Here is a 115,343-nt window from a genome sequence, read left to right as displayed (position 1 = left end):
CAGCATGTCTGGTTTTTCAAGAAGTAAACGGCAGATAGCAACCCGGCGGCGTTCACCACCAGAAAGATTAGCAACTTTTGCATCCCATTCCGGGAGCCGGAGGGCATCAGCCGCTCTTTCCAGAGCATTCCCGATATTGTGACCATCTTTGGTTTGGATTATAGCTTCCAGTTCACCTTGTTCTTTTGCTAAAAGATCAAAGTCTGCATCCGGTTCTGCATAGGCCGCGTATACTTCATCTAACCGTTTTAGAGCGTTGGTTACATCTGATACGGCTTCTTCAACGATTTCACGAACTGTTTTGGTTTCGTCAAGTACCGGCTCCTGAGGAAGGTAGCCAACATTCAGTCCTGGTTGAGGGCGAGCTTCACCATCATAATCTTTATCGATACCAGCCATGATCCGAAGCAATGTTGATTTACCTGCGCCATTCAGGCCAAGAACACCAATTTTCGCTCCGGGGAAAAAGCTTAGTGAAATATCTTTAAGAATTTGCCTCTTGGGTGGCACTATTTTACTCACCCTTGACATGGTATACACGTATTCAGCCATCGCCGATCGTTCCTAATAATTGCCTATAGATTAAAAGCAGTATTCTATACTAATTAGGGTGGCTTTGTACCATCAGAAAAATAAGTTTGGGTTGTTATCTCTGTAAAATGTCTCATTCTGAGGAATTATAAGTTTAACTTTAAGATGACTTGAATTTTTTGTTAATTTACTCCGACGGGACTATGCAATTTGTCACCATTCTTTAATAATATGCGTTTGTAGCAATAAGTAGTGCCTGTTAAGGGATTAATAAATAATGATATTTCTGAGTAACCGAATTGTTGTTCTGGCCGCTGTTGCATTTCTGATCAGCCTGAACAGTATGTCAGTTAAAGGGGCACCACTGACATTGAAAGAACAGAGATCACTGTACGATCAATCTCAGAAATGGTTAGATAATCGACAGGTTTCTAAGTATTACAAAATTGAAAGTAAACTGGCAGATTACCCGTTACGGCCATATCTGGATTACCGGGCCATATTAATCGATCTTGATAAAAAATCACCAATTGTGGTGCGTAATTTTATTGATAGTCACCGTGAATTTCCCTTCTCAGCACGGATTAGCGCTCCTTACTTAAGAGCATTGGCTAAAGGTAAAAAATGGTCTCTTATCAATGTATTTCAAAAATCAGAACCCAGAGGCGAAGAGTTTCAGTGTTACTATTATACGGCTCTTTATCATACGGGGCAGAAAAAAGCGGCTTTCAGAGGCGCTCAAAAGCTCTGGTTACAAGGTCATAGTGTATCAAAACAATGCGATGGGCTTTTTGTTCACTGGGAGCAAGAGCATAAAATATCGGATGACTTAATTATTGAACGTATGTTGTTGTCATTTGAAAATAGGCAATATTCATTATTGAAGTATTTATCCGGTAAAGTGGTTACTTTGCAAAAAAGGCAACTTGCTCAAAAAATATTAAAAGCTTATCGCTCGCCTCAAAATATTGTTGGTGTCTTTGGTAAAGGCAAACAGGATCGTTTTTACCGGAAGTTAATCGAATTATCGTTGAATCGCCTTGCTTTTAAAAATGTTGAAAGTGCTTATGCTCTTTTAAATGACCTTTCCCATTCTCTTGATTTATCTCAATCGGCCAACAGAACATTTTTAAAAACACTTCAAAATAATGTTGCAGGCCAACTTCTGTACAAAGCTGATACGACGTCTCTCAATCATCTGAATGGTTGGCGGGATTCTGTGATTGCAAAAAGTGGTGATGATCAATTGATAGAACGCCGTATTCGTTATGCGATTAAAAAAGGAAATTGGCAGGATATCAACGACTGGATTAACCGGCTAAGCAGGAAAGAAGTATATTCATCACGATGGCAATTCTGGAAAGCCCAGTCAGAAATTCATTTAGGAGATAATGTTTCAGGCAAGGAACGCCTGAGACAATTAACCGATGAACGGAGTTTTTATAGTGCAGCAGCAGCAACGGTTTTACATAAGCTTCCCAGATACAGCATTGATTCTCATGTAGAAAAAAGAGTCGAGCTGGGGCACTTTAAAAGATCACTTGCCCGTATTCGAGAATTGGTATTACGGGATAAAGCGTCTGCTGCAAAAAGTGAATGGTATTGGTTATTGTCTAGGGCTAACTTGTCTGAAAAAAGAGCTCTTGCTTATTTTGCCCGGGATTCACATTGGTACCATTTCAGTATTATTGCATCGATAAAAGCGAGTATGTGGGATAACTTATCTCTTCGTTTCCCTGTGGCATATAAAGACGATTTCGAGCGTTATGGGAATAAGTATAATGTTGATCCTGTGACTTTAATGTCCGTTGCCAGACAGGAAAGTGCTATGGATAAGAGTGCCAGATCACCTGTCGGTGCCAGGGGGCTTATGCAGGTTATGCCTAATACGGCGAAATATGCAGCACGTAAGTATCGTCTGGATTATCGCCGGCGTTCTGATTTGTATGACCCGGAAAAAAACATTGAGATTGGAACCCGCTATCTTGATGAGCTATTAAAAAAATACGATGGTAACCGGATTTTAGCGTTTGCTGCCTACAATGCAGGTCCCAGAAGAGTTGATAACTGGTTAAATAAATCATCGGGTTCTCTGGATGTATATCGGTTTATTGAAAGTATTCCATTCAAAGAAACCCGCGGGTATGTTCAAAATATTCTTATGTTTGAAACGTATTATCGAAGCTTGCTTAATACTAACCGGGAATTTCTTAGTCCATCAGAGTTAAAAGCAAAATATTGATTCCAATTAGATTGTAATTATCTAAAATAAGAGAGTGTATCAATCAACGAGTACAACTATGTCGTCACAACCAGAATACGAAAATTGGCAATCATTTCTTGAGTTGGCAAAAAAGTCAGTAGAATCAGGACAGCACGAAATGCTGTTGACAATGTTAATGACATCCGATGAAAGAGCAGTGTTGGTTTCCCGTATTAACATCTTTTGCGAATTATTAAAAGGGGAGTTGTCTCAGCGTCAGATTAGCCAGTTATTGGGTGTTGGGGTTGCAACTATTACCAGAGGTTCAAATGAACTTAAAAGTATTTCAGAAGAAGAGAAATCCGTTTTGAGTTCCCTTCTTCTGAGTGAGAAATGAGCAAATAAAAGCATCCATTGTTATTTGTTCGATAGAAATAATTCATGATGACAAAACGGGGTAAGAGCCAGGACCAATGCCTGATGATAAACTGAGCTTCTGGTTAAGATACCATCGGTAAAAATGCTGATAGCCCCGCCTTTTTGTTTAATGTTTGAGGTATTAAAAAATTCGTCCATCACATTACCCAGCTCTTCTCCCTTCAGCAACTCTTTCTGAATGGTTTTAGGGAGTGGAAGACTGGCCGAACGTGATTCCCCTTTTTGTATTTCAGATTCTATTACCATCCATGCGAAAGTTGAACCATTTTCGTATCCTGCTTCCAAGCCGACATAAAAGTCACAATCCGGTTCTTTTAATTTGGCATTTTTTACCCTGTTTAAAGCACCCTGATGAGTTTCATGGTCTGTCATTGGCTGTTCTGAGACGTTACTGGGAACACTCACACCGATGAAATCAAATTCGTCATCGTGAAATACGGTAGTAAAAGCACTTTCGACTGCCCGGATTTTGGCAGGATTAAGTGATGCGACAATGACTGTTTTCATGGTTTAACTGTTCTCCTGAATTTGATTAGTGCCGTAGTGTTGTGAAATTTCTTCCAAGCTCAGTGGGTGACCGTGATAGAAACCTTGAAGATAATCGCAATTGTAATCTGCCAGCCACGTATTCATATCCTGGCTTTCAATACCTTCAGCTGTGACTTTCATATTTTGAGAGTGGCAGAGATCGATAAGAGGCTTAACGACATTATGCTTATTACCAGCGATCAGAGTATCGAGAAATACTCTGTCCAATTTGATTTTCTGGACAGGATACTGGACGAGCTGAACAATAGAGGTGTAGCCTGATCCAAAATCATCGATTGTTAGCCCAAATTTCTGTTTAGACAATTCATGAAGTAAAGGAAAGCTTTGGGTTTCGGCGGCAAAGGTTTCCGTGATTTCAAACTCAATCAAGTGATTGGGTATGTCATATTTTGCAGAGTAGTTTTTTATATAATCGGCGAGCTTTATTGAGTTTAACTCAGCAGAAGAAAGATTAATCGCTATTTTATATGGATGACCAAGAGCCGCCTGAATATCATGAAATTCTTTAAATGCCTGATGGATAACCCATCTATCTATTGTGGCAAATAAGCCGGTTTGTTCAGCAATTGGTATAAACTCATCGGGTGATACTTCTCCCAAAGTTTCAGATTCCCAACGAAGGAGTGCTTCAAATCCGGATACTTTATTATCTTTACAGGTAAAATAGGGTTGGTACACCAGACTAAATTCCTGATCATAGTTACCAGCCCGTAGTGCTCTTTCAATATTTGATCGGCGCTGGACCACTTTATCTAATTCACGGGAGTAATGGGCAATCTGGTTTTTACCGGCATTTTTCGCTTGATACATTGCAGTATCGGCATTAGAAAGAAGCTTCTCTATGTGCTGACCATCATCCGGATAGGTGGCAATGCCGATGCTGGCAGTTATCGGGAAATTTCCAATTGGTGAATTTTCGCCACTTTGTATTGGTTCTAACAGGCTGGAAGCAAATTGATCTGCACAATCCGGTTGTTCAAATGGTGAATAGAGTAGAATTGCAAACTCGTCGCCCGATAAACGAGAAGCTAAACCATACGTCTGGTATTTGTTTGAAAAGCTGATGCAGAGTTTTTTTACATGGTCAGCAAAATTAACCAGTAATGTATCACCAATTTGGTGGCCATATTTATCGTTAACGTATTTGAAATTATCAAGATCGATATAAAGTACCCAGACGTGATGTTGTTTTTGTCCTATGATCATCTCAGCATGACGTTGAAATTGATGCCGGTTTGCTAATTTTGTCAGATGATCGTTTTCAGCCAATGCTTTTGTTCGCCGGTAAGTATCTTCCAGTTCTGAATACATAGCATGGAAACGCGAAGATAATCGGCCTATTTCATCATTTGTTCCTAAAACTTCAATATTTCTTCGTTTATTATTTTCAACTTCCCGTAGCTGGATATCCATCTTTGTTATCGGGTTGATGACATGCTTGTTTAGCAACAGAAGAAGTAAGAGGACGGTCATAAATGCAGAAACGGAAAAAGCCAGTAACAGATCTATTTGAATGGCATGAAGCTTATTTTTCAGGATAAAAGGCGCAGGGTCTAGTGTTGCAAAAACACCGTTTTGTAACTGGACTACCTGAGCTAATCCTTTTTTCTTTAGCTTCTTTTGTGAGAAAAATATTGAGCTTTTGTTATCGAATTCAATTTGTTTTCTTAAATGATTAAATTCGTTTAATACCGTGTAGACAACCACAAAAAAGATTTGATTCTGGTTATAGCTCAGTGGAGATTCCAGTGTTTTTGTATCTAATACATCGTAACGAAGTAGTATGCCTTGACCTGCAGAGTTCTCGGAATAACCGACATAAGAAGTCTTGTGGTTTGTATCATAAATTACCTTTATATGTTTCAGAATTAATGGATCCATTTTAGCAAATGGATCATCACTTTTTTCTGCATAATAAAGTGGTTCTTTATTTCCATCTAATATAGATAAAGCGACAAAATTGGTATTATTTGACTGAAGTGTATTAATGGTTTCATGTAAATTATCAACTAACTCCATTTCTCTGAATGGATTAATTTCATGAAAAAAATAATGTCGGATAATATCGCTTTTTGACAACGTATAGGCGTAACTACTCAGAAGAGAATTAGCCTGGGTATAGTAGCCGGCCAGTTTCTCCATATTAAGCTGAAGATAGCTGTCAGTTCTTTTAATAAGAGCATCTTTTTGTGTTACATAAATAATGTAAGTTGATGCTGCGGCGCTAAATAAAATGACTGGCGCAATCAGTAATAATATTCTATTGGTGAGCTTCATGTTGTGTAATCAGGCTGTTAATTATTTTTGCTCTAATGCTTAAATTGTGTGGTGACAACTCCCGGTCAATAATTGCGTATTTCATCCTTTCGGGGGCAGGGAATATGGCACGATTGTTTTTATAGTTCTCCGGTAGGTATTTAAGCGCTTTGATATTTGGTGTCCCACCTCCAATATCTAATGCATTTTGGGCCGCAACTTTGGGTTGAGTCAGATAGGTTAAAAATTCTTTCGCTTCTTTTTTATGTTCAGAATTGCTGTTTATTGCCATGCAATCAAACCAGAGGTAAGGGGCGCCTTTGGGAGTAATAAAATTCCAGTCATTATTATGGAAAAATTTGTTTAAGGAGTGTTGATCTCCGCTGTAAGCGATAGCAACAAACAGGTTATCTCTGTTTTTGTGACTACGAACGTAACTAAGGGCATACTCATAAGTAAGAATGTTTTTACTCATATTGGTCATCATTTCATAACCGGTTTTTAGTGTGGTCATATTATCTGATACCGGTGATGCCCCTATGGAGTACATGGCTGGGAGTAGTGTTTCGACACTATCTTGTATCATACCGATATGCCCCCTTATGTTGGGGGAAGGATTCATAAAGTCGTTCCAGGTTTTTGGCGGATTAGAACCAAAAATAGATTTGCGGTAAAGGATGCCGACACTTCCCCAAAAATAAGGAATAGCATGAGAGCCACATACTTTATTCCATTTAGGATTGATGTTTTCTCTGCCTTTGAGATCGGATAAGTCGACAAAAGTCTTCTGCCGGGCAAAAATTTGAGCCGACACATTGTCGAGTACGATGATATCGAAAGGAAGCTGGACACTTTTCAGCATTAACAGACTTCTTTCATCATCATTATCAAAATGAAACCGATTAATTGGAACTTTTGTCTGTTGTTCCCAGTCTGTAATAACTTTTTCTGAAAGTGTATCTTCCCAGAGGTAAATGTTTAACCCTTTTGCGGTACTTATTAATGGAAAAAAAATGAATACCGTAAGTAGTAGTTTTTTTATATTTATCATAAAGCCAAAAGCGTCTCATCGCTATCAACCAAACTTACGTACGATTAGTCTTAATTATTCTAATGCGCACATAAGGTGATGGTTTTAGTCAACTGTACATCTGCCGAATGATTGTTTTTATATATGCTCGACAGTAATAGCTTATATTGTATGGGTAATAGGTAAAATTTTCAGCAAAAAACGTTCTTTCCTATTCATTGAATTGAATTTGAGTCGGTTTTACATTTTCAATTGGGAAGCAGCCTAATACTTTCAAATGCTTGGTAAATTTTATTAAATTTTCTAACGCTTGTTGCATTTGAACTGAATGTAAGTGTGCTTCTAAGTCGACATAAAACATTTCTTCCCATGGATTCCCAATAATGGGACGAGAAACTAATTTGGTGAGATTAATACCGTAGTGCTGAAGTACCTGTAATGCCGAGACCAAAGAGCCAACTTTTTGTGGCGTTGACATAATGATGGTTGTTTTCGCCGGGATTTGCTGGGACACTTCAACGGGTTTTCTGGCCACGAGAATAAAACGGGTAAAGTTTTCTGTTTGGTTCGCAATGTTAGCCTGAATAGGCTGGAGACCGTATAACTTACCACTTGAGGCATTCCCGATAGCCGCACAATCTTTTTGGTTCAATTCTTTTACTTTCATCATTGCGTCAGCTGTGCTGAGTGTGGACTCAAGAGTGACATCTTTCATTCCACTGATAAATTCGCCGCATTGTTGAAGTGGTTGAGAGTGAGAATATAGAGTACGAATGTCTTCTAAGCGAATATCTGATGTTGCTAACATGCAATGTTCAATAGGCAGTGTAATTTCACCCACAATACTGAGGGTAGTATGCTGAAGCAGATCGTAGACCTCATTAATCGAACCTGAACTGGTATTTTCAATTGGAAGCACTCCATAATCGGCATGACCGGATTCAACGGTTGTTGTAATGTCTTTAAATCCATCACAATTCAGTTCAATTACATCCGTATTTTTTCGGTTGAAGTATTCCAATGTTGCTAGATGCGAATAGGATCCTTTTGAACCTAAATAAGCTACACGAACATGCGGATTTAGGTGAATCTCCGGATTCGCCAGATTTTGAAGATAGGTTTGTTGCAGTAATACGGAATCTTCGATAATGGTGTGAAAAATTTTGGTAATGTATTGAGTATCGAGATTGTATTTTTTTTGGCCGTTAGTAATTAATTTAACAAGTAATTCTTGTTCGCGGGAGGCATCTCTGACCGGTTTCGATGTTTTTACTTTACTTTTTGCAACTTCTGTACTTAATTTACGTCTTTCGGATAATAACTGTAATAGTTGATCATCCAATTCGTTCAGGCGTAAGCGTATGTCATCCAGAGAATAGCTTTGTGATTCCGGGGTCATAGATATTTCCTTTATAAAAAAGCCTCCACTTGGGAGGCTTATTGTTCGTTCATTCTTAATCGATCTTTGCCTCAGGTATCAGGTTTGTTTGAAACGAAATGAAAAAAAGAATGTGAACATGATAAATACTTTAAATGAAAAAATTAAGGACACAATAAGCAAGGTATGCAGGAGCGTCAAGAAAAAACAGCGCCTTGTTGGCGCTGTTATCAATGAAAAATGAAAAAAGTTAACTTTCTTCTTCAATTGTGAGTGTATCAGTTCGTCTGGCTTCAGGTTTATGGCGTAGCTTGTTTAACTGCCTTTCAAGTTTTTGTACAACTTCGTTTATTGCAGTATAAAGATCTTCGTTACGAGCCGATGCGACCAATTGACCTTTAGGTATACTGACGGTAGCTTCAAATTTTTTCTGTTTGTTGGGCTCCTCGCTAAAGCTGCACTGACACCCAATCAGATCTACCTGCCATTTTTCTAACTTTTTGAATTTCTCCTCGATGTGTTCACGGATTGCAGAGGTAATGTCGATATTTTTACCAGTGATATTCATTTTCATAATGCTATCCTCTGTTGTTATCCCTGTGGCTTAATTTCAGAATACTGTTTTATGGTGGAAAAAGTGTGACATATATCACTTAAATGGGGTGTTATAAAATTGGTGATTGCAAACGTGATCCTTCGCAAGAAGTATGAAAATCATTAACAGAAAAACATTGAGTTATTTAAATTTCACGGTAATGTGGTGTTTATGGTAACTAAAAAATGTCTCATTTTTTAGTGTCTTAGTTCGGCTGAAAAAAGAATTTGTTCAAAAAATGTCTCATTTGATATTCATAAATCGTTTTTAACAAAAAAGCTCCAAAAGGGAGCTTTTTTATTTTTAGTGTTTTTTGAAGAAATAGTTAGGCCGGGTTCAGTTTTATTTGGGCTTTGGTTCTTTCCACCGCATCCTGTAAACCTAGCTCTTTGTATGCTTTCAGCTGAATTTTTAACGCCTTTCTGGCTGCTTCTGTGTTCGGAAACGATTTCTGTAATTCCTGGCAGCGGTTGATTGCCGCAATCCAGGCTTCACGTCTTAAGTAAAAGTCTGCAGTTGCAAGATAATATTTAGCTAAACGGTTTTTTAAGAACACCATCCGCTTACGGGCATCATTGGCGTAGGTACTATGAGGATAGCGTTCAAGTAATTTTTTAAAGTCATTAAATGCATCTTTTACCGGTTCAGGATCCCTGTCTGAACGATCAATGCCAAGTAAGCTGTGCATGAAGCTGCTGTCCAGTGCCATATTATTTAGGCCACGCATGTATAAAACCCAATCTACATTTGGATTTGACGGGTTTAATCTTAAAAAACGGTCGATAGTGGCTATGCTTAGTGCATACTCTTCATTTTTGTAATAAGCAAAAATGAGGTCAAGCTGAACTTGATGTGAATATGCTCCAAATGGAAAACGAGAATCCAGTGCTTCCAGTTTTTCAATCGATTTAGTCCAGCTTCCATTTTGTAAAGACAGTTTGGCTTCTGAATATAATTGAGATGGTGGGAGGTCTGGCACGACATTTTTGCTGCTCGAACAGCCAGCGAGTAATGAGATTGCCAGTAAACCAGATAAAGCTTGGTATTTCATATCAGACGTTGATTCCTTGATAAATCGACTAAAAGTCTAAGCTGTCTTTAAAACGCTAGGTTACTTTCTTTTAGGTAACAGATACAATAGTGCATTATTTTATCCATACTAAGGACTATTAGTCTCTTAGTTTTTTAAAAAGTTCGATATGGCTCAGCAGATAGAATTAAAGAATACCGTAAAAGAGAACCAACTTGGTCAGCGTTTGGATCAGGCGATAGCAGAATTATTTTCTGATTTTTCCCGCTCAAGGCTCAAAGAATGGCTGGTGGAGGGGAAAGTAACATTGAATGGTGTCGTTGTTACTAAGCCAAGAACCAAAGTTCTTGGAGGAGAAGAAATTATTCTGTTGGCCGAGTTAGAAGATGAAGAACGTTGGGAGGCTCAGGATATTCCGCTGGATATCGTTTATGAAGACGACGATATCATTGTGGTCAATAAACCGAGAGATTTTGTTGTTCATCCGGGCGCTGGCACGCCAGATGGTACAGTGCTGAATGCATTACTGTACCATTATCCTGCCATCGCCGAGGTGCCAAGAGCAGGTATTGTTCACCGGCTTGATAAAGATACAACAGGCTTGATGGTTGTAGCGAAGACGGTTCCTGCTCAGACGAAACTGGTTCGGGAGTTGCAGAAACGAAATATTACAAGGGAATATGAAGCGATTGCGACCGGAAGAATGACTGGTGGTGGTATTGTTGATCAACCAATTGGTCGTCATTCTACAAAGAGAACCTTGATGGCAGTTTCTCCGATGGGTAAACCCGCAGTGACTCATTACCGGGTTGCTGAACATTTCAGAGAGCATACCCGCATACGTTTACGTCTAGAAACCGGACGAACTCACCAGATTCGTGTTCATATGTCCTATATCCAGCATCCGTTGCTTGGCGACGTTGCTTATGGCGGGCGGGTCAGAATACCTAAAGGTGCCAGCGATAATCTGACATCTATGCTTCGATCTTTTGACCGACAGGCATTACATGCAGCAATGCTCCGTTTTACACATCCGGTTACCGGAGAATTACTCGAATTTCATGCTCCTATTCCGGATGATATGGTTGAAATGACAGAAGCCCTTCGTGAAGATGCGTTATTGAATCCATTAGATGAGTTTTAGCTATGTTTAAACCAGACTGGAAAATTCCTGCAAATGTTTCAGCAGTTGCCAGTACCCGAGAAGGCGGGTTTTCAGCAGAACCGTATAAAAGTTTGAACCTGGGCAATCATGTTGGAGATAGCCCGGAGCTGGTAGCGAAAAACAGACAATGGTTAGTCGAGCAGAAGGTTTTACCTGCTCAGCCAGTTTGGCTTAATCAGACACACTCAACTAAGATTATCACTGTTTCTGAGTGGACTTCTGAAGTATTAGATGCCGATGGGATTTTTACAACTACCCCCGGTATTGTGTGTTCAGTAATGACAGCAGATTGTTTGCCGGTTTTACTCACGAATACACAAGGAACTGAAGTGGCGGCTGTTCATGCTGGGTGGCGTGGATTGGCTGACGGTATTTTAGAAAATGCAGTACGGTGTTTTACTGAGCCGGGTGATGTTGTTGGCTGGATTGGGCCAGCCATTAGTGACCAGTTTTTTGAAATTGGTAAAGAAGTGGTAAAAAAGTTTGTAGAAATGGATTCCAATTTCATTAATGCTTTCGAACCCAGAGAAGGTTTTCCCGGTAAATGGATGGGAAATCTGGCTATGATTGCTCAGCAGAAATTACTTAAACTTGGGATTTCAGATGTCTCCGCTAGTGGCCTTTGTACATATAAAAATGAAGCTCAGTTTTTTTCTTATCGCCGGGATGGTCAGACTGGCCGTCAGGCTTGTTTTATCTGGATAAATGCCTGAACATTTTTCAATCAAAAAATTCTTATACCCTCTTGAAAAATAGCCATACAGCAACCATTTTGATAACAGTAAAAATTATTATCAGTGATTAGGAAGGTGGTTATGCGTCTTGATCGGTTTACCAGTAAATTTCAGGTTGCAATTTCGGATGCTCAGTCTTTAGCTTTAGGCCGGGATCATCAATACATTGAGCCTGTCCATCTGATGGTCGCCTTAATGGACCAGGATGGAAGTCCAATTCGTCCTCTTTTGACCATGATGAATGTTGACGCGATGCAGTTGCGTTCGAAGTTGGGTGAAGAACTTGATCGTTTACCCAAAGTCACCGGAATTGGTGCCGATGTTCAATTATCGGGGGGATTAGGTTACTTATTTAATCTTTGTGACAAAATTGCTCAGAAACGTCAGGATGCTTATATTTCTTCCGAGATCTTTTTGCTGGCCGCTATTCAGGATAAAGGACCTCTGGGGCATTTATTTAAAGAGATAGGTATCACCGAGCAAAAAGTCTCTGAAGCCATCGAAAAAGTCAGAGGTGGTCAAACAGTAAAAGATCAAAATGCGGAGGATTTAAGACAGGCATTAGAGAAATTTACCGTTGATCTTACCGAAAGAGCCGAACAGGGGAAACTGGATCCTGTGATTGGCCGTGATGATGAAATTCGTCGTACTATTCAGGTTTTGCAGCGCCGTACAAAAAATAACCCTGTGATAATTGGTGAGCCAGGAGTTGGTAAAACAGCAATTGTTGAAGGTTTAGCGCAGCGAATTATCAATAATGAGGTACCGGAAGGCCTTCGCGGACGCCGGGTCCTTTCTCTTGATATGGGCTCGTTAGTTGCGGGAGCTAAATATCGGGGAGAGTTTGAAGAACGGTTGAAATCAGTTTTGAATGAACTCTCTAAAGAAGAAGGCAACGTTATTCTGTTTATTGATGAGCTTCATACTATGGTTGGCGCCGGTAAGGGAGAGGGCTCAATGGATGCCGGAAATATGCTTAAACCGGCTTTGGCTCGTGGAGAACTCCACTGTGTTGGCGCGACGACTCTGGATGAATATCGTCAGTACGTCGAGAAAGATGCGGCTTTGGAGCGACGTTTTCAGAAAGTATTGGTTGATGAGCCCAGTGTTGAGGATACCGTTGCAATCCTACGTGGACTGAAGGAACGGTATGAGTTGCATCACCATGTGGAGATTACGGATCCGGCAATTGTTGCTGCGGCGAGCTTATCCAATCGCTATGTTTCTGACAGACAGTTACCGGATAAAGCGATCGATTTAATTGATGAAGCGGCATCCAGTATTCGTTTGCAGATTGATTCTAAACCGGAAGAACTTGACCGTTTGGATCGTCGTATTATCCAACTGAAAATCGAGCAACAGGCGCTTAGCAATGAAAATGACAGCGCAAGCAGTAAGCGTCTGGAAATTCTTAATGAAGAGTTATCTGAAAAAGAAAAAGAGTATGCTGAGCTGGAGGAAGTATGGAACGCTGAGAAAGCAGCGCTTTCCGGAACTCAACATATTAAAAGTGAGCTTGAGCATGCTCGTATGGATATGGATGTTGCAAGACGGGCTGGTGATCTGAACCGGATGTCAGAATTGCAATATGGCCGTATTCCCGAATTAGAAAAACAACTGGATTTAGCGGCACAGGCTGAAATGCAGGAAATGACGTTACTACGAAACAAAGTGACAGATGCTGAGATTGCTGAGGTTTTATCGAAACAAACCGGTATTCCGGTTTCAAAAATGCTTGAAGCTGAAAAAGAAAAATTATTGAAAATGGAAGATGTACTTCATAAACGGGTTGTTGGACAGTTAGAAGCCGTTGAAGTTGTATCTAATGCCATTCGTCGTAGCCGGGCAGGGTTATCAGATCCTAACCGTCCTATTGGTTCATTTTTATTTCTTGGCCCAACAGGTGTTGGTAAAACTGAACTCTGTAAGACACTGGCTAACTTTATGTTTGACAGCGAAGATGCCATGGTTCGTATTGATATGTCTGAGTTCATGGAGAAACATTCAGTAGCTAGGTTGGTTGGTGCGCCTCCTGGATATGTTGGTTATGAAGAAGGGGGATATCTGACGGAATCGGTACGTCGTAAACCGTATTCGGTTATTTTGCTGGATGAAGTGGAAAAAGCCCATCCGGATGTATTCAATATATTATTGCAGGTACTGGATGATGGACGTCTTACTGATGGTCAGGGCAGAACTGTTGATTTTAGAAATACGGTAGTCATCATGACCTCTAATCTTGGCTCGACTAAAATTCAGGAGCATTTTAAAGAACTTGATTACGAGCAGATGAAAGCTCAGGTAATGGATGTGGTTTCTCATCATTTTAAACCTGAGTTTTTAAACCGGGTTGATGAAAGTGTGGTATTTCATCCATTGGGCAAAGAGCATATTAAGTCAATAGCGTCAATACAGATTGAACGTTTACGCAAACGAATGCAAGAAAGAGACTTTGAATTAAATATTGGAGAAGATGCTCTGGAGTTGATCGCGCAGGTTGGGTTTGACCCGGTTTATGGGGCACGACCATTAAAACGGGCTATTCAGCAGGAGGTTGAAAACCCACTGGCGAAATCCATCTTGTCAGGTGCTTTTGTACCCGGAGTGACAATAAAATTAGAAGCCAAAGACGGAAAAATTCTGGCTACTCAAAATTAGTATTTGTTGGATAAAAAGCTCTGTTAACAGAATTAACGGAGCTTTTTGCATATTAGAGATAATGGTTTTTTGTTAAAAAAGATACGAAATGGATGCTTTTTGAACGCTTGGTAGAAAAGTATAAAAAATTATCCGCTTTGCTATTGCTAAGTTTAATTAACTCCCTATAATGCATTCCCACTGAGTCGCAAAGTGGCTTGGTGAAAAAGCTCTTTAACAATATAAACCTATCAATCTGTGTGGGCACTCGTCGGATAAACATCCAAAAGATTTTATCAATGATACGAGTGACCAAAACGAACAGGATTTCTTTTTAGAATGAATGTTTGGCACAGTCAATTCGACATAACATTACTTTTAATAAAGTAGTGCATGTTATCAGTATTCATTGAGCCGTTTCTCTTTTTTAAGAGAAACACAAAACTTTAATTGAAGAGTTTGATCATGGCTCAGATTGAACGCTGGCGGCAGGCCTAACACATGCAAGTCGGGCGGTAACAGGAGAAAGCTTGCTTTCTTGCTGACGAGCGGCGGACGGGTGAGTAATGCTTAGGAAGTTGCCCGGTAGAGGGGGATAACCATTGGAAACGATGGCTAATACCGCATAATACCTACGGGTCAAAGCAGGGGCTCTTCGGACCTTGCGCTACCGGATACGCCTAAGTGAGATTAGCTGGTTGGTGAGGTAAGAGCTCACCAAGGCGACGATCTCTAGCTGGTCTGAGAGGATGATCAGCCACACTGGAACTGAGACACGGTCCAGACTCCTACGGGAGGCAGCAGTGGGGAATATTGCACAATGGGGGAAACCCTGATGCAGCCATGCCGCGTGTATGAAGAAGGCCTTCGGGTTGTAAAGTACTTTCAGCAGTGAGGAAGGGTGACAGATTAATACTCTGTTATTTTGACGTTAGCTGCAGAAGAAGCACCGGCTAACTCCGTGCCAGCAGCCGCGGTAATACGGAGGGTGCGAGCGTTAATCGGAATTACTGGGCGTAAAGCGCATGTAGGTGGTTGATTAAGTCAGATGTGAAAGCCCGGGGCTTAACCTCGGAATCGCATTTGAAACTGGTTGGCTAGAGTACTGTAGAGGGGGGTAGAATTTCAGGTGTAGCGGTGAAATGCGTAGAGATCTGAAGGAATACCGGTGGCGAAGGCGGCCCCCTGGACAGATACTGACACTGAGATGCGAAAGCGTGGGGAGCAAACAGGATTAGATACCCTGGTAGTCCACGCCGTAAACGATGTCTACTTGGAGGTTGCGGCCTTGAGCTGTGGCTTTCGGAGCTAACGCGTTAAGTAGACCGCCTGGGGAGTACGGTCGCAAGATTAAAACTCAAATGAATTGACGGGGGCCCGCACAAGCGGTGGAGCATGTGGTTTAATTCGATGCAACGCGAAGAACCTTACCTACTCTTGACATCCAGAAAATCCTTTAGAGATAGAGGAGTGCCTTCGGGAATTCTGAGACAGGTGCTGCATGGCTGTCGTCAGCTCGTGTTGTGAAATGTTGGGTTAAGTCCCGCAACGAGCGCAACCCTTATCCTTGTTTGCCAGCACTTCGGGTGGGAACTCCAGGGAGACTGCCGGTGATAAACCGGAGGAAGGTGGGGACGACGTCAAGTCATCATGGCCCTTACGAGTAGGGCTACACACGTGCTACAATGGCGTATACAGAGGGCGGCCAACTTGCGAGAGTGAGCGAATCCCAAAAAGTACGTCGTAGTCCGGATTGGAGTCTGCAACTCGACTCCATGAAGTCGGAATCGCTAGTAATCGTGGATCAGAATGCCACGGTGAATACGTTCCCGGGCCTTGTACACACCGCCCGTCACACCATGGGAGTGGGCTGCAAAAGAAGCAGGTAGTTTAACCTTCGGGAGGACGCTTGCCACTTTGTGGTTCATGACTGGGGTGAAGTCGTAACAAGGTAGCGCTAGGGGAACCTGGCGCTGGATCACCTCCTTACACGATGATGGTTATTGTCGAGTGTTCACACAGATTGAAGGTTTATGTTATTAAGAGACGATACTGGGTCTGTAGCTCAGGTGGTTAGAGCGTTCGCCTGATAAGCGAGAGGTCGGTGGTTCAAGTCCACTCAGACCCACCAATTCACATTGAATTGAAGCGGTATCGACACCTGATGGGGCTATAGCTCAGCTGGGAGAGCGCCTGCCTTGCACGCAGGAGGTCTGCGGTTCGATCCCGCATAGCTCCACCATCTTTAAGTGTTCTTTTCTTTATGAATAGGAAGAGAATGGTTAAACATGGTTCTTTATGAATCACGCTCTTTAACAATTTGGAAAGCTGACAAAGCAGTTTTGTTTTTTAAACAAAACTGTTTGTAAAAGTTCTCAATACTTTCTTGTATAAGAAAGACCAACACAATCAAGTGTTCTTGGAAATTGAGTCCGGCAATATCATAGTCTGCCGCATGTATAAAAATGGCAGACAAATCTTGGTGACAAGACCACATTCCGAAACTTTTTCGGGTTGTATGGTTAAGTGACTAAGCGTACATGGTGGATGCCTTGGCAGTCAGAGGCGATGAAGGACGTACTAACTTGCGATAAGCTCAGATGAGGCAGTAAGAGCCACCTGAATCTGAGATTTCCGAATGGGGAAACCCACTTACAGCAGTAAGTATCATTAAGTGAATACATAGCTTAATGAGGCGAACCGGGAGAACTGAAACATCTAAGTACCCCGAGGAAAAGAAATCAACCGAGATTCCGAAAGTAGCGGCGAGCGAAATCGGAGTAGCCCTTAAGCTGATACAGTGTCAGGTGAAGTGTCTGGAAAGGCACGCGATACAGGGTGACAGCCCCGTAACTGACGGCATTGTATGAGTGAAATCGAGTAAGGCGGGACACGTGATATCCTGTTTGAAAATGGGGGGACCATCCTCCAAGGCTAAATACTCCTGACTGACCGATAGTGAACCAGTACCGTGAGGGAAAGGCGAAAAGAACCCCTGTGAGGGGAGTGAAACAGAACCTGAAACCGTGTACGTACAAGCAGTAGGAGCCTACTAGTTAGGTGACTGCGTACCTTTTGTATAATGGGTCAGCGACTTATATTCAGTGGCAAGGTTAACCGATTAGGGGAGCCGTAGCGAAAGCGAGTGTTAACTGCGCGTTTAGTCTCTGGATATAGACCCGAAACCGAGTGATCTAGCCATGGGCAGGTTGAAGGTTGAGTAACATCAACTGGAGGACCGAACCGACTAATGTTGAAAAATTAGCGGATGACCTGTGGCTAGGGGTGAAAGGCCAATCAAACTCGGAGATAGCTGGTTCTCCCCGAAAGCTATTTAGGTAGCGCCTCGGACGAATACTACTGGGGGTAGAGCACTGTTAAGGCTAGGGGGTCATCCCGACTTACCAACCCTTTGCAAACTCCGAATACCAGTAAGTACTATCCGGGAGACACACGGCGGGTGCTAACGTCCGTCGTGGAGAGGGAAACAACCCAGACCGCCAGCTAAGGTCCCAAATTACAGCTAAGTGGGAAACGATGTGGGAAGGCTCAGACAGCTAGGATGTTGGCTTAGAAGCAGCCATCATTTAAAGAAAGCGTAATAGCTCACTAGTCGAGTCGGCCTGCGCGGAAGATGTAACGGGGCTAAGTTGTAAACCGAAGCTGCGGCAATGCGATTTATCGTATTGGGTAGGGGAGCGTTCTGTAAGCCGCTGAAGGTGTGTGGTAACGCACGCTGGAGGTATCAGAAGTGCGAATGCTGACATGAGTAACGATAATGGGGGTGAAAAACCTCCACGCCGGAAGACCAAGGGTTCCTGTCCAACGTTAATCGGGGCAGGGTAAGTCGACCCCTAAGGCGAGGCTGAAAAGCGTAGTCGATGGGAAACGGGTTAATATTCCCGTACTTCTTACTGTTGCGATGGGGGGACGGAGAAGGCTAGATGAGCCTGGCGATGGTTGTCCAGGTTCAAGTGCGTAGGCTTAAGAGTCAGGTAAATCCGGCTCTTTTTAAGGCTGAGACACGATGTCGAGCCACTAAGGTGGTGAAGTCATTGATGCCATGCTTCCAGGAAAAGCCTCTAAGCTTCAGACAGTAAGGAATCGTACCCCAAACCGACACAGGTGGTCGGGTAGAGAATACCAAGGCGCTTGAGAGAACTCGGGTGAAGGAACTAGGCAAAATGGTACCGTAACTTCGGGAGAAGGTACGCTCCTGATGGTGAAGTCCCTTGCGGATGGAGCTGACGGGAGTCGCAGATACCAGGTGGCTGCAACTGTTTATTAAAAACACAGCACTGTGCAAAATCGTAAGATGACGTATACGGTGTGACGCCTGCCCGGTGCCGGAAGGTTAATTGATGCTGTTAGACTTTGGTCGAAGCGGTTGATCGAAGCCCCGGTAAACGGCGGCCGTAACTATAACGGTCCTAAGGTAGCGAAATTCCTTGTCGGGTAAGTTCCGACCTGCACGAATGGCGTAATGATGGCCACGCTGTCTCCACCCGAGACTCAGTGAAATTGAAATCGCTGTGAAGATGCAGTGTACCCGCGGCTAGACGGAAAGACCCCGTGAACCTTTACTACAGCTTGGCACTGAACATTGAGCCTACATGTGTAGGATAGGTGGGAGGCTATGAAACACAGTCGCCAGATTGTGTGGAGCCATCCTTGAAATACCACCCTTGTATGTTTGATGTTCTAACTTGGTCCCCTAATCGGGGATGAGGACAGTGCCTGGTGGGTAGTTTGACTGGGGCGGTCTCCTCCCAAAGAGTAACGGAGGAGCACGAAGGTGGGCTAATCACGGTTGGACATCGTGAGGTTAGTGTAATGGCATAAGCCCGCTTGACTGCGAGAGTGACGGCTCGAGCAGGTGCGAAAGCAGGTCATAGTGATCCGGTGGCTCTGAATGGAAGGGCCATCGCTCAACGGATAAAAGGTACTCCGGGGATAACAGGCTGATACCGCCCAAGAGTTCATATCGACGGCGGTGTTTGGCACCTCGATGTCGGCTCATCACATCCTGGGGCTGAAGTCGGTCCCAAGGGTATGGCTGTTCGCCATTTAAAGTGGTACGCGAGCTGGGTTTAGAACGTCGTGAGACAGTTCGGTCCCTATCTGCCGTGGGCGTTGGAAGATTGAAGGGGGCTGCTCCTAGTACGAGAGGACCGGAGTGGACGAACCTCTGGTGTTCGGGTTGTGATGCCAATCGCATTGCCCGGTAGCTAAGTTCGGAATCGATAACCGCTGAAAGCATCTAAGCGGGAAGCGAGCCCTGAGATGAGTCTTCCCTGGCGCTTTAAGCGTCCTGAAGGGTTGTTCGAGACCAGAACGTTGATAGGCAGGGTGTGTAAGCGTTGTGAGGCGTTGAGCTAACCTGTACTAATTGCCCGTGAGGCTTAACCATACAACACCGAAAAGGTTTTGGCGGACTCAAGAGAGAATCTTGGTTGTGGATTGAGAATAAGACAGCTTTCCGAATTAACGAATTTGCCTGGCGGCCATAGCGATTTGGACCCACCTGACTCCATGCCGAACTCAGAAGTGAAACGAATTAGCGCCGATGGTAGTGTGGGGTTTCCCCATGTGAGAGTAGGACATCGCCAGGCTTTTATTTTCTGTTATCAGAGATTCTGATGACACAGATTAGCACTTTAGCTAGCCAATGCGGAGCGGTAGTTCAGTTGGTTAGAATACCGGCCTGTCACGCCGGGGGTCGCGGGTTCGAGTCCCGTCCGCTCCGCCATTTTAAAATTTGATTTCTAGGGGTGTAGCTCCAATTGGCAGAGCAGCGGATTCCAAATCCGCGTGTTGGGAGTTCGAATCTCTCCACCCCTGCCATATTACAAAACCTCAGCGAAAGCTGAGGTTTTTTTGTATAAAAATATATTAAGTCCTATTTCAATCCTTTCTGTTTGCCGATATTTTAGATAGCAGACTCACTAACTTTAGTTCACCGATTCATTCATAGGAGAGACTGGATGACAGCCGTTATTGATACAATAATGAAGCATCGTTCTATTCGTAAGTTTAAAGAAGATTCGATCCCAGCGAGTGATTTGGAAAAGATCATTCAGGCAGGGATATCGGCGTCCTCTTCCAGCTTACTTCAGGTTGTTTCTGTTATTTGGGTTACGGATAAAGAAAAACGTCTCAAACTGGCTGACTACGCGGGTGGTCAACCTTATGTTGCCTCTGCAGCTGAGTTTTTGGTGTTTTGCATCGATTATCATCGCCATTTTGAATTGAATCCTAAGATTCACAGTGATTACATGGAGTTGACGTTAATTGGAGCAGTGGATGCCGGAATAATGGCTCAAAACTGTTTATTAGCAGCGGAATCCATGGGATTAGGCGGTGTGTACATTGGTGGTTTACGTAACCAGATAGAGAAAGTGGATGAACTACTGGAGCTTCCCAAGCATTGTGCTGTTTTATTTGGTATGTGTCTGGGATACCCTGATCAGGACCCTCAGCTAAAACCCAGGCTGCCTCAGAGGGTTATTTTTCATGAAAACGCTTATCAGCCTTTAGATAAAGAGGCTGTTAGCCAGTATGATGAAACGATACGAGGGTATTATCAAACCCGGACTGAAAATTCAAAAATATCGGGGTGGTCGGAAGAAGCGACGGCAAAGCTTGAGAAGGAATCAAGGCCGTATATTTTAAACTATCTGAATAGCAAAGAATTGGCGAAAAGGTAAAGGAACATGAGCCCGATGTAACTATCGGGCTTATGTTTTTAAAGAGAACTAAGCCAGCCCCTGGATGATGACAAACTTTTCTAACAGTTCTTCTTCTGTTTCTGTATGCTCAGGATCGATAATGATGCAGTTTGAAATCGGGCAAACAGACTGACAGGTTGGCTGATCATAGTGACCTTTGCATTCTGTACATAACGCAGGATCAATTTCATAAATACTGTCGCCAAAAGAGATAGCGTTATTGGGACACTCTGGCTCACACATATCACAATTTGTGCATTTACCGGTAATAAGTAATGCCATATTACTTGCCTGTCGGGTTACGCGTGTTTTGTCCGGATTGTAAATTACGCATTAGTAAAGCGTAGTCCAGATTCAGATCCTGAGGAACTGGAATGAAGACAAAATGGCCGTTACCTTTTGCATCATCAACTGGTTGTGATTTGCGGTTTTCCATTGCCTCAAGCGTAAACAGGATATTACCGTCAGGGGTCATTAATTCTAAACTGTCACCAAGACAGAATTTGTTTTTTACTTCGACCTCAGCTAAATCACCTCGACGTTTCCCCGTAAATTCTCCGACAAATTGTTGAGAATCTGAAATGGAGTAACCGTAATCATAGTTTTGATAAGCATCGTGGGTATGACGGCGTAAAAAACCTTCTGTGTAGCCTCTGTGAGCTAAACTTTCCAATGTCGTCATCAGGCCTTCATCAAACGGTTTACCAGCAACAGCATCATCGATCGCTTTACGATATACCTGAGCTGTCCTTGCGCAGTAATAAAATGATTTGGTTCTTCCCTCGATTTTCAGAGAGTTGATGCCCATTTTTGTCAGGCGGTCCACATGTTGAATTGCACGAAGATCTTTTGAGTTCATGATGTAAGTACCATGCTCATCTTCAAATGCGGCCATTTTCTCTTCCGGGCGGTGACTTTCAGACAGCAGAACAACTTCGTCAGAAGGTTTACCCAAACCAATGGTGTTGTCCGGACGTTCTTGCTGAACATCAATTTTTTGAGCTTCATTAGGAGTGAACTGCTCGACGATCTGACCCGCGTCATCTTCCTTCCCTTGTTCAACTTTGTACTCCCAACGGCAGGCATTGGTACAGGTTCCCTGATTTGGATCTCGTTTATTAATGTAACCGGAAAGCAGGCAACGGCCCGAATAAGCCATACACAAAGCACCGTGAACGAATACTTCAATTTCGATCTTAGGGCATTGTTGGCGAATTTCTTCTATCTCCTCCAGAGATAACTCTCGAGAAACAATAACTCGAGTAATTCCCTGAGATTCCCAAAATTTTACTGAAGCCCAGTTAACCGCATTTGCCTGAACAGACAAATGAATGTCCATATCTGGAAAAGACTCACGAACCATCATAATTAAGCCAGGATCTGACATAATTAATGCGTCTGGATTCATATCTACAACAGGTTTTAAATCACGAATAAACGTTTTTAGTTTCGAGTTGTGTGGCTGAATATTACATACCACATAGAAGCGTTTTCCCTGAGCATGGGCTTCATCGATACCTATTTTCAGGTTTTCATGATTAAATTCGTTGTTGCGGACACGCAGGCTATAGCGAGGCTGTCCTGCGTATACAGCATCTGCACCATAGGCAAACGCATAGCGCATATTTTTAAGGCTTCCGGCTGGAGATAATAGCTCCGGAATAAATGTTTTTTCTGTCGTCATTGCTCTTTCCAAAATCTGATTACAAGTCAGGTCAGCACCACCTGATGGTACTGAGAGGGCGCAAATTTTACGTTAATTAATACTTAATGGCTAGGGGCTGTTGCGGTTTATTCCATGAAGGTAGAAAAGAGAGGGGCCTGATTCGACTTCCTCTCTCGCTAATCGAACTATTACTGGTCTGGGAAGCCGCCTAATGCATTGTATAAGTTTGGTAGTAGCAAGCCGAGTTCACCACATAAAAGTGAAAAATCGGCATCAAATCTGGCGGCCTGATCTTCTCTGGGAATATCATCATTTTGATCTTTCAGGTCATCACTGTATGTCAGGCGTTTCAGTGTTGCGTCTTCTGAGAGAACAAATGATATTCGGTCCTCCCAGTTTAGAGCTAATTTTGTGACAACTTTATTTGATTCAATATGTTTTAGAATTTCATCACTGGTTAAATCCTGATTTTTACAGCGGATAGTGGCGCCGTCATCAAGAAGTGATTTCAGCTCAGCCTCTGCCAGAATATCAAAGCCTGCTGGTGTGGTTTGATCCTGAATCCAGTTTGTGAGTGTCGTTTCTACAGCTTTTTCAGGAATTGCCGGGACAACAGGCAGGCTTCCCATGGACTTTCTTAATAGTGCAATGACATCCTCTGCTTTTTTATAGCTGCTTGCATCTACGACAATCATGTGGTGAGCCGGCATGATGAGTACGTAAGACAACTGGCTTTTAGAAAATGCCCGGGGCAGGAGATCAATAATAATATCTTCTTTAATTGTATCTTTTTCTTTTTTCTTTAGAGGGCGACCTTCTTCAGCTTCAAGTTTGTCAACTTTGTCACTTAATGATTCTTTTATGACAGAAGCCGGGAGCATTTTCTCTTCTTTTTTGGCGCAGAGAAGTATATTTCCATCCGCGACATGAGTCATCATATCGCCGGCTTTTCCCATGGCGTGAACCCAACCGAACTTTTGTCTATCCTGGCTGCCGCAAGGAGTAAAATGAAATTCAGAAAGCTGTTTTTCTAGTTGATTTTCATCGAATTTTATCTCTTTATTTACCCGATAAACGATAGCATTTTTAAACCACATAATAGTCTCTTAAGTTCCTTTGTTGGGGCGATATATTAAGCTAATAATGCGAGAAAGTCTTATCGCATTTTTTGAATATAACAATGAATTTGCTGCTAAAATTATATGAAAATTTGTTTTCAAGGGTCACAAAAGTGTCATAATTATCTTTAATAATGCATTGCGTTGATAGAAAAATTGTTGATAAAGAAACGATAGGTGAGAGTTTTATGTCTAGAAGAATTCTGGTAGTCGAGGATGAAGCACCAATTCGAGAGATGCTATGTTTTGTTCTCGAACAGAAGGGTTATCAGGCAGTAGAAGCTGAAGATTATGATACCGCAATCAATCGGTTATCTGAGCCCTATCCAGATCTTGTTTTGTTAGACTGGATGCTTCCTGGTGGCAGCGGCATTAATTTCATTAAACATATGAAACGGGAAGAGTTAACCCGAAATATTCCTGTCGTTATGTTAACGGCACGTGGCGAAGAAGAAGATAAAGTCAGAGGGCTGGAAGTCGGTGCGGACGATTATATTACCAAGCCATTTTCACCTAAGGAACTGGTTGCTCGTTTAAAAGCGGTTATTCGTCGTGTTACGCCAACATCTGTTGAAGATGTGATTGATGTTCAGGGACTTAAGTTAGATCCTGTCTCTCATCGGGTTACTGCACATGAACAGGCTTTGGACATGGGGCCAACAGAATTTAAGTTACTGCACTTCTTTATGACACATCAGGAGCGCGTGTACAGCCGTGAACAGTTGCTCAACAATGTATGGGGAACCAATGTTTATGTTGAAGACCGCACAGTGGATGTTCATATTCGTCGCTTGCGTAAGTGCCTGGAAGATGCCGGTCACGACAAATTGATTCAGACGGTTCGTGGCGCCGGTTATCGTTTTTCAACCAAATCGTAATATCTATAAGTAAAGGATAATAATGGTTGAACGTCTTACCTGGAAAAGGCTGGCATGGGAGCTGGCTTTTTTTTACCTTCCATGGGTTATTATTGGATGGGTATTCGGTTATATGCCGTGGTTGCTGTTTGCCGCAACTGCGATTCAGCTTATCTGGCATTTGAACAATCAAATTCGTCTGTCTGTCTGGTTGTGGGATGATAAAAGGCTGACACCGCCTTCTGGTTCAGGCAATTGGGAATCCCTTTTTAATGGTATCTATCGCCTTCACCAAAGACACAGGCGTAAGCGTAAAGAGTTGACTAACTTAATCAGACGATTCAGAAATGGTGCTGAATCATTACCTGATGCTGTGGTTGTTTTCAGGGATGAGGGGAATATTGTCTGGTGTAACAAACTTGCCCAACATCTGCTAGGTTTTCGCTGGCCTGATGATGAAGGTCAGCCTATTTCGAATTTACTTCGTGCACCGGATTTTATTAAGTATCTGAATAAAGGGGATTTTGAATCACCTTTAGACATTCGTTCGCCTATTAATACAGATAAGATTCTGGAACTTCGTATTGTACCTTATACCGAAGGCGAGCATCTGCTGGTTGTCCGTGATGTAACTCAGTTGAAACAGCTGGAAGGGATGCGGCGAAATTTCTTTGCCAATGTGTCTCATGAACTGAGGACTCCAATGACGGTCCTTCAGGGGTATCTGGAAATGACAGAAGATCCGGATATGTTGGTAGGGCCGATGTGGTCAAAAGCACATGGTGTGATGACTCAGCAGCTAAACCGTATGAACAGTCTGGTCAATCAGTTACTAACGTTGTCTAAAATAGAAGCGGCCGCAACTCATGAGCTTGAAGATGTGGTTGATGTCCCGGCAATGCTTGATATCCTGGAAAAAGAAGCAAAAAGTTTGAGTGGCGATCAGGCTCATGAGTTTTATTTTGATGTCGATAATTCTCTGAAAGTATTTGGTGATGAAGATCAATTAAGAAGTGCTATTTCGAATCTGGTCTACAATGCTGTGAAATATACTCCCCCCGGCTCTGAAATCAAGATTCGTTGGTTCAAGACGGAACAGGGGGCCAGTCTGGAAGTTGAAGATTCAGGTGATGGTATTGAGCCACAACACTTGCATCGTTTAACAGAACGTTTTTATCGGGTAGATAAAGCAAGATCCCGGGATACCGGGGGTAGTGGTTTGGGACTGGCCATCGTGAAACACGCGTTGTCTCATCATGATACTCAACTGGAAATTCAAAGTGAGGTTGGGGTTGGCAGTAAGTTTTCTTTTGTATTGCCTGATAGGTTAGTTGTGAATCAATGAAACCGTTAAAGACGATTATTTCCCTGCTTATTTTATTAAGTATTTCTTCTCATGCTTTTTCTTATGAGTTGAAGAATTATGCAAAGCATTCTGGTATTACCGGCTCTTTGTTGACCGTAGGTTCTGACACTTTAGCCGGTATTACGACCCTCTGGGTTGAAGCTTTTAAAACCTATTACCCTAATGTTGATGCTCAGGTTCAGGCTTCTGGTTCATCTACTGCACCCCCTTCACTAACGGAAGGAACTGCCCAGTTTGGCCCGATGAGTCGGCCAATGCGTAACCGGGAAATAGAGGCATTTAAAAATGTTTACGGTTATAAACCGACGCAATTGCGGGTAGCAATTGATGCTATTGGGATTTTCGTCCAGAGAGATAACCCCATCAAAGGGCTTAATTTTAAACAAATTGATGCGATATTTTCGTCAACAATGTTATGTGGGGCTAAGCATCGTATAACGACCTGGAAACAGCTTGGTATCCCCTACAAATGGGCAAGACGATCCATCCAGCTATTCAGTCGTAACTCGGTATCTGGTACTTATGGGTACTTCAAAAAGACAGCTTTGTGCGGTGGCGATTTTGCGATGAATGTAAATGAACAGCCTGGCTCAGCTTCGGTTGTTCAGTCGGTTGCTTCTTCCATTAATACGATCGGTTACTCAGGAATGGGCTACATGGTGTCAGGAGTAAGATTGGTTCCTATCGCAAAAGAAGGCCATACCTATATTTCCCCGACTGACAATAATATTGTTACCGGAAAATATCCGCTTTCACGTTATCTCTACGTCTATGTTAATAAAAAACCGAATAAACCTTTGACGCCTCTGGAACGGGAATTTATTCAGTTTATTTACTCTAAACAGGGCCAGCAACTGGTGGCAAAAGATGGTTACATTCCAGTTTCTCCAGAAGTGGCCGGGAAAGAGTTAGCAAAAGTAGGGATCACTCATTATTAACGGTTAAAGGCTGGTGGGTAATGTTCAGTGTCCAGCCAACGTTTTTCCAATGATTCTGCTCATTCTGAAGATCTGCATCAAGAAGACGGTTATCAGTCAGCCAGTGATTATCCTCACAAAAGATTGACCACTCATCATCGCTGGATACTTCAATGAAAACCTGTGGCAGTGGCATATCATTCCGTTGCCCGTTCAGGACAACAGCAAGGCGTAATATACGAATTAGCTGAGTAATGTGTTTTTTCTTAAACAGGTTGAACTCGGGCATTTCACCCAGTTTAAGCGCTTTACGATGAAAGCGGGCCAATGTAGAGATAACGAGTTGTTGTTCACTGTTAAATCCAGGCATATTCGTATTCAGAAGAATATAAGCGGAGTGCTTGTGATATCCCTGAAGGCTCATACTCAGTCCGACTTCGTGAAGCAGTGCTGCCCATTTCAGTAGCGAGAACAGTTCGTTTTTCATTCTCTTTGGCAGATTTATCTGAGGAGAAATGTGTTTAAAGAAATGACTTGCCATGTTTTTAACATTATGAGCATGAGACAAATCAACGTAATGTTTGCTGGCTAAACTTTCTGTTGTACGAATACGGATGTCTTCGTATTTGAAAGCGTCTTCGACTTCATACAGTAGTCCCTCACGAAGGGCGCCGTCAGAAAAAGACATTTTTTTGATTTTTAGTGAGTTAAAAATCGCATTCATGATCGCAAGACCGGCGATGAAAACGGGTTTTCGATCATCAGAGAGTCCTTTTAACTCAAATTCATCGATGGTGCTGAAGTGTAATACTTTTTCGATAAGATCACTTAAACGTTCCGGAGTGATGATGCCATCATCATAACCAATGCCTATGATGGCTTCTTTTATGGCTTTAGTGGTACCTGATGAGCCAAATGCAGTATTCCATCCAAGGCGGCGGTAAAGTGCGGCTAAGGCTTCTAATTTTTGCTCTGCTGCCAGTGTCGCTTTGTGGAACGCTTTTTCGGTAAGCTTTCCTTTAGAGAAAAAACGCTCGGTATAACTTACGCAGCCCATTTGCAAGCTATTGACTAACTGGGGCTCAAAACCTTGTCCGATGATCATTTCGGTACTTCCGCCACCAATATCCACAACCAGCATACCATCTGACTGAGGTTGGGTATGGGCAACACCCAGATAGATCAAGCGGGCTTCTTCAACACCAGGGATCACTTCAATCCGGTAAGGAATAACCTCTTTGGCTTTGCTTAAGAAAACGTGACGATTGCGAGCCTGTCTCAGTGTATGAGTCGCCGCAATCCGGACGTCGTCTTCGTTGAATCCCTGAAGCCTTTCTGCAAACATAGCCAGACAATCAAGCCCTCTTTGTATTGCGTCATCATCGAGGGTTTTATCTTCTTTGAGACCAGAAGCAAGATGAACTCTCTGTTTATGTTTACTAATGAGTTGTAAGTCATTATTGACTATTTTTGCTACGACCATATGAAAGCTATTGGAACCTAAATCGATGGCCGCGATGTAGCGGGAGTTATCTATATCATTACTCATATTGTGTCTGTTTTTGATCTTTCTGTCTGCGCGTTTTTTTCTCCATTGATTTTATGTAATCATAAATGGCAACCTGAGAGCGGATTTTTTTCTTATTCCCGCGACTAACATAACTGTTGCTCATTTCTTTGTCGATCCAGCGCGCTTTCACAGTGTCAGTAAAGTGTATATTTAGTATGTCTATAATACGCTGTTTTAAACGTTCGTCACGTACCGGGGCTGCAACTTCAATACGATAATCAATATTACGGGTCATCCAGTCTGCAGATGAGATATAAACTTCTGGCTTGCCGTTGTTATGCGCAATAAATACTCTCGGGTGTTCAAGGAAACGATCAACAATGCTGATGATTTTGATATTTTCACTGACATCTTTGACTCCGGGAACCAGAGAACACATCCCCCGGATGATCATTTTGATTTCAACCCCTGCATTGCTGGCTTCATATAGTTTACTGATAAGTCCTTTATCGACCAGGTTATTGATTTTTACCGTTAATGCCGCTGTTTTGCCGTTGTTAGCATTTTTAATTTCACGTTCAATCAATGTATACAGTTTGTTCCGGGAATTGTGAGGAGAAACAATCAGATGATTAAACTGATAGGTCCGGTATGGGTTCTGAATGTAGTTAAATACGTTCCGTACTTCGTTGGTAATTTCCTGCTCCGCCGTTAAAAGAGCAAAGTCCGTATATATTCTTGCCGTTTTTTCGTGAAAGTTACCTGTACCGATATGAGCATAGCGTTTGATTTCACCATTTTCTCTGCGGCTTACCAGTAAAAGTTTGGCATGAATTTTCAACCCTGGAGCTCCGAAGACAACATGAACACCGGCATCGGTCAGAATTTTAGACCACTCGATATTGGCTTCTTCATCAAACCGGGCCTGCAGTTCGACAACTACAGTGACTGATTTCCCGTTTTGAACTGCATGAATTAAGGTGTGCATCAGAAGAGAATCTTTTGCTACCCGGTAAATATTGATTTTTATACTCAGTACCTTGGGATCAAAGGATGCCTGTCTGACGAACTCTGTAATGTGGTCAAAAGTATGGTAAGGATAATAAAGAAGGATATCCTGAGCTTTAATCGCATCAAATTTATTGGCAAATCCTTCAAAGTCCGCACATTTCATTGGAGGTAGCGGGCGGTTTTCCAGATATTCTCTTCCGACATTCGGGAAAGAAATAAAGTCTTTAAAATTATGGTAACGCCCGCCCGGAACCAGGCTGTCATAATTCGATATTTCCAGTTTATTGCATAAAAACTGCAACATTTCATCCGGCATCTCTTTATCATAAATGAAGCGAACCGGCATTGCGGTTAAACGTTGACTTAGCCCTTCCGACATCTGTTCGACCAGACTGTATTCGACTTCGTTGCTTAAATCGTATTCGGCATCTCTGGTCATTTTGATTACATAGCCGTTAAGCTCATCATAATCAAAGAAGCCCTGAAAGATATTATTCAGGCAGTAACGAATGATGTTATCGAGCAGAATAATGGTTTTCCGTCGCTTTCCTTTTTGTTCAGGAACCATGATGAACCGGGGTAACTGGTCAGTTGGTATTTCGATTAACGCATACTGAGACTGATTGTTTTTTCTCAGATCGACGGCAATGTAGGCATATTCATCTTTTAGGTGTTGCAGAATATCAGCCCCTTCACTAATTAGCCACGGAGTGATATGCGGCAGAACTTTGTCTGAAAAATAATTTGTGATCCATTTTTGCTGAAATTCATCAAGCTGGGTTTCGTTGACCAGAAATATTCGCCGGCGGGCCATTTCTTTGATAAGGTCGTTATAAAGTGTTTCAAAATCTTCATTTAATTTCAGTGCTTTAGACTGCATTTTTGAGAGCAGGTGTTTTGCGCTGTTATTGCCGGTTTGTTCGATATCAATCAGGATGCGACGTTTAACATCGGCAAAGCGAACTTTATAAAATTCGTCTAAATTATTAGAGAAGATACCGAGAAAGCGGACTCTTTCAATAAGAGGGACATTTTTGTCAGCTGCTTCCTGAAGCACACGTTCGTTAAACGATAGCCAGCTTAATTCTTTTTCAATATACAATTTTTCCGAACTCATTACCGGTTCCCTGATAAAATCGATGGTTTTCATAGACAAAAAATGAGTAATGTAAGAAGGATGATATCGGATAATATTACTCAAATTAGTTTAGACAGTATGTGTAAATTGTTACACTTTTATTTCATTTTTTTTCTTGTCATCATTTTTTTGATTTCAGTGGGTTAAGTTTACTTTGTAATAAAAGTGTCAAACTAACGACATAAAATGGGAAAGGCTTTCTGTAGTATGGAATATCATGCCTCAAATTAGGTTTTCTTTAAAATCTTCAGACCGGATCCGGCTGTTAAAAGATCGACTCGCTCGGTGTGCTGTAACAGCGGGAGGCATCAGTGTGCTTGGTGCATTAATTCTTATTTTTGTTTATCTGGTTTGGGTTGTGGTTCCTTTGTTTTCAAAGGCGACGTTAGACATTGAAAACCGAAAAGTTGCCATTTCTGTCACTGTACCGGCTTTTTTATCCATTGATGAATATGGCCAGTATGCCTTTATTGTTGATAAATCGGGGAAAACCGAGTTTCTGTCGTTAAAGAAACATCAATCTGAACTAAACGATCAACATGGACAGTTACCGTTTCATCCGGATAAATGGTTTAAATCTGATTTGGGACATTGGTTGTTAGTTATTGGTGAGCGAGGGCAGAGTTTTCTGATCAGGCCAGAATTTACAGACACTGTTTCCGGGAAAAGTCACCACTTTCACCCACAGGTGAGAATGATTCAGTTGTCAGAGACCGTTAAAAAATTACTGATTGATGCTAAATTAGTCAGTTTTTCTGTTCATTCTGAGCAATTAAAAATGGCGGTTTATACGACTGCAGGCCAGTTGCATTGGTTCAGCCAACATCTAAGTACCCACTCTTCTGTTGAAAGGAAAACTCAGCTATCGGTTTCTCTGCCTGATGTTCAGGAGTTGCGTTTGACGCCGGATGGTAAGACATTGTATATCCGTAACATAAACCACGAATTGTTGGTTGCGAAACAAAACAAGGCCGGTTTATATATCCGTGATGTTATTGATACAGAGAAAAAAAACAGTCATATCGTATCTATGCATTTATTACCGGGAGCCAGTTCATTATTAACTGTTTACAGTAATGGTGATGTGGTCCAGTGGTTTGATGTTCTGAAAAACGGGCAAAGAAAACTGACGTCAATACGCTCGTTTGCTTTAGGTCGTGGACTGGATTTCATTTTACCTAACGTTTTTTCAAAAGGTTTTTTTGCTATTTATCAGAATGGATCGGTTCGTAGCTATTTCACAACCAGTGATAAACGGATTAAATTCGGTACCGTATATCCTTCTGCTCCCGGATTGGCGGTATTCTCTCAGGATGAAAGAAAGTTAGTAACGTTGAACCAGGATAATATTTATATTGCCGATGTCGATTTGGGGTATCCAGACGTTTCTTTTTCTGCCTTGTGGAACAAAGTTTGGTATGAAAATTATCCCGAGCCTGAATATGTGTGGCAGTCTACTTCTGCCAGTAATATTTTTGAACCCAAATTCAGTTTGGTTCCGATCGCTTTTGGCACGATTAAAGCGGCGATGTTTGCTATGTTGTTTTCGGTTCCCATCGCTGTCTTAGCTGCAATTTATACGGCTTATTTCATGACACCAAGAATGCGTGGCATTGTGAAACCAACGATCGAGCTGATGGAAGCATTACCAACCGTTATTATCGGCTTTCTGGCTGGCTTATGGTTTGCTCCTATTGTCGAACGGCATTTGGTTTCCTCGGTTCTGATGATCGTTGTATTGCCTGTTTCTACAATTGTTGCCGGTGCATTATGGAAGTTATTACCAAAAAAATATAGTCGGTGGACGAAAAAAGGCTGGCATACCATTGTTTTATTTCCGGTTCTTGCTGCGGTGATGGCAATCGTTTTGCCGTTAAGTTTTGATATTGAACAGTGGTTGTTTGGCGGTGACATCCGGGTTTTTCTGGCAGAGTATGGATTCAATTTTGATCAGAGAAATGCATTGGTTGTCGGGCTGGCAATGGGGTTTGCGGTCATCCCTACTATCTTTACGATTGCTGAGGATGCGGTGTTCTCTGTACCTAAACATCTTTCTGATGGTTCTCTGGCTCTGGGCGCCACGCAGTGGCAGACCCTTAAGCATGTCGTTTTACTGACAGCCAGCCCGGGCATTTTTTCCGGGATTATGATGGGACTTGGCCGTGCCGTCGGGGAGACTATGATTGTTCTGATGGCAACAGGCAATACTCCGATTATGAACTGGAATATTCTGGAAGGTATGAGAACGCTTGCGGCGACGATAGCGGTTGAGTTGCCTGAGTCTGAAGTTGGGAGTTCTCATTATCGTATTCTGTTTTTAGCTGCACTGATATTATTTGTATTTACGTTTATTGTGAATTCATTAGCTGAATGGATACGATTGCGGTTAAGGGAGAAATACCGTGCTCTTTAAGGCTGTTCGAATCCCTTTTTCCTTTATCAGATGGTTTCGCTCCGGCGCGCCGTGGATCTGGTTGACTGGTGGTGCCGTCAGTTTTTGTCTGCTGGCAGTGATGGGCCTGTTGCTTTTGATTGGCTGGAAAGGACTGATTTATTTCTGGCCGTCTCCGCTTTATGAGTGGCATACCTCTGACAACAGAGTCGTAGTTGGTCAACTCTATGATACCCAGTCAATACCGCTCTCACATATTCAATATTTGCCTGACGCAAAAAAGTTAATGGCGAAAGGCGAAGACTCCGTTGAACGTTTTTATATCAAAATTGCTAACAGAGAGTTACTACCTTTAGACTTTACCTCTTTGTTTGATTATCAGGTGATATCAAAACAGCAACCCAAAGGCTGGATAGTGTTGGATCGGGTCAGTAATGGTCAGTTATATGGTAAACCGGTCAGCTATCATTCCGTTCAGGGAACATCAACGGATCATATTCGTACCCAACTCGAAGCAGGGATTGAAAAAGCACATAGTGTGCGGGCCCAAATTGCCAGATTGATTGAAGATAAGGTCCAGAAAATTGGGTCATCGTTAGAATCGCTTCGGACTGACAGAAGAAAAAGAGAGTTAAATGGAACTGTATCGGATGAATATCTTTCTCACTATGAAGTGAAAAGTCACAAGTTAAATTATGATTTGACTCAGGCCGAAAAGAAACTGGATGAATTACGTGGTCGGCTAAAAGAGCAATGGCTGACTCTTGAGTATCAAAAGGGAAAAACTGTTTCTGTTCCTATCCGTGAAATTCTGGATGCCTGGTATCCGAATGATATGTCATTGATGGATAAGATGCATCACTGGGGACATGAAGCATGGATCTTTTTAACGGATAACCCCCGGGAGTCTAATTCTGAAGGTGGTGTTTTCCCGGCGATATTCGGAACCATTCTGCTGGTGATTTTAATGTCTCTGATAGTGATGCCTCTTGGGGTTATTGCAGCTGTGTATCTTCATGAATATGCTAGAGATAATGTGCTTACCCGGGTGATCCGGGTGGCTGTGATAAATTTGGCCGGTGTGCCTTCGATAGTTTATGGGGTTTTTGGCCTTGGTTTTTTCGTATATACCATTGGCTCTGGTATTGACCGTCTTTTTTACGCAGAGAATCTACCCGTTCCAACTTTTGGCACACCGGGATTATTGTGGTCTGCATTAACATTGGCTGTATTAACTTTACCGGTTGTTATTGTTGCTACAGAGGAAGGATTGAGTCGTATACCAATGTCAGTCAGGCATGGTTCAATGGCATTAGGAGCTACGCAATTTGAAACCATGATGCGTATTGTTTTACCTATGGCATCTCCTGCTATTATTACAGGAATGATTTTAGCGATAGCAAGAGCGGCGGGGGAAGTGGCGCCATTGATGCTTGTTGGTGTTGTTAAATACACCTCCGATTTGCCTGTTGATAACGAATTTCCATATTTACATTTGGAGCGCAAGTTTATGCATCTGGGTTTCCATATTTATGATGTGGGATTTCAGACCAGTAATATAGAGGTAGCCAGACCTTTGGTTTTTGCTACGGCTTTTTTACTTGTTGCGGTCATTGTGACTTTGAATTTAACGGCGATAGGGATCCGTAATAATTTGCGAGAAAAGTACAGAACGTTAGGACAGGATTAATTATCATGCCTTTAAATTCCCCATTGGGGTTTGGAAATACTCTTGATGTTAATAATCTCAGTGATAAAAATACTGCGATTGAAATAGAGAAGCTGAATCTTTTTTATCAGTCAGCTCATGCATTAAAAGATATTTCAATGCGCATTCCTACCGGTCAGGTAACGGCATTCATTGGCCCTTCCGGTTGTGGTAAATCGACTTTACTCAGGTGTATTAACCGTATGAATGATTTGGTGGAAAGTTGCCGGGTAGAAGGGCAGGTCAAGTTATACGGAAAAGATATTTATTCTTCTGATATCGATGTGCCGACATTGAGAAGACGGGTTGGAATGGTTTTTCAGAGGCCGAACCCGTTTCCTAAGTCTATTTATGAAAATGTTGTTTATGGGCTACGGCTACAGAGAGTTAAGGATACCCGGGTTCTGGATGATACAGTCGAACGGGCGCTTCGTTCTGCCGCATTATGGGACGAGGTAAAAGACAGGTTACATGAAAATGCTTTTGGTTTGTCTGGTGGTCAACAGCAGAGGTTAGTGATTGCAAGAGCTATTGCGATAGAACCTGAAATTATGTTGCTTGATGAGCCTACTTCGGCTCTTGATCCAATTTCGACGCTGACAATTGAAGAATTGATTAATGACTTAAAAACGAAATACACTGTGGTTATTGTGACACATAATATGCAGCAGGCTGCGAGGGTAAGTGATCATACGGCTTTTATTCATATGGGGAAACTGATTGAATATTCAGATACAGATTCAATCTTTACTTCACCGGAGAAAAAACAGACAGAAGATTACATTACAGGCAGATATGGGTAAGTAAGGTAAATAGAAAATGCAACTAGGGCGTCATATATCAGGGCAGTTTAATGTTGAGCTTGAATCAATCCGGACCCATGTTCTTGCTATGGGGGGATTGGTAGAACAGCAGCTTGCGTTAGCAATGAAAGCATTAAATAAACAGGATGTGGTATTGGCAAAAAAAGTGGTTCAGGAAGATCACAAAGTCAATACAATGGAAGTTTCGATCGATGAAGCGTGCACCCGAATCATTGCTAAGCGACAGCCGACAGCCAAAGATTTGCGTTTAATTATTGCGATTATAAAAACCATTACCGATTTAGAGCGCATTGGTGATGTGGCAACTAAGATGGCCCGTGTTGTGATTGAGTCGCCATTGTCGGAAGAACGTAAATTCCGGGTGTCATTAGAGCCTTTGTGTCAGAAGGCTATCTCTATGTTGCATGATGTATTGGATGCATTTGCCCGTATGGATGTTGAGTCAGCGGCTCTTTTGCATAAAACAGACGATAAGCTGGATAGTGAGTATGAGGCTGTTATCCGTCAACTTATGACTTATATGATGGAAGATACGAAAAACATCCCTCATATATTGCAGATTATGTGGTCGGCCCGGGCGATAGAACGGGTAGGGGATCGGTGTCAGAATATTTGTGAATATATTATTTATTTTGTAAAAGGGAAAGATGTACGTCATTTAGGTGAAGAATCAATTGATGAACTTTTAAAATAAATGTGGGTTTAGCGGTAAAAATCAGAAAATAAAAATCGAGGCACTTGCCTCGATTTTGTTTAGACTTTACTTTTTTGGCGGATAGTTATTTTGTTTTTTAAATCCAACCTTAGAGTATGTTGAGCGCAGACTCTGGTTTTATTTTTTGTCTAAATCATCAGTGTGTTCAGACAGGTAAGCAGCGACTCCATCCGGAGAGGCTTTCATACCAGATTTACCTTTCTCCCATTGAGCAGGACAAACTTCACCGTGCTCCTGGTGGAATGCCAGTGCATCAACCATACGCAGCATTTCATCGATGTTACGACCAAGAGGTCCATCGTTGATAACCTGGTGACGAACAACGCCTTCTTCATCAATTAAGAAAGAGCCACGTAGTGCGATTCCAGGGCCGTTAGGGTCAACGACATCGTAAGCTGCAACAACTTCATGAGTTGTATCAGCAATTAGTGGATATTTAACCTCACCAATACCGCCTTTATCAACAGCAGTATTACGCCATGCATTGTGAGAAAAAACAGAGTCGATAGAAACGCCAATAACTTCGCAGCCTTTTTCCTGGAAATCAGCCAGACGTTTGTCGAATGCAATAATCTCTGACGGGCAAACGAAAGTGAAATCTAGTGGGTAGAAAAATAGAACTGCTTTTTTACCTTTGATGAATTCTTTCAGATTGAAGTTATCAACGATTTCACCGTTGCCTAAAACAGCTCCAGCAGTAAAATCAGGGGCTTGACGACCTACTAGTACCATTATTTTGCTCCTAATAGTAATAATTGCTTCCAAACCTCACAGGTGTATTTCTCTTTGACCTTGTGTTTGGACCGTGTTTGTACGCGACAAACTATAGAACAAATTGTAGTATAGAAAAAAGCGAATTAAATAGATTAACTTCATCGAAAAAAACGATGAAGTTAATTTGTGGGTTAGAATACAAAAACATTGATAGGTTATTGAGTTTTATATGAATAAGTGGCCTAGTTTAAAACAGCTTTACTATTTGGTGACTTTATTTGAGACACGTCATTTTAGTGATGCAGCGGAACGGTGCTTTGTAAGCCAGTCGACGTTGAGTAAGGGGATTCAGAACCTTGAAGAGATGATAGGGTGTCCCTTATACGAAAAGAAAGATAAAAAAAGCCCTTTAGTGTTTACATATGCCGGAGAACAGGTCGTTAAGCAGGGTAGAGAATTACTGGCAAAAGGGCAGGATTTGATCGAATTAGGTCGTTTAGGGCAAGGAGACCTGATGGAAGGTCAGGTTAAACTCGGTTGTATTCCAACGATAGCTCCGTTTCTTCTCGGAGATTTAGTTCAGGAAGTGAACATCCGTTATCCTAAATTACACCTTTTGCTCAGAGAAGATACAACCTCGAATCTACTATCGGCACTTAAAAATGGTGAACTTGATGTATTGGTATTGGCTCTTCCTGTTGAAATCGGGGAGATGGAAAGCCGGGTTGTCGGACACGATCCGTTTAAAATGATTCTAAGCCGGAATCAGGCCAGCCATGTAAGAGTACCAATCCGGTATGCTGATTTGCCAGACGAATCGGTCTTTCTTTTAGAAAATGAACATTGTTTGACAGAACATGCTGTGTCCGCCTGTAAACTGACAGCAAAAGAGAAGATCAATCCATTTATGGCGACCAGTCTGCATACGTTAGTCCAGATGGTAGCAAATGGTTTAGGAACGACTTTTATTCCCCAAATGGCGGTAGAGCATGGTTTGCTTGATAACCAGAATCTGGTTGTTGTGGATCCTCCCGGACAGAGTGCCTACCGTTTAATTGGACTTGTCTGGCGTCCAAGTTCTTCCCGGCGGGAAGTTTTCGGTCATCTGGCCGATTTGGTGTCCGAATTACTCTGATTTCAGGAGTACTCAGTTTGTTTCGGTAGCTCTGTTGTAATTTATTGAGGGCTACCGAATATAATATTGCTAAAAGTCGCCGTTCAGATCATCGATTATTTCAATTTCATCGGGTTCTGCATCTTCCTGTATTTCGAGTAAATTTATGGCAATTGTTACGAAGTCGGTATCAGTGATGATACCAACCAGTTTACCGTGATCCAGTACAGGAAGGCAGCCAACATGATGCTTTTGCATATACAATGCACTTTCTTTTAATCCGGCTTTCGGTGATACCGTCATTACGCCCTTATGCATAATTGTCATTAAGGGATTAGACATTGAATCGTCCTGAGAGATCGGTTGTGTGAGACTTGATTCCTGAGCGCTCAATATGTCTCTTTGTGAGACCACTCCGAGCAGCCTGTCTGCTGTATCAATAATCGGTAAATGATGTATGTCCAATTTTCTCATTAACATACTGGCTTTTTTTATTGAGTCTGTGGCAGACAATGTATGAGGATGACGGGTCATCATATCTTCGACTTTTATCATAATAAACTCCTTCATGAAGAAGTAACGAAAGAAATGTAAGCCGCAAAATTTACTACCGTTGCTAAGAGCGTTTTAGCGTTTAGGTACATAGTTAATGTAGTTGCTATTTCGATATAATGGTGCGAAGTCATCAACTTTTTTGATGAAAAGTTTTTGGGCAGGGATTTTGGTTATCATTGATTACGATTTTATTTCTCGTTCGGTGTAACGTTTGAGCAAAAATCCGTATATACTAGCCCGCTGCTTATGATGATATCAAAGAATAGTTAGATCTGTATTATGCAAGTTTCCGATTTCCATTTCGATTTACCTGATGAGCTTATTGCTCGTTATCCAAAAGAAGAACGTACATCAAGTCGCCTGTTACAACTTAATGGTAACACTGGCAATTTGTCTGACGGTACGTTTAAAGATGTTTTAGATATTGTTCAGCCAGGAGATTTACTCGTATTTAATAATACACGGGTGATTCCTGCCAGAATGTTTGGTCGAAAGGCATCTGGGGGAAAAATTGAAATACTCGTTGAGAGAATGCTGGATGAACATTCTATTCTTGCTCATGTTCGCTCATCAAAGGCACCTAAGCCGGGGGCGGGCTTGTTTATTGGTGAGCATGATCAGTATTCTGCGACGATGGTTGCACGTCATGATGCATTATTTGAAATACAGTTTAATGACGATAAAAAAGTTCTGGATATTTTAAATGATATTGGGCATATGCCGCTGCCACCATATATAGACCGGCCGGATGAAGATGCTGATAAAGAGCGTTATCAGACGGTATACAGTGTCAAGCCAGGAGCTGTTGCAGCCCCGACAGCAGGACTACATTTTGATAATGCGCTTATTAAAGATATTGAAAATAAAGGGGTACAACTGGCATACGTGACATTACATGTCGGTGCAGGAACCTTTCAGCCAGTCAGAGTTGAGGATGTCGAAAACCATCATATGCATTCGGAATATGTTGAAGTTCCTCAGGAAGTGATTGATGCAGTAAAAGAAACAAAAGAGAGAGGTGGCAGAGTAATTGCGGTCGGTACCACTTCTGTCCGTTCTCTTGAAAGCGCAGCTCAGAGCGCATTGAAAAAAGGTGTTGAATTAGAAGCATTTTTTGGTGATACCGACATATTTATCTACCCTGGTTATGAGTATCAGATTATTGATTGTCTGATAACAAATTTCCATTTGCCGGAGTCCACCCTAATCATGCTAGTGAGTGCATTTGCGGGTTATGAGCATGTAATGACGGCTTATAATCATGCCGTTGAGCAAAAATATCGTTTCTTCAGCTATGGTGATGCGATGTTTATCGAAAAGAAAGTAAACTAAGCTATCAGTGATCCGTGATGACGTGATTTCGCGGAAAACCAGCGGAATTTTACGGCCAACTGATAACTTAAAAACCGTCAGATTGTTTCTCTGGCAAATTGGAGGCTTTGTGAAGTTAAAGTTTGAATTAAAGAAAAAAAATGGCAATGCACGCCGCGGGCAGATTACGTTTGAACGAGGAACAGTTCAAACGCCCGTGTTCATGCCTGTAGGGACATACGGAACGGTAAAAGGAATGACACCGGAAGAGATTGAAGAAACTGGTGCGGAGATTATCTTAGGTAATACTTTCCATTTGTGGCTGCGTCCCGGTCAGGAAGTGATGAAAATGCATGGCGATTTACATGACTTCATGAACTGGAAAGGCCCGATTCTGACAGATTCCGGTGGTTTTCAGGTCTTCAGTTTAGGCGATATCCGGAAAATCACCGAAGAAGGGGTGCATTTCCGTAACCCTGTCAATGGTGCCAGAATTTTTATGGATGCAGAAAAATCCATGGAAATTCAACACGATTTGGGATCGGATATCGTGATGATTTTTGATGAATGCACGCCTTATCCGGCGACTCATGAAGAAGCCAGACAATCAATGGAAATGTCGTTACGCTGGGCTCAGCGCTCAAAAGATCATTTTGAGAAACTTGAAAATCCGAATTCACTATTTGGTATTGTCCAGGGCGGTGTTTATGAAGATCTACGCGATACTTCGGTAAAAGGTCTGACAAACATTGATTTTGACGGATATGCGGTCGGTGGTCTGGCAGTTGGTGAACCTAAAGAAGATATGCACCGGATTCTGGAACATACCTGTCCTCAGCTACCGGAAGAAAAACCCCGTTATCTGATGGGAGTTGGTAAGCCAGAAGACCTTGTTGAAGGGGTCAGACGTGGTGTGGATATGTTTGATTGCGTTATGCCGACACGCAATGCCCGTAATGGACATTTGTTTGTTACAGGCGGTGTTGTAAAAATTCGTAATGCTAAGCACAAAACGGACACTACACCATTGGATCCTCATTGTGATTGCTATACATGTAGGAACTATTCTAAATCCTATCTTCATCATTTAGATCGCTGTAATGAAATCTTAGGTGCAAGATTAAATACAATCCATAATTTGCGCTATTATCAACGTTTAATGGCCAGTATTCGTCAGGCTATCGAAGAAGATCGTTTCGAGCAGTTTGTCGAAGATTTTTATGCCCGACGTGAGCGTGAAGTGCCACCTTTGCAAAAATAACCGGGTTCAGATGCGGAAAATAGTGATATATTCTTGAATTTTCGTTGTCTTAACCCAATTATGATACAACTTAACAACAATAACTTAGAGGACGTTTCTCGATGAGTTTAATTTCAGTTGCCCATGCTGCGGGCGCAGGTGCCCCACAAGGTGGTGGTTTTGAAATGGTAATTATGTTGGCTGTTTTTGCCGTCATCTTCTATTTCATGATTTACCGCCCTCAAGCGAAACGCGCAAAAGAGCATAAAAATTTGATGTCATCGATGTCAAAAGGTGATGAAGTTTTGACCAATGGTGGTATTGTCGGAAAAATTGCTAAAATTTCTGACGACAATGACTTTATTGCTATTGAACTAAATGCAAACAACGAAGTTGTCATTAAAAAAGATTTCGTAACCGCTGTGCTACCAAAGGGTACGCTTAAATCTCTATAAAAACAGCCAGAGGATCCTCGCTGTGCTAAACCGCTATCCATTGTGGAAGTATCTGATGGTGGTATTTATTATCGCCATCTGTGCATTATATGCGCTTCCAAATATCTATGGTGAAGATCCGGCTGTTCAGATAACAGGGGCGCGAGGCGCCTCTGTTCAGATGTCTACGCTGGATACTGTCACTGATGCTCTGAAAAAAGAGCATATTCCATATAAATCCGCTGCCTTGGAAAACGGGTCTATTCTCGTTCGTTTTAAAGATACGGATACTCAAATTACGGCCCGGGATGTAATTAACAACGCGTTAGATAAAAACTCAGTTGTTGCATTAAACCTTGCGCCTTCAACACCGACCTGGCTTCAGGATATCGGTGCCTCTCCAATGAAACTGGGTCTTGACCTGCGTGGTGGTGTTCACTTTTTGATGGAAGTGGACATGGGCGCGGCTATGGATAAGTTAGTTGGTCAGGAGCAAGAATCTTTCCGCTCTGAATTAAGAGAAAAAAGGCTTCGTTACCGTTCTATTAAGACCATTGATGATCATAAAATTGAAATTGTTTTAAGAAATGAAGACCAGGCAAATGAAGCTCTGGGTTTGTTGACGTCAAAACATCGTGATATGACGTTTAAAACAGAAGAGAGTAATGGCCGTTATAGTCTGATTGCGAGTTTTACTGAGAACCGGTTGCAGGAAATTCGTAATTACGCGGTTGAGCAAAACATTACCATTTTACGTAATCGTGTGAATGAGCTTGGTGTGGCTGAGCCACTGGTTCAGCGTCAGGGTGCGAGTCGTATTGTGGTTGAATTACCAGGGGTTCAGGATACAGCCCGAGCAAAAGAAATTCTTGGTGCAACCGCGACGTTGGAATTCCGCGAAGTAGATACCAGTGTCGACATTTCAGCCGCGGCGGCGGGACGTATTCCTCCCGGTACAGAAGTCAAGAAAGACAGACAAGGTCGTCCGGTTGTTTTGAAGAAGCGTGTGATTCTTGGTGGTTCCAGTATCACTGATGCCAGCTCAAGCGCGGACGAATATGGCCGTCCTCAGGTTAATATTTCTCTGGACAGTGAAGGTGGCAGTAAAATGTCGGCCTTTTCTCAAAAAAATATCGGTAAGCTGATGGCGACGGTGTTTGCTGAGTATAAAGACAGTGGACGCAAAACACCGGATGGCAAAGTTATTTTGTCTAAGCATGAAGAAGTCATTAATCAGGCAACTATTCAGTCAGCTCTGGGACGTAATTTCCGCATTACCGGTATTGATTCTCCGGCAGAAGCGCATAATTTGGCGTTGTTGTTACGTGCAGGTGCATTGATTGCTCCCATTTCCATTGTTGAAGAAAGAACAATTGGTCCATCTATGGGGCAGCAGAATATTGATATGGGTGTTCAGGCTTGTATATGGGGCTTAGTGGCGGTTATGTTGTTCACGTTGCTTTATTACCGTAAGTTTGGGCTTATTGCTGATATTGCCCTGATTGCGAACCTAATCATGATTGTCGGTGTGATGTCGTTAATTCCGGGGGCGACCATGACCTTGCCGGGCATTGCCGGTATTGTCTTGACTGTGGGTATGGCTGTGGATGCAAACGTGTTGATATTTGAACGTATCCGGGAAGAAATTCGGGATGGGCGAAATCCACAACAGGCGATTCATCAGGGATATGCAAATGCATTTAGCACCATTGCTGATGCAAACATCACAACCTTGATTACCGCTATTATTTTATTTGCCGTGGGTACTGGGGCGATTAAAGGTTTCGCTGTGACACTTTCTATCGGTATTTTGACTTCTATGTTTACTGCTATTGTCGGAACACGTTGTATCGTGAACCTGCTGTATGGTGGCAAACGTATTAAAAAATTATCGATTTAGGGAGGCGAAATCGTTATGTTTCAGTTATTAAGAACCAAGCATGTTATTAGCTTTATGCGTTGGTCTAAGTTTGCCTTCGCATTTTCTTCTTTGATGATTATTGCATCGGTTGCGACGCTGGCAGTGAAAGGTCTCAACTTTGGTTTGGATTTCACCGGCGGTACTTTGATTGAAGTAGGGTTTGAACAACCGGCTAATCTGAGTGAAGTCCGGGCGGCGTTAGTTAAAGAAGGCTTTGATGACGCAACAGTACAGAACTTTGGTTCAACTAGAGAAGTGATGGTTCGTCTTCGTCCTCGGGAACATGTCGCGGGCGAAGTGATTGGAAATCAAATCATTCATGCTATTAAATTCGGCACCGGACAAAACGTTGAAATGAGACGTATTGAATTTGTCGGACCCAGTGTGGGTGATGAGCTGGCTGAAGCTGGTGGGATGGCGATTATTGTTTCGTTAATCTGTATCCTGCTTTATGTTTCCATGCGTTTCCAGTGGCGGTTGTCTGCCGGGGCTGTTCTTGCACTTGCCCACGATGTGACCATTACGCTTGGTGTTTTTTCATTTTTACAAATTGAAGTTGACCTGACCATCGTTGCGGCACTGCTGACAGTAGTTGGTTATTCACTTAACGATACCATTGTTGTGTTTGACCGTATCCGGGAGAACTTTCGTAAAATGCGTAAAGGCAGCCCGGCCGAGATTATGGACAGTTCAATTACACAGACTCTCAGCCGTACTCTGATAACATCAGGTACGACACTGTTTGTAGTTATTTCTTTGTTCGTAAAAGGCGCACCATCGATACATGGTTTTGCTCTTGCTCTGTTATTGGGTATTACTGTTGGTACGTACTCTTCAATCTACGTTGCATCTGCATTAGCGCTGAAATTAGGAATTACGCGTGAGCATCTGATGCCACCAAAAGTAGAAAAAGAAGGGGCTGAATTTGACAGTCTTCCGTAGACTATGACTGTTTAAATCGCCAGGAATAAAAAGACCGTTAATTGAAAAATTAACGGTCTTTTTTGATTGGTTGGATGTAGAAAATCAGTATCTAATTATCTCTGATTTATTACTTAATTATTGCCTCATTGCCGTTTTCACGAATATGTTTCAGCATAGATTTAACAACACGGGCACTTGAGGTTACGATGTTGCCCGACTTCATGTAATCTGTTCCGCCTGAAAAATCGGTTACAATCGCACCAGCTTCGCGGGCAATCAGTTCACCGGCTGCGATATCCCATGGCTTTAAACCAAGTTCGAAGTACCCGTCAACACGACCAGCAGCTACGTAACAAAGATCAAGTGCGGCAGAACCGGTGCGACGAAAATCTGCACATTCAGAGAATAAACCAGTGAGTATTTTCAGATAGGATTCAGAGTGTTGTTTTTGTCTGAACGGGAACCCCGTAGCCAGTACGGTGCCGGTTAATTCTTTCGATGGGTTAACACGGATTCTTGAGTTATTTAACTGAGCACCTGAACCTCTTTGAGCTGTGAACAGTTCATTCAGCATAGGGTCATAAACACAGGCGACTTCTGTTCTTCCTTTTATGCGAACAGCAATAGAAACGGCAAAGTTAGGTAAACCTTTTACAAAGTTTGTTGTGCCATCCAGTGGGTCGATGATCCATTGTACTTCAGCGTCTTTACCTTCAAGAAGACCGCTTTCTTCTGCGATAATAGAATGTTCCGGATAAGAAGTTTTGATTACTTCGATAATCATCGATTCGGCTTCCTGATCGACATTAGTAACGAAGTCGTTAGTGCCTTTTTGAGACGATTGAATCTTATCTGCATTTTCTAGTGATTTAGCAATATGATTGCCCGCTTTTCGCGCAGCGCGAATAGCAATGTTTAGCATTGGATGCATACGAATTTCCCAACGGATGTTAAAGAACGAATAAAAGCGGCGTGAGTATAGCAAACTCTGGCTAAAAAGGAAGTGGTTAAATAATGTTCTGTTAGTCGATGGTATAGAAGGCTGACGATTATTTTATTGGTTGAGTGTGATAGTATTCCACCTCTTGAGATTCGGAAGCGGTAACGACATGCTTGAAAATGTAAAAGTGGTGCTGGTTGGTACTTCACATTCAGGAAATATTGGTTCGGCTGCCAGAGCAATGAAAGTGATGGGACTGAGCCGCATGGTTCTGGTCGATCCCCAGTGTTCAGTGGATGGTCAGGCGATTGCTTTGGCTGCCGGAGCCAGCGATATTGCTTTGAATGCTACCGTTGTTTCTACGCTTCAGGAAGCGATTGAGGATTGTGCGCTGGTTGTAGGCTCCAGTGCCCGTTCCCGTTCTTTAGAATGGCCGATGATGACTTCCCGGGAATGTGGCGAAAAAGTAGCAACCGAAGCTTGTCAACATATGGCTGCAATGGTTTTTGGACGTGAAAGAACCGGATTAACCAATGATGAATTGCAGCTTTGCCATTACCATGTGGCGATCCCCGCCAATCCTGAATACAGCTCTTTAAATCTGGCTATGGCGGTACAGACACTGTCTTATGAAGTTCGTATGGCCCATTTACAATTAGTGCAATCTCACTACCGGCAAACACAACCGGATGACTATCCAAGGCATAAAGAACTGGAAATGTTCTATGAACACCTTGAAAACGTCCTATTGCAGACAGAGTTTATAGAGAAGGATAAGCCGAATCAGGTCATCAATAAGATGCGTCGATTATATAACCGGGCCAGACCTGAAGTGCAGGAACTCAATATACTGAGAGGTATACTTACCTCTATTGAGAAACGTTTGAGCCAAATTGGTAAATAACAATAACTTCTGGAATCTGTAATACCTGACTAATTTAGTCAAATAAATACTTGACCAAATTAGTCAGGTATGTGAAACTATTACCCATAGTTCAATTGTGGAAAAGGTTATTTTATGAGGCTCACTTCTAAAGGAAGATATGCCGTAACGGCGATGTTAGATGTTGCTCTGCATTCAGAAAATAGTCCTGTGCCTTTGGCAGATATCTCAGAAAGACAAGGTATTTCTTTATCTTATTTGGAGCAGTTATTTTCCAAATTAAGAAAAGCCGGCCTTGTTGCCAGTATCCGGGGACCGGGTGGAGGCTATCGCCTGGGCGCGGACGCGTTTGCTATTTCAGTCGGTCATATCATTTCAGCGGTTGACGAATCAGTAGATGCAACTAAGTGTAACGGTAAAGGGGACTGTCAGTGTGGTAGTCGTTGCCTGACGCACGCCCTGTGGCGAGATTTGAGTTCACGTATCAGTGATTTTTTAAATAATATTACGCTAGGCGAGTTAATGAACGATCATGAAGTATTAAAAGTTTCCGATCGTCAGAAAATAGAACTCATTGTTGACAATAAGCACAGTCAGAATAGTTCTCAGTCAGCCTCTTTAGGCATGGCGAATACCGATTTGAGTGCTCGCTCATAATAGCGAAGTTTTACATTGGAGTAAGAAATGAAACTGCCTATTTATTTAGACTATTCAGCGACATGTCCGGTTGATTCCCGTGTTGCAGAAAAGATGGTTCAGTACATGACAATGGATGGGGTGTTTGGTAATCCGGCATCGCGATCGCATCGTTATGGTTGGCAGGCAGAAGAGGCGGTTGATACCGCTCGAGAGCATATTGCAAATCTACTGAATGCTGACCCCCGTGAGATTGTGTTTACTTCCGGAGCGACGGAATCCGACAATCTGGCGATCAAAGGGGCTGCTCATTTTTATGGTAAAAAAGGCAAGCATGTCATCACTTCAAAAACAGAGCACAAAGCTGTGTTAGATACCTGCCGGCAGTTGGAACGGGAAGGGTTTGAAGTAACGTATTTAGATCCGGAACCGAATGGTCTGATTGATCTGGATAAGTTAGAAGCGGCAATGCGTGAAGACACTGTGTTGGTTTCGATCATGCACGTGAATAATGAAATTGGTGTGATACAGGATATCGCCGCAATTGGAGAAATGTGTCGCCAGAAAAAAATTATTTTTCATGTCGATGCCGCGCAGTCCGCCGGTAAATTGCCGATTGATGTACAGGCAATAAAAGTGGATTTGATTTCTTTGTCTGGGCATAAAATTTACGGTCCCAAAGGTATTGGTGCCCTGTATGTAAGGCGTAAACCCCGGGTACGTCTGGAAGCCCAGATGCATGGCGGTGGTCATGAACGCGGTTTCCGTTCTGGTACTCTGCCGACTCACCAGATTGTGGGGATGGGAGAGGCGTTCCGTATTGCAAAAGAAGAAATGCAGAAAGACTACGATCATGCCAAATCATTACGTGATCGCCTTCTGAAAAATTTGCAAGGGCTTGAAGAGGTGACGGTGAATGGCGATCTGGAACAGCGTATGCCTCATAATCTGAATCTCAGCTTTGCGTTTGTTGAAGGTGAATCGCTTCTGATGTCTTTAAAAGATTTGGCGGTTTCCTCAGGCAGTGCATGTACATCGGCAAGTCTGGAGCCGTCTTATGTTCTCAGAGCGCTGGGATTAGATGATGAACTGGCGCACAGTTCGATCCGTTTTTCATTTGGCCGTTATACGACCGAAGAAGAGATTGACTACGTGGCTGAGCAAATCCGCGTGGCTGTTAATAAACTCCGTGACATGTCTCCTCTATGGGATATGCATAAAGAAGGGATTGATTTAAGCTCTGTAGAATGGGCGAGTCACTAATCACTTCAGGGAAGTCGAGGGTTCGAGGTAAAAATTATGGCATATAGCGAAAAAGTAATCGATCACTATGAAAATCCGCGTAATGTTGGTTCTTTTGATAAAGAAGATCCGGCTGTTGGTAGCGGTATGGTTGGCGCACCGGCCTGTGGCGATGTAATGAAACTGCAAATCAAAGTGTCGGAAGAAGGCATTATTGAAGATGCAAAATTTAAAACTTATGGTTGTGGTAGTGCCATTGCATCCAGTTCACTGGTAACGGAATGGGTTAAAGGTAAATCTATCGATGAAGCGGCTGCAATTAAAAACGCAGAAATTGCCGAAGAGCTGGAATTACCACCGGTAAAAATCCACTGCTCGATTTTGGCGGAAGATGCAATTAAAGCTGCTGTTGCTGATTATAAGAAAAAGCATCAGGAATGATGTAAACTAGCGGGACGCGTTAAGGCGTCCCCTTAATGAATTTTATTTTTACAGTGCGTAAGGTTTTTGTATGTCCATTTCTTTGAGTGAAACTGCAGCAGATCGTGTTAAATCCTTTTTGACAAACCGGGGTAAAGGTCTTGGTTTACGCCTTGGGGTAAGGACAACGGGATGCTCTGGTATGGCATACGTTCTTGAATTTGTTGATGAGCTCAACGAAGAAGACGAAGTATTTGAATCCAACGGTGTCAAAGTCATTGTTGACCCGAAAAGTATGGTCTACCTCGATGGAACCCAGCTTGATTATGTGAAACAGGGACTAAACGAAGGTTTTGAATTCATCAACCCGAATGTGAAAGGCGAATGCGGTTGTGGTGAAAGTTTCAATGTTTAAGTTACCGGTAGTTTTATTGTACAGATAGTCGGAACAGTTCAACTGCCAGTGATAATAAAGGCTAGTGACGACATGAATTATTTTGAATTATTTGGGCTACCAACGCAGTTTATTGTGGATGGTAGCCTTCTTGCTTCTCAATTTAGAGAATTACAAAAGCGGTTTCACCCTGATAATTTTGCATCGGGCACGGAACGTGAACGCTTACTGGCTGTCCAGAAAGCGTCAGAAATAAATGATGCCTTTCAGGTGTTAAAAAATCCCATTCGTCGGGCAGAATATTTGTTGTCACTGAGTGGCGTTGATATTCGGGATGAACAGCAAACCATGCAGGATTTGGATTTTCTGATGCAGCAAATGGAACTGCGTGAAGAGCTGGAAGGCATTGAATCCTCCGATGATGTTGAAACGGCTTTGTTCGATTTTGATTCAAAAGTTACAAAACAATACAAAACCTTGATCAATCAGGTCGAAACACAGTTGAATAGCGAATCATGGGAATCTGCTGCGATTTCCGTTCGTAAATTAAAATTTATCGCCAAATTAAAAAGTGAAGTAGCCCGGGTAGAAGAATCGCTTTTGGGCTAATTCGGATGTAAAGGAAAGTTGTAATGGCATTACTGCAAATAGCCGAACCAGGTCTTAGTGCGGCACCGCATGAGCATAAATTAGCTGCCGGAATTGATTTGGGAACCACTAACTCTCTGGTTGCAACCGTCAGAAGCGGTCAGGCTGAGACGTTGGTAAAAAATCAACGTAGTATCGTTCCATCTGTTGTTCATTATAGTGGGGAAGAGATATTTGTTGGTGATGCAGCGCGTCATCTGGCTCAGACCGACCCCGAAAATACCATTATTTCCGTTAAACGATTAATCGGACGTTCCTTGCAGGATATACAGCAACGATATCCAAACTTACCCTATCTGTTTAAAGCCAGCGAAAATGGTTTGCCTGTGATTCAGACGTCATCGGGTGATAAAAATCCGGTACAGGTTTCAGCGGATATCTTAAAAAATCTGGGCAAGCGGGCTGAAGAGGCCTTGGGGGGAGAGCTTGCCGGGGTTGTGATTACTGTTCCGGCTTACTTCGATGATGCCCAGAGAGCAAGTACGAAAGATGCGGCGAGATTAGCCGGTCTCCATGTTTTGCGTCTGTTAAATGAACCGACCGCGGCTGCCATCGCTTACGGGCTGGATTCCGGACAGGAAGGTATTATCGCTGTTTATGATCTGGGTGGCGGAACGTTTGATATTTCCATTTTACGGTTATCCAAAGGCGTTTTTGAAGTGCTGGCCACCGGGGGCGATTCGGCGCTTGGCGGCGACGATTTTGACCATTTGCTTGCTGATTACATTAAAGAGCAGGCTGGCGTCGAAGGGGCGTTATCATCCGAACAATATCGGGAATTACTGGATACGGCAACGGCTGCAAAAATTGCATTATCCAACTCGGATCAGACCGGGGTGGCGATTTGGGACTGGCAGGGCAATGTGTCCAGAGCTCAGCTTGATGAGTTAATTCAGCCTCTGATAAAGAAAACGCTGATGTCATGTCGCCGGGCATTGAGAGATGCGGAAGTCGATGTTGATGATGTCCTTGAAGTCGTCATGGTCGGTGGTTCAACACGAACTTTATCCGTGCGGGAACAGGTTGGTGAGTTTTTTGGTAAAACGCCTTTAACAAGTATTAACCCGGATGAAGTGGTGGCGATTGGTGCTGCGGTTCAGGCTGATATTCTTGCCGGTAATAAGCCGGATGCCGAAATGCTGTTACTTGATGTGATTCCATTGTCTCTTGGTATTGAAACCATGGGCGGGCTGGTGGAAAAAATCATTCCCCGTAATACCACGATTCCGGTTGCCAGAGCTCAGGAATTTACCACCTTTAAAGATGGACAGACAGCCATGACGGTTCACACCGTTCAGGGGGAGCGGGATATGGTGAAAGACTGTCGTTCGTTAGCCAGATTTGCCTTGAAAGGTATTCCCCCAATGGCGGCTGGCGCGGCACATATCCGGGTGACTTACCAGGTTGACGCAGATGGACTATTATCAGTTACAGCCATGGAAAAAAGCACCGGCGTTCATGCTGAAATACAGGTTAAACCCTCTTACGGTTTAAGTGATGATGAAGTGACGACCATGCTGAAAGAGTCAATGTCTTATGCGGAAGAGGATATGAAAGCCCGTATGCTGATTGAGCAGAGAGTTGAAGCGGACCGTGTCATTGAAGGTCTGATATCCGCCATGCAGGCTGATGGGGATGAATTATTAAATGAGCAGGAAAAACAGGATTTGCTTGCTGCCATCGAGTCTTTGATTGAGTTACGTAATGGCGACGATGCCGATGCGATAGAGCTGGGAATTAAAAATGCAGATAAGACCAGTCAGGAGTTTGCTTCACGACGGATGGATAAATCTATCCGTGCAGCGTTGTCAGGTCATTCTGTTAATGACTTATAAATCGATGATAAGAGAAATAACGAGTAGAGAAAGCCAGTATGCCTAAGATTATTTTTTTACCACATGAAGAGTTGTGTCCGGATGGGGCTGTTATCGATGCTCAAAGCGGTGACAGTATATTGGATGTGGCACTGGAGAATGGCATTGAAATTGAACATGCTTGTGAAAAATCCTGTGCATGTACGACATGCCATGTCATTGTCAGAGAAGGCTTTGATTCACTGGACGAAAGTGATGAATTGGAAGATGACATGCTGGATAAAGCATGGGGGCTGGAGCCTGAGTCGCGTCTTGGATGTCAGGCTACTGTGGCAGATGAAGACTTAGTGGTTGAAATCCCTAAGTATACGCTGAATCACGCGGCGGAAGATCATTAGACATAAAGCAATGTGAGGCAATAAAATGAAATGGACAGATTCCAGAGATATTGCGATTGAACTTTGTGAGCAATATCCGGAGATTGACCCTAAAAATGTACGCTTTACCGATTTACATCAGTGGATCGTTGATCTGGAAGAATTTGATGATGAGCCTGATAAATCAAATGAAAAGATTCTGGAAGCCATCATTCTTTGCTGGATGGATGAAATGGATTAACTCATTCAATTCTTTCAGTTTTTTATTTAGTTAACATTTTTTTAAGAAAGCGGGCTCTTATTGTCCGCTTTTTTATTTATTTGACATTTTCACTCTACATAATGCTAACATCAATAACGTTAACTATATGAAATGGCGAAGATGAAGCCATAGACAAGGAGAAACCATGTCTGTATACATGTCAGTATTTATTAGTCAGGAATCGGCTCCTGAGCAATGGGGCGACAAAGCCCTTCTTTCTTTTTCTGAATCTGGAGTGACTATTCATGTCTCCGGTGGCGACATTTTAATATCAGCACAAAAAGCCGCCAGAAAACTGGATGGTCAGGGGATTCGAAACGCTCAACTGACCGGGGATGGATGGGATCTTGAATCTATATGGGCATTCTTTCAGGGATACCGGGATCCTAAGAAACTAAATCAACTTACCTGGCCGGAACTTGATGAGGCTGAGCAGGCGGAATTGGAAGCCCGAATGAAAGTGTCTGGTTGGGCAAGAGACATCGTGAATAAAAGCGCAGAGGAAGTGGCGCCGCGACAACTGGCGACGATGGCGGCGGAATTTATTAAATCTCTGGCTCCGGGCAATGTCACTTACCGGATTGTGAAAGATAAAGATTTATTGACGGAAGGCTGGGAAGGTATTTTTGCGGTCGGACGGGGCTCAAACCGGACGTCAGCAATGCTGCAGCTTGATTTTAATCCGACTGGTGATGAGAACGCACCGGTTTATGCGTGTCTGGTCGGTAAAGGCATTACTTTTGATTCGGGCGGTTATAGCTTGAAGCCTGCTAATTTTATGGCGGCGATGAAAGCGGATATGGGCGGCTCTGCAATGGTCACCGGAGGTCTGGCTCTGGCGATTCTCCGGGGGCTGAATAAGAGAGTGAAGCTGATTCTGTGTTGTGCCGAGAATATGGTGAATGGCCGGGCATTGAAAGTGGGTGATATCATTTCCTACAAAAATGGCAAAACCGTCGAAGTCAACAATACGGATGCGGAAGGGCGCTTGGTTCTTGCTGATGGTCTTATCTATGCCTGTGAACAAAAACCGGAATTAATCATTGATTGCGCTACACTTACTGGAGCAGCAAAAAATGCTCTGGGCAATGATTATCACGCGTTATTGTCTTACGATGACTCGCTTTCCCATAAGGCATTAAGTGTTGCCAAAGAAGAAAAAGAAGGCTTGTGGCCATTGCCTTTGGCTTCTTTCCACCGTGATATGTTGCCATCGGCGTTTGCTGATTTGTCAAATATTGCTTCCGGGGATTATGCGCCGGGTGCCAGTACTGCCGCCGGGTTTTTATCGCATTTTGTTGAAAATTATCATCAGGGGTGGTTACATTTTGACTGTTCCGCAACTTATCGTAAGTCACCTAGCGATAAATGGGCTGCAGGTGCGACCGGAAGCGGTATTCGCACCTTAGCCGGAATATTAGGTGAGTCAGCTTAATCAGAAAATAAAAAAGGAATGAGTATGGCGCTAGAAAAAACGTTTTCCATTATAAAACCAGACGCCGTTGAACGAAACTTGATCGGTGAAATATACCACCGCATTGAAAAAGCGGGATTTCAAATCGTTGCCGCAAAGATGGTGCATTTAACCTCAGAGCAGGCTGGAGGGTTTTATGCTGAGCATGAAGATAAACCTTTTTATTCTGATCTGGTGGCATTCATGACTTCCGGGCCGATTATGGTACAGGTACTGGAAGGCGAAAATGCGATTGTCCGCTACCGTGAGTTAATGGGAAAAACCGATCCGGCTGAGGCGAGCTGTGGCTCCATTCGGGCGGATTATGCCAAGAGCAAACGGTTCAATTCCGTTCACGGGAGTGACAGTCCTGAATCGGCGGCAAGAGAGATCGCTTTCTTTTTCCCTGAATCAGAAATCTGTCCCCGCTAATTAACAATTTGTTTCAAATATAAAACCCGGATTCTGTCAGGCAGATACCGGGTTTTTTTGTTGATTGGTCTGGTTAAAAAGTCATCAATTTTATTTTTGTTTTACCGCTTGGCTGTTAACATATGGGCGCACTGAAATACTTGTTGATATTGGGCAAAGGCTGTACAATGCGCGCCCTAAATTTAATGTTTGGTTACTGAGAGGCACCATGACCACGGACAAAATTAATCTACTCGATTTTAATCGTCAGGATATGCGAAAGTTTTTTGCTGATGAATTGGGAGAGAAAGCATTTCGTGCCGATCAAGTGATGAAGTGGATTTATCACTTTGGTTGTGATGACTTTGACCAAATGACCAATATTAATAAAGTATTACGAGAAAAACTGCGCCAACGTTGTGAAATTAAAGCCCCACTGGTTTCGGCTGCACAACATTCGTCGGATGGAACCATCAAATGGGCAATGAGAGTCGGTGATCAGGATGTGGAAACGGTTTACATCCCTGAAGAGGATCGGGCCACATTGTGTGTTTCTTCTCAGGTGGGTTGTGCTTTGGAATGCAAATTTTGTTCGACGGCTCAGCAAGGTTTTAACCGCAATTTACGGGTGTCAGAAATCATCGGGCAGGTCTGGCGCGCAGCCCGGGAAATCGGACTGGAAAAAGAGACGGGTCGCCGGCCCATTTCGAATGTAGTCATGATGGGAATGGGTGAGCCGTTGCTGAATATGAAAAACCTGATTCCCGCTTTGGAAATTATGTTGGACGATTTGGGTTTTGGGTTATCAAAACGCCGGGTCACAGTGTCCACTTCCGGGGTTGTGTCGGGACTTGACCAAATGACCGGCCGCATAGATGTGGCTCTGGCAATTTCTTTGCATGCGCCGAATGATAAATTGCGCAGTGAAATTATGCCAATTAATGATCGTTGGGACATTCAGGATTTTCTATCATCGGTACGCACTTATATTGCGTCTTCGAATGCTAACCGGGGAAAAGTGACCGTTGAATATGTTTTATTGGATCATGTGAATGATGGAACAGAACACGCTCACGAATTGGCGAAGTTACTGAAAGGGACGCCTTGCAAAATTAATCTTATTCCTTTCAATCCCTATCCCGGTTCGCCGTACCGGAAACCAAGTAATTCAAGAATTGATCGGTTTATGAAAACATTGATGGCTTATGAGCACACCGTAACCTGCCGGAAAACCCGCGGAGATGACATTGATGCCGCCTGTGGTCAGTTAGTCGGTGATGTGATAGATAAGACGAAACGAACAAAAATAAATCGGAATATCGGGGAACCAATTCCCGTAAAAGCAGTCAACTAGTAATAGGCCAGACAAAATGTCTGGCTTTTTTGTGCAACGTTCGTGATTTTTGTCAAATAAAAGCAAAACCTAAAGTATAAACGCGTTACTATCAAAGCATCTTATTGTGTAACATTTATAATACTTTAGAATATCCTTGCAGATAACAAACTATTTGAGTCCGTAGTATTTTTAACGTTAATATAAAAATATCAATTTAATTGTATGCACTTTTTATAACAATAATGATCAAAAAATTTTAAAAAGAGCATCATCATAAAAATAGAGAACGAATTCCCGGATGGATAAAGAGACTGATGCAATCAGCCCTGAAATACAGATTACACCAGGGCAATTACTTAAAGAAAAACGTGAATCTTTAGGTTTATCTATCGCACAGGTAGCGGAGCGTTTGCGTTTAAGGTCAACTATCGTTGAATCTCTTGAAGCTGATAATTTTGACATTGATAAAGTTGCTACATTTACAAGAGGATATGTTCGTTCATATGCCAAATTGGTTGGTGTGGACGAGCAGTTGATTTTATCTTCATTTGATCAGTTTTCTGGTTTTGAGAAAACCGATACGCTCGATATGAAGAGTTTTTCCAGAAAAACGTCCAAAAGACAACATAATAATCGAATCAATTTGCTGACTTTTTGTATTATTGTGGTGGTTATCGGTATTTCTTCCGTATGGTGGTATCAGAATCAACAATTGGATTCATTAAGGCCGACTGGTGTATCTGAGTCAGACAATGGCAGTGTTTCACCGGCAGCAGACAAAAATGATACACCGTCTGAATTTCAGTCAATAAAATCCGGTAACGAAAATTCTGCTGCACCTGCAGATAATGTTGTTCAGAAAAAGGTTGAAGATGAAATCGCTCCTGAAAATATATCATCTGCAGATAAGTCTGCAGAACATTCTGAAATAAGTGACTCAGGCGTTGCTTTTGAAAAAAATGAAGCAATTTCGGAAAAATCAAAAGTTTCAACTGTATCTGAAACGAAATCTGAAGTGGCAGCCGCACCAGAAAAAAGCGTCACAACGCTTGCCAATAATAGTCAGTCATTAAAGGCTCAGTTATCAATGAAATTTGAGAAAGATTGTTGGGTCCGGGTTCAGGATGCTAACGGCAATACTTTGGCTGTCGGACTGAAAAAGGCTGGTCATCATTTTAATCTTAAAGGTGAAACACCATTTAGTATTGTTTTAGGTGCTCCGGAAGGGGTTTCTATTACATTTGCAGGTGAACCTGTCGACCTTTCTCGGTATACTTCAGGTAAAGTAGCTCGATTCACCTTACCATAGAAACGAATATGCAACAGGAATCTCCAATTAAACGTCGCCGTTCGACTCGTATTTACGTAGGCGATGTTCCTATCGGTGATGGTGCTCCCATCACTGTTCAGTCAATGACAAATACTCGTACTACCGATGTAGAGGCGACCGTTCAACAAATCAAATCACTTGAGAAAGTCGGGGCCGATCTGGTTCGCGTGTCGGTTCCTACCATGGATGCTGCTGAAGCCTTTAAGCTGATTAAGCAGCAGGTTTCGATCCCTTTAATTGCCGATATCCATTTTGATTATCGTATCGCGCTAAAAGTGGCAGAATACGGTGTGGATTGCTTACGTATTAACCCTGGAAATATTGGCCGGGAAGATCGCATTCAGGCGGTTGTCGATTGTGCTCGTGATAAAAATATTCCTATCCGTATCGGTGTTAACGGTGGATCGTTAGAGAAAGATATTCAGCAAAAATATGGGGAGCCTACACCTCAGGCATTAGTCGAATCGGCCATGCGTCATGTTGATATTCTGGATAAAATGAATTTTGATCAGTTTAAAGTGAGTGTAAAAGCATCCGATGTTTTCCTCGCTGTGGATTCTTATCGTCTTCTGGCGAAGCAAATTGATCAGCCTTTACACCTTGGTATTACCGAAGCGGGTGGCGCGAGGGCAGGGGCTGTGAAGTCCGCAATTGGATTAGGACTTCTACTCTCGGAAGGGATTGGTGATACCTTGCGGGTTTCCCTTGCTGCGGATCCGGTTGAAGAGATCAAAGTGGGCTTTGATATCCTCAAATCCCTGAGAATACGCTCCCGGGGCATTAATTTTATCGCCTGTCCAACCTGCTCTCGTCAGGAATTTGACGTAATTGGAACGGTCAATGAATTAGAACAACGGTTAGAAGATGTGTTAACGCCTATGGACGTTTCGATCATTGGTTGTGTTGTCAATGGACCTGGAGAAGCAGAAGCCTCTCAGTTGGGGTTAGCTGGCGGTAATAAGAAAAGTGCCTTCTATGAAGATGGTAAACGTCAGAAAGAACGTTTCGATAATCATGATCTGGTGAATCAGTTAGAAGCAAAAATACGGGCCAAAGCATCCATTTTGGATGAAAGTAATCGTATTGATGTAACACCAGTGGACAAATAATCTAAAGAATTACGGTAAATCTTGTGGCAAAAACAATTCAAGCAATTCGGGGCATGAATGATTGTCTCCCAACTCAGTCTCCACTTTGGCAAAAGGTTGAGAATACGGTAAAAAACGTGATTAGTGCGTACGGATACAGTGAAGTACGTATGCCAATCGTTGAGATGACACATTTATTCAGCCGTGCAATTGGCGAAGTGACAGATGTTGTTGAAAAAGAAATGTATACGTTTGCGGATCGCAATGGTGATAGCCTGACTCTTCGGCCTGAAGGCACGGCAGGGTGTGTACGTTCCGGAATTCAGAATGGCCTTATTTATAATCAGGAACAGCGCTTGTGGTACATGGGACCGATGTTCCGGCATGAGCGTCCCCAGAAAGGACGCTACCGGCAGTTTCATCAGTGTGGTGTGGAAGTCTTTGGTTTAAATGGTCCGGATATCGATGCTGAATTAATTATGATGACGGCAAGGATGTGGCGCGAGCTGGGTATCTCTGATTATGTTCGGCTTGAGCTGAACTCTATTGGTTCTTTAGAGGCCCGCGCGAATTACAGAACGGCGCTTATTGAGTTTTTTGAACAGCATCAGGAAGTACTGGATGATGATGCAAAACGTCGTATGTATACCAATCCGCTTCGGGTTTTGGATACAAAAAATCCGGACATACAGGCTATTCTGGGTGATGCTCCTAAGCTTTCTGAATATTTAGATGAAGATTCCAGACAACATTTCGCAGGATTGTGCGAACTTTTGGAATCAGCGGGTATTGAATACACAGTAAATGAACGTCTGGTTCGTGGACTGGATTACTATAATCGTACTGTCTTTGAATGGATAACTGATAGTTTAGGCGCTCAGGGGACCGTTTGTGGCGGCGGACGTTACGATGGTCTGGTTGAGCAATTGGGCGGTAAACCGGCCCCGGCCGTTGGTTTTGCTATGGGACTTGAACGTTTGGTCCTTATGGTGGAGACTCTCGGGTTAACAAAAGTGCGTCAGAGCGTTGATGCCTATGTCGTTACTGCCGGCGAAGGTACTATGATGGCAGGAATGAAGCTGGCTGAATTTTTGCGGGAGGCGGTTCCCGGCCTGCGTGTCATGAATCACTGTGGTGGCGGTAATTTTAAGAAACAGTTTAAACGCGCTGATAAAGTAGGGGCTGCTGTTGCCTTAGTTCTTGGTGAGAATGAGGTTGCAGAGGGAACAGTAGTATATAAAGATCTTGCTGGTGGTGAACAAGAGACGATCGCACAGGCAGACATCGTGGATAAAATTAAGGGATTAGTGTAATCACTAATTTTTGATTAAGCGTAAAGAGGACATAAAGTGGAACTCTACGATACCGAAGAACAACAAGTTGAAGCGATCAAAGATTGGTGGAAACAGAATGGTAAGTCCGTCATTATCGGGGCTGTAGTTGGACTTGCAGCGATTGGCGGATGGAAATATTACCAAAACTATGTAAAAGAATCTCAGGAAGCCGCTTCTCACGCCTATGAAAAAACGATATCTGTTCTTAGTTCCAAAGGGGCAAAAGCAGAAACGGATGTTCAGGCATTTATCGATGGACATGCTGATAGCCAGTATTCTGTTCTGGCTGCTTTACAGCTTGCAAAAATACAGATAGATGCAAATCATCTGGATGAAGGCCTTGCTCAGTTGGAATGGGCAAAAAGTCATACTGACGATAATGCCCTTTCAACACTTATCAATTTCCGCATTGCCCGGGTATTATCTGAACAGGGTGATTATGCGAAAGCGACCAGTTCTCTGGATTTGATTAAAGATGAAAGCTGGAAAGGCCGGGTACTTGAACTCAAAGGTGATATTGCTTTACGCCAGGGTGATAAAGATGCTGCCTATGTTGCTTATACGGAAGCCCAGCAGGCGAAAGACGCAAGTCAGACACTGCAGTTTAAGTTGGATGATTTGACAAAATAAGGGCATAACATGCGCAAATTATTTCAATTTAAGAATCAATACTGGCTGGCTATTGCACTTATTTCCGGTTTTATGATGGGCTGTTCCAGCGAAGAAGATTCGATTGTGATGGCTCCCGTTCCTGAGGTGAACAGTCAGTTTACTCCTGCCGTTGACTGGAGCGAATCGGTCGGAAGTGGTGTCGGACATTTCTTTTCCAAGCTTAAACCGGCTTATGCTTATGACAAGATTTTTGTAGCAAGCCGAAATGGGTTAGTTAAAGCGTTAGATCCTAAGACAGGTAAGACTCTTTGGTCCAAAGAGCTAGAAGGCGAAAAAGCGGTTAAACTGGCGGGAGGCATTGCTGCCGGACTGAACAAAGTCTTTATTGGCAGTGAGACCGGTTTGGTATACGCACTGGATGCCGTAAACGGAAAGCTGTTATGGACAGCGAATGTGTCCGGGGAAGTATTGGCGACACCGACAACCGATGGTTCTTTTGTGATCGTAAATACAAGTGAAGGTGAACTTGTTGGATTGGATCAGCAGGATGGAAAACAAAAATGGGTAATAAATACGGAAGTTCCGAATTTGACCCTGAGAGGAGACAGTTCACCAGTTGCTGTTTCCGGTGGTGTTTTCTGGGGAACGGCTAGTGGTCGTCTTGCTGCTGCTATCTCTTCAAGAGGACAATTAATCTGGCAGCAGTCAGTAGGTATTCCAAAAGGTTCGACAGAAATTGATCGTCTGGTCGATGTGGATTCTTCCCCACTGGTTATCGGAGCAACATTATTTACGGTGGGTTATAACGGACAGTTAATTGCCATTGATCTCCGATCCGGTAAGCCGAAGTGGAAACGTGTTTATTCATCGGCTCTGGACCTGGCAAGTGATGGTGCCAGTATATTTTTAGTGACGTCGAAAGACCATGTTGTTTCTGTGGACGCGAGAAGCGGTACGGAACTATGGAAAAACACCAAACTGGAAAATCGGCTTTTGACTTCTCCTGTAATCATTGATAACTACGTGGTTGTTGGTGATAACGAGGGATATCTATACTGGATAGACCGTAATACAGGTGAATTTGTTTCCCGGCAATATGTTAATGGCAGTGGTTTTGCCGTTGCTCCAATTGTATTGCCTGATGGTTATTTGATTGTTACCCGAAATGGCGATGTAAAGAAACTGACGATCAAATAATTTTTTGTGATACACTTCGCTCCCCCGGCTCCTGGTTGGAAACAGTCAGGAGCCGTTTTGTTGATATAAAATATGTAGGTAAAGGTAAAATTAGTCGAATACAACTATTGTCTGAGCGAGTTTCTGGACATAGTGAACAGGCAATTAGCCGTATCCGTGTACATACTTATTAAGTGAGTGTTTACCTATACCTACATAACATGAAGACTAGTTTATAGAGGTTGTTATGATACCTGTTGTCGCTCTTGTTGGACGTCCAAACGTTGGTAAATCAACGTTATTTAATCGTTTAACACGAACCAGAGATGCTCTTGTTGCGGATTTCCCCGGGTTAACCCGCGATCGTAAATACGGTCAGGCCAGATTTGGTGTTCAGGATTATATCGTCATTGATACCGGAGGTATTGAGGGCAGTGAAGAAGGTGTTGAGACAAAAATGGCTCAGCAGTCGCTTGCTGCTATCGATGAAGCTGACGTAGTCCTCTTTCTTGTTGATGGCCGAGCCGGGCTAACGTCTTCTGATGAAGCGATTGCTCAGCATCTTCGTCGAATAGAGAAGCCTACGTTTCTGGTTGTAAATAAAGTCGATGGTATCGATGGGGATGCTGCCGGATCGGAATTCTGGCAACTGGGCATGGATAACATGTATCAGATAGCCGCAGCACATGGCCGGGGGGTGAGCGCGCTTGTAGAGAAAGCGCTTAATCCGTTTGCAGAATCTCTTCAGTCACAACAGGCCGGAGAAATTGAAGACCTGACCCAGTTTGCTGATGAAGAAGAAAAGTTGGATTATTCGGAAGAAGAGGCTGAAGCCGTTTATAAACGGTTGCAGGAGCAGCCTATCAAACTGGCTATTATCGGTCGTCCGAATGTTGGTAAATCAACGCTGACAAACCGGATTCTGGGTGAAGAGAGAGTCGTAGTTTATGACATGCCAGGTACTACCCGGGATTCGATTTATATTCCCATGGAACGCAATGGCCGCGAATATGTATTGATTGATACTGCCGGAGTCAGAAGACGTAAACGTATTAATGAAGCTGTTGAAAAATTCTCCGTGGTTAAAACACTCAAGGCAATTGAAGATGCAAACGTTGTTCTGTTGGTAATTGATGCAAGAGAGAATATATCGGATCAGGATTTATCATTGGTTGGTTTTGCGCTGAATGCGGGCCGGTCTATCGTCCTGGCAGTGAATAAATGGGATGGTTTGTCCACGGATGTGAAAGAGTATGTGAAGAAAGAACTCGACCGTCGTCTTGGTTTTGTCGATTTCGCCCGCATTCATTTTATTTCCGCATTACACGGAACAGGAGTTGGCCATTTGTTTGAATCTGTTGAGGAAGCTTATAAATCTGCCACTACCCGTGTCGGTACGTCTGTTTTAACCCGAATTTTAAAAATGGCAACTGAGGATCATCAGCCACCATTGGTTCGTGGCCGACGTGTTAAACTGAAGTACGCCCATGCCGGTGGGTATAATCCTCCGATCGTTGTTGTGCACGGTAATCTGGTGAATGAGCTGCCTGATTCTTACAAGCGTTACCTTATGAATTACTACCGTAAATCGCTTGAAATTATGGGAACCCCGATCAAAGTTCATTTCCAGAGTAGTGAAAACCCGTATGAAGGGAAAACAAGCAAAGCAACATTATCTCAGGAAAGAAAACGTAAGCGACTGATGAATATGATTAAGAATCGCCGTAAATAAGCAATATTTTGGTGAAAAAACCCGGAGCTGTCCGGGTTTTTTTATGTCTGAGTATATTTGACCAGGTAGAAGTTGAAAATTCTGTCAATCTGCAGGATGACGTGTACATTAGACCTGCCCGAAAAGAGATCTTTTTATAAAATGTTGTTTGGGTATTAAAATAGATTTGTTTTGATATTATATTCTATTTAAAGTCCAAATGCAGAACATGTAACTTATGCTTTCGGGGTGTGGTTATATAAAAGTTCTTTTTGGGCATGATCGCTGATCAAAGTGGATAAAGCATACGATCAGATAAAGATCAATACAAGGAGACAATGATCTCTTGTTGGTGATATTAAGTGATTTATTATCTGTTCTGCAATAAAAAACGCTGCGAAAAGCAGCGTTTTTAGAAGAACGGTTCTATATGGGGTTATCTTTCGTTTGTTTGTAGTTGTGGTTGTTGTACTGCGATTTTTTTCTTACGGGTATCATTAACGTAAGTAATCATCGAACCTATCAAGATCAGCAGAATGCCTGCGATGACATTTTCGGTCAGACCTTCACTTAACACGACTAAAGCAAGTACCGGTGCCAGCGCTGGTTTGATAAAAAATACCATCGATGCAGTTGAAGCAGATGTCTCTTCCATTGCAAGAAAATAGAAACAGAATCCAAGACCAGTAACAAAGATGCCAAGGTAAATCAGAGAAGGAATACTATGTAAAGAAAGTCCTTCGACAATCGGCATGTCTGCGAATAAAGATAAACCGTCTGCTGTTAGCCAGTGTGCAACAGCCGGAATTTCTGAAATCCACATTAGAATGAGTAGTTCAATGGAGCCTGCAACAAAACTCAGGCAGGTTAGTGCAACACCACTGAAACCGAATTTTTTCCGGCCTCTCTGACCAAAAACACCATACATAGCAAAAGAGACTGCCGAAATTAACGCACATGCAATGCCTGGAATGTTCGTCAGGTTCATTGGGTTTACGATGAACAGGATACCAACGATACTAAATAATAGTGAAATTATGGTTAATGGTGTGATACTTTCTTTTAACAAAATATAGGCAAATGGAATAACAAACACCGCGTTACAACTAAATAGAATGGCAACTGTTGATGCTTTAGTATACATAATGGCCAATTGGAAGAATGTCATACTTACAACGACACATAAAAATCCCGAATTTGCTAAAAAAAGCGCACTTTCTTTAGTTAATTTAAAATTGCTTTTTCTCAGGCTTTTAATTGCCAGTGGTGCCAAAATAATAGCGCCAATAATAAATCGCAATAAGTTTAACTGCATTGGATTATATTCGTTTGAAACGAGTTTAATCGCAATTTCCATAGAGCTAAATAGCAGGGTAGAGCCTGCAATGTATAAATAACCCTTATTCATGAAGAACCTCACGTTAAAAGATAAAGATTTAGTAATAAATCAGATTCTTCAGACTTCCATACTGGCACTAAGCAATAGACGCATAAGTTATTGGCAATATATTAGGCAACATCATACCTAACCACTTGTTTTTATTGGGTGGCATAGATAGGCTATTAAAGATAATTATTGCTTCTGTAGCTTATTATTGATTTTTATTATTTCAAAAATACAGCTTCAGAATATTTTTACGTGCTGCTCTTACATATTATTATATATTCCAATTATAATTTCCTGTTTTTCATTAATGATCGATTATTGAACTCATAATTCGTCAAAAATAAACCCGATAAAAAGTCTGAATTTTAATACTGAAGTAACCTTAAATAATAATTCTCTCCCGTGAACAAAAGTTACTTTAGTATATGTGTGTATGTTACTGCGACTAAAAATTGATGTCTTGAGGATTTGTGCATAACTTGTAGAAATATTAATTGAAATCAAAATTTCAGGGCGATTAATATTTATTTTTTATTAATTTCTTTTTATTCTTTAGTTTGGCTTATATAAATTTAAAGGGAGAAAAGCCAAAAAAAGATTACTCATAAATACTGTGAATGTTTTATGTTTCTTATATGGTTAATTTAAATAATACGAGTATGTTCTAAAAATGATGTATTTTCATCTGGCGACATGTTTAGGATAAATGTATAAGCAGTTAGTGGGATTCTGCTACCCTGACTGAGGCCACGAGTTTATTTTATAAGGAGAGTATGCTGAATGAATATATGTCCTGAATGTGATGATGAACTTGACTGGGAGGGATGGCTAATATGTTTGTCATCAATGTCAGTAGCATTTTTCCCGAGTCAATGTTTGTCTCGATTGCGGTTATCCACTGCATCGGCATTTTATTGGTCAGTTTTGAAAACAGCATGTTTTTTGTATGGTGTAAGGTTGGGTGGAGAATATCAATACGACTAAAGTGACTTAGGAAATGACATTGTTATTGCTTAGTAAATTTGAATTACTTGTCATTTTTCAGATAAAGAAACATGATCTAAATATTTGCGGGAGTGGTTATTTTAGTGAGATAATTATCACTAGTTTTATTGCCTAGTATAGGTATTGGTGGAGAAGCTAATTTGACAGAAATTTTATGTTAAGGGATCCTTTAATGGGAAACTTTTAACTTCTGTTTTCTTTATTAAGTAAACTGTAACCGGTTACAGTTTGTGATATTATCAAAATAAGCGTCTGTCAGATGTGACTGGATGATAAAATCGATAAAAAGTAAGGACATTAATGAGTACTATTGTTGATGTGTGTAAATTGGCTGGGGTTTCGAAAGCGACAGTTTCTCGGGTGATTAATGGCACAGGGCAGGTCAAAGAATCTACTCGAGATACAGTTTATGCAGCAATGGAGCAGCTTGGTTACCGGCCCAATAAAACAGCTCAGGCTCTGGCAACTAACCGAACTAACAGTATTGGCCTGGTTGTATCTGATTTTGATGGTGAGTTGTTGAAGCAAATCGAAGCCAGAGTAGATCTTGAACATAAACAGCTAATTGTTACTAACGGTAAAAATAATCCTGATCAGGAATATGAGGTTATCAGACAGCTTGAAGGTCGTTGTGATGCTGTTATTCTTTACAGCAGTACATTGTCGGATGAACATATAAATAGGCTTTATCAGCACCTGACGATCCCTTTAGTGATTATGAACAGAACTTCAAAAAATCAGGCTTTTTATTCAGTTTCATTTGATCAGGAAGGTGCAGTCACTATGTTGATGGAGCATTTGATTAGCTTTGGTCACCGTCAAATTGCCTGCATTACAGGCCCTCTTACAAATCTTACCGGGCAGGCCAGACTTGCAGGATATAAAAATTCACTAAAAAATAGCGGAATACCAGTTAAAAATAGCCTGATTGTTTCTGCCGATTACACTATGAAAAGCGGCTATGTTGCATGCAAAGAATTATTGAGTCGTTGCATACCGTTTACTGCTGTCATTGCATTTAATGATAGTATGGTTATTGGGGCATTAAAAGCACTGAGTGAAGTGGGTATTCAAGTCCCTGGTGATGTTTCGATTGCAGGAATTGACAATGAACCTATTACCGAGTTTTTTAATCCGACATTAACTACAGTAGAACTTCCGATAGAAAAGTTGGCCAAGAAAGCTGTGGATTTGGCTTTGGAGTTGACTACGACTAAAAGGTCTCCTACTGCTCACCACTATCATGGTAAACTGATTCAGCGCGGATCTGTTATCCCTTTACATGCAAAGAAAGGTTGGTTGGACTTATAATTTTGCAATGGTTACAGCAACTCCCAGAGATATAATTTATACCTCTGGGGTGGTTTCTTTTTATAAGCTGTTTTTTGATATTATATTCTTATACCAGAAAAAACTTTTTTTCTTGGAGCGTTTTAGTTTTTTTAAATCAAATTCTTCCCGATCAACATGGATAAATCCATATCGTTTCGAGCACCCTTGGTGAGTACTTACCAGATCAATTGCAGACCATGGGCAATAACCAAAGACTTCAACGCCATCCGATAGAGCCAACTGGATCTGCTCAATATGTTTTTTGAGAAACTCAATTCGATAGGTGTCATTGATGGAACCATCTTTCTCAACAATATCAAAAGCGCCTAAGCCATTTTCAGTCACAATTAGTGGTAGTGCATAGCGTTCATAGATTTCTCTTAAGGTGATTCTGAAGCCAACCGGATCAATCTCCCAACCAAATTCATTCTTATTCAGGTATGGATTATCGATACCTTTATACACACCAACTTCACCAATGGTGATCTGTTGATCGCCGGTTGAGTTACTTTGATCTTCGTCACCAGTACTGGCTGCGATAGCATGGGTGTTGTAGTAGTTAAAGGCGATAAAATCGGGTTTGGCGCTAGCCATGATTTCCATATCCCCAGGTTTTATATCAGGAAGAGCATGTCGTTCTTCCAGGTAACTTAAAACAGTTCGATTGTAGCGGCCAAAAACGGCCATATCCAGATATAACCAGTTTCTTATCGCTGCAAAATTATTGGCGGCTAGCACGTCTTCTGGTTTGGTTGATGCGGGGTAAATTGCACAGATATTTGGTGCCGGACCTATTTTTGCTTCCGGCAAGATCTGATGAAAAATTTGCATTGCTTTGGCTTGAGCTAGCAACATATGGTGGTTTTGTTGATAAAGATCTTTGAGGGGGTTGGTTTCATCGACATTTTTGGTACCAATGGCATCTCCATGGAGTACCATCATGTTTTGTTCATTGATGGTCAGCCAATATTTAACCCGGTTACCAAAAGATTCATATAAAGTTTTACAATATGTAGCGAATTTATCGACGATATCTCTGTTGGACCAGCCCCCTTTTTTTTGCAGTGCATAAGGCAGATCAAAATGATAAATAGTGATGATTGGCTCAATATTGTGCTTGAGTAATTCATCAATCAGGTTACTATAAAACTCAATACCTTTTGGGTTAACAGCACCATCGCCATCGGGGTATATTCGAGTCCAGGCAATCGAAAATCGATAGGCTCTAAGGCCTAGCTCAGCAAATAATGCCACGTCTTCCTTGTAATGATGATAGTGATCACTTGCGACTGTAAAATCTGTGATTCCTTCAGCGATGTGGGCCATATCAATGACAGATGGCCCTTTACCGTCTTCATTCCATGCTCCTTCAACCTGATAGGCTGAAGTTGAAGCCCCCCAAAAGAAATCCTTAGGAAAGTTTGTTGGTTTTGTATTTTGCATATTTAATCCTGATAATTGATTTTAATCTGTTCTTTAGCACAGCTTAGTTTTATGCATTTTGAAGTTGGCGATGGATATTAATGAGTTCTTCAATCAGCTCCCTAGCTAACATTGATGTCATGATATGATCTTGTGCATGAACCATGATCAGGTTAACAGGAACTTTGCCTGTACCTTCATCCAGACCAATGAGTTTAGTTTGTACTGTATGAGCACGTTTAAGGGATTCTGTTGAGTGTGCTAATAGTTCATTGACTTCTTCCCATTTTTCTTTTTTTGCACACTGTAACGCTTTCATTGCATAACTTTTAGATTCACCTGCATTGATGATCAGTTCCATAACGGTAGATTCAAGATCCATGTTGTACTCCGGATATTTGTGACGAAAACTTTTCATTATAAGAAAAGCTTAAAGTTGAAATTAAGCGTATTCGGGCTCACTTGTTGTTTCTTCTTTGTTTTTATTTTCTTCGTTAATTAGCTGTTTTTCGTAGACTTTGAAGAATGGATAATAAATGAGCATATCAATAATAATTAAAGCGATAACAAAAATAGCGCTATTGAGCTGCCAACCTGTGGCCCATGCGGCTCCTATGGGGGCTGGGACAGTCCAGGTAATCAGAGAGACTACATGCCCGATCAAATTAGAGGTAATGGCAAAATAAGCCAATGTTGCATTGCACATGGGAGCTAGAACGAAAGGGATAAACAAAATGGGATTCATCACGATCGGAGCCCCAAAAATTACGGGTTCATTGATATTGAACATTGAAGGAACAATGCCCAGTCTACCAATGGTTTTCAGGTGAGCAGATTTACTTCTGAAGAACAATAATACCAGAGCAAGCGTTGCACCCGACCCTCCTGTTGTAATGAAGACTCCCCAGAAAGCATCTGTAAAAATATGTGTCAGTTCTTGACCTGCAGCTAATGCTTCTTGGTTAAGCCCCAGATTATACAGAAAAAAAGGAGCCATAATGCCCGTAACAATGGCAGAGCCATGGATACCAGCAAACCAGAGCACATGAGCGATAAAGGTCGCAAGCAAGATTGCCGGCAATGTGTCTGATGCGGATAACAGTGGTTTAAACATCGACATAATCGCTTCAGGCAATAACATTCCAAAGTGGTTTTGGATAAAGAGGTTGAGAGGATAGATTGTACAGATAACGAATATGGCGGGAATGAGCAGGTTGAAAGATTGGCGAATTTTATCCGGTACCTGTTCCGGCATTTTTATTCCTATATTTTTTTCTTTGAGGAAACGTGTTAGTTCAGTGATGTAAATCGCAATGATAATAGCCGTAAATATTCCGGTTCCCCCCATATAAGATGCCGAGAGTTGACCGTCTTTCATTGGGGAAACAATGAGAAGAAAAGTCATTAAAGCAAGCATTGCTGTCGGAAGGGCGTCTAATTTATAGCTTTGAGCTAAGTTATAAGCAATGCATGTGCAGATATAGCAAGACATGATCCCCATACTCATATTGAAAGGGGTGATAATTTCATCCATGTATTGTTTTGAAAGATTTATCCACCACTGACCAAAAGCGAATGTTGTATCTGGTGAAAATGGAGGGAATGCAAATATGAGTAGGAATGAACCTACAATCATAAATGGCATTGCACCAATAAAACCATCTCTGATGGCACAGATATGTTTTTGGGTTGCGAGTTTACCTGCGATAGGGGTTAGCGTATTTTCTAAAAAGTTGAAAAGTAATGTTGACATTGTAGCCTCCAATTATTGCAGTAAAGCCAGCGCATCATCTAATATTTTTGCACCTTTCATCATGCCGTAATCCATCCGGTTGATAACCGCTATCGGTTTACCAACAGCATCCGTTTTAGCTTTAAAGTCACTCAGTTTATAATTGATCTGAGGGCCAAGAAGAAAGCAGTCATATAAGCTAAGATTTGCTTCAAAATCTTCCAGTCCTACAGCTTCAATTTCGATTGAAAGGTTTCTGTCAATCGCAGCTTGTTTCATTTTTTTTACGACCATACTGGTTGACATGCCTGCGGCACAGCAAAGTAGAATTTTAGTCATATTATTGTCCTTTATGCTTACGCTTTGGTTTTAAAATAAGGTAGTAGTTTTTATTAGATTCACTGTAACCGCTTTCAGTAACCGGTTACAGTAACCGGTTACTGTTGTGTGATTAATATCATTATTTTTTATCAATAATGGTCTATTTCTTTTTGGGCAAGCTGTTCTCTGAAAAAGGTTGCAGCATGTGGGTCAGCCAGTTATTTCTGCCCTCAGTGCAATGAACTTAAGTCAAAATTACATGTATTCGGTTTTATATGGAAAGAATTTAAACTACTTTGGATGTGATTTCTGAATCGCTAAGCAGGGTAGTGATAGTATCTCCCGGTTTTACATCTTTGGCGTGTTTGATTATGTCGCCGTTTTGTTGCTGAGTAATAGAATAGCCACGTTTGAGCGTTGCCAAAGGACTAACAGCATCCAGGGTTTCCATCGAAATGTTCAGTTGATGTCTGGATTTTGTAAGGTGTTTCTTCATAGCTTCATGAAGACACTGCCTTTTCAGAGTAATACTCTGTTCCTGATAATGAATTCTGGTCAGGGGAGATGAGAATTTAAGATGTTGTTCGGTTCTATGCAGATTTTGTTGTTCATCCCGGATCCGGTACTCTATGCAGTGGATCAGTTTATTAGTTAATTCATCAAGGTGTTGGGATTGCCTTTGCAACCGATGAATCGGATGATGTTTCTCAAGGATGGAAAAACGAGTCTGCAGCTTTATTTTCTGATTCGATAAATAATAACGGACCATGCTAAACAATTTTTGCCGGTGATGATCAAACAAAGCCTGCTTATGGCTATGATCGCGGCTGACTAATTCTGCTGCTGCTGAAGGTGTTGGTGCCCTCATATCGGCAACAAAATCGGCAATGGTTATATCGACTTCATGACCAACAGCGCTGATAACCGGAATTCGGCTGGCTGCGATTGTTCTGGCTACGATTTCATTATTAAAGCACCAGAGATCCTCAAGTGAACCACCACCACGTCCGACAATGAGTACATCGCATTCATCACGTTCATTTGCACGACCTATAGCCTGGGCTATCTGAATGGAGGCCTCTTCTCCCTGAACCATCGTCGGATAGATAATGACCGGTAACGATGGATCTCGGCGCTTCAGTACATTGAGGATATCAAACAATGCTGCGCCAGTTTTTGAGGTAATGATTCCAACCGTTCTGGGATGTTCCGGAATCGGAGATTTCAGAGATTGAGAAAATAGTCCTTCTCCGGCAAGTTTTGCTTTTAATTTTTCAAATTCCTGCTGAAGACGGCCATCCCCTTCGGGTTGCATGGACTCGGCGATTAACTGATAGTCTCCACGGGGTTCGTATAGAGATAAACGGGCTCTGATAAGGACTTGTTGACCGCTTTGAGGCTTAAATGTCACACGGCGGTTATTTCCGCGAAACATTGCGCATTTAACCTGTGCTCGTGAATCTTTTAATGTGAAGTACCAGTGCCCGGAAACCGGCGCAGAAAAATTGGAGATTTCACCGACCAGCCAAATCATTCCCATTTCGTTTTCAAGCAGCATACGGACTTCTGCATTGAGACGAGAGACAGTAAAAATATTTTGGCTATCTGAAGTAAACAAAATGAAATGCGTGGCCGTAAGGATGGAGAATAGCGGTAATATAATACATATCAAGGGGGGAATTGCAAATAAAAAATGAAAAAATGTGTAGTAAAACAGATATTGCCTCGGTATAATCCCACCGCAATATCAAATACCAAACACTTTGTTACGCGAAACGATAAAGTGCTGGATTTTCCTTTTAACACCTTTGTTGTGAGATATTGCTAATGCTACGAATTGCAAAAGAAGCTCTGACTTTTGACGATGTATTACTCGTCCCTGCTCATTCAACTGTCCTTCCGAATACTGCCGATCTTCGCACTCGGCTGACTAAAGAAATCACTCTGAATGTCCCTATGCTTTCAGCATCCATGGATACTGTGACGGAAGCTCGCCTGGCAATTGCACTGGCTCAAGAAGGTGGTATTGGTTTCATTCACAAAAACATGTCTATTGAACTACAGGCGGATCAGGTTCGTCAGGTTAAAAGTTATGAAGCCGGCATGGTGACTGCGCCAATTACTGTATCTCCGGAAGCTACAATTGCAGACGTAATGGAACTGACTCAGAAACACGGTTTTGCCGGTTTCCCGGTCGTTAACGAAAGTCAGGAACTTGTTGGTATCATTACCGGCCGTGATGTTCGTTTTGTCACTAATCTTGAGAAAAAAGTATCCGTAGTGATGACGCCGAAAGAGCGCCTGGTGACCGTTAAAGAAGGTGCCTCTCGTGAAGAAGTTCAGGAAAAAATGCACCATGCCCGTGTCGAAAAAGTGCTTGTTGTCGATGACAATTTTAAATTGTCAGGCATGATTACTGCGAAAGATTTCCATAAAGCGGAACGTAAACCGAATGCATGTAAAGATGATATGGGTCGTTTACGTTGTGGTGCTGCCGTTGGTGCGGCTCCCGGTAATGAAGAACGTGTTGCAGCCCTCGTTGAAGCCGGAGTTGATGTGCTTTTAATCGATTCATCTCATGGTCATTCTGAAGGGGTTCTACAGCGTATTCGCGAAACTCGCGCGGCTTATCCCGATTTACAAATAATCGGTGGTAATGTTGCGACAGCAGAAGGTGCACGAGCACTGATTGAAGCTGGTGTCAGCGCTGTTAAAGTAGGTATTGGTCCGGGCTCTATTTGTACAACAAGAATTGTTACCGGTGTTGGTGTTCCACAAATTACAGCAATTTCAGATGCGGCAGCTGTTGCTGATGAATATGGTATTCCTGTTATTGCCGATGGTGGTATTCGTTTCTCCGGAGATATCAGTAAAGCGATTTGTGCCGGTGCTTCATGTGTTATGGTCGGATCCATGTTTGCGGGTACTGAAGAAGCGCCAGGAGAAGTGGTTCTTTATCAGGGTCGTTCATACAAAGCATACCGTGGTATGGGTTCATTAGGGGCGATGTCTCAGGGATCTTCTGATCGTTACTTTCAGTCAGATAATGCGGCTGATAAGCTGGTACCGGAAGGTATTGAAGGCCGCATTGCTTATAAAGGACGTCTGAAAGAAATTATCCATCAGCAAATGGGTGGCTTGCGTTCATGTATGGGATTAACCGGTTCTGCAACAATTGAAGACCTGAGAACAAAAGGTCAGTTTGTTCGAATTTCCGGTGCCGGTATTCAGGAATCTCACGTTCATGATGTGCAAATTACGAAAGAAGCACCAAATTATCAGAGAAGCTAAGCGGAAACGTTTGCTTTTTTACTTGATGACTTGAAGTGAGGCGGGTAAACTCGCCTCGTTTTTTATAACTTAGCTTTAAAGACGGCTCAAAATGACTAAGAACATTCATGATCAACGAATTCTGATTTTAGATTTCGGTTCTCAATATACTCAGCTGGTAGCCCGCCGTGTTCGTGAAATTGGCGTTTACTGTGAACTTTGGAGTTGGGATGTAGACGAAGAGGATATCCGTGCATTTAATCCTGACGGTATCATTCTTTCTGGTGGCCCGGAAAGTGTGGCTGAACAAAATTCACCCCGAGCACCACAGTATGTGTTTGACAGTGGCGTTCCTGTTTTAGGCGTTTGCTATGGAATGCAAACAATGGCCGAGCAGCTTGGCGGTAAAGTCGCGGGTTCTAATGAACGCGAATTTGGCTATGCACAGGTTGAAGTTGTTGAAGAATGTGTATTGTTTGATGGTCTTCATGATGCACACAACGCTAAAGGGAACCCTTTGCTTGATGTGTGGATGAGTCATGGTGATAAAGTCATCGAAATCCCATCGGATTTTGTTCAGGTTGGTAAAACGGATACTTGTCCTTATGCCATCATGGCGAATGAAGATAAGAAATATTACGGTGTGCAATTCCATCCTGAAGTGACTCATACTAAACAAGGTATGAAGATGCTGGAAAACTTCGTACTTGAAGTGTGTGGGTGTGAGCAGCTTTGGACATCGGCTTCTATTATTGATGATGCCGTCGCCCGCATTAAAGAAAAAGTCGGGGATGATGAAGTTATTCTTGCTTTGTCGGGTGGTGTGGATTCTTCTGTTGTTGCGATGCTAGTTCAGCGTGCAATTGGCGATAAGCTAACCTGTGTCTTTGTTGATAACGGTTTATTACGTTTGAATGAAGGTCAGCAGGTTATGGACATGTTTGGTAATCAGTTTGGGCTGAATATCATCAAAGTCGACGCAGAAGAACGCTTCCTTAAAGCACTTGAAGGTGAAAGCGATCCTGAGAAGAAAAGAAAGATCATTGGTCATCAGTTTATTGAAATTTTTGATGAAGAAGCCGGTAAACTGAAAACAGCGAAATGGCTTGCTCAGGGAACCATCTATCCTGATGTGATTGAATCTGCAGCTTCCAAAACAGGTAAAGCTCACGTTATCAAATCTCACCATAATGTTGGCGGTCTGCCTGAAGATATGGAAATGGGATTGGTTGAACCTCTGCGTGAACTATTTAAAGATGAAGTGCGTAAAATTGGTCTGGAACTGGGTCTGCCCTATAACATGTTATATCGCCATCCATTCCCTGGTCCGGGTTTAGGTGTTCGCGTTCTTGGCGAGATCAAGAAAGAGTATTGTGATCTGCTTCGTCGCGCTGATGCAATTTTTATTGAAGAGTTGCATGCTGCGGATCTTTACAACAAAGTTTCTCAGGCATTTACTGTCTTCCTGCCGGTGCGTTCTGTTGGTGTTATGGGTGACGGTCGTAAATATGACTGGGTTGTCTCTCTGCGCGCTGTTGAAACCATTGATTTCATGACTGCACACTGGGCTCATTTACCTTATGACTTCCTGGGTAAGGTATCAAACCGTATTATCAATGAAGTCGATGGTATTTCCCGCGTCGTTTACGATATTTCGGGTAAACCACCGGCAACAATTGAGTGGGAATAATTCCTTCTGAAGGAATAACGTATTCACTAAAAAGCCTTTCATCGTAAAGGCTTTTTTATTGCGTATAAGATTGAAAAAAACCATTGTTTGGTTGAATAGAATATTCTCTTTCCTGTAATGTATCAGTACATAAAAACAACACAACATCAGGAACGATTATGTTAAGGTCACTCACCAGTTTATTTCCAGTTTGGGCAGTTTTGTTTTCTTTAGCTGCTTATTTTTCTCCGGCAACATTTACCGGTTTAAAAAGTAATATTGTCCCTTTGCTTATGATTATCATGCTTGCAATGGGGTTAACGCTTAAACCGGCGGATTTTGCGAATGTTCTTAAAAATAAGAAAGCGGTGACGGTTGGTTTGATTCTTCAGTTTTCGATCATGCCTTTTGTTGCCTTACTGATTAGTATGGTTCTGGGATTTTCGCCAGAATTGACGGTTGGGATGGTTTTAGTTGGCAGCGTCGCAGGGGGAACGTCTTCTAATGTGATGTGTTATCTGGCAAAAGGTGACGTTGCATTATCCATTTCGATGACGGCTATTTCAACGTTAGTTGGTGTTATTGTTACTCCTCTGTTGGTTGAATTCCTAGCAGGGAAGTCGGTTGATGTTCCTGTCTCGGGCATGTTGTTTAGTTTGGTTAAAATTGTGATGGTTCCGGTTGTCATTGGTGTCTTTATCAACTCTTTTTTTCATTCTCTTACCGGGAAGCTGGAACCTGTACTACCGCTTATTTCAATGTTTGCTATTGTGGTGATTATTGCCGTCGTCGTAGCTCTGAATGCTGGGCAGCTTGATAAAATCGGTCCTATCGTAGCACTTGCTGTCATCTTGCATAATTCCATTGGTTTATGTTCTGGTTACTGGATTTGTAAGGCTCTTGGTTTCAATGAGAAAACATGCCGAACTATTGCGTTTGAAGTCGGGCTTCAGAATTCTGGACTGGCGACTGCTCTGGCAATGAAATTTTTTACACCGGCATCGGCCGTTGCCGGAACTATTTTCTCTATCTGGCATAATTTATCTGGTTCGGCATTGGCAGGATACTGGGCTAAAAATAAGCTTCCGGACAGCTACAATCGATTTGAAGGTGCAATAAAATAAACGATTATCAGAAGAATATGAGAGGAAGGCTTTCGCCTTCCTCTTTTTGTTTTTTTATTGTGAACGAATCGGATGTTATTTATCTGGGTGCTCTTTTGTTCGTTCAATACCGGCGGCCTTTAGCATGTATTTTTCATATAAAGGTTCACTGGTGCCATTTTTAACTTTGTAAAGAAAGTATTTCTCAAAAGCAATTTTTGCTATGTGCACCCATTTCCCCATTGATGTCCAGTTAACATTTCTTGGAGGATTTTGTGGCAAAGCAACAAAAGCGGCGCCCTTGTCGCCCATGTCGGCGAGACAAAGGGCATTAAGTGTTGGTGTGGTATTCATTTTTTCGCCTTTTTCAAGACGAATAATATTTTCTACAATCGTACTGGTCATTGATTCAATCATGAATCCTGTTTTGGGTGCACCGACGGGAACGGGTGTCGTTTCTAAAGGCGGTATGGCCACGCAAACGCCGGCTGCAAAAATATGGTTATATTCCGGGCTACGCATGAAATCGTCGACAAAAACAAATCCTTTGGGATTACATAATCCAGGAACGGCTGCAACTGCCGGAGTTCCTTTAAAAGGAGGTATAAACATAGCCAGTGAAAACTCAAGATCATGGGTAAATTCAATGTCGCTTTTTCGGTTTAGTTCTTCAATGTGAGCTACAGTGGGTTCAAAGGACTGAATTTTGGCATTACAGATCCAGCGGATTCCCCGTTCACGGAATTCATGTTCCATCAGTGATTTTGAGTCTCCAACGCCACCCAACCCCATATGGCCTATATAGGGCTCGGAAGTAACGAATGTCATCGGAACTTTGTCGCGAATTTTTCGTTTCCGGAGTTCACTCTCCAGACTTAGGATATATTCATAAGCCGGACCAAAGCAACTGGCTCCTTGCATCGCTCCAACAATCACCGGTCCGGGGGTAGTGATTAGCTTTTCAAAAGCACTATACGCTTTTAAAGCATGCTCAACGGTACATACTGATTGAGTATAGCCATTTTCCGGTCCGGCTCCTGATACTGTCTCAAAAGCTAATTTCGGACCGGTGCAGATGACCAGATAATCATAGGCAATGCTCTCCCCATCACCTGTTATTACAGTTTTCGCCTCAGGATCAATATGAGTTGCTCCGGATGATTTAAAGTTCAGTTTGAACTTCTCCATGTATGGAATGAGGTTGACAACGACTTGTTCCCGGGTTCTCACACCAAGTGCGACCCAGGGATTTGACGGGACAAACTGAAATTCTTCTTGCTCGTTTATCAAAACAACGTCATGTTCTGCCGGTAACCGTTGCCTGAGTTCGTAAGCGATGGAAATACCGCCTAACCCAGCACCTAACACAATGGTTCTTTTTGTCATAATCACTACCTGCCGTTGTTGTTCTCCTTTCTGGAGAAGCATAGGTACCGGTTTCCTTATCTGCAAAATCTATAATTGTATTAATAAAGAAATCCATGCAGTGGTCACATAATGACCAGGATACGAAGAAGAAAAATTATAATTAGAATTTATTGTTTAATTTGCATTCAGAAACTTCATTAATTAATGAAAGATCAATTGTGAAATTCATTATTGCCAAAAATGAAATAATTAATCTAAAATTTATATTTTTTGAAAAATATATTTTATTTTTGCTGATTTAAGTCAATCGAATATGCAACTTTATCTATTATGATAGCGTCATCAATCATCAGCAGATTCAATGTTCTTTGTTGCTGAACGCTTAATCCGTTTTTTAAATTGTTCAAAAGGTAAATATAAATGTCCGAAAAATTAGCTAATCCGGGACCGTTAGGTCTGATGGGGTTTGGTATGACGACCATTCTTATCAATATCAGCAATGCAGGATTTTTTCCAATAGATTCCATGGTGCTGGCGATGGGGATTTTTTATGGTGGCATGGCACAGTTAGTTGCTGGCCTGCTATGTTATAAACATAACGATACGTTTGGTATGACAGCATTTTGTTCATACGGCTTTTACTGGTTAATTCTGGTTACACTGATTGTGATGCCGGATATGGGACTGGCAGCCAGCCCGGCAGGTTTCATGGGATGGTTCTTTGCTATGTGGTCTATTTTTACCGGGTTAATGTTCATCGGTACTCTTCGTCATCCTTTCGCATTACAGGTTGTTTTCGCTGGTGCTGCTACTCTTTTTGCTTTGCTTTCTATACACAATTTTACCGGCAGTGACACATTTTTAAAATTAGCAGGTTGGGAAGGTATTTTCTGTGGAGCCAGTGCTTTTTATTTTGCGATAGCTCAGGTTTTAAATGGAGAATATGGCCGGGTAGTTATGCCTGTTGGTGAGAAAACCGAAAAAAGTGAAGAAAAAGTGACGAATGGTGTCGTTGCATAATTAGCCTTAAGATTTCTTACTTCCACATTAAATTATCTTTTCTACGAAAAACTTCCCGTCAGAAATAATTCTGGCGGGAAGTATTCATTATATTTATAATCCTGCCGTTTTTATAATAATACATTTTATTGGTTGTCTTTTACGTATAGAGATGGCCGTCAATTTTATTTTTCTATAAAGGTAATTTTAATGTCGACACAATTAGCCAATCCGGCTCCATTGGGTTTAATGGGGTTTGGTATGACTACCGTTTTGCTTAATATTCATAATGCAGGTTTCTTTCCATTGGATTCCATGATTCTTGCGATGGGCATCTTTTATGGTGGTCTGAGTCAGGTCATTGTTGGTGTTATGTGTTTTAAACGTGGCGATACGTTTGGTACTACGGCATTTACATCATACGGACTTTTCTGGCTTACGTTGGTTGGGTTAATTGTTTTACCAAAAATGGGATTTGCATCCAGTCCGGCATCATTTATGGGGTGGTACCTGAGTCTGTGGGGCATTTTTACCGGTTTTATGTTTATTGGCTCTTTGCGTTATCCTTTGGCTAAACAGGTCGTGTTTGGCTCTCTGACTCTGTTATTTGCCCTTCTGGCTATTCGTGATTTTACCGGAAATGAACATATTGGTGTCATTGCCGGGTTCGAAGGTATTTTCTGTGGAGCCAGTGCGATTTATTTCGCTATGGCCCAGGTTTTAAACGCTGAGTATGGGCGGACGATTCTTCCTGTGGGTAAAGCTATTGTATAATCGTGTACAATAGCTAAAACCTATGTTTTATCAATTAAAAGAGGCCAGTAAATGGCCTCTTTTTTATGTGATGTTGTGCTGAGCATTGTTTAGTGTTTGTGTTTTTTATGATGGTGACTTTTATGGTGATGGGCTTTTTTCAGTTTACGCTCCAGACGTTTTTCCCAGTAAGTTGCTCCTTTTATCCCCAGTTTTATCGGATCAAAAGTGTAATGCTCGACACCTTTCGCCTGTTGTTCTTCGTAATCTTTTAGAGTTTTCAGCGCCGGACGAGCCAGGAAAAAGATGACCAGAATACCGATAATATTCAGCCAGGCCATTAAGCCGACTCCGACATCTCCCATTGCCCAGGCAAGGTTTGCCGTTTTTACTGTTCCGTAGAACGTTGCCGATAACAGACCTATTTTCAGAATAAAGTACAGTCCGTCAATTTTTAACGTGCGGCGTATATAAGCTATGTTGGTTTCTGCTATGTAGTAATAGGCAAGAATGGTTGTGAAGGCAAAGAAAAACAGTGCGACAGCGACAAACATTTTTCCGACACCAGGGAGGGCACTTTCAATGGCCATCTGGGTAAATGCCGGACTGCTTGCTACGACATCCGCAGAAAGGTTCTGGATAATGAAGATCCCTTCAGATGCCCCCTGAACATTGTAAGCTCCGGTTATCAGAATCATAAAGGCAGTAGCGGAACATACCAGAAGAGTATCAATATAAATTGAGAATGACTGAACCAGTCCCTGCTGCGCCGGATGTTCAACGTTGGCGGCAGCGGCGGCATGAGGTCCTGTACCCTGGCCGGCTTCATTGGAGTAAACCCCACGTTTTACCCCCCAGCCGATTGCTGCACCAAACCCAGCCATTGGCGTAAAGGCGTCTCCCATGATCATGGAAAAAACGACGGGTACCTGACCGATATTCAGTAAGATGATGACAAAGGCTGTGATGATATAGGCTAATGCCATAAAAGGGACAATGATCTGGGTAAAACTGGCGATTCGCTTAACACCGCCAAAAATGATGAACGCGAGCAGAATGGAAATGCAGGTTCCGGTCAGAATTTTTGCAAAACTAAAAGTACCCAGTGCCGTTTCGACCATATCACCGGTACCAAAGGCCTGTTCAACCGCATTACCAATGCTGTTTGATTGAACTCCGGGAAGCAGCAGTCCACAGGCGAAAATTGTTGCCAGAGCGAAAACCCATGCGTACCAGGTTTGTCCCATTGCTTTTTCAATATAGTAAGCCGGGCCGCCTCTGAATTCACCGTCTTCCTCTTCTTTGTAGATTTGCGCCAGAGTGGATTCTGCATAGGCGGTTGCTGCACCAAGAAACGCTACAACCCACATCCAGAAAACAGCACCCGGGCCACCGAAGCCTATGGCTGCAGCAACACCGGCAATATTACCGGTACCAACCCGTCCGGAAAGTGAGACGGCCAGAGCCTGAAATGATGAAATCCCTTTTGAAGTATTACGGTTTACAAACAGAAGCCTGACCATTTCTCTGAAATGTCTGATCTGTACGAAACGGGTTAAAATTGAATAGAATAAACCAGCGCCGAGACACAAATAAATGAGTGCAGGGCTCCAGATGATTCCGTTAAGAAAATCAACAATAGATTGCATTTTAACTTCCTATATTGAGGCTATTTTTTGTAGTTATAGAGAAGTGCTTTTATCTTGCACATAAATACATTAATTTTAATGTAGCGAAGATGTTAATATATTTATCTTATGAATATCAATAATAAGTTTTTAATATTTTTGTCTATTTTTGTGTTTTTGTTTGGTTTTTAGTTCTAAATAATTAGCAATTAATTAGTGTTTTGTTGTTAATTTATTTAACATTTAAAAGTAATTATCTTTTTGTTGCTGTAAGAAAATTATTCGATTAATGTGCTATAGAACACTTTTTGACCAGTTTTTTATTCTAATAATTATGAGTTGTATTGGGTTGCATTCAATTTATGACCATCAAAAGAGCAATTATTTTCTACGATGAGGTCAGAATCTGTTTGTGCTGAAGTTTCATTGATTGTCCAGCCTAATATTCCGTTGGCAATCAGTTCATCGGTACTTTGTGGACGGCTGTAAAAATATCCCTGAAAGTACCGGACTTTATATTGTTTCAGGTAGGTAACTTGATGTTCAAGTTCAATTCCTTCTGCAATCACCGGGATACTAAACCGCTTCGCTAAATCCAGTACGTTGGCAACAATATGATCTTCTTTGCCCCCTGGCTGAATCATATCAATGAAGCTTTTATCTATTTTTAATATATCAATCATTAATTTATTGATATATCGAAGTGAAGAGTGTCCGGTTCCAAAATCATCTAGTGAAATTAAAAATCCCCAGTGTTTGAGTTTTCTTAATATTTCCAGGTTAATGTCATTATCTTCAATTTCTACCCTTTCAGTCAGTTCGAGAACGAACTGTACCTGATGCTTTGAGTAACTGGATATCAGACGATGGCAATCATAAATAAAACTTTGGTTAGTGAGTTGTGGCGCACTGATATTGAAGGCGATATGTAATGGTTTGTTTCTCCGGGCAATGAAATGACTGGTATCCTGAATTACATGAGTTACTAACTGGCTGAATATACTATTTATTTGTCCACTTTTTTCTGCTGTAGGAATAAAGATATCAGGGGAAATGAGTCCTTTTTTCGGATGTGACCAACGGGCTAATACCTCCAAGCCATAGAGCTTTCCTTCATCATCCATAATCGGTTGATAAAAAGGAATAAATTGTTTTTTTCTGATTGCAAACCGGATTGGTATCTGCTTGAAATCATAGTTAGTTATTAGCCAGTTGAGCCAGATTCCGAGGATTCCCGTTAAGATAAATAAGCAGATAAAATATTGAGTATTATTAAAAATTAAATAATTAATGATATTTTCTTTTGTGAATTTGTAGCCAACGGCTGTGTAACGGTTAGCAGAATAGACCGGATTATCCTTGTTGAGGTAGGGAGGAATGAATCGCTCAAAAACGTAGTTATCGATGATGAAATAAGGGGAAAATATATTCATCTCTGAGGTTAGAAAACTTCTCAGAATATGAGTATTGATGCCAAACAGAGCATAGCGATTCTCTGATAATGTCACTTCAAGTAAAACGGTATCGTCTTTTGGGTATAACGGATTATTTTTTAAGTAAGTGAATTTTATCCGGTGGGCGTTCATTTTTACCCGGTAGTGGATGAATTCTTTTTGAGTGATGGTGCTGCAATAGATGCCATCGTTATCAGCCAGACTAATAGCGTTGATATAGGGAACTGACAGCAGTGCGTATTTGGATTTATCTAAGAAAAGGTCGCAGCTGCCTGTAAAGTGATTCATATCTTTATAATAGATATAGAGAATTTCGGACACAACATTTTCAAGTTGGCCGGCAATTTGTTCAGACTGATGTTGTGCATAGTCATACTGTTCATGGTGGGCATGCAGTAACAAAAATGCAGAACCGATGAGGTTAACAACTATCATCGTGATAATAATTAACCAGTTTTTGTGTTTCACGAATGATAAAAAAAGCACAATAGACTTGAGATAAATGAGAGTGTTCGCCAAGTAATATATAGATTAAAAATAATTTGTTTATTAAACTTTTATTAAATTTATCAATAGAAATGCCGAAAATTTGTTTCGAAACTGATATTGAAGGTAAAAATCCAGATAGCTTAATCGTTTATCTTTCAGATAGGCGGTAGAAAGATCCATGATCGGCACTGTGTATTATTTTGGTGAAATCTGGCACAAGCTTAGTGCATTTATCGTGTAAGCCTGAATTATGGTGGTGACGAAAAGATGAAATTTTTAGAAAAATGACGATAAATAATGCAATCCAATTAGTTTAGCGTAATGTTTTGTTGAAAAGATCTTCGGATGCTTGCTGTTGGTGTGTTCTTTGCTTACAGCATATGAATTCACCATTGTTAGTACCTTTCTATGTATAAGGAGCGTGAAGCATGTGTCGTTGGCTTGCTTATCAGGGGCAACCTATTTATCTTGATGAACTGGTTTTTGAGCCGGAGTATTCTCTCATTCACCAGAGTTTAGAAGCCCGCAAAGCGGTGACCAGAGTCAATGCTGATGGATTTGGATTGGGGTGGTATACAGAAAGGGACACACCGGGGGTCTTTCATGAGGTTTTACCCGCCTGGGGGGACGATAATTTGCGTTCTCTGACTCACCATATCCGCTCGCACCGTTTTATGGCTCATATTCGCTCTTCTACCGGGACGCAGGTTTCCCGTGCTAACTGCCACCCTTTTATTCTTGATCAATGGCTGTTTATTCATAACGGGCAAATCGGAGAGTTTGATAAAGTCAAATTTCTTTTAGAAAGATGTTTGCCGGAGTCATTGTATATAAAAAGACAGGGAACAACCGACAGTGAACTTATTTTTCTGTTAATGGTAAAAAATGGATTATTTACGGAACCGGAAAGGGCCATTAAAGAAACGATTATGGAAATTGAAAAGGTTTGTCGGCAGAAAGATGTAACAGAGCCATTTAAAGCGTCTATGTGTATCTCGGATGGCCATGCATTCTGGGCTGTCCGGTATAGTACGGACAATCATCCGCCGACCGTTTTTCTACGTTGTGATAATGGAAATATGACACTGGTATCTGAACCGCTGGATTCTAAGAATAACTGGCAGGCTTTAGCTCCGCAAACGGTCACTTTTATTGAAGGTTGTCATTATGAGGTGCATTCAATTGAAATGGCACTTTGTGGCTAGTATCAAAAAAACAAATAAAAGACAAGGAATATTTCTATTAAAGAGAACAAAGACCATGCGCTGGTGGATAAACAGGCTAAGCTATCAATAGGTTACTTTTGTTCTGGTACCTTATTTTTTAAAGTATCGTATCGATAGAGGTAATCTCCAGTGAAAGTACTACTTTGATAGGGTTATTTCCTTGTTTACTCTCTTGGAGGATGCACACCGCCAAGAGAGTTTTTTTATTCTTTTTCTTCTATCAAATCATAGAGTCTGGCATCCACTAAATCTGTCAGATGAATAATATCAATTTTAACTCCCCGTCCCAGGTGACCGTTTGAGATATAAATCCGTTTGGGTTCAATGGATTGTTGGTCAATATAAATAGGGTATTGTTTAGTAAACCAGATACCAAGAGGGTTATTGGTGCCATGAATATAGCCGGTAGTCTGTTCCAGTTGTTGATCGGGAATTAATCCCACTTTTTTGTTGCCTGAGACTTTTGCCAGTTTTTTGTAACTGAGCCGGCAATCAAGAGGCACGACGGCGATGATTGGGCCTGTAGTATTACCCGTTAACGCTAAAGTTTTGTATATGGTGTGAGGATCAATTTCGCCATCATTGACACAGATAGAGGTATCATGACGCTCTACCTTAAAAAAGACCGATTCGTAAGGAATGCCACTTGCAGCTAAAAAAGTTTCGACATCAAACAAGGCATTCATAGTCATATTGATACAACCCCAGTGCGTAGTCCATTAGCAAAAATGTGATCTGGTTTTGTGTTGTTGTTCTAATTATCACACGTGATCATCGTGTTATTGTAACATTCGTCAATATTTTCAAAAGCCATATTATGTGTTTGGTTAATAAATATGCGTTTTGGATCATGTTTAAAAAATAATTTGAACTTGTTTTTTTATTTTATCCATTAATATCAATTGGATAGTGGTTTTATTTTTATTGTATTTGCAAGGTTATTGCAATTCGGCACTTTGTCGGAGAGAGAGGCGTAGTTATGGAATATTACAACATCAATGCGAAACGTTTTTTTGATGGGACATTCCAGGTCAATATGGAAAAGTTATATCAGCCATTTTTAAACCGGATACCGGAAGGCGGTTTGATTATTGATGCCGGATGTGGCTCTGGCCGTGATGCGTTGGCATTCTCTGAAAAAGGGTATGAAGTTCAGGCGTTTGATTCCAGTGAAGTCTTGGTGGAAATGGCACAGGAAAAAACCGGTTTAAAGATCGAATGCAGTACTTTTGTCGATTTTTATACTGAACCGGCCAGTGTTGACGGGCTTTGGGCGTGTGCATCTCTGATCCATACCGGGTTTGATGAATTGGGAAGTACGATGACTCATCTGATGCATTTTCTGAAGCCGGAAGGGATTGTATATTGTTCTTTTAAATATGGGACTGAAGATACTGATGTTGATGGACGGCATTTTACGAATATGAATGAATCCCGGATTGATCGTGTAGCGGCAGAAACCAATGTATCCATTCGTCACTTATGGATTACGGAAGATCAGAGACCCGATAGAAAAGGGGAAAAATGGCTAAATGTGTTATTGATGAAAAAGTCATAAACCAGAGTATTTAAGGATTAACCGGACCCTTTTTAGGGAAAAGGGGAAAGCTTTTCTATCGTTGTTTCCTCGTTTCATCGTTTAAACATCAAATTTATGACAGTGATCACCGATATTTCGCTTTATGGTGTCTTCATTTGAGAGAGAATAATGTGATGACTCTGGTAACTCTACATCTATAGGATAAGAACGTGAAACGTGGACTTTATCGTTTAGCCAACCCCAATGATTATGAATTTAACGAAGAGCTTGGGTTATGGGAGCTCTCTTTCGATACTCGTCCCATTGCCGGAACCCGTTGTGAAGACCCTGTCGCGGGGGCGATTATTTACAATGAAAAAAGAAAACGTTTTGTTGAAACGTACATGAAAGTTCAGCATGACTTAAAGAATCGTCCTTTACATACTTTTGATTTTAATGATGTGCTTGAGTGGGCGGTGTCGGATGAAGCGAGTGAAAAGCAGTGCTGGTATGTTAACCGGCTACTGAAAGCCGCAAATGAAGATCAATATACGGCGGTTGCACTGGATTTTATGCGTGATGAGGTCGCTGCGGTTCCTGCCAGAATGGAACTTGCGGTTTATTTTTGCGGACTGAAGCAGAGGTTAGCGGCTGATACTGAGGTTGTAAAAAAAATCGAAGAAAAAAGTGGCGAATTACCATTGGTAATGACAGCGGTTCAATGATGAATATTCCCATTGCTAAGTTTGATGCATAATGCAAATTTGTAACTGCAACATTTGCAATTTGGTAGACAACGTTTGAGAACAATTTATCCTTAAAAATACAACCTATTGATTTATAGGATAAGTTTTAGTTGGCACGTAACTTGATATTACTGGAGTACTTCCTTAATGGGGAGTTTACCTAGCCAACTGACGTTGTTAGTGAATAATTTGTTCACATCTGTTTTTGCCAATCACATTTGTGATTGGCTTTTTTATTATGAGTTATCATGTTTTTTAGATTGAATAAAATGGGTACTAAAAAGGACAATAAACCCTGCTTTAGTCGTCATAACTTCCAGTGTCCAGAAGTATTAAAGTACAGGCTTCCTGAACTTTTATCCCCGCAGCTGTTAATTTCAGGCGACATGCTTCGCTTTCCGTTCCCGGATTTAGGATAACCCGGGTTGGTTTGGCTTTTATAATGTCACTGAGCAGGGTTTCTAATATTTTGGGGCCGACATAAACCGTGACAGTATCCAGTTTTTCCGGGTAGTCGGTTAGAGACGTAAAGCACTTAACACCATTAATATCGGATTCTTTGGGATTAATCGGAACAACCGTATGGCCATGTTCCTGTAGTTTTATCTGAGCTTTATTAGCAAACCGACCGGGTTTTGAACTGGCCCCTAAGATAGCAACGACTTCTGACATAATTTGGGTTCCTTATTAATCGCATTTAAAGCAATGCTAGCATGGGAGCCAGACATTCGGAATATAATATTAGACTTTGCTTATGTTTGTCTTCATTTAATTTTTCACTATTTGCGTTGGATCGACGTGATATACTCTGCTGCTCTCATTACGATTTTCCAGACCTGAATTAACCGAGACTGAAATGCCATTTGCAAAACTTGGGTTGAGCCCATCGATAACCAGTGCGTTAGCATTATTAGATTATACAAAACCGACAACTATCCAGAAAAAAGCCATTCCGGTCATTCTGGATGGGAATGACTTAATTGCGGCTGCTCAGACAGGGACAGGAAAAACAGCCGGTTATATGTTACCGATTCTGGAAAAACTGAGCTACGGTCAGACTCAGAAGAAAAAACGCATTCGGGCTCTGGTTGTGGTACCAACCAGAGAACTGGCGATTCAGGTTGAAGAGCAAACAGAGAAGTTCAGCCAGAATTTACCGCTAACCAGCCTTGCAATGTATGGGGGTGTGGATAGCAAAGTGCAAAAAGCAAAACTGATAGAAGGCGTTGATATTCTCATTGCTACCCCGGGTCGTTTACTGGATATGTACGGTCAGCATGCTGTTTATTTTGAAGAAGTTGAAGTGTTGGTGTTGGATGAAGCTGATCGCATGCTGGACATGGGCTTTATTGATGATATCAACAAAATTTTCGACCGGCTTCCGGAAAACATTCAGCACCTGCTTTTTTCAGCGACGTTATCTCATAGAGTGAGAGATTTGGCAAAAACCGTCATTATCGATCCTTATGAAATCAGTATTGCGGCCAGTCAGGCGTCAAAGAAAAACATTGCACAATGGCTGGTAACGGTTGATAAAGACAAAAAATCAGCATTACTAAGTTATTTGATTAAAGAAAATGAATGGAAGCAGACTCTGATCTTCATTGAAACCAAACACGGTGCCGCAAAGTTAGTGGATCAGTTGGAAAAAAGAGGTATTAAAGCTGAGGCCTTTCACAGTGGCCGTAGCCAGACTGTCCGGGCTAAGTTACTGGAAGATTTTAAGTCAGGAGCCATTCAGTTTCTTGTCGCAACGGGTGTGGCAGCACGGGGGATTGATATTGAAAATCTTCCCAGAGTACTGAATTATGATCTCCCGTTTCCTGCGGATGAATACGTACATCGTATTGGCCGGACGGGCAGAGCGGGAGCTGTCGGCGAAGCGATTTCGTTTGTTTCCAAAGATAACTTTAAAAACCTTTGTATGATTGAAAGCCGTTTGGGACATTTGATTGAAAGGCGGATCATTGAAGGCTTTGAACCGAAGAAGCCAGTACCGGTTTCGATTTTGAATTATGTGCCTAAACATAAAAGGCAGAATCAAAATGCAGACAATCGGTAGTGCTCTTACCTGATGAGATTGTTGTTGAGGGTTAATTGTGTTTTATTTTTGCTAATTATTTTAATTAACCTTGTTTTTCAGAATATGTAATATTAAGTGATGGCTTTTCTATTTTAATCCTGATGGAAATTGAAGATGAGTGATTTTCGAGGAAATTAAAGCCATTTTACGTAGAATGAAAATATACTGACTCCTCCACTGAAACAGCAACTCTGTTTTTGCCCGTGTTTAAAGGTTAGAGTCAGATTATTATTTCCTAAGGTCTAATATTAAGACTTTTTATGTGATAAGCAATCTTCGTTGGTTGATAATGTTTCTTTGATAATGTCCTTTTCTAAAGTTGCATTGTTGGCTAATAAACAACGTTTTTCAAACTGAGTTAGTGTTAAAACGAAAAACATAGCAAAAGAAAGCAAACTTGCTAACAAAAATGCGGAGTTGGATGACCCATCTGAAAAATAATGGGAAGCACCATTAATGATGATAGGTGAGCTGAATGCTGCTACAGCTGTAAATGCAGAATAGATTGCAATAGCCATTGGTATAGTTGGCCCAGGTACGATGCAGGAGATAACAAACGGTGCTCTTGCCATATAAATACTTAAGCTGAAACCAGCGATAAAGCTGCCCAGTATAGCAAATGGAAGGCTATGGCTTTTTGTAACGATAAATAAGCCGATAGAAAGGATCAGAAAAGCAGACATGATAGTAAAGTGACCAGTAATCTTGCTGATCCTACCAAAAAGAACACCTGAAATTAATCCGCTGGCAAACAGTATGGCTGAGGTTAGTCCTGCAGTCGATGCATCACCGATATGATTTTCTGAGAGAAATAAGGCGATATTTGTTGGAAAAACAGTAAAAATCATTAAAAAGATAAAACCAATAATTCCAATTATAAAGACTTTAAGGTTAAGTTTTATGTGTTTATCAGACTCTGGCTCGAATGATGATGTGACATGAGCATTATAGTTAGTTGGTAAGCATAGTGAGGCAATAATAAGTAGAGGAATAGCGATTAAATAAGCTAAATAATTTGTTTGCCAGTTTATTTCTGCCAGTTTCCCGCCTAATACAGTAAATAAAATAGCACCAATGCTAACAAAGACGGTCATTAATCCAAAAGTTGCGTTTCTTTCATCGCCTGAAAAATTTTCAGCGATTAATGTGGGTGTTAATGTGGTGATCACACCAGTACCAAATCCTACAAATGCTGAGCAAAATAGAATAAAGTAGAAATTATTATTTAAAAAGTAAGGTATCAGTCCACCTAACATTATTAGAGCAATACCAAATAGAACTAATTTTCTCTTATCTTTATTAATCGCAAGTTTTCCAACAAGTAAAGCTGAAACTAATGACGTCAAGCTTGGTAATGAAAAAAGCATTTGTATTGCAAAAGATGGAATATCAGGGAATGTGTCAGCTATATTTGCTATAGAAGGAGTAATTGCCACAGAACACATTGTAAATAAAGAAATAGTGAGAATTCCTATTTTCGTTTTGTTTTTAATGTCCATTACGTTATTGCCTCAAAGAATTGTATTGGTTTATTATTCATCAGAGTAATAAATTAACAACTATGTTCATACCATTAGGTAATGGAAATATAACACTAGAAATGAGCAAGATTTTTACATTTTTTAACAGTTTTTTCTTCTTTATGACTCTATGATCAACTCTGTGATAAATATCACTATTATATATTTTGTTATTAAGTGACTTTATAGTGAGATAATATATGAATTATAACAATTATTATCCTTTGATTTTTTTTCTATATTTTAAAGGTGTAGTGTTCATTAATTCATTAAAAAATCTATTAAAAACACTTTGAGTGGAAAATCCTAATTGTTCTGATATTTCTGCAATACTCTTATTGCTATATTGTAGCATTTTTACACTTTCTTCTAATTTTACACTTTTTTCAATGATTTTATACGAAGTACCAACTTCTTTGAGTCTTCTTGATAATTTGATTTTATTAATATTTAAAATTTCACATATAGAATGTATTGATTTTGAACTTGAATAATAAATATTTCTATCATTGATGTTGTTTCGTATTACTGAAGATACAATATCTTTTATATTGTCTTTTTTGTATATTTCGTCATTTTTATTTTGAACTATCTTTAATAAGATATCATGAGTGGCTTGATTGAATTGTTGGTAAGGTGTATCAAGATTTTTGCACGTAAATATTATACTATCACTTTCTTGTTGCCATAGAATTTTACTATTCCAGTAACGACAAATTCCTTCTAAATATGGGCTTTTACTACACGTGCACGAAATTTGAAATTTTATATTTTCTTTATTTGAATATGTGTTTGAAATAAATATAACAAAAATAAAATTAATTATAGAAACAAAACTATATCTTAATTCAGGAAAGTGATGCTTATACGTCATTGTTATTGTATTACTAGATTCAATCAGGTTAAATTCGTTAATGTTTCCTACTATAGTTCTAAATTTAATAAAGTTTCTTAAAGCAGTTCTCAGATTTTCACAATTCAATACTAAAGCTGCATATTCAGGAGATGACTGTGAAAATGAATCTAGGATGTTGTTTTTATTTAGTAAATATTCGATAGAAAAATTATTTTTTAAATTTAACCAGTCCAAACCTCTATGTTTTTGTAACATATTTAATAGTTTGTAATGTTGCTCTGGTGTTATTCTTGCTGTTTTACAAGACATTACTTCTTGAGAAATTCCTGTAGCATGTGTGATATAATTCCATGTGAGGCCACTTTCTAATATGTGGTTAACAATAATTTTTTCAAAGTGAGTAGAATTACTTATTGTCTCCATATATTCTATATCTCCATTGTCCTGCTGTAATTAATGCTACTATAGTTGAGACTATAGTCGGTTGATCTATCTCTCAAAATTAATTTTATTTGTTTTTTTGCTAAAAAATAGTTTAGAAAGGTAAAAAAACATCACCAATTTTACAATAGCTTAATTTCTAATGGTTATTTCAACTGTAAAGGTATTAAGCATGAAAAAGAAATATATTCCTTTTTTGTTATCTATATTATTTCTATATGGTTTTCCTATTTGTGCTACCGAAAGTAGTAGTGACCATTTCTTAACGGGGAGGGAGATGAGAGAATCAAATTTCTTCCTAAATAGTAAGACTAAAATTAGCTTAGCTAATAAATTTCAATATTTAAAAAGTAATGACTACCCCGTTGAAAATTCAGTAGTTCAGACGGCCTGGGCTCAGGGAGTGAGGTTAGATTTTGAATCTGGATATATAGGTGAGCACTTTGGAGCTGATATTTCATATGCAGGGGTTGCGAAGCTGGCAGCGAGTGATTATTTCTATACGAGGCAGTATTTATATGCAAGCGGCGATGATATGGCTCCAGAAAGCTTTTCTAAATTCGAACAAGCATACTTAAAACAATATTTTGCTAGTGATAGTTCTCAATTAACTCTAAAAGAGGGACAGATTACCTTAGATGGCTTCGGAGTTCTTGATGGGTTGAATAAGGTTACGAATACATCCTATCGAGGTGCATTGGCAGATTTACAGTATGACAAGGTTGAATTTAGATTGGGTTATTTTTCTCAGTATATGAATGCGGATACGCCTCATAATGAGCATTTCGCTACGTTTTCAGGAAACAATTACGATTATGTATTAACTGGAGATTTGACCTACAAGGATAAGAACAATTCATTGCGATATCTTGCCGGTGAATATAAAGATTATTTATTCACTCATGGGTTGGAATTCAAAAGGCATACTGGTTCTATCCAATATACTGCAGAACTATACCATAATCATGCGTTAACTCTCTGGAAGCAAATGTCGGATTATCATAAAACATTCGATGAAGATGCTTATCACTTCAATATGGATTTGACCCGGTTTAGTGAGCAATGGGTCAATGTCATTGGTTACTCCTTTACTCAAGCAAATAGAAAAAACGGGCTGGGTCGTTTTCAACAATCTCTCGATAATATGACGTTCCATAGTCAGGCTTATGGGCTTAGTGAAGAATTCATTAATGATAATGAAAGTGTATTAACGTTGATTAATATTTATAAAATCACACCAGACTATGAGCTTGGATTCGTGTCTAGGTTTGGTTATGGCCATCATTATCAGGGGAATCATATGAATGATATTGAACTGGCCTTATTCAACAAGTGGACTCCAAGAAACATAGAAAACCTTACGCTGGTATTAGGTCTTGGACCAAACTGGACTTTCAAACGCGATTATTTCAATAACCCTATCCTTGATGAAAATGGAGATTGGCAACGGGGGAGCGGATTTTGTGTAACTTCTTCTATTGAATATGAATTTTAGCAAAAAATTGTACAGAATATTATTAGAGTAGGACTAAATCATGACTAAACATACAGTATCATATCCCTGTAATTTTTTATGGGGAGCAGCTACGGCTGGCCATCAAATTGAGGGAAATAATACGAACTCAGATATTTACATGTATGAGAATGTAATACCTTCCGTTTTCAAAGAAAAATCGGGCTTAGCCTGCAACAGTTATGAACTGTGGGAAATGGATCTGAAACTTGTTCAAGCTATGAATCTTAATTGTTACCGATTTTCTTTGGAATGGTCTCGTATTGAGCCGTCAGAAGGTGTATTTTCTGAAAAGGAAATTCAACACTATAAAAAAATTATTGATGGTTGTGTTGAGAGAGGGATAGAACCTGTTGTGACGCTGTGTCATTTTTCTACCCCATGTTGGTTTGCTGCTAAAGGGGGATGGACTAACCCGAATGCTTCTCAGTGGTTTGGTGCGTTTTGTGAGAAAGTATCGCAAACTATACTTCATAATGTTCGGTATGTTATCACTTTTAACGAACCGAATATTCTTATCTTACTCAATTCATTAGGTAGTATTCCAGAAGGCTTTTGGTACGGACAAAAAGCTATGTTGGATGCCGCCGCCAAAGAAGTTAATACAGAAAAATTTTCCGGTATTAACGCTATGAATCGTGAAGATTTTGCTGTCACAACTGACCACCTTATTAAAGGCCATATAGAAGGGCGCAAGGTTATAAAATCTTATCATCCGGCGTTAAATGTCGGATTTAGTCTTGCCGTTTTTGATGATCAGCCAGCTGGACCTGATAGTATTTATATCGATAAACAGCAGGAAATATATGGAAGCTGGGTACCCGTGAGTAAGTATGCTGATTTTATAGGTGTACAAAATTACGAAAAAGTTGTCTGGGATGATAAGGGTCCTGTAAAGGTTCCTGATGGTGAGATGACTAATTTCTCTGGTTCTTGGATTGATCCTACCTCATTAGCGAATTCGGTGAAAACTATCTATGAAAAAACACGGACACCAATATTCGTTACTGAGCATGGTATCGGTACCGATGATGACCAACTTCGAATTGCTTTTTTAGAACAGTCATTAGAACATCTTCGAAATGTTATTAGTGAGATCCCTGTAATTGGCTATACACATTGGACCTTACTGGATAACTATGAATGGGTAAGTGGATTTGATGTTCACTTTGGCCTCCATTCGCTTGACCCGATAACATTTGAAAGAAAAGCTAAGGATAGTGCTAAGTTTTATGGTCAGTGGGTTGCTAAAGAAAGACATTTAGCCAAGTCAGGTAATTAAGTTGTGCCATCCTGAATAGGATGGCGTTTTTTTTGATATACACATAATGAATAAAACCTCATTACCTTCAGATAATTCATTCATATCCTTTAAATTTTCTGTTATTGCATACTTATTCAGAAGAAAATTCGTTGAAAAGTTGACTAAACCGTTAATATTACTATCACACTATTAAAATAACTGTGGTAGACTTCACCGCCATCAAGCTGCAAATGTTTATTTTTGCAGTTTTCTTAGATTTTTAGTGATTCACGTCTCATGTGAATAACAACAAAAGTATGTTCTGACTGAATAGACATGCTCAGACGTTGAGGTTATTCAATATGTTTTACGATTATGGCGAGCTGATATGGAAAGGCTGCGTCGTAACCCTTGAATTAGCAGTACTCTCGGTTATTGTCGCTGTGGTTCTCGGGCTTATGGCAGCAACAGCAAAATTGTTTGCTTCCAGACCGGTTGCGATGATTTCTGATCTTTATACAACCCTTATCCGTGGTGTCCCTGATTTGGTTCTGATGTTAATGATTTTCTACGGACTTCAGATGGGGATGAATTCGGTTACGGAAGCTATTGGATGGTCGCAGATCAATATTGATCCATTCACTGCTGGTGTACTGACAATCGGTTTTATTTATGGTGCTTATTTTACGGAAACATTCCGTGGTGCATTTCTGACGGTTTCAAAAGGTCAGATTGAAGCCGGGGTTGCGTACGGATTCACACCATGGCAGGTATTCAGTATGATCATTTTCCCTCAGATGATGCGATTTGCTTTACCTGGATTATCGAATAACTGGTTGATAACGCTGAAATCAACCGCACTGGTGTCTATTATCGGTTTGGCTGATCTGGTGAAAGCAACGCAACAGGCCGGTAAGGGAACCTATCAGTTTTTCTATTTTACGATTGTGGCTGCTGCCTTATATCTGGTTTTTACCACGTTATCTAACCTGGTGTTTTACTGGTTGAACAAACGTTATTCCACAGGTAAAAGGGACGCAGAGCTATGATGGATTTAATAAGAGAGTACGGAATCTCTTACCTGTGGACAGATGGATACCGTTGGACCGGTGTTGTCGTTACCTTGTGGCTGCTTGTGATATCTGTTTCCATTGGTTTTTGTTTATCGATTCCTCTGGCCGTTGCCCGGGTATCTAAGAAGAAGCGTTATTGGTTACCGGTCTGGACTTTTTCTTATGTGTTCCGTGGAACACCGCTTTATGTTCAGTTGCTGGTTTTTTATACCGGAGTATATACACTGGATTTTGTTCGTAGCACTGAGTTTTTGAACTGGTTTTTCCGCAGCGGCTATAACTGTGTACTAATATCACTGGTTCTTAATACCTGTGCCTACACGACGGAAATTTTTGCCGGTGCTATTCGTGAAACAAAGTTCGGTGAAGTGGAAGCGGCAAAAGCATATGGTTTTTCTCCATGGAAAATGTATACCAAACTGATTATTCCTTCCGCACTTCGCAGAGCTTTACCGGCATACAGTAATGAAGTGATTATGATGCTTCATTCAACGTCACTGGCTTTTGCTGCTACTGTGCCGGATTTGCTGAAAATTGCCCGGGACGTTAACTCTGCAACGTATATGTCCTTTCAGGCATTTGGTATTGCTGCAGGGTTATATTTAATAATTTCATTTATTTTGATTAGTTTATTCAAGCGTGCTGAAAAACACTGGCTGAAACATTTGAAACCAGTAACGCAACAAGCTCACTAAGGTCTGCCATGAAAAATACAAAATTAGCCGTTAAAGATTTACATAAAAAATATGGCGAGAATGAAGTAATAAAAGGCATATCACTTCAGGCGAATCCTGGCGATGTTATCAGTATTATCGGTTCATCGGGGTCAGGTAAGAGTACCTTTTTGCGTTGTCTGAACTTTCTGGAAAAACCGTGTGCCGGCGAAATTTTTGTGAATGGAAAGTCAATATCAATGACGCCAGATAAAGATGGCCAATTGAATGTTGTCGATAAAAAAGAACTTCAGTTGTTACGTACGAAGCTGACAATGGTTTTTCAGCATTTTAATTTGTGGGAGCATCTGACGGTCATTGAAAATGTCATGGCTGCACCAATCAATGTTCTTGGTATGAGTAAAGACGAAGCAAAAGAAAAAGCCAGATATTATTTAGATAAAGTGGGTATTGATGAAGAGAATCATGCGAAATATCCATCTCATTTATCGGGCGGTCAGCAACAACGAGTGTCCATTGCCCGTGCGCTTGCGATGGAACCGGAAGTTCTTTTATTTGATGAACCGACGTCGGCATTAGATCCTGAGCTAGTGGGTGAAGTTCTGAAAATCATGCAACAACTGGCCGAAGAAGGTAAAACGATGATCGTGGTAACACATGAAATGGGCTTTGCCAGAAACGTTTCTAATCATGTCGTATTTCTTCATCAGGGAGTGATTGAAGAAGAAGGTCATCCTGATCAGGTTCTGACTAATCCGAAGAGTGAGCGTTTGCAACAGTTTTTGTCTGGCGCGCTTAAATAATATCGATCCCTCTCAAAGGTCCGGTAATGGTAATTATCGGGCTTTTTATCTGAAATGACAGGTAAAATCTGCTCACTGATCTGTTTTCATCGAAATAAAATGAATTAGTTATGATTTTTTCTCATCTCTATTATGAGGATAAATCGATTCTTCCTTCTAATGTAAACCATTACATTAAGCACAATAACTTCTGTCTTGATACCTCTCCGGCTTTTACAACATGTTTGTTTATGGTGGTTCACGATGGCCACGAAGTTTTTCATTTTATCCGGAATCTCGTGTTGTATTGAGTTTTATTAGCCGTTATTTTCAGTTGGATTTCTTATGTCGTCAGTCCTTTCTTTTCCGGCCCATGTGCTAAGAGGCAATGGTTGCCTGGATCAAATTTTTACCATTATTAAGTCGAAACGAATTTGTGTTTTTGGTGGGCATAAGGCTCTTAAGGTCGTTACTCCTTTGCTGACTGAGCTTATGGAAGCAAAGAATGTCGACTGTGAAATCTGTTTTCACTGGTTTGGTGGGGAAGTGTCACCAAATAACATTAATAAGATGTGCCGGCAGGCAAAAGCTTTTAATGCCGATGTGATTTTTGCTGTTGGCGGGGGAAAAGCGATTGATGCAGGAAAAGCGGCAGCGGATAAGACGGGATTGCCGGTCGTGACTATTCCTACGATAGCCGCAACCTGCGCAGCGGTGTCTGCCGTTTCTATTTTGTATGATGAACACGGCCAGTATGATGATATGTTCCATCTGGCAAAAGCGCCGGATGTCGTTGTATTGGATGGTAATATTATTGCCAAAGGCCCGGTGAGATGGCTTGCTGCCGGGCTTGGTGATACTTTAGCAAAGCTGTATGAATACCGGGTTATTTCCGGAGGACACCCGGATCTGAGCCTTAATATGGCTGCTTACGCAAATGGAAAAGTCTGTTTTGATATTATCGAGCGTTTCGGCTCAGAAGCGGTTCAGGAAGTGGCTTTAAGACATCCTGGTAAAGCGCTTGAGCAGGTAATGGATGCTATTTTTACCTTTGCCGGTTTTACTTCAATCATGGGGGTTGGCGATCATGTTGCTGCCGCTCACGCTTTATTTGAAGGATTTACAGTACTGGAAAAAACCAGAAGCTTTGGTCATGGTTTACTGGTGGGTTTTGGAAACTTGTGTCTTTTGGTTCTTGAGGGGCGGGAAGATCATGAAGTCCTTGAAGCCATAAAACTGGCTAAAGCCTGCCAGGTTCCCACATCGCTGGATGAGATTGCTTTTCTTACGAAAGAAGAATTAATGCAGGTTGCCGAAAAAGCTGTGAGAACATCTGACATGGATAATATGCCAACCGTTGTTACTGAGGCAAAACTAATTCATGCGATGCATTATGTTTCTGAATTATCCCGGTCAGCTGCCCCTATGACATCCATTGGATAAATTCGGACAGGGCTGGGCGCGTTTCCATTCCCGGCCTGTGAATCAAATAGTAGCTGGCACCTGTTTTTACCGTTTGTTCTGAAGGGCGTATTAACCGGTTCATTTTCAAATCTTCTTCAACCAATATCGCATCGGCCATCGCAATACCAAATCCCTGAATTGCGGCACTGATTGCCAAATCCATGGTATCGAAATACTGATTCTTTTCCATAGAAACTGCCTGATTGCCCGTATTATCCAACCAGAGCTGCCAGTCTGTCTGATTTTGTGCCGGGTGAAGATACGTCCATTGCTGCCAGTCCAAAAATGTTGCTTTTGAATATAGGTGGCTGGCAATAACCGGAGTGATCGCTTCATCAAACAGCTTAATGCAGTTTGGTTGATTTATCGGTGTCCGAGAATAAATGACGGCAGCATCAAAATTTTCAGCATTAAAATCGACATGATGATCGGTCGTTGTGGTTAATGAAACATTGATACTTGGGTGAGAATCCTGCAGAGCCATTAAATTGGGAACCAGCCAGCGCATTGAACAGGTTGGGGCTTTAAGACGAATATTCCCATGGGTCTCATCATAAGGTTTTGCTATATCGATCAGTGTGTCAAATGACTTTTGTACTTCAGGAAGCAATGCTTCGCCATCCTGAGTTAACGTCAGACCTCTGGCATGACGCTGAAATACCCGGTATCCCAGATAATCTTCCAGAGTGGCTATCTGACGGCTGACCGCACCCTGAGTGACAAACAGCTCTTTTGCTGCATGAGTCAGATTTAAATGTTTTGCGGTTATCACAAAAGTATACAAAGCATTAAATGGAGGCGTTTTTCTGGCCATAATGACAACTTAGGTATGCAATTTACTCATGGCCATTATGACAACAATTCGCTGGTCGTCACAATACTCTTTTCGTTAAATGGAACAACTTTTTGAGTATTTATCCGGGGATAATTGGCCTGAAAAAGGCATCGGGCGATTCTTCGGAGACAAATTGTGACAGTGGGACATTTTTCATGATTCAGACATCCGTTCAGATTCGCTCAAAACTGGCCGATGTGGGCACGACGATTTTTAGCGTTATCGGTCAGCTTTCCGAAAATTACAAAGCCATTAATCTTTCTCAGGGTGCACCCAATTTCCCCTGTGATTCATTGCTGATTAATGAAGTGACCAGAGCAATGAATAACAATCATAATCAGTATTCTGATATGACGGGCTTATTTTCTTTAAAAGATAAAATTTCAGAGAAAATCACCCATCTATATGGTTGTGATTATGATGCTGGCAATGAGATTACGATTACTGCAAGTGCGAGTGAGGCACTCTATGCAACGATTTCTGCCCTTGTTCATCCTGGTGATGAAGTCATTTATTTTGAGCCTTCTTTTGACAGTTATGCTCCTATTGTGCGTCTTCAGGGTGCAACACCTGTTAACATTAAGTTATCCTTGCCTGACTTTTCAGTTAACTGGGAGGAAGTCCGTGCATCGGTAACGACAAAAACCCGCATGATCATTCTGAATACGCCTCATAATCCTTCCGGACAGGTGATGAGCCGGGAAGATTTAAATCAGTTAGCGGTGATTTGCCGGGATACCAATATCGTTATTTTATCGGATGAAGTATATGAGCACATTGTTTTTGATGGATTACGTCATTCCGGAATGGCAACACACAGTGAGTTGTCCGCACGTAGTGTAATCGTCTCTTCATTCGGCAAAACGTTTCATGTAACGGGATGGCGGGTCGGGTATTGCGTGGCACCGGCTGAAATAATGAAAGAGATTTTAAAGGTTCATCAGTTTATGATGTTCTCTGCCGATACACCGATGCAGTATGCGTTTGCTAAGTATATGGATGATCCTCTGAAGTATTTGTATCTGTCGGACTTTTATCAGGCTAAACGGGATTTATTAGTCAGTGAATTAAAAAATGGACCGTTCCGGCTTTTGCCATCTCATGGGTCATTTTTTGTCTTAGCTGATTTTTCACATTTAACCGATGAAAGTGACGTTCAGGTTGTGACTCGTTTAATCAAAGAGTTTGGGGTTGCGACAATACCATTATCGGCATTTTACAGCGATGGGACAGATAATGGATTCATCAGGCTTTCTTTTGCTAAAGATGATGAAACTATTATTGCCGGAGCCAGAGCATTAAATCAGTTTGCCTAACTCAATATAACAGGAAGCATTATGAAAGTTGCAGCAATTCAGATGAACAGTGGGGATGTGGTTGAAAATAATGTGTCTCTGGCATCTTCGTTAATCAGAGATGCTGTCAGTCAGGGATGCGAATTTGTTGTGCTTCCTGAATATTTTTGTCTGATGGGTGTCTCTGATCAGACACGGCTGGCATTAGGTGAAGCATTCGGAAACGGACCTGTGCAGACAGCGATGTCCGTATTGGCAAAAGAGTGTGGTGTGTGGATTGCGGCCGGTACTATCCCGATTTTATCCGGTGTGCCGGATAAAGTTCTGAACAGCCAGTTACTCTTTGACCCGGATGGAAATTGTGTGAACCGTTATGACAAAGTGCATTTATTTAATTTTGATAATGGGGAAGAATCCTACCGGGAAGCGGATGTTTTAACGGCTGGGAAAGACATCCGGCAATTTGAACTTGCTCAGGCGACAGTCCGGCCTTCAATCTGTTATGACCTGAGATTCCCTGAATTTTATCGGTATAACTGCGGTTACGAAATCCTGACTGTCTCGGCGGCATTTACTTATACAACCGGGCAGGCTCACTGGGAAGTTTTACTTCGTTCCCGGGCCATCGAAAATCAGTGCTATGTGATTGCATCCGCACAAACAGGGATTCACCCTAATGGTCGAAAAACATTTGGTCATTCAATGATTATTGATCCCTGGGGTAACATTCTTGCACTGCAGGAAGAGGACAATGGTGTAGTGATAGCCGATATGGACATTCCGGCATTACAACGCATTCGCCAACAGTTACCCGCGTTACAAAATCGTGTTTTTTATTAGAATTAAGGAAATCTGAATGAAAAAAATACATTTCTTATTTGCGACTTTAGGTCTTTTGGCCTCGGCTTCTTCCTGGGCTATCAGTGTTATTCACTATGGGCTGGAAGCTGAATATCCACCATTTGAAAGCAAAAATGCCCAGGGTGAGCTGGTGGGGTTTGATATTGAATTAGGGAAGGCAATCTGTGAAAAAATGCAGGCTAAGTGTACCTGGACAGAAGGCAGTTTTGATACGCTTATTCCGGCACTGAACACGAAAAAATTTGATGTTATTAATTCGGCAATGAATATTACCGAAAAACGAATGAAAGCCATTGACTTCACAAATCCAATTTACCGTATACCAACTCAACTTATCGCACGTGAAGGTCAGGGGCTGGCACCAACAGCAGAGGCGTTACGTGGAAAAAATATTGGTGTGCTTCAGGGATCAATTCAGGAAGTGTATGCCAAGGCTCACTGGCAACCAAAAGGTGTAACCATTACATCCTATAAAGATCAGAATATGGTTTATTCCGATATGGTCATGGGGCGGATCGATGGCACACTGGTAATGGCTGCGGCGGGTCAGTCTGGTTTCCTTAATACGCCTGCTGGTAAAGGCTATGCTTTTGTCGGTAAGCCAGTGAGCGATCCGAAGATCCTTGGCAGCGGTATAGGGTTTGGTTTGCGTAAAGGCGATACTGAATTAAAAGATGCATTGAATAAAGCCATTGCTGAGGTTCAGTCTGATGGTACCTTGGAGCGTTTAGCGCAAAAATTCTTTACCGGATTTGATGTTTCAGTGAACTAAGTCTATTAACATTTAACGTGTCTGTTTCGTAGTTTTGTGTATTACCGGACACAGGTAAAAGTTACATTATTCGCTTATTTTGTTCTGACAGGCCATAATTTTTGTTATGGCCTGATTTTATCAGAGCAGATTCAAACCTTTTCGTCATATTTCCCCCAGATTGTCGAGTGTTTTTTGATCAGGTTAACAAAAAAATAGCAAGCAAAAATTGTCTTTTTCATAAATGAGACTTATAGTTTTGATAAGGTGTGCCTATATAATGTGCTTATAACTTACATTATTATCAATAGCGTTTGTAAAGTGGAGTAAATCATGGCTAAGCAGGATGGTATACAACAACGTCAGTATTTTCGTTTACGCTACCCGGAAAGTGCCCGGCCTATGATCCGTGTTCAGGGAAAAATATTTTCAGTAAGTGAGACTTCTGAAAAAGGCTTAAGAGTTAAGATGGGCCACGTGGCCAGCCTTTATTGTGGACTGAAAATGAAAGCCGTAGTCTCTTTGCATGACGATGTTGATGTTATTGTTGAAGGTTCAATTTTGCGTTTTGATGATAATAATGAAGTCGTGATAAAGCTGGTTAAGGGGTTAAGTTTTAAAAATATGGTATCGGAACAGCGTTATGTCCGACAGAGGTTTTCGGAGGCTAAAGTACGCAACCCGAGACAAAATCTGAGTTATGCTCCTTAACTGTTTTTCTTTTTCAGATAAGACATTTCTATTTGAGTGACCACAGTAAGATATTATCTATTTTTCCGATCTGCTATTCGCAATAGTACTGACTTGTTTTTCTCGTCAACAAAAGGGATTACATTCCTGAAAAAAAGGTCAAGAACTTTTCGCCATCTGAAATCAATTCCCTATTCCAAAAAACAAAGAATTTTTTTGTTTCGCGCTTTTTCGCCTATATAGTGCGCTGTAATGAAAAGATTCTGTGAAATCATAAAATTTAAACAGTGCCAGAGTAGTATCGGCACGGAACTAATTAGTGATTTAGTGTATCTTAGGTAAGTTCTAATAAAAAAATCTTCTTTAATAATTCGGAGAAATTATGAAAAAAAGCGTCATTGGCGGGGTCGCGGCGGCTGTTGTTATTGGTGGTGTTTTTGCTGTGAACAGCACGATGAACAGCAAGGCACAGAATGCGGTTAACAAGTTTATTGTTAATGCAAATCAAGAAAGTCAGTATGGGAAGATAACCGTTGATAACATTCAGTGCAGTGTGCTTTTTTCTGACAGTTGTATTTTTAACGGATTCAAATTTGAGAATCAGGGAAATCCGGAGCAATCCTTCAAGGCGAAATCGATAAGTATTTCCGGTATTAAGTCGTTTATTGGCAGGGAAGCAACACACCAGTCAGTTCTTCCTGTTGGTAAAACTCAGGTTGATATGAAAGTAGAAGGGATTCGTTCTCTGGATAACCAGACATTGAGTGACCTTATTGCAACCGAGAGTCCGAAATTTTATTCAGCACTGACCGATGAAATAAAAAAAGCGTTGAAAGACAATGATTTCTTCATTGAAGCCAATGTTAAAAATGACGTTTCTTCTGCCAGCATTACTTCTGATGATAAAGTTTCCCTGAAATTTAACCACTTGCCTTTATCGTTAACGACTCAAATAAAATACACGTATACGGGGGATCAGTCTGTGTTAAGAGATCCCCAATCGGCCGTGCATAATCAGGGTAATATATTTGGCATTCTGGGCAGTTTGGTTGTGAATCACGTATCTGTATCGGTGGAGCAGGGTAAATATATGTTTACCGATGTTTTGCACGGTTTCTACAGCGATTACATCGACAAATGTGCAGAAAAAGAAGTGTGTATTCAACGGAGTAATGCCTCGCTTCCTGAACCTTATAATAATCAGGATAAACAACTGACTAAAGATGAGTTTGAACAGGCATTGGTCAAAGTGGTTGATTCCAGACAGGGAGAGATTTATCAACAGATTGAGCGGACATCGGGACGTTCGTTCTTTACAGAGGATGAAATCCACCAAATTGCTGACTTTGTGGTGAAAGGAGACCGGACAATGAAAATAAAATTGGTTAATAAACACAACGCGCCGGTACTGGGGTTTGCCGATGTGATAGGCCGTGGTATGCATGCCATCAGAAATAAAGTGGATGTTGAAATACAATAAATAGCTTCGTTTGCATTTGACATTAGTGCATTCAATTTTATTTATACAGGAGCACCCTACAGGTGCTCTTTTCATTTCCGTCTCGTTTACGACTGAATCTGACGCTGGGGATGCTTGAAATCGGTTAATTCACGTTCACTTGATTTAGATCAGGTTAAAAATGAGTCTAATTGTATGGTCTGTACTACTATAAAAACTCAGATAGCCACTTAATGGATTCAATGGTTAAATGTTTCAGGTGGTTAATTGGGTGAGTTTAGTAGGGTATGAGCGACGGTTATTCTGTTTTAAAACTTTGAGATGTATATAGAAATAGGTGGATACATGGACTGTTTGCCTAACCGCTGTCTAGAAATAGTCAGCGGTTTTTTTATTTGAACAGGAGGACGATTTATAAAATATTAATTACGCTTGTCAAGCTACTTTAAACTGGTCAACCATCTGATTTAAACGTTCTGCCAGTTTTGCAATTTCAGCTGTTGAGTTTTGGGTTTGAGCTGAGGCATTGGCGTTTTCCCCAGCGATAAATTTAACATTCATAATATTCTTATTGATCGTTTCCGCTACGGAGCTTTGTTGTTCGGAAGCACTGGCGATTTGAACGTTCATATCATTAATGATCCGGATGGTACCATTAATAGCTTTGAGTGCCCCCTCTGTTTTTCCTGACTGAGCAACACAAGTGTCTGCGAGGGCTTTCCCTTTTGCCATGACTTCTACGGTATTCTTTGTGCTGGCCTGAAGCTGTTCAATGATGTTCTGAATTTCGTCCGTTGACCCTTGTGTTCTGGATGCCAATAGTCGGACTTCATCGGCGACTACTGCAAATCCACGGCCATGTTCACCAGCTCTGGCGGCTTCTATTGCCGCATTTAGTGCTAATAAATTCGTCCGTTCAGCAATATCCCGTATAACTTCCAGAATTTTATTAATGTCGGTAACTTCCTGCTGAACTTCGCCGAGTTTATCGGAAGAATTATTGACACTGTCGGATAATGAATTGATCGCAGTAATGGTTTGTTCGACAACCTGAGCGCCTGTGTTGGCTTCAGTATCTGCCTGATTGGCAGCTTCCGAAGCTTTGGCGGCATTGTCTGCAACGTTATGAATTGTCGCTGCCATTTGATTAATGGCGGTGGCGACCATTTCTGTTTCTGTTTCCTGCTGGCTTATTCCTCTGGCACTTTGCTCTGTTACTTCAGCCAATTCTTCAGAGGCAGATGCTAACTGGTGACTGGCACTGGAAATGGTTGACATCATTTCTTTCAGGTAGTTTGCGGTTTCCTGTACCGCATCAAGCAATTTACCGGTCTCATCTTTGCCTGTATTTCCCACTTTAACAGTCAGATCTCCGTGAGCGAGCTGGTGCGCTGCATCTACGGCTTTATGAATTGGTTTTGTGATTGCCGTTGTTATTAAATAAGCGGCGACAATGCCGATAATGATAGCGATAAATGACAAAGTCACCACAAAGTGAAAACGATGATCTATGTTGCTATCCAGTTCAGGGCCTAATGTATCCTGAGTTTTTATTATTTCTGTTTTTAGTGTTTGAATCTGATGACTGATTTCCGGTCCGATTTTATTCAAACTGTTTTTAACCACATCGTCGCGTTTCAGTATCAGCTTGTGAATTTTATCTACGTTTTCCATGTAGATTTTATGTTTTTCTACAACCTGAGCTAGCATTTTTTTCTGAATACCGGTGTTTAATAAAGGCGTGAGTCCGTTGATTTCCGTATTGACATCAGAGCCCATATAAACAAGAGAAATCCGGTAGTCTTTTTCACTGCTCGATTGCAGAAAACGACCGATGTAAATACGGCCGTTTAGTATTTTGTCTTTGAGTTGCATGGCATGAATGGTGATCTGGGGATCGTTCCATCCGTCAGAAAAGTCAACAAAGTCATTAACATTGGCTGTCAGATCTTTCTCAATATGAGCCAGTTTTTTATCGAGAATTAGGTTTTGTTCTTTGATCAGGTGGACGGTATCACCAAAGGTCGTATCGTAATGCTTTAACTCTGAGTTCATTTTTGACAGTATTGATAACTGTTTTGAATCGGTTATCACATTTTTTAATTGTTGCCAGTCTTGCTTTACCCGGGCAAGAAAATGTTGATATTGAGTGAGGTTATTTTCACTTCTGGTCAACAGATAATTTTTAGCGTCCATCCGGACCTGAAGCATGTTAGTTTGCAGATCACCAATTAAGTTGGAGTGCTGGGCTAATTTCCGGTAAGTTTTTATTCCTTCTTCGGCTGTATTAAATGAGAGCGCACTTACCAGCAAGGTGATGGACAGCAGGATCAGAACCGTGCCGAATCCGCCACCAATCTTCATACTTACTTTTAAATTTTTAAACATTCTACACCTGAGTTTTCTACCAGTGAAAGACAAAAAGAACGCCAATAAACGGTTTATTATTAGAATTTGTATGTATCACTTTGATGCAGAGGTTTTTATAAAGTAGTCATGCTTGCAGGTATTAAGAATGACAGATTTGGTTTGTATCTTCAGGCTATTGAATAATAAAACTTTTCTTGCACCAAAGTATAAAACTGTAATTATTTTTCTTTCCGGGTCAGACTTAAAATATATTTATTATCTATATCTAAGTACATAATAAATATCTTATTCTTATGCTTTAGTTGTCCGGTTGAATAAACAGGTTATGCTTACTTAATTACAAAATTATTACTAAATATGAAGGAAATAGGTCATGAGTGAGTATCATCAATATCGCCCGGCGTTTAACGACGGGCTTAAACGATCTTGGGGTTGACGGGAAACGTATCCATAAACCGGATTAATTCTGTAATGCGAGTTGCCAGTAACCAACGGAAATATCACGATTGAATTTAAAACCGATGTTACTGAATTCACCAACCTGACGAAATCCCAGACTTTCGTGCAGTTTTACACTGGCCGGATTCGGTTTGGTGATAACGCTGATGATGTTTTTGATACCTTGTTCTTTCAGGAGCTCTATCAGTGTTGTATAGAGCGAGCGTCCCAGACCTTTTCCGTGAGTGTCCGGAGAGAGATAAATGGTTGGTTCAACGGTATACCGGTAAGCGGAGCGGGTATGCCATGGGCTGGCATAGGCATAACCTTTTACTTCACCTTCAGATTCGACAACTAACCATGGCAGATCGGCCTTTTCGAGCTTTTTGACACGCTTAGATATGATGTCCGAAGTGATGGGGTCTTCTTCAAAAGTGAAGACCGTATTTTCAATGTAGTGATTATAGATTTTAACAATGGTATCAATGTCACTGTCATTAATTTTCCGTATTAGCATTCGTCTTCCTTAACAATGATTGCTATGAGAATGTAGATAATAAGTATTTGCAGTTTATCAAAGTGTCAAAACCGGCGCTATGGCGAACATTTGAGATGATTGTGAAATGTAAACAAGAGAGTTTGTCCGTTCAAAACATCACCATGATAAAGTGCTGTTTGAATATCGCTGTGGGTTAAATATAATCAAGGGTCTTTCAACGTCCTTAAAAGAACGAGATAAAGCGTGTCAGAGCAGAATTTTAAACAAAGTGTTGCAGCCCGTCTCAAATCAATACGAAGTGAGAGAAATCTCAGCCTTGATGCTGTTGCGAAATTAACAGGTGTATCCAAAGCGATGTTAGGACAAATAGAGAGAGGGGAATCGAGTCCGACAATTGCTAAATTATGGCAAATTGTTTCCGGGCTTGAGACCTCTTTCTCTGCGTTCTTTGAACAGGACCAGAAGCCGGGTGCTGAACTGGATTTTCCTAATGATCCACACATGAAAGTGATTTCAATCTTTCCATATAATAAAAGTGTTAATTTTGAAATGCATAAAGTTACGTTAACGTCTCACCACTGTCAGAAATCACAGCCGCATGCTCATGGAGTAATAGAAAGTGTCATCGTTCTGGAAGGGGACATGGAAGTTTTAGTCAATGGAACGTGGCATCTTGTTGAATGTGGCGGTAAGTTTCGGTTCCATGCTGATCAACCTCACGGATACAGGGCTGTCACAGAGAAGGCTGTTTTTCAGAATATCGTCAGCTACTAGGGTCTGTTGACCTTTGATGGTTGATTTTTGTTCACTCTGAACGGGTGTTGATCGCGGCGCAGGGCATGTAGCTTAGTCATTCTAAGCAAATGACCTGCAACAAAGAGCAAAGCCAGTTCAGATGAACCCTTCGGGCAGCGTTTGATGGTGATTTATTCAGCGTTGGGTCATGACTCATGTAGATGACTACACTTCACATGCCCCGCCTTGCCTAAATCACCATCAACTCGCTGCAAAAACCATCACCAAAGATCAACAGACCCTAATAACGTTTAATCGAATGTTTATAAACTTAAAGCCATTTACTGTGTACCAATACTCGCATCACCGGCAGGACTATGATCCAACTTGTGTCGGGTTACGGACTCAGATTAAAGATAAGTTACTTACGGGTGATGAAGGAATGAAATCAGAGAATGCATCCCATCATCTTTGCTCCATCACCATATGTAGGAGAGACATTCTTATTAGTAATTTCGGTAAAGCCCATCTTTTTCCAAAATAATGAAGAATCCTGAACAGCAACAAGCCTGATTTGTTCAAATTTAAGTTCTACTGCAACGTTTAATAAATGGCTGACCATTTGAGCGCCGATGCCTTTCCCCGATATTTGATTTGAAATGGCTAAGTCATGTAAAAACAATATAGAGCCTGATATATCAGATTCTTCCGGTAAAGGCTGGAATAATTCGGGAGGGGTTTCCTTATTCCAGGAGTGTGCCAATAAATATCCTAAGACATCATCATCTTCCTGATAGACAAAACAGCAATCTGGTGATTGATACCATTTGCTTTTCAGTACATCATTACTTTCTGGTTCTATCTGTAAATAAACTTCAGACTGAACCTTGAGTATGCCGGGCCATGTTGTTTCATTCACTAATTTTACTGGCATTTTTATCCTTCAAATGACTACTGATTGAGATTTCTTACCACTCCATTAATGGCATAATGGATTAACAGATAAATTTGGTCAACAAAGAGACGCTATTCTATAGGCCAGAAAGAGGGTGAAATGTTTCGGTCAGGACAGATTGAAAAGAAGTTAGCTTCGGTTTGTGAGACACTTTCTGATCATTGGCTCTTTTCAACGGGTTACAATGATGGTAGAACGAATTTTAATTATAGTCGTCTTAGCACAAGGATCGTGTAATGACAGATAAGTACTTCCCTATTTTTGGCAACGCTCACCCTAAAGAACACTGGGTTCCAATCGATCTTTCCGAGAGCAACCCTAACCTGAATTTTGACAGAACTTGTGAGCCAGATTATCTGGACAATTTTGTTTGCTCACATTTCAACGAATCCTGTACCGTTGCAATTGGTGGTTATCGGGAAAAAAGAGCAACCTACCGTAATGCATCCCACTTTTCGGCACTTCCGGCATCTGAGGTAAGGGATCGCCATCTTGGTATTGATCTTTGGGTAGCAGCAGGTACACCTGTTTATGCACCACTTGAAGGTGTTGTCCATAGTTTTGCTTTCAATGACCTACCCTTCGATTATGGTCCGACAATCATTCTAAAACACACCGTTGATGACAATGAATTTTACTCGCTCTATGGTCATTTATCGCTTGATTCACTAGAAGGGTTACAAGAAGGTCAGGTTATCTTTCGGGGACAGGAATTTGCTCGCATTGGCGACAGAACAGTAAATGGAGGCTGGCCTCCTCATCTGCACATTCAGGTCATACGTGATATGTATGGGTTGAAGGGCGATTTCTATGGTGCTGCCAGCGAAAAGGAACAGGTGAAACTGTTTTCCAATTGCCCGGATCCTTCATTTCTACTGGGCTTGTAGTAACAATTGTTTTTTGATGAACTACATGAATAGAGTAATAAGTAGTTGTATTTCTATCAGTGTTCCTAAAATTGCTGGATTTTGCAAATCTAATTTGGTCTTTAAAATACCTTATTGGAATGTAACTTATTGATTTTATTTTATCTTAGGCAAGAAAAAAGACGCCCTAGGACGTCTTTAAACTTAGAATTGGTGGGCTGGGGGCATCTGAATTGGAGTTTTAATTCTATGAAAATTATAAATAAACTATAATTCAGGTAACCATCTTGGTACTAATATTGGTACTAAAAAACACCGCTAGGCGATTTTAAGAAAATTTTATTTATGTGAAATTGGTCGCCAAGAAGGTTAAAAGCCGGACGATTAATCCTAAAGAATAATGGTCCGGCTTTTCCCACCCCTTGCCCTTGATGCTTACTGTTTGTTCGATTACTTGAGTGGTCCCTTTCATCTAGCCAGTGGCGAACAGATAAGCTCCGAAGTTTGTGTGGTCACGAGTCCGAGACATAATTGATTAGGTCTGAGGACTGGTGTCATCATATAAAGATGAAAACACATACACTAAGCCGGTTTTTTCAGCTCAAATTTGGAGATAATTCTCCTATGATGGGTTAAAAATTATTATGCCCGAATTAAGTTGTGAGTCAATGTAAGCTAAGTTAACGAGATTTGTGGAAGTTCTTTTATATCTAATGGTTTATATCCATTTTTTAGCAACCTCTGACGAACATTAAATTTTAAATTAATTCCTTCAGTGGGCTCGATGTCTGGGCATAGTTGCTTCTGTTCTAGCTTATCTGCAAATTCATCAACTTGGTTGAGTAGTTCACCTAAAGATAATTTGTTGTAGTTTGCTATCACAATCCACATTGCATCTTCGATGTTACTGTGGGCTAATTCGCTAATGTTACGGAAATGATACTGATTGTTAGTCTGTATTTTTTGTAATCCTCTGCGAACTTGAACAATTAGTTGAAAACTATTATCCATACATAAGATGATTATGCGAAATAGAGAAATATTGGAAGGTCTTCCATTTACAAAAATGTTTTTAACCAGTGTTTGACTGAGTAATCTTTCGCCTGATGCCATGAAAAATTTTGGGGAATGTTCCAGTTCTCTTTCTGATTTCTCATCAAATATATAAAATAGATGTTCGGTTTGACGTTTAAGAAGATGTCCAAATTCTTTGATAAGGTGGGCCATTTGGGTCTCTTTAGCTAAAGATTCCCCATGTCTCCATTTGCTAACTTGAGCTATTGAATTTTTACTTATTCTTGAGACATTAGCAATATCTTTATTAGTGTACCCGTTTTCAATTGCTATATTTACTAGTCGCTTAGTGAACGGATATTTTTTTTCTTCTTTATTCATAAAGTTTATGTTTTTTTTAAATGATGGTGGGGAAGAATTATTCCACCATCATATATCTTTTTAGTCATCACCTAAATAATCATCATTATTGGGATTATGACCATCGGCCCAATCATCCATATCTGCATCATTATTGGGATTGTTAATATCAGACCAAAGGTCTAGTTCATCTTGGCTCATTTCTGAAGGGTTCATAGAGTTCTCCTATTTGTTCTTGCCGTTGTATTTAGGACTTTTTGGATTGAGTTGTTCACTGCGGTTATCCAATACTTTTTGATATGTTTTATTAGTTCCTGATGTGCCTTTGTTGTCGTTTGATTGATCTGCTTTGTGATTGTTGTTAGCCATGTTAATTCCTCATCGTTAGTTGATATGTCTATGTTAGCTAAGCTGATCTGAGTAGCGAAGTGATAGGAGAGTGATAAAACTGTGATGATGAGTGATATCTTGTGATAGCTTTTTGAGTTAGTTAATATTCATATTGATGCTATAAGTAAGGTAACATAAAAAGAATCACATTAGCCTGCGTCAATACAATGTTGCTCCATAAAAAATATAACAAGTTATTACCGACAGAAACTTATCTTACCGATGAAGTTATTCTCATCAATGCTTGGAAAAAGGCCCATCAATATATTCGAACCACCAGCTGGTATGTGGATTTTTTAGATTTAGATCAATCTGCTATTGAATTGGAAGTGAGAATTGAGCAACTTAGCAATAAATTGCAAGATAAAAGTTTGAGATTATCCTCTCTAACATTGATTCCGGCCCCTAAATCACATCCTTGGTTTTTCGAAAAAGAGGAAGGTTATTTCGATGAACCACCTTCCTTGATATGGAGACCAAAGGATAGTGATGCCGAGTCAGATAAAAGTGACTATCCCATTCAGCCTATGCGCCCCTTGGCTCATATTTCAATAGATGATCAAACCGTTTTTACGGCATTGATGATGCTTCTTGCTGATAAGGTCGAAACAGTACAAGGCGATCCCTCAGTAAAATTCGAAGAAGTGCATGAAAAAGGAGTTATTAATTACGGGAATCGACTTCATTGTAAATATGTTGATTCACAAGCCGAATATTCATGGGGCAATAGCAATACCTACAGTAAATATTTTCAGGATTACCAACAGTTTTTAGCTCGGCCTATCTATTTTGGGCGAGAGGCTAAAAAGGTAAAAACAAACGATGAAGAGATTTATGAGGTCCAATTAGATTTTTCAAAATTTTATGATTTGGTAAATAAAACTAAATTGACCGAAAAAATTAGTGATTTAATTCTACAAATCACTAACGAAGAACCTGATGAGTGTCTTCAAGATATTTTGGAAAAATTTGAACGTTGGAATTGGACTCCCAAGTCTAGAGCACTTTATAAAGATGTTTGTAAAAATGAACATGTTGAGGCGTTGAAACAAAAGAAAGGTATTCCTCAAGGGTTAGTTGCTGGTGGATTTTTTGCGAATATATATTTGCTTGAGTTCGATAAAAAACTATCTAAATTAATCGGAGATGCATTAGATGAAGATGGTAGCGTTGTTTTAATTGATGCTTGCCGTTATGTCGATGATTTAAGGTTGATTGTTAAATCGGGCAAAGGTCCAGATGCCAAAGAAAACATCACTCGGATTGTTCGCTCTATAATTGAAGAATTCATTGATGAGGATAACTTAGGGTTAACCCTTCAAGATAAAAAAACAAAAGTAAAAGTATTTAGCTCAAAAGAAGGAGCCGTGTCTGCAAAACTGGCTGATATTCAAGGTAAGTTGAGTGGACCTATGCCTTTACATGAAATGGATGAACAGCTCGGTCACCTTGAAGGGTTAATCGAACTTGCTGATAATCTGGACATTCGAAGTTTGGATGAATTGGAAAATGAGCAAGGTTTTATTGGTGAACTTGCTTGTATTGATAAAACTTTTAATGATGTGCGGAAAGACACGCTTCTTCGTTTTACTGCGAACAAAATACATTTATTGCTTCGTCGGAAACGTAACATGATTTCGCAAGATGTAAATGATTCAGGTGAGCCGATACCCGGTCCATGGGATTATTTACAAGAGCGAATGGCTAGAAAGCTAATTGCTAATTGGACAAAAGATCCCTCGCTGATTCTTTTACTTAAAAAGGGCTTGGAGTTGTTTCCCCATATAAATCTTTTAAGGCCTGTATTGCAGAGTTTAGAAGGTGTCCGACAACAAGAAAGTAAAGTTTTAAAAGTTTTTGCTGAATATTGTATTAGTGAAATTCTACGGCATTCTGCAACAGTTATTCATACAAAAGATCGGTGGGCTTTTCCAGCTCATTCCGATCCTGATAGCTATTTTGCTTATTTAGAGAATTACGCAAGTGGTGAACTTTCAGAACTTGATAATTTAAGTGAAGCATTGAAAGAGCAAGTCCTGTTCTTTTGTCTTGTTCGTAATGATTCTATTCATAAGGAACCAGTTAATAGAGAGCCGTTTGATTTAATATCTCAGTTATTTAATGGGTTCCGAAAAGTAAATTTAAACATAAAACCGAAAGTTTTTACTACTGCTGTTATTTTGGCTAATCAGTTATCACGCGATAAAGCAAAAGTGAATCTTTCTATTTCTTGCGCATTCGAAGCTATTTATTCTCTTGATGTTCGCCCTGTGAAACCGAGACCTAAAAGTTTGACTCGTCGGACGTTAAGAAAAGTAAGATCGCTCCGGAGGGGAGATCTTAAAGATATATGTAAAGGCATCATGCTTGCCAATCCCGAACTATTTGAAATTTTGTATTTTTCAGCCAAAAAATTGAATATGAAGTGGACGAGCGTAGCTTACGAGTTTGCTGAATATCTTGGCTTGAATGATTATTCAAAGGTTAAGGGGAATTTATCAAACTACGATAACAAAACGATTTCTTTATTGTCAGTCCTTAGAACTGATGATAATCCTTTCAAACATGAAAATGGTATTTTGAAGTTACTGCAGTCAGTTTTTGTAGATCTTGATAAGAACAATTTTATTGCCCCGATTGATATAAAGAACTCTTCTATTAGTTGTTCAAATTGGAATGACTTATTACAACTCAATTCAAATTGTGATTTGTCCATAACCTTAAAATATTTGAAAGAAGATGAGTTACTTCATAATCCGCCAGATTGGCTAACTGATGAACATAAGCCTTTATATTTCATGGGGATGTTTATTCGAAGTTGTCTCTTAGGTTCAGTGGACTGGAGTCGATCAAGGTTTAACCAAAACGATCGTTCTGCGTATTACGGAATAAAATCCAACATGCTTAAAAGACAAGTTGGAATGATGCATTCACCCGAGGCCTTTGGCGATTCTAAAGCCCCAATGAGCGATTGGTTGTCTTCTCTACTGTTTAAACTTCTTCAATGGCCAGGCGTAAAGAGTAATGGTGATTTATATTCCTGGCCAAAGTTATGGGACTTGGATGAGCTGGAAAAATGTATCAACCAACGAACTGAAGTTCAGTCAAATGCATTTTGTGGATTATCAAATATCCCTACATATACAGAAAAAGTTCAGTTAGGCTGGCCCAAAGATAAAAGTCATTTAAATGTTGTAATGGTTCAGACATTGTTACCGCTAGATAATGATTTTGATACTTACGGCTTTGAATTAAACGATCCAAAATATCGAGCGAAACATAGGCGTCATATCGCCTCGGTATCCGAATTAATACTACATAACATCGCAAGTTTAGATAGTGTTAATGTTAAACCAAAGCTTAAAGGTATGGTCGATCTTATTGTATGGCCGGAGTTATCTGTTTCACCAGATGATTTAGATATTCTTGAACGATTATCCGACAAAACGGGCGCTATTATTTTTGCTGGTATTGGCTTCAGCCATATTAAAAATGCTCGAGAATTAAATAATGCGGCGATTTGGATTATTCCTAATAAGAGCTCTTCTGGTCGGCGTTTTATTAAACGTTTACAAGGTAAGCAGAATATGACTGTTGGCGAACTAAGTAAAATTACTCCTTGGAGGCCATATCAGTTAATCGTGGAATTGATCCACCCCGCGTTTGAAAATCAGGAAGGATTTAAATTGACAGGGTCCATCTGTTATGACGCAACGGATATTAAGTTAAGTGCGGATCTGAAGGACAAATCCCATGCCTATATCGTTTCTGCTATGAATAAAGATGTAGGGACATTTGATAGTATGGTTGATGCTTTGTTTTATCATATGTATCAATATGTTGTTCTAGTTAATAGTGGAGAGTATGGCGGCTCTGTGGCTAAAGCCCCTTATAAAGAAAAATTTGATAAGTTAATCACCCATACACATGGTTCACATCAGGTCGCAATTTCTAGCTTTCAAATGAATATGTTTGAT

General features: G+C 41.1%; 97 protein-coding genes, 4 tRNA genes and 3 rRNA genes (2 of these 104 running past the window's edge). 69 read left to right on the top strand and 35 right to left on the bottom strand.

The features are described from left to right. A protein-coding gene (gene ettA / locus LRQ06_RS04405) for an energy-dependent translational throttle protein EttA (protein WP_232765216.1) crosses the window boundary here: on the bottom strand, nt 1-552 show its 5' portion. The gene continues 1,116 nt to the left of window position 1, outside the view; the window shows 552 of its 1,668 coding nt (coding positions 1-552); it begins with the start codon at nt 550-552; the stop codon falls past the left edge of the window. A gap of 256 nt (nt 553-808) precedes the next feature. Between ettA and LRQ06_RS04400 the strand changes: the two genes are divergently transcribed. Both LRQ06_RS04400 and trpR read left to right on the top strand, forming a co-directional pair. Next, a complete protein-coding gene (locus tag LRQ06_RS04400; RefSeq protein ID WP_232765215.1) occupies nt 809-2,773 on the top strand; it encodes a transglycosylase SLT domain-containing protein in 1,965 nt (654 codons plus the stop codon). Between the two features lie 58 nt (nt 2,774-2,831). Then, nucleotides 2,832-3,131: a trp operon repressor gene (gene trpR / locus LRQ06_RS04395; protein WP_232765214.1), complete on the top strand. Its 300-nt coding sequence runs from the start codon at nt 2,832-2,834 to the stop codon at nt 3,129-3,131. A gap of 20 nt (nt 3,132-3,151) precedes the next feature. Here trpR and yjjX read toward each other — a convergent pair whose 3' ends face one another. From yjjX to bamD, 6 genes are all read right to left on the bottom strand, one after another. Next, nucleotides 3,152-3,679 (bottom strand): inosine/xanthosine triphosphatase, encoded by a 528-nt coding sequence (yjjX, locus tag LRQ06_RS04390; RefSeq protein ID WP_232765213.1) that lies wholly within the window; start codon nt 3,677-3,679, stop codon nt 3,152-3,154. 3 nt (nt 3,680-3,682) lie between these two features. Beyond that, the gene (locus LRQ06_RS04385; RefSeq protein WP_232765212.1) at nt 3,683-5,998 is read right to left on the bottom strand and encodes a putative bifunctional diguanylate cyclase/phosphodiesterase; all 2,316 of its coding nucleotides are present in this window, start codon (nt 5,996-5,998) and stop codon (nt 3,683-3,685) included. Then, complete coding sequence (locus LRQ06_RS04380; RefSeq protein WP_232765211.1) at nt 5,982-7,028, bottom strand: polyamine ABC transporter substrate-binding protein; 1,047 nt, start codon at nt 7,026-7,028, stop codon at nt 5,982-5,984. The genes LRQ06_RS04385 and LRQ06_RS04380 overlap by 17 nt, the downstream gene beginning before the upstream one ends. 190 nt (nt 7,029-7,218) lie before the next feature. Next, a complete protein-coding gene (gene pheA, locus LRQ06_RS04375; RefSeq protein WP_232765210.1) occupies nt 7,219-8,406 on the bottom strand; it encodes a prephenate dehydratase in 1,188 nt (395 codons plus the stop codon). Nucleotides 8,407-8,635: 229 nt separating this feature from the next. Further along, nucleotides 8,636-8,959: a ribosome hibernation-promoting factor, HPF/YfiA family gene (gene hpf / locus LRQ06_RS04370; RefSeq protein WP_232765209.1), complete on the bottom strand. Its 324-nt coding sequence runs from the start codon at nt 8,957-8,959 to the stop codon at nt 8,636-8,638. A gap of 346 nt (nt 8,960-9,305) precedes the next feature. After that, on the bottom strand, nt 9,306-10,031 hold the full coding sequence (gene bamD / locus LRQ06_RS04365) for an outer membrane protein assembly factor BamD (protein ID WP_232765208.1): 726 nt from the start codon (nt 10,029-10,031) through the stop codon (nt 9,306-9,308). Between the two features lie 148 nt (nt 10,032-10,179). On the opposite strand from bamD, the gene rluD reads away from it, so the two are divergent. The 11 genes from rluD (at nt 10,180) to nfsA (ending at nt 21,253) form a co-directional block, all read left to right on the top strand. Next, a complete protein-coding gene (gene rluD / locus LRQ06_RS04360) occupies nt 10,180-11,154 on the top strand; it encodes a 23S rRNA pseudouridine(1911/1915/1917) synthase RluD (protein ID WP_232765207.1) in 975 nt (324 codons plus the stop codon). A gap of 2 nt (nt 11,155-11,156) precedes the next feature. Then, nucleotides 11,157-11,888 (top strand): peptidoglycan editing factor PgeF, encoded by a 732-nt coding sequence (gene pgeF, locus LRQ06_RS04355; RefSeq protein ID WP_232765206.1) that lies wholly within the window; start codon nt 11,157-11,159, stop codon nt 11,886-11,888. Between the two features lie 102 nt (nt 11,889-11,990). Further along, on the top strand, nt 11,991-14,567 hold the full coding sequence (clpB, locus tag LRQ06_RS04350) for an ATP-dependent chaperone ClpB (protein WP_232765205.1): 2,577 nt from the start codon (nt 11,991-11,993) through the stop codon (nt 14,565-14,567). Nucleotides 14,568-14,993: 426 nt separating this feature from the next. Then, nucleotides 14,994-16,535, top strand: a 16S ribosomal RNA gene (locus LRQ06_RS04345). A 65-nt stretch (nt 16,536-16,600) separates the two neighbouring features. Next, nucleotides 16,601-16,677, top strand: a tRNA-Ile gene (locus LRQ06_RS04340). A 35-nt stretch (nt 16,678-16,712) separates the two neighbouring features. Further along, nucleotides 16,713-16,788 (top strand) — tRNA-Ala (locus LRQ06_RS04335). Nucleotides 16,789-17,066: 278 nt separating this feature from the next. Continuing rightward, nucleotides 17,067-19,956, top strand: a 23S ribosomal RNA gene (locus LRQ06_RS04330). A gap of 86 nt (nt 19,957-20,042) precedes the next feature. Then, nucleotides 20,043-20,158, top strand: a 5S ribosomal RNA gene (gene rrf / locus LRQ06_RS04325). Together the 16S, 23S and 5S rRNA genes with 4 tRNA genes alongside form the textbook arrangement of a ribosomal RNA operon. A gap of 60 nt (nt 20,159-20,218) precedes the next feature. After that, nucleotides 20,219-20,295: transfer RNA gene (locus LRQ06_RS04320), tRNA-Asp, on the top strand. A gap of 18 nt (nt 20,296-20,313) precedes the next feature. Continuing rightward, nucleotides 20,314-20,390: transfer RNA gene (locus LRQ06_RS04315), tRNA-Trp, on the top strand. A gap of 140 nt (nt 20,391-20,530) precedes the next feature. Continuing rightward, complete coding sequence (gene nfsA / locus LRQ06_RS04310) at nt 20,531-21,253, top strand: oxygen-insensitive NADPH nitroreductase (RefSeq protein WP_232765204.1); 723 nt, start codon at nt 20,531-20,533, stop codon at nt 21,251-21,253. Between the two features lie 48 nt (nt 21,254-21,301). Here the strand turns inward: nfsA and LRQ06_RS04305 are convergent, their stop codons facing one another. The 3 genes from LRQ06_RS04305 to rdgC all read right to left on the bottom strand — a co-directional run bounded on the left by LRQ06_RS04305 (nt 21,302) and on the right by rdgC (nt 24,037). Further along, nucleotides 21,302-21,556, bottom strand: a complete 255-nt coding sequence (locus LRQ06_RS04305) for a YfhL family 4Fe-4S dicluster ferredoxin (RefSeq protein ID WP_232765203.1) — start codon at nt 21,554-21,556, stop codon at nt 21,302-21,304. Nucleotide 21,557: 1 nt separating this feature from the next. Next, the gene (gene trhP, locus LRQ06_RS04300) at nt 21,558-22,958 is read right to left on the bottom strand and encodes a prephenate-dependent tRNA uridine(34) hydroxylase TrhP (RefSeq protein WP_232765202.1); all 1,401 of its coding nucleotides are present in this window, start codon (nt 22,956-22,958) and stop codon (nt 21,558-21,560) included. A gap of 170 nt (nt 22,959-23,128) precedes the next feature. Next, nucleotides 23,129-24,037, bottom strand: coding sequence for a recombination-associated protein RdgC (rdgC, locus tag LRQ06_RS04295; RefSeq protein ID WP_232765201.1), 909 nt, complete (start codon nt 24,035-24,037; stop codon nt 23,129-23,131). A gap of 209 nt (nt 24,038-24,246) precedes the next feature. Between rdgC and phoB the strand changes: the two genes are divergently transcribed. Genes phoB through LRQ06_RS04280 form a run of 3 tightly spaced genes read left to right on the top strand, consistent with a single transcriptional unit; the run spans nt 24,247 to nt 27,219 of the window. Next, nucleotides 24,247-24,936, top strand: a complete 690-nt coding sequence (gene phoB / locus LRQ06_RS04290) for a phosphate regulon transcriptional regulator PhoB (RefSeq protein WP_232765200.1) — start codon at nt 24,247-24,249, stop codon at nt 24,934-24,936. Between the two features lie 22 nt (nt 24,937-24,958). Further along, nucleotides 24,959-26,260, top strand: coding sequence for a phosphate regulon sensor histidine kinase PhoR (phoR, locus tag LRQ06_RS04285; RefSeq protein ID WP_232765199.1), 1,302 nt, complete (start codon nt 24,959-24,961; stop codon nt 26,258-26,260). Further along, a complete protein-coding gene (locus LRQ06_RS04280) occupies nt 26,257-27,219 on the top strand; it encodes a PstS family phosphate ABC transporter substrate-binding protein (RefSeq protein WP_232765198.1) in 963 nt (320 codons plus the stop codon). The genes phoR and LRQ06_RS04280 overlap by 4 nt, the downstream gene beginning before the upstream one ends. Here the strand turns inward: LRQ06_RS04280 and ppx are convergent. Then, nucleotides 27,206-28,747, bottom strand: coding sequence for an exopolyphosphatase (gene ppx / locus LRQ06_RS04275; RefSeq protein WP_232765197.1), 1,542 nt, complete (start codon nt 28,745-28,747; stop codon nt 27,206-27,208). The two genes, LRQ06_RS04280 and ppx, sit on opposite strands and share 14 nt — an antisense overlap. Further along, entirely contained in the window at nt 28,740-30,836 is a 2,097-nt protein-coding gene (gene ppk1, locus LRQ06_RS04270; RefSeq protein WP_232765196.1) for a polyphosphate kinase 1, read from the bottom strand. The genes ppx and ppk1 overlap by 8 nt, the downstream gene beginning before the upstream one ends. Nucleotides 30,837-31,074: 238 nt before the next feature. Between ppk1 and LRQ06_RS04265 the strand changes: the two genes are divergently transcribed. The 4 genes from LRQ06_RS04265 to phoU are packed head-to-tail and all read left to right on the top strand — an operon-like array spanning nt 31,075 to nt 36,475. Continuing rightward, a complete protein-coding gene (locus tag LRQ06_RS04265; protein ID WP_232765195.1) occupies nt 31,075-33,270 on the top strand; it encodes an ABC transporter permease subunit in 2,196 nt (731 codons plus the stop codon). A 25-nt stretch (nt 33,271-33,295) separates the two neighbouring features. After that, nucleotides 33,296-34,939, top strand: coding sequence for a phosphate ABC transporter permease PstA (pstA, locus tag LRQ06_RS04260; protein ID WP_232765472.1), 1,644 nt, complete (start codon nt 33,296-33,298; stop codon nt 34,937-34,939). Between the two features lie 5 nt (nt 34,940-34,944). Beyond that, complete coding sequence (gene pstB, locus LRQ06_RS04255; RefSeq protein WP_238483897.1) at nt 34,945-35,760, top strand: phosphate ABC transporter ATP-binding protein PstB; 816 nt, start codon at nt 34,945-34,947, stop codon at nt 35,758-35,760. Nucleotides 35,761-35,776: 16 nt separating this feature from the next. Beyond that, entirely contained in the window at nt 35,777-36,475 is a 699-nt protein-coding gene (gene phoU, locus LRQ06_RS04250) for a phosphate signaling complex protein PhoU (protein WP_232765194.1), read from the top strand. 138 nt (nt 36,476-36,613) lie between these two features. On the opposite strand, the gene LRQ06_RS04245 is transcribed toward phoU, so the two are convergent. After that, entirely contained in the window at nt 36,614-37,228 is a 615-nt protein-coding gene (locus tag LRQ06_RS04245; protein ID WP_232765193.1) for a peroxiredoxin, read from the bottom strand. A gap of 211 nt (nt 37,229-37,439) precedes the next feature. Between LRQ06_RS04245 and LRQ06_RS04240 the strand changes: the two genes are divergently transcribed. Continuing rightward, the gene (locus LRQ06_RS04240; RefSeq protein WP_232765192.1) at nt 37,440-38,345 is read left to right on the top strand and encodes a hydrogen peroxide-inducible genes activator; all 906 of its coding nucleotides are present in this window, start codon (nt 37,440-37,442) and stop codon (nt 38,343-38,345) included. A 69-nt stretch (nt 38,346-38,414) separates the two neighbouring features. Here the strand turns inward: LRQ06_RS04240 and LRQ06_RS04235 are convergent, their stop codons facing one another. Further along, complete coding sequence (locus LRQ06_RS04235; RefSeq protein ID WP_232765191.1) at nt 38,415-38,879, bottom strand: CBS domain-containing protein; 465 nt, start codon at nt 38,877-38,879, stop codon at nt 38,415-38,417. Nucleotides 38,880-39,158: 279 nt separating this feature from the next. Between LRQ06_RS04235 and queA the strand changes: the two genes are divergently transcribed. The 5 genes from queA (at nt 39,159) to secF (ending at nt 44,727) form a co-directional block, all read left to right on the top strand. Beyond that, entirely contained in the window at nt 39,159-40,211 is a 1,053-nt protein-coding gene (queA, locus tag LRQ06_RS04230; RefSeq protein ID WP_232765190.1) for a tRNA preQ1(34) S-adenosylmethionine ribosyltransferase-isomerase QueA, read from the top strand. Between the two features lie 109 nt (nt 40,212-40,320). Then, entirely contained in the window at nt 40,321-41,451 is a 1,131-nt protein-coding gene (tgt, locus tag LRQ06_RS04225; RefSeq protein WP_232765189.1) for a tRNA guanosine(34) transglycosylase Tgt, read from the top strand. Nucleotides 41,452-41,552: 101 nt separating this feature from the next. After that, complete coding sequence (gene yajC, locus LRQ06_RS04220; protein WP_232765188.1) at nt 41,553-41,885, top strand: preprotein translocase subunit YajC; 333 nt, start codon at nt 41,553-41,555, stop codon at nt 41,883-41,885. A 22-nt stretch (nt 41,886-41,907) separates the two neighbouring features. After that, nucleotides 41,908-43,764 carry a protein translocase subunit SecD gene (gene secD, locus LRQ06_RS04215; RefSeq protein WP_308218812.1) on the top strand — a complete coding sequence of 619 codons (1,857 nt, stop codon included), beginning with the start codon at nt 41,908-41,910 and terminating at the stop codon, nt 43,762-43,764. Between the two features lie 15 nt (nt 43,765-43,779). Further along, nucleotides 43,780-44,727 (top strand): protein translocase subunit SecF, encoded by a 948-nt coding sequence (gene secF, locus LRQ06_RS04210; RefSeq protein ID WP_232765187.1) that lies wholly within the window; start codon nt 43,780-43,782, stop codon nt 44,725-44,727. A 109-nt stretch (nt 44,728-44,836) separates the two neighbouring features. Here secF and suhB read toward each other — a convergent pair whose 3' ends face one another. Beyond that, nucleotides 44,837-45,640, bottom strand: a complete 804-nt coding sequence (gene suhB / locus LRQ06_RS04205; RefSeq protein WP_232765186.1) for an inositol-1-monophosphatase — start codon at nt 45,638-45,640, stop codon at nt 44,837-44,839. A 178-nt stretch (nt 45,641-45,818) separates the two neighbouring features. On the opposite strand from suhB, the gene trmJ reads away from it, so the two are divergent. The 18 genes from trmJ (at nt 45,819) to der (ending at nt 62,797) form a co-directional block, all read left to right on the top strand. Beyond that, nucleotides 45,819-46,553 (top strand): tRNA (cytosine(32)/uridine(32)-2'-O)-methyltransferase TrmJ, encoded by a 735-nt coding sequence (trmJ, locus tag LRQ06_RS04200; RefSeq protein ID WP_232765185.1) that lies wholly within the window; start codon nt 45,819-45,821, stop codon nt 46,551-46,553. 114 nt (nt 46,554-46,667) lie between these two features. After that, nucleotides 46,668-47,189, top strand: a complete 522-nt coding sequence (gene iscR / locus LRQ06_RS04195; protein WP_232765184.1) for a Fe-S cluster assembly transcriptional regulator IscR — start codon at nt 46,668-46,670, stop codon at nt 47,187-47,189. A 27-nt stretch (nt 47,190-47,216) separates the two neighbouring features. Next, nucleotides 47,217-48,431: an IscS subfamily cysteine desulfurase gene (locus LRQ06_RS04190; protein WP_232765183.1), complete on the top strand. Its 1,215-nt coding sequence runs from the start codon at nt 47,217-47,219 to the stop codon at nt 48,429-48,431. A gap of 36 nt (nt 48,432-48,467) precedes the next feature. After that, nucleotides 48,468-48,851 (top strand): Fe-S cluster assembly scaffold IscU, encoded by a 384-nt coding sequence (gene iscU / locus LRQ06_RS04185; protein WP_232765182.1) that lies wholly within the window; start codon nt 48,468-48,470, stop codon nt 48,849-48,851. Between the two features lie 70 nt (nt 48,852-48,921). Further along, a complete protein-coding gene (iscA, locus tag LRQ06_RS04180) occupies nt 48,922-49,245 on the top strand; it encodes an iron-sulfur cluster assembly protein IscA (RefSeq protein ID WP_232765181.1) in 324 nt (107 codons plus the stop codon). 72 nt (nt 49,246-49,317) lie between these two features. Beyond that, a complete protein-coding gene (gene hscB / locus LRQ06_RS04175; protein ID WP_232765180.1) occupies nt 49,318-49,833 on the top strand; it encodes a co-chaperone HscB in 516 nt (171 codons plus the stop codon). A 23-nt stretch (nt 49,834-49,856) separates the two neighbouring features. Beyond that, nucleotides 49,857-51,707: a Fe-S protein assembly chaperone HscA gene (gene hscA, locus LRQ06_RS04170; RefSeq protein WP_232765179.1), complete on the top strand. Its 1,851-nt coding sequence runs from the start codon at nt 49,857-49,859 to the stop codon at nt 51,705-51,707. Between the two features lie 38 nt (nt 51,708-51,745). Next, the gene (gene fdx / locus LRQ06_RS04165; RefSeq protein ID WP_232765178.1) at nt 51,746-52,084 is read left to right on the top strand and encodes an ISC system 2Fe-2S type ferredoxin; all 339 of its coding nucleotides are present in this window, start codon (nt 51,746-51,748) and stop codon (nt 52,082-52,084) included. Between the two features lie 25 nt (nt 52,085-52,109). Next, on the top strand, nt 52,110-52,304 hold the full coding sequence (gene iscX, locus LRQ06_RS04160; RefSeq protein WP_232765177.1) for a Fe-S cluster assembly protein IscX: 195 nt from the start codon (nt 52,110-52,112) through the stop codon (nt 52,302-52,304). A gap of 166 nt (nt 52,305-52,470) precedes the next feature. Then, nucleotides 52,471-53,760, top strand: a complete 1,290-nt coding sequence (gene pepB, locus LRQ06_RS04155; RefSeq protein ID WP_232765176.1) for an aminopeptidase PepB — start codon at nt 52,471-52,473, stop codon at nt 53,758-53,760. A gap of 24 nt (nt 53,761-53,784) precedes the next feature. After that, nucleotides 53,785-54,210 carry a nucleoside-diphosphate kinase gene (gene ndk, locus LRQ06_RS04150; RefSeq protein WP_232765175.1) on the top strand — a complete coding sequence of 142 codons (426 nt, stop codon included), beginning with the start codon at nt 53,785-53,787 and terminating at the stop codon, nt 54,208-54,210. A gap of 208 nt (nt 54,211-54,418) precedes the next feature. Further along, a complete protein-coding gene (gene rlmN / locus LRQ06_RS04145; protein WP_232765174.1) occupies nt 54,419-55,543 on the top strand; it encodes a dual-specificity RNA methyltransferase RlmN in 1,125 nt (374 codons plus the stop codon). A 280-nt stretch (nt 55,544-55,823) separates the two neighbouring features. Beyond that, the gene (gene rodZ, locus LRQ06_RS04140; RefSeq protein WP_232765173.1) at nt 55,824-56,834 is read left to right on the top strand and encodes a cytoskeleton protein RodZ; all 1,011 of its coding nucleotides are present in this window, start codon (nt 55,824-55,826) and stop codon (nt 56,832-56,834) included. A gap of 8 nt (nt 56,835-56,842) precedes the next feature. After that, nucleotides 56,843-57,964 (top strand): flavodoxin-dependent (E)-4-hydroxy-3-methylbut-2-enyl-diphosphate synthase, encoded by a 1,122-nt coding sequence (gene ispG, locus LRQ06_RS04135; RefSeq protein WP_232765172.1) that lies wholly within the window; start codon nt 56,843-56,845, stop codon nt 57,962-57,964. A gap of 23 nt (nt 57,965-57,987) precedes the next feature. Beyond that, nucleotides 57,988-59,256 carry a histidine--tRNA ligase gene (gene hisS / locus LRQ06_RS04130; protein ID WP_232765171.1) on the top strand — a complete coding sequence of 423 codons (1,269 nt, stop codon included), beginning with the start codon at nt 57,988-57,990 and terminating at the stop codon, nt 59,254-59,256. 36 nt (nt 59,257-59,292) lie between these two features. Beyond that, nucleotides 59,293-59,907, top strand: a complete 615-nt coding sequence (locus LRQ06_RS04125; RefSeq protein WP_232765170.1) for a YfgM family protein — start codon at nt 59,293-59,295, stop codon at nt 59,905-59,907. A gap of 9 nt (nt 59,908-59,916) precedes the next feature. Next, entirely contained in the window at nt 59,917-61,086 is a 1,170-nt protein-coding gene (bamB, locus tag LRQ06_RS04120; RefSeq protein ID WP_232765169.1) for an outer membrane protein assembly factor BamB, read from the top strand. Nucleotides 61,087-61,312: 226 nt separating this feature from the next. Further along, nucleotides 61,313-62,797: a ribosome biogenesis GTPase Der gene (der, locus tag LRQ06_RS04115; protein WP_232765168.1), complete on the top strand. Its 1,485-nt coding sequence runs from the start codon at nt 61,313-61,315 to the stop codon at nt 62,795-62,797. Between the two features lie 415 nt (nt 62,798-63,212). On the opposite strand, the gene LRQ06_RS04110 is transcribed toward der, so the two are convergent. Beyond that, the gene (locus LRQ06_RS04110; RefSeq protein ID WP_232765167.1) at nt 63,213-64,184 is read right to left on the bottom strand and encodes a DMT family transporter; all 972 of its coding nucleotides are present in this window, start codon (nt 64,182-64,184) and stop codon (nt 63,213-63,215) included. A gap of 1,284 nt (nt 64,185-65,468) precedes the next feature. Here LRQ06_RS04110 and LRQ06_RS04105 point away from each other — a divergent pair. Continuing rightward, nucleotides 65,469-66,479 (top strand): LacI family DNA-binding transcriptional regulator, encoded by a 1,011-nt coding sequence (locus LRQ06_RS04105; RefSeq protein ID WP_232765166.1) that lies wholly within the window; start codon nt 65,469-65,471, stop codon nt 66,477-66,479. A gap of 60 nt (nt 66,480-66,539) precedes the next feature. Here LRQ06_RS04105 and LRQ06_RS04100 read toward each other — a convergent pair whose 3' ends face one another. Genes LRQ06_RS04100 through LRQ06_RS04085 form a run of 4 tightly spaced genes read right to left on the bottom strand, consistent with a single transcriptional unit; the run spans nt 66,540 to nt 69,993 of the window. Further along, nucleotides 66,540-67,943 (bottom strand): glycoside hydrolase family 1 protein, encoded by a 1,404-nt coding sequence (locus LRQ06_RS04100; protein ID WP_232765165.1) that lies wholly within the window; start codon nt 67,941-67,943, stop codon nt 66,540-66,542. A gap of 49 nt (nt 67,944-67,992) precedes the next feature. Continuing rightward, nucleotides 67,993-68,304, bottom strand: a complete 312-nt coding sequence (locus LRQ06_RS04095; protein ID WP_232765164.1) for a PTS lactose/cellobiose transporter subunit IIA — start codon at nt 68,302-68,304, stop codon at nt 67,993-67,995. 60 nt (nt 68,305-68,364) lie between these two features. Beyond that, nucleotides 68,365-69,675 carry a PTS sugar transporter subunit IIC gene (locus tag LRQ06_RS04090; RefSeq protein WP_232765163.1) on the bottom strand — a complete coding sequence of 437 codons (1,311 nt, stop codon included), beginning with the start codon at nt 69,673-69,675 and terminating at the stop codon, nt 68,365-68,367. Nucleotides 69,676-69,687: 12 nt separating this feature from the next. Further along, a complete protein-coding gene (locus LRQ06_RS04085) occupies nt 69,688-69,993 on the bottom strand; it encodes a PTS sugar transporter subunit IIB (protein WP_232765162.1) in 306 nt (101 codons plus the stop codon). 144 nt (nt 69,994-70,137) lie between these two features. Between LRQ06_RS04085 and LRQ06_RS21020 the strand changes: the two genes are divergently transcribed. Continuing rightward, the gene (locus tag LRQ06_RS21020) at nt 70,138-70,281 is read left to right on the top strand and encodes a YfgJ family double zinc ribbon protein (protein WP_308218819.1); all 144 of its coding nucleotides are present in this window, start codon (nt 70,138-70,140) and stop codon (nt 70,279-70,281) included. Here LRQ06_RS21020 and xseA read toward each other — a convergent pair. After that, on the bottom strand, nt 70,262-71,593 hold the full coding sequence (gene xseA / locus LRQ06_RS04080) for an exodeoxyribonuclease VII large subunit (RefSeq protein ID WP_232765161.1): 1,332 nt from the start codon (nt 71,591-71,593) through the stop codon (nt 70,262-70,264). The two genes, LRQ06_RS21020 and xseA, sit on opposite strands and share 20 nt — an antisense overlap. Nucleotides 71,594-71,802: 209 nt before the next feature. On the opposite strand from xseA, the gene guaB reads away from it, so the two are divergent. The 3 genes from guaB (at nt 71,803) to LRQ06_RS04065 (ending at nt 76,038) form a co-directional block, all read left to right on the top strand. Beyond that, complete coding sequence (gene guaB / locus LRQ06_RS04075; RefSeq protein ID WP_232765160.1) at nt 71,803-73,266, top strand: IMP dehydrogenase; 1,464 nt, start codon at nt 71,803-71,805, stop codon at nt 73,264-73,266. Between the two features lie 91 nt (nt 73,267-73,357). Next, nucleotides 73,358-74,935, top strand: coding sequence for a glutamine-hydrolyzing GMP synthase (gene guaA, locus LRQ06_RS04070; protein ID WP_232765159.1), 1,578 nt, complete (start codon nt 73,358-73,360; stop codon nt 74,933-74,935). Between the two features lie 158 nt (nt 74,936-75,093). Then, on the top strand, nt 75,094-76,038 hold the full coding sequence (locus tag LRQ06_RS04065) for a bile acid:sodium symporter family protein (RefSeq protein WP_232765158.1): 945 nt from the start codon (nt 75,094-75,096) through the stop codon (nt 76,036-76,038). Nucleotides 76,039-76,113: 75 nt separating this feature from the next. Here the strand turns inward: LRQ06_RS04065 and LRQ06_RS04060 are convergent, their stop codons facing one another. Continuing rightward, on the bottom strand, nt 76,114-77,445 hold the full coding sequence (locus tag LRQ06_RS04060; protein ID WP_232765157.1) for an NAD(P)/FAD-dependent oxidoreductase: 1,332 nt from the start codon (nt 77,443-77,445) through the stop codon (nt 76,114-76,116). Between the two features lie 360 nt (nt 77,446-77,805). Between LRQ06_RS04060 and LRQ06_RS04055 the strand changes: the two genes are divergently transcribed. Both LRQ06_RS04055 and LRQ06_RS04050 read left to right on the top strand, forming a co-directional pair. After that, nucleotides 77,806-78,405, top strand: a complete 600-nt coding sequence (locus tag LRQ06_RS04055) for an acetate uptake transporter (RefSeq protein WP_232765156.1) — start codon at nt 77,806-77,808, stop codon at nt 78,403-78,405. Nucleotides 78,406-78,594: 189 nt separating this feature from the next. Further along, complete coding sequence (locus LRQ06_RS04050) at nt 78,595-79,158, top strand: acetate uptake transporter (RefSeq protein WP_232765155.1); 564 nt, start codon at nt 78,595-78,597, stop codon at nt 79,156-79,158. Nucleotides 79,159-79,247: 89 nt separating this feature from the next. Here LRQ06_RS04050 and LRQ06_RS04045 read toward each other — a convergent pair whose 3' ends face one another. Continuing rightward, nucleotides 79,248-80,786 (bottom strand): alanine/glycine:cation symporter family protein, encoded by a 1,539-nt coding sequence (locus LRQ06_RS04045; RefSeq protein ID WP_232765154.1) that lies wholly within the window; start codon nt 80,784-80,786, stop codon nt 79,248-79,250. Nucleotides 80,787-81,097: 311 nt separating this feature from the next. After that, nucleotides 81,098-82,654: an EAL domain-containing protein gene (locus LRQ06_RS04040; RefSeq protein ID WP_232765153.1), complete on the bottom strand. Its 1,557-nt coding sequence runs from the start codon at nt 82,652-82,654 to the stop codon at nt 81,098-81,100. A gap of 482 nt (nt 82,655-83,136) precedes the next feature. On the opposite strand from LRQ06_RS04040, the gene LRQ06_RS04035 reads away from it, so the two are divergent. After that, entirely contained in the window at nt 83,137-83,913 is a 777-nt protein-coding gene (locus LRQ06_RS04035) for a class II glutamine amidotransferase (protein ID WP_232765152.1), read from the top strand. Between the two features lie 224 nt (nt 83,914-84,137). Here the strand turns inward: LRQ06_RS04035 and LRQ06_RS04030 are convergent, their stop codons facing one another. Further along, entirely contained in the window at nt 84,138-84,626 is a 489-nt protein-coding gene (locus LRQ06_RS04030; protein ID WP_232765151.1) for a YbaK/EbsC family protein, read from the bottom strand. A gap of 287 nt (nt 84,627-84,913) precedes the next feature. On the opposite strand from LRQ06_RS04030, the gene LRQ06_RS04025 reads away from it, so the two are divergent. Both LRQ06_RS04025 and LRQ06_RS04020 read left to right on the top strand, forming a co-directional pair. Further along, nucleotides 84,914-85,492, top strand: a complete 579-nt coding sequence (locus tag LRQ06_RS04025) for a class I SAM-dependent DNA methyltransferase (protein ID WP_232765150.1) — start codon at nt 84,914-84,916, stop codon at nt 85,490-85,492. Between the two features lie 191 nt (nt 85,493-85,683). Continuing rightward, nucleotides 85,684-86,178, top strand: coding sequence for a hypothetical protein (locus LRQ06_RS04020; protein ID WP_232765149.1), 495 nt, complete (start codon nt 85,684-85,686; stop codon nt 86,176-86,178). Between the two features lie 321 nt (nt 86,179-86,499). On the opposite strand, the gene LRQ06_RS04015 is transcribed toward LRQ06_RS04020, so the two are convergent. After that, nucleotides 86,500-86,871: a CoA-binding protein gene (locus tag LRQ06_RS04015; protein WP_232765148.1), complete on the bottom strand. Its 372-nt coding sequence runs from the start codon at nt 86,869-86,871 to the stop codon at nt 86,500-86,502. Nucleotides 86,872-87,055: 184 nt separating this feature from the next. Here LRQ06_RS04015 and LRQ06_RS04010 point away from each other — a divergent pair, with 184 nt between their 5' ends. Continuing rightward, nucleotides 87,056-88,261: a DEAD/DEAH box helicase gene (locus LRQ06_RS04010; RefSeq protein WP_232765147.1), complete on the top strand. Its 1,206-nt coding sequence runs from the start codon at nt 87,056-87,058 to the stop codon at nt 88,259-88,261. Between the two features lie 269 nt (nt 88,262-88,530). Here LRQ06_RS04010 and LRQ06_RS04005 read toward each other — a convergent pair whose 3' ends face one another. After that, a complete protein-coding gene (locus LRQ06_RS04005) occupies nt 88,531-89,781 on the bottom strand; it encodes an MFS transporter (protein ID WP_232765146.1) in 1,251 nt (416 codons plus the stop codon). A gap of 238 nt (nt 89,782-90,019) precedes the next feature. Further along, entirely contained in the window at nt 90,020-91,081 is a 1,062-nt protein-coding gene (locus LRQ06_RS04000) for a helix-turn-helix transcriptional regulator (protein ID WP_232765145.1), read from the bottom strand. Nucleotides 91,082-91,271: 190 nt separating this feature from the next. Here LRQ06_RS04000 and LRQ06_RS03995 point away from each other — a divergent pair, with 190 nt between their 5' ends. The 6 genes from LRQ06_RS03995 to LRQ06_RS03970 all read left to right on the top strand — a co-directional run bounded on the left by LRQ06_RS03995 (nt 91,272) and on the right by LRQ06_RS03970 (nt 97,827). After that, nucleotides 91,272-92,594, top strand: a complete 1,323-nt coding sequence (locus tag LRQ06_RS03995; protein WP_232765144.1) for an OprD family porin — start codon at nt 91,272-91,274, stop codon at nt 92,592-92,594. 40 nt (nt 92,595-92,634) lie between these two features. Further along, entirely contained in the window at nt 92,635-93,894 is a 1,260-nt protein-coding gene (locus LRQ06_RS03990) for a family 1 glycosylhydrolase (protein ID WP_232765143.1), read from the top strand. A 323-nt stretch (nt 93,895-94,217) separates the two neighbouring features. Further along, on the top strand, nt 94,218-94,904 hold the full coding sequence (locus LRQ06_RS03985) for an ABC transporter permease (RefSeq protein ID WP_232765142.1): 687 nt from the start codon (nt 94,218-94,220) through the stop codon (nt 94,902-94,904). Continuing rightward, the gene (locus LRQ06_RS03980) at nt 94,901-95,623 is read left to right on the top strand and encodes an ABC transporter permease (protein WP_232765141.1); all 723 of its coding nucleotides are present in this window, start codon (nt 94,901-94,903) and stop codon (nt 95,621-95,623) included. The genes LRQ06_RS03985 and LRQ06_RS03980 overlap by 4 nt, the downstream gene beginning before the upstream one ends. Before the next feature lie 8 nt (nt 95,624-95,631). Further along, the gene (gene hisP / locus LRQ06_RS03975; RefSeq protein ID WP_232765140.1) at nt 95,632-96,405 is read left to right on the top strand and encodes a histidine ABC transporter ATP-binding protein HisP; all 774 of its coding nucleotides are present in this window, start codon (nt 95,632-95,634) and stop codon (nt 96,403-96,405) included. Between the two features lie 324 nt (nt 96,406-96,729). Then, the gene (locus tag LRQ06_RS03970) at nt 96,730-97,827 is read left to right on the top strand and encodes an iron-containing alcohol dehydrogenase family protein (protein ID WP_232765139.1); all 1,098 of its coding nucleotides are present in this window, start codon (nt 96,730-96,732) and stop codon (nt 97,825-97,827) included. Here LRQ06_RS03970 and LRQ06_RS03965 read toward each other — a convergent pair. Next, entirely contained in the window at nt 97,808-98,662 is an 855-nt protein-coding gene (locus LRQ06_RS03965; protein WP_232765138.1) for a LysR substrate-binding domain-containing protein, read from the bottom strand. The two genes, LRQ06_RS03970 and LRQ06_RS03965, sit on opposite strands and share 20 nt — an antisense overlap. 176 nt (nt 98,663-98,838) lie before the next feature. On the opposite strand from LRQ06_RS03965, the gene LRQ06_RS03960 reads away from it, so the two are divergent. The 5 genes from LRQ06_RS03960 (at nt 98,839) to LRQ06_RS03940 (ending at nt 103,760) form a co-directional block, all read left to right on the top strand. Next, nucleotides 98,839-99,999 carry a methionine aminotransferase gene (locus LRQ06_RS03960; protein WP_232765137.1) on the top strand — a complete coding sequence of 387 codons (1,161 nt, stop codon included), beginning with the start codon at nt 98,839-98,841 and terminating at the stop codon, nt 99,997-99,999. Nucleotides 100,000-100,020: 21 nt separating this feature from the next. Further along, nucleotides 100,021-100,818: a carbon-nitrogen hydrolase family protein gene (locus LRQ06_RS03955; protein ID WP_232765136.1), complete on the top strand. Its 798-nt coding sequence runs from the start codon at nt 100,021-100,023 to the stop codon at nt 100,816-100,818. A 16-nt stretch (nt 100,819-100,834) separates the two neighbouring features. Next, nucleotides 100,835-101,611, top strand: a complete 777-nt coding sequence (locus tag LRQ06_RS03950; protein WP_232765135.1) for an ABC transporter substrate-binding protein — start codon at nt 100,835-100,837, stop codon at nt 101,609-101,611. Nucleotides 101,612-101,923: 312 nt separating this feature from the next. Beyond that, nucleotides 101,924-102,301, top strand: coding sequence for a PilZ domain-containing protein (locus tag LRQ06_RS03945; protein WP_232765134.1), 378 nt, complete (start codon nt 101,924-101,926; stop codon nt 102,299-102,301). Nucleotides 102,302-102,662: 361 nt separating this feature from the next. After that, complete coding sequence (locus LRQ06_RS03940) at nt 102,663-103,760, top strand: hypothetical protein (RefSeq protein WP_232765133.1); 1,098 nt, start codon at nt 102,663-102,665, stop codon at nt 103,758-103,760. Nucleotides 103,761-104,174: 414 nt separating this feature from the next. Here LRQ06_RS03940 and LRQ06_RS03935 read toward each other — a convergent pair whose 3' ends face one another. Further along, a complete protein-coding gene (locus LRQ06_RS03935; protein WP_232765132.1) occupies nt 104,175-106,127 on the bottom strand; it encodes a HAMP domain-containing methyl-accepting chemotaxis protein in 1,953 nt (650 codons plus the stop codon). 442 nt (nt 106,128-106,569) lie between these two features. Further along, complete coding sequence (locus tag LRQ06_RS03930) at nt 106,570-107,064, bottom strand: GNAT family N-acetyltransferase (RefSeq protein WP_232765131.1); 495 nt, start codon at nt 107,062-107,064, stop codon at nt 106,570-106,572. A gap of 225 nt (nt 107,065-107,289) precedes the next feature. On the opposite strand from LRQ06_RS03930, the gene LRQ06_RS03925 reads away from it, so the two are divergent. After that, complete coding sequence (locus LRQ06_RS03925) at nt 107,290-107,820, top strand: helix-turn-helix domain-containing protein (protein WP_232765130.1); 531 nt, start codon at nt 107,290-107,292, stop codon at nt 107,818-107,820. Nucleotides 107,821-108,229: 409 nt separating this feature from the next. On the opposite strand, the gene LRQ06_RS03920 is transcribed toward LRQ06_RS03925, so the two are convergent. Then, nucleotides 108,230-108,715 (bottom strand): GNAT family N-acetyltransferase, encoded by a 486-nt coding sequence (locus LRQ06_RS03920; RefSeq protein WP_232765129.1) that lies wholly within the window; start codon nt 108,713-108,715, stop codon nt 108,230-108,232. 257 nt (nt 108,716-108,972) lie between these two features. Here LRQ06_RS03920 and LRQ06_RS03915 point away from each other — a divergent pair, with 257 nt between their 5' ends. Beyond that, nucleotides 108,973-109,623 (top strand): peptidoglycan DD-metalloendopeptidase family protein, encoded by a 651-nt coding sequence (locus LRQ06_RS03915; RefSeq protein ID WP_232765128.1) that lies wholly within the window; start codon nt 108,973-108,975, stop codon nt 109,621-109,623. Between the two features lie 654 nt (nt 109,624-110,277). Here the strand turns inward: LRQ06_RS03915 and LRQ06_RS03910 are convergent. Genes LRQ06_RS03910 through LRQ06_RS03905 form a run of 3 tightly spaced genes read right to left on the bottom strand, consistent with a single transcriptional unit; the run spans nt 110,278 to nt 111,345 of the window. Continuing rightward, a complete protein-coding gene (locus LRQ06_RS03910) occupies nt 110,278-110,997 on the bottom strand; it encodes a hypothetical protein (RefSeq protein WP_232765127.1) in 720 nt (239 codons plus the stop codon). A gap of 60 nt (nt 110,998-111,057) precedes the next feature. After that, the gene (locus LRQ06_RS21015) at nt 111,058-111,192 is read right to left on the bottom strand and encodes a hypothetical protein (protein ID WP_257794080.1); all 135 of its coding nucleotides are present in this window, start codon (nt 111,190-111,192) and stop codon (nt 111,058-111,060) included. 9 nt (nt 111,193-111,201) lie between these two features. Then, nucleotides 111,202-111,345 carry an alpha-amylase gene (locus LRQ06_RS03905; RefSeq protein WP_232765126.1) on the bottom strand — a complete coding sequence of 48 codons (144 nt, stop codon included), beginning with the start codon at nt 111,343-111,345 and terminating at the stop codon, nt 111,202-111,204. Between the two features lie 188 nt (nt 111,346-111,533). On the opposite strand from LRQ06_RS03905, the gene LRQ06_RS03900 reads away from it, so the two are divergent. Next, nucleotides 111,534-115,343 carry the 5' portion of an RNA-directed DNA polymerase gene (locus LRQ06_RS03900; protein ID WP_232765125.1) on the top strand. 72 nt of this gene lie beyond the right edge of the window, so 3,810 of the gene's 3,882 nt are visible here — the first part of the coding sequence; its start codon is at nt 111,534-111,536; its stop codon lies beyond the right edge, outside the window.

Origin of the sequence: Vibrio salinus (genome assembly GCF_021272385.1) — a bacterium.
In the GTDB taxonomy this organism is placed as follows: Bacteria; Pseudomonadota; Gammaproteobacteria; order Enterobacterales; family Vibrionaceae; genus Vibrio; species Vibrio salinus.
This window is presented reverse-complemented; position numbering and strand designations above follow the sequence as displayed.

Bases quoted from the DNA above. Each gene is read 5' to 3' on its own strand.
- rlmN (WP_232765174.1), top strand. From the start codon at position 54,419: ATGACCACGGACAAAATTAATCTACTCGATTTTAATCGTCAGGATATG.
- LRQ06_RS04085 (WP_232765162.1), bottom strand. From the start codon at position 69,993: ATGACTAAAATTCTACTTTGCTGTGCCGCAGGCATGTCAACCAGTATG.
- LRQ06_RS04010 (WP_232765147.1), top strand. From the start codon at position 87,056: ATGCCATTTGCAAAACTTGGGTTGAGCCCATCGATAACCAGTGCGTTA.
- yjjX (WP_232765213.1), bottom strand. From the start codon at position 3,679: ATGAAAACAGTCATTGTCGCATCACTTAATCCTGCCAAAATCCGGGCA.
- pheA (WP_232765210.1), bottom strand. From the start codon at position 8,406: ATGACCCCGGAATCACAAAGCTATTCTCTGGATGACATACGCTTACGC.
- guaB (WP_232765160.1), top strand. From the start codon at position 71,803: ATGCTACGAATTGCAAAAGAAGCTCTGACTTTTGACGATGTATTACTC.
- iscR (WP_232765184.1), top strand. From the start codon at position 46,668: ATGAGGCTCACTTCTAAAGGAAGATATGCCGTAACGGCGATGTTAGAT.
- bamB (WP_232765169.1), top strand. From the start codon at position 59,917: ATGCGCAAATTATTTCAATTTAAGAATCAATACTGGCTGGCTATTGCA.
- phoU (WP_232765194.1), top strand. From the start codon at position 35,777: ATGCAACTAGGGCGTCATATATCAGGGCAGTTTAATGTTGAGCTTGAA.
- ndk (WP_232765175.1), top strand. From the start codon at position 53,785: ATGGCGCTAGAAAAAACGTTTTCCATTATAAAACCAGACGCCGTTGAA.
- trpR (WP_232765214.1), top strand. From the start codon at position 2,832: ATGTCGTCACAACCAGAATACGAAAATTGGCAATCATTTCTTGAGTTG.
- LRQ06_RS04090 (WP_232765163.1), bottom strand. From the start codon at position 69,675: ATGTCAACATTACTTTTCAACTTTTTAGAAAATACGCTAACCCCTATC.
- LRQ06_RS04005 (WP_232765146.1), bottom strand. From the start codon at position 89,781: ATGGACATTAAAAACAAAACGAAAATAGGAATTCTCACTATTTCTTTA.
- hscB (WP_232765180.1), top strand. From the start codon at position 49,318: ATGAATTATTTTGAATTATTTGGGCTACCAACGCAGTTTATTGTGGAT.
- LRQ06_RS03945 (WP_232765134.1), top strand. From the start codon at position 101,924: ATGGCTAAGCAGGATGGTATACAACAACGTCAGTATTTTCGTTTACGC.
- LRQ06_RS04030 (WP_232765151.1), bottom strand. From the start codon at position 84,626: ATGACTATGAATGCCTTGTTTGATGTCGAAACTTTTTTAGCTGCAAGT.
- LRQ06_RS04280 (WP_232765198.1), top strand. From the start codon at position 26,257: ATGAAACCGTTAAAGACGATTATTTCCCTGCTTATTTTATTAAGTATT.
- rluD (WP_232765207.1), top strand. From the start codon at position 10,180: ATGGCTCAGCAGATAGAATTAAAGAATACCGTAAAAGAGAACCAACTT.
- LRQ06_RS04025 (WP_232765150.1), top strand. From the start codon at position 84,914: ATGGAATATTACAACATCAATGCGAAACGTTTTTTTGATGGGACATTC.
- LRQ06_RS03930 (WP_232765131.1), bottom strand. From the start codon at position 107,064: ATGCTAATACGGAAAATTAATGACAGTGACATTGATACCATTGTTAAA.
- hisP (WP_232765140.1), top strand. From the start codon at position 95,632: ATGAAAAATACAAAATTAGCCGTTAAAGATTTACATAAAAAATATGGC.
- rodZ (WP_232765173.1), top strand. From the start codon at position 55,824: ATGGATAAAGAGACTGATGCAATCAGCCCTGAAATACAGATTACACCA.
- iscA (WP_232765181.1), top strand. From the start codon at position 48,922: ATGTCCATTTCTTTGAGTGAAACTGCAGCAGATCGTGTTAAATCCTTT.
- rdgC (WP_232765201.1), bottom strand. From the start codon at position 24,037: ATGTGGTTTAAAAATGCTATCGTTTATCGGGTAAATAAAGAGATAAAA.
- phoR (WP_232765199.1), top strand. From the start codon at position 24,959: ATGGTTGAACGTCTTACCTGGAAAAGGCTGGCATGGGAGCTGGCTTTT.
- LRQ06_RS03940 (WP_232765133.1), top strand. From the start codon at position 102,663: ATGAAAAAAAGCGTCATTGGCGGGGTCGCGGCGGCTGTTGTTATTGGT.
- ppk1 (WP_232765196.1), bottom strand. From the start codon at position 30,836: ATGAGTTCGGAAAAATTGTATATTGAAAAAGAATTAAGCTGGCTATCG.
- secF (WP_232765187.1), top strand. From the start codon at position 43,780: ATGTTTCAGTTATTAAGAACCAAGCATGTTATTAGCTTTATGCGTTGG.
- phoB (WP_232765200.1), top strand. From the start codon at position 24,247: ATGTCTAGAAGAATTCTGGTAGTCGAGGATGAAGCACCAATTCGAGAG.
- LRQ06_RS03905 (WP_232765126.1), bottom strand. From the start codon at position 111,345: ATGGCTAACAACAATCACAAAGCAGATCAATCAAACGACAACAAAGGC.
- LRQ06_RS03970 (WP_232765139.1), top strand. From the start codon at position 96,730: ATGTCGTCAGTCCTTTCTTTTCCGGCCCATGTGCTAAGAGGCAATGGT.
- LRQ06_RS03960 (WP_232765137.1), top strand. From the start codon at position 98,839: ATGATTCAGACATCCGTTCAGATTCGCTCAAAACTGGCCGATGTGGGC.
- LRQ06_RS04000 (WP_232765145.1), bottom strand. From the start codon at position 91,081: ATGGAGACAATAAGTAATTCTACTCACTTTGAAAAAATTATTGTTAAC.
- LRQ06_RS04055 (WP_232765156.1), top strand. From the start codon at position 77,806: ATGTCCGAAAAATTAGCTAATCCGGGACCGTTAGGTCTGATGGGGTTT.
- LRQ06_RS03915 (WP_232765128.1), top strand. From the start codon at position 108,973: ATGACAGATAAGTACTTCCCTATTTTTGGCAACGCTCACCCTAAAGAA.
- LRQ06_RS03920 (WP_232765129.1), bottom strand. From the start codon at position 108,715: ATGCCAGTAAAATTAGTGAATGAAACAACATGGCCCGGCATACTCAAG.
- LRQ06_RS04035 (WP_232765152.1), top strand. From the start codon at position 83,137: ATGTGTCGTTGGCTTGCTTATCAGGGGCAACCTATTTATCTTGATGAA.
- LRQ06_RS04385 (WP_232765212.1), bottom strand. From the start codon at position 5,998: ATGAAGCTCACCAATAGAATATTATTACTGATTGCGCCAGTCATTTTA.
- trhP (WP_232765202.1), bottom strand. From the start codon at position 22,958: ATGACGACAGAAAAAACATTTATTCCGGAGCTATTATCTCCAGCCGGA.
- trmJ (WP_232765185.1), top strand. From the start codon at position 45,819: ATGCTTGAAAATGTAAAAGTGGTGCTGGTTGGTACTTCACATTCAGGA.
- fdx (WP_232765178.1), top strand. From the start codon at position 51,746: ATGCCTAAGATTATTTTTTTACCACATGAAGAGTTGTGTCCGGATGGG.
- LRQ06_RS21015 (WP_257794080.1), bottom strand. From the start codon at position 111,192: ATGAACCCTTCAGAAATGAGCCAAGATGAACTAGACCTTTGGTCTGAT.
- pepB (WP_232765176.1), top strand. From the start codon at position 52,471: ATGTCTGTATACATGTCAGTATTTATTAGTCAGGAATCGGCTCCTGAG.
- LRQ06_RS04380 (WP_232765211.1), bottom strand. From the start codon at position 7,028: ATGATAAATATAAAAAAACTACTACTTACGGTATTCATTTTTTTTCCA.
- LRQ06_RS03935 (WP_232765132.1), bottom strand. From the start codon at position 106,127: ATGTTTAAAAATTTAAAAGTAAGTATGAAGATTGGTGGCGGATTCGGC.
- LRQ06_RS03910 (WP_232765127.1), bottom strand. From the start codon at position 110,997: ATGAATAAAGAAGAAAAAAAATATCCGTTCACTAAGCGACTAGTAAAT.
- ppx (WP_232765197.1), bottom strand. From the start codon at position 28,747: ATGAGTAATGATATAGATAACTCCCGCTACATCGCGGCCATCGATTTA.
- LRQ06_RS04040 (WP_232765153.1), bottom strand. From the start codon at position 82,654: ATGATAGTTGTTAACCTCATCGGTTCTGCATTTTTGTTACTGCATGCC.
- LRQ06_RS04105 (WP_232765166.1), top strand. From the start codon at position 65,469: ATGAGTACTATTGTTGATGTGTGTAAATTGGCTGGGGTTTCGAAAGCG.
- LRQ06_RS04240 (WP_232765192.1), top strand. From the start codon at position 37,440: ATGAATAAGTGGCCTAGTTTAAAACAGCTTTACTATTTGGTGACTTTA.
- LRQ06_RS04400 (WP_232765215.1), top strand. From the start codon at position 809: ATGATATTTCTGAGTAACCGAATTGTTGTTCTGGCCGCTGTTGCATTT.
- pgeF (WP_232765206.1), top strand. From the start codon at position 11,157: ATGTTTAAACCAGACTGGAAAATTCCTGCAAATGTTTCAGCAGTTGCC.
- yajC (WP_232765188.1), top strand. From the start codon at position 41,553: ATGAGTTTAATTTCAGTTGCCCATGCTGCGGGCGCAGGTGCCCCACAA.
- pstB (WP_238483897.1), top strand. From the start codon at position 34,945: ATGCCTTTAAATTCCCCATTGGGGTTTGGAAATACTCTTGATGTTAAT.
- LRQ06_RS03950 (WP_232765135.1), top strand. From the start codon at position 100,835: ATGAAAAAAATACATTTCTTATTTGCGACTTTAGGTCTTTTGGCCTCG.
- LRQ06_RS03995 (WP_232765144.1), top strand. From the start codon at position 91,272: ATGAAAAAGAAATATATTCCTTTTTTGTTATCTATATTATTTCTATAT.
- der (WP_232765168.1), top strand. From the start codon at position 61,313: ATGATACCTGTTGTCGCTCTTGTTGGACGTCCAAACGTTGGTAAATCA.
- bamD (WP_232765208.1), bottom strand. From the start codon at position 10,031: ATGAAATACCAAGCTTTATCTGGTTTACTGGCAATCTCATTACTCGCT.
- LRQ06_RS04190 (WP_232765183.1), top strand. From the start codon at position 47,217: ATGAAACTGCCTATTTATTTAGACTATTCAGCGACATGTCCGGTTGAT.
- LRQ06_RS04235 (WP_232765191.1), bottom strand. From the start codon at position 38,879: ATGATAAAAGTCGAAGATATGATGACCCGTCATCCTCATACATTGTCT.
- hpf (WP_232765209.1), bottom strand. From the start codon at position 8,959: ATGAAAATGAATATCACTGGTAAAAATATCGACATTACCTCTGCAATC.
- nfsA (WP_232765204.1), top strand. From the start codon at position 20,531: ATGACAGCCGTTATTGATACAATAATGAAGCATCGTTCTATTCGTAAG.
- ispG (WP_232765172.1), top strand. From the start codon at position 56,843: ATGCAACAGGAATCTCCAATTAAACGTCGCCGTTCGACTCGTATTTAC.
- LRQ06_RS03955 (WP_232765136.1), top strand. From the start codon at position 100,021: ATGAAAGTTGCAGCAATTCAGATGAACAGTGGGGATGTGGTTGAAAAT.
- LRQ06_RS04060 (WP_232765157.1), bottom strand. From the start codon at position 77,445: ATGCTTCTCCAGAAAGGAGAACAACAACGGCAGGTAGTGATTATGACA.
- LRQ06_RS03980 (WP_232765141.1), top strand. From the start codon at position 94,901: ATGATGGATTTAATAAGAGAGTACGGAATCTCTTACCTGTGGACAGAT.
- suhB (WP_232765186.1), bottom strand. From the start codon at position 45,640: ATGCATCCAATGCTAAACATTGCTATTCGCGCTGCGCGAAAAGCGGGC.
- iscU (WP_232765182.1), top strand. From the start codon at position 48,468: ATGGCATATAGCGAAAAAGTAATCGATCACTATGAAAATCCGCGTAAT.
- hscA (WP_232765179.1), top strand. From the start codon at position 49,857: ATGGCATTACTGCAAATAGCCGAACCAGGTCTTAGTGCGGCACCGCAT.
- LRQ06_RS03965 (WP_232765138.1), bottom strand. From the start codon at position 98,662: ATGGCCAGAAAAACGCCTCCATTTAATGCTTTGTATACTTTTGTGATA.
- LRQ06_RS04050 (WP_232765155.1), top strand. From the start codon at position 78,595: ATGTCGACACAATTAGCCAATCCGGCTCCATTGGGTTTAATGGGGTTT.
- LRQ06_RS03985 (WP_232765142.1), top strand. From the start codon at position 94,218: ATGTTTTACGATTATGGCGAGCTGATATGGAAAGGCTGCGTCGTAACC.
- LRQ06_RS03990 (WP_232765143.1), top strand. From the start codon at position 92,635: ATGACTAAACATACAGTATCATATCCCTGTAATTTTTTATGGGGAGCA.
- clpB (WP_232765205.1), top strand. From the start codon at position 11,991: ATGCGTCTTGATCGGTTTACCAGTAAATTTCAGGTTGCAATTTCGGAT.
- LRQ06_RS04065 (WP_232765158.1), top strand. From the start codon at position 75,094: ATGTTAAGGTCACTCACCAGTTTATTTCCAGTTTGGGCAGTTTTGTTT.
- LRQ06_RS04100 (WP_232765165.1), bottom strand. From the start codon at position 67,943: ATGCAAAATACAAAACCAACAAACTTTCCTAAGGATTTCTTTTGGGGG.
- guaA (WP_232765159.1), top strand. From the start codon at position 73,358: ATGACTAAGAACATTCATGATCAACGAATTCTGATTTTAGATTTCGGT.
- LRQ06_RS04305 (WP_232765203.1), bottom strand. From the start codon at position 21,556: ATGGCATTACTTATTACCGGTAAATGCACAAATTGTGATATGTGTGAG.
- LRQ06_RS04045 (WP_232765154.1), bottom strand. From the start codon at position 80,786: ATGCAATCTATTGTTGATTTTCTTAACGGAATCATCTGGAGCCCTGCA.
- queA (WP_232765190.1), top strand. From the start codon at position 39,159: ATGCAAGTTTCCGATTTCCATTTCGATTTACCTGATGAGCTTATTGCT.
- LRQ06_RS04095 (WP_232765164.1), bottom strand. From the start codon at position 68,304: ATGGATCTTGAATCTACCGTTATGGAACTGATCATCAATGCAGGTGAA.
- LRQ06_RS04015 (WP_232765148.1), bottom strand. From the start codon at position 86,871: ATGTCAGAAGTCGTTGCTATCTTAGGGGCCAGTTCAAAACCCGGTCGG.
- LRQ06_RS04245 (WP_232765193.1), bottom strand. From the start codon at position 37,228: ATGGTACTAGTAGGTCGTCAAGCCCCTGATTTTACTGCTGGAGCTGTT.
- LRQ06_RS04265 (WP_232765195.1), top strand. From the start codon at position 31,075: ATGCCTCAAATTAGGTTTTCTTTAAAATCTTCAGACCGGATCCGGCTG.
- LRQ06_RS04110 (WP_232765167.1), bottom strand. From the start codon at position 64,184: ATGAATAAGGGTTATTTATACATTGCAGGCTCTACCCTGCTATTTAGC.
- iscX (WP_232765177.1), top strand. From the start codon at position 52,110: ATGAAATGGACAGATTCCAGAGATATTGCGATTGAACTTTGTGAGCAA.